Below are 113,873 nucleotides of genomic sequence, written 5' to 3' on the forward strand. Positions count from 1 at the left end.
CTCCTTTCCTAGCAGTCGATAACAACTGCACTTTGGCACGTTCGATGCCGGTGGAGCAGGAGCCATCCACCTCATCCGCTTTGGGCCGTTCGTAAGGTCTGTGTGATGTGGGGCAGGTGACAATGCTGCACCGGCTCTGATGGCCTCCTTGAGCCAATTGTTTCGAATGCTGCGACTCGCATCGACGTCTGCTATGCGCAGTAACGTGGACTTGGCATTATAGAATGAATTACCCAGAGCGTAATTATTCCTAAACCACCATGTTTGCGGTTCTGTTGCCGAATTGCTGCCCTTCACTTGAAGGAATGTACCAGTCGCTATTGAATGAGTGCAATCTCTCAGTTGTTTACTTGGTCTTATTCTTCTAGGAGCTCGCGGATATTGACGTCCAACTGTTCCGTAAAGCCCTTGTCATTGCCAGGATTGGCAGCGCAATGACCCCATGGCGAGTCATAGGGACGGAAGATGGCGTTAGGCATGTGGCGGGCTTCGATTTCATTATCTTCGGGTGGGAAATATAGATCCTGCGTGCACGGCATCAGGGTGGCGCGAGCCTTGATGGCGCTAAGGGCAAGTTTGAAATCCCCTTTGTAAAGCGGCCCAGCAGAGATGTCGCCAGTCTGCCAGGTGGCAAGCTTGACCAGTAGATTGTTGGCATCCCAGCCCTGCACATGGTCTTGTTCCCAATCTTGCATCAGCTCTTCAATGGATCGGAATCCCAGCTGCTCATAAAGCCTCTCGCGGTAAAAGGTCTGAGAGAAAGCCCAGCCTGCGTAGACCCGACCAAAGGCCTTGAGCCCTGCCTCGGGCGGGCTGTCATAATTGCCGCCGTTCCAATTCTGGTCCGCGCAAAGAGCGGCTTTGACCCCTTCGAGGAAGACAAAATTATGCGTTGAGGTTTTGGCCGAGGCGCAGAAAGGCAAGATCGCTTGTACCATTTCCGGGTATTGCGCCGCCCATTGATAGGATTGACAGCCCGCCATTGACCAGCCGGCGACCAGCGCGATCTTTTCGATGCCGAGGTGATCTTGGATCAACCGATGCTGCGCCGCGATATTATCCCACATCTGCACCAACGGAAATCTCGGGCCGTCTTGAGGGGAGGGCGTATTCGAGGGCGAAGACGAACGGCCATTGCCGAACAAATTTGGACTGACGATGAAGTGGCGGCTTGGGTCAATAGCGCGACCGAGGCCGAAGAACCCTTCGTTCCGAGTATTTGTCCCCGTGTAGAAGGTCGGTAGGACGATGACATTGTCACGGGTGGCCGACAACGTGCCGTAAGTTTGATAGGCAAGCTTAGCGTCGTTCAAAACCTGACCCGATAGAAGCGGGAAGTCTCCAAGGTCGAATGTCCTAAACTCATCCACGGCCATCTTTCAGTACAGCCTCAGATACTCTTGCACTTCCCAGTCAGTGACCGATTGGTGATAACGCTCCCATTCGTCATTCTTGTACTCGAGATAGGAGTTGCGCATCACGCGCCCCATCACATGTTCGGCCATCTTGTCATGACGCAGAGCCTCAATAGCGTTGAACAAAGTTCGCGGAAGCCTGCGTATACCGAGCTCGGCAAGCTCGGATTCAGTCTTTGAGTACAAATCAAAATCGGTTGGCTTGCCCGGATCGATCTTGTTTTTGATGCCTTTTATTCCGCAGCTCAAGTGCATCGCCATCGCGAGATAGACATTCATAGTCATGTCACAGGCGCGATTTTCGATGCAGTGACGGCTTTGCGGAAGGCGGAACTGGGCGGATCGGTTGTTGAAGCCGTAGGTGATGTTGGTCGGTGCCCAGGTCACCGTGCCACCCTCAAACCCACCAACGCGAGGCACCAGACCGTTGTAGGAATTTACTGTCGGACAGGTGATCGCCGTGATTGCTTCGGCATGCTGCATCAACCCGCCAACGGCCCAACGGCTTTCGTCGCTCCATTCGCCATCGGGCGTTTCAAAGATATTCTCGCCTGGACGGCTGTCATGCTGCATCGACATGTTGATATGTGCACCGGAGCGCCAGTCGCCAACCGTGGGTTTTGGCATGAAAGTCACGAACATCCCATGCTGTTTCGCCACCTCTTTCAGGGTAATGCGCAGGAATGCTAGCCGGTCAGACATCTCCAACATATTGGTATAGTGGAAATCGAGCTCGAACTGCGAATATGCGCCTTCGGCCACCACGTCATGCAGGTTCCAGCCCATTCCCTCGATGATGTCGATCAGGGTTTTTAGGAATGGCATCGAGTCGATGGAATACTCAACATCATAGCCAAATGCCTGACGACGAGGGCGAAGACCATCTGCAGGGTCATCGTCAAATGCCTTAACCGGCTGCCCGGCGTCGTCGTATTTCATTACGATAAACTCTGGCTCGACGCCAGCAAAGCCGGAGTATCCTTCAAGCGCGGCCTCGTGCATGGCGCGTTTTAATGCCTGACGCGGACAAACGTTATAAGGAGCGTCTTCCCAGTAGAGGTCCGAAAAGATGATCGCCATCGATGTATCCCATGGGCACACATAGACCGCGTCGAGATCCGGTACTACCACCTGATCGCTGTCGGCAGGGCTGAGCTCCGGCACGTAAGAAATCGAATGCACCGCGAATTGTGGCCCTTTTCCAAGGCACAGCGGTTCAAAATCGCTCATTGGTACGGGTTTGGTTTTTGGAATGCCGTGCAGGTCAATCCAGGCGGCCATCACATATTTGACTCCGGCCTCTTCCAGACGTTGCCGTACCTCCGCGATACGCGGGCGGTTACGCTCGACAGCGTCGTGGAATGTTTCGTAGTAAATGCGGGTGCTGGCATTGTCCTTGGGCATTCGGCGTCCTCCCATCGAATGGCAATCAGATTTGGTTCACCGAGGGTGCCTCCTCAGTGTTGGTGCTTGTTTCGGTTGTCTTGTCGCTCAGCGAATAAATGCTTAGCCGGGGACAAAATCGTCAGGGTCGATGCCAGGAACCTGTGTGATCCCGGCAAGCTGTTTCCAGTTGTGAGGGTAGGCGGCATAGAAGATTACGCATTTGCCGTCGGACTCGTAGGAAATGTGGTTGTCCTTCGGGACAAACAGCACATCACCACGATTGCAGACATAGCTTTTGCCATCGCAAACCAGTCGGAATGTACCCTCAAGGCAATAAATGATCTCGTCGCAGGTCAGATCCCACGGCACCTTGATGTTGTTCAGGACGTTGATGCCGCCGCACATGGACTTGCTGAATTCGCTGGTCACCATCGGTTTGATGTAGGTGTCGCTGTCGCCCATCGAGTCGTAGCGGTTTTGAACCAGATCGAATTTGAAAAGTTGAGGTGTATCACCCATGTGGTCAGCCTTCCTGTGCCAAGTGTTTCAGTATGGATTCGTTCAATTCGACCTTGTAACCGTCCGGGTCCTCGCAAAAGGCGATGACCCGAGTGCCGTTTTTCATCGGTCCCGGCGGGCGTGTGATGTTCACCCCTGCCGCGGCCAGCTGTTCGCACGCGGCATAGACATCCGGAGTTTCGATGCAGATATGACCCCAGCCGTCGCCCTTGTCATAGGGCGTGTCCTGATCCCAATTGGCGGTCAGTTCCAGCGTGGGAAACTCGGCCTCGGGCCCGTAACCGATAAAGGTATTGGTGAATTTGCCTTCGGGATAATCCGTGCGCCGCAGCACTTCCATACCCAGAATTCCGCAGTAAAACTCCAGCGACTTTTCCATGTCTGTGACCCGCATCATCGTATGGGCCAGACGAAACCCTTTGGATATGGACTTGTTCATTGGTCTTGTTCCTTCTTGCTTAGGCACCGGCCACGTCACGCTCGATCAGATCCTGAAAGGCGCGCACGCTGTCCTCCCACGCGGGCGACAGCAGGCCCCCATCTTTGGCCACCGGGGATTTGCGGCCCTCAAACATGCGCTCGACCATCTCGTGATCTTCCTTGTGGACATCCCACCAAAGGTTTCTGAGGGCCTGGACTTCCTCAGCGCTCAGCTCTTGGCCTTCGGTGGTGTATAGTGCCCGGTACTGACGCATCTTTCCGGGGCCGATGGGCACGTTCAGATAGACGCCCAACTGATCCGGGAAATAGCGGCCCAGAATGAAGTTAGGGTACAGCGTCAGATAGCGAGAGCTGACACCCAGACTGCCGGATGTGCCTAACTCTTCGTTCAGGTCCACCGCGCTGCCGATGCAGGTGCCATCGGTGATGGTATAGTGATTTTCCAACGGTTGATCGGTCGTCGAGGCATGCACGAACTGGACGTGATACGGCTCGATAAAGTTCTCCATGATCAGTTTCCAGTTGGTGCCGATCTCACCAAAATCGAGAAGGCCGATTGGTTCCACCCTTGTGAAATCCATCCCCTCGAGCCGGCTAATCAGAGGCGCGGCATAGTCTTCGAAATCAGGCGCGTTCCCATCCAGATTGACGAAAATCCAATCATGCCAGACATGGGTCCGTACGGGTTTCAGCCGGTGCTCCTTGATGTCAAAACCGTCGAACTCCTGCTTTCCGGTTCCGGCAAAATGCGGTGCAGCCCGCAGGCGTCCATCCAGATCATAAGCCCATGCATGATAGGGGCAGCGGATCAGCTTGCCGACATTCTTGGGCTTGTCGACCAATGTCATGCAGCGGTGCAGGCAAACATTGTGAAACACCAGGATGTCGCCATCACGACCGCGCACTGCCAGCAGTGGCAAGTCGGCGCAAGTGACTGGATGCGCATCGCCTGGGTTGGCTATCTGATGGGCGAACCCGATGAACACCCAGTTCTTGGCCAGAACCGTCCGGCATTCCTGCTGCCAGAACTCTTCGCTGCGATACGCCTCGGCGGTCAGCCCGTGCTGAGGCCCACCAGCGGCCTGCGCTCTTTCCTCGGCAATTGTCATTTGTCCTCCCTTCGACACTGCCACCTGCACCCGTGGATCCAACGGTATGCGTATGGTTTTCACCGTTTCTCGCGGATGGCCTGCTTGCAGGCTCTGTCCCACCGCGCCGGGGTTGAAATTCTTAGTCTACGAATATCGCATATTTCAGCTGTCCATTTTTCGATATTCGCTACTGTTCGAGATTTTCAGGCAAGAATCAGAAATAATCTGGTCAAAAAACGGCACCTAAGTACGAATTTCGAATTAACCTGTCGCGCCGGTAACGAGATCCGCAATTTCAGTAGGATATTGCGGATAATTCGGCAAAGATCCCGAAATATGGCACTTGGATTCTGCGTTGTTTAGATCGAAGGATGTCGTTTTCCGCACTTCCTTCCAGAGAATTCCCAAGGGATAATTGCGGATTACGATACTCTCACATAATCTCAGTTACGAATACAGCAATCGAGCATCAGGTATATGGCAGTCAAAAAGCAATCGAACACGAGCGCCACTCAGAGCATTCGATCCCCAAGGGATGACTTGAACCAGCAGATCATCCGGCTTTTGCAGCAAGATGGTCGGATGGCCTTTTCTGAAATTGCGCAGCGGTTGGATGTGTCCGAAGGAACCATTCGCAACAGGGTGAGCGGGCTGCGAGACAACAACATGTTGCGGATCGTTGCGATGTCGGATCCTGTCGCCACAGAATACACAACCGACGCGATGATTGGGTTGAATGTGGCGATTGGCGTGACCCCACGACAGGTGGCAGAGCGGCTTGAAAAGAACCCTCGGGTCGTTTTCATCCTATGGGTCGCGGGTCGTTATGACTTAATCATCGAACTCGTCAGCGACGACGGTGACGCATTACAGGAATTTCTTGAACATGAAATCCACGCGAGCGACGATATTGCCAAGGCCGACGTTATGCCGGGGCTGAAAAATTTCAAGAACCAGTTCCTGCTAAAGCAGGGTGTGAGGGAGTGATTAGGAAGAAGTCGATCGCTGAAGCCAATAGGGCGAAAGGATTTCAACAGGGTTTTTGGGGAGATGTTCAGCGCCGATCTTAACGCCGCCCGACGGAACTCAGCCTTCCGAGCCGGCCGACATTGTCGGACTATTTGCTTTGAATGTTGGCTCCTGCAGCGAATTACCGCTTCGGGATACGAGCGGTCTTTGAGCCAAGATAAACGGATGGGGCACGTTTGTCCGCACACTGTGAGTTCGAACCGGTCATGATTTTGGGTGCGCAGCGAATGGCAGTAAAGCAGACTACGGCCGCAGAAAACCGAAGGTGCGGTGAAAGGCAGCCCAGGGCCGCGAGTCAATGTACCGGCGTCCTACCTGCCCACGTATTGCAACGCATTTAAATGGGCTCGGAGTTGCTTGTCCTATCAGCAGAAGCTGAAGCAGGCTCGCCGCATCAAACCTCCGCCGGTGCGATCACTTTTCCTCACTGCAATGTGGAAACTGGCCTTTATCTCAGGGCTCAATCCGGTGCGGGTCTTGTCAGAAGAACTTGAGTTGAGCAGGGCAGGGCGGTTGCGTAGCTTTTGCCCATGACCAGACCTGCCTCTTTCAAGTACTTCAAAACCAGCCCCGATATCATCCGCTTTGCGGTGATGCTGTACATCCGATTTCCGCTCTCACTTTGGAGTGTCGAAGATCTGCTGCACGATCGAGGCATCGACGTCAGCCACGAATCTGTCCGATGTTGGTGGAACAGGTTTGGCCCGATGTTTGCTTCTGAGATCCGAAGAAAGCGTGTTCAGCGGCTGCGCGCGTTCTCCAAATTGAAGTGGCACGTGGACGAGGTTTTCGTGAAGGTGAATGGCAAGCGTCAATATCTTTGGCGGGCTGTGGATCACGAAGGCGAGGTGCTGGAAGCCGTAGTCACCAAACGCCGAAACAAAGCTGCAGCACTGAAATTCCTCAAGAAGTTAATGAAGCGGCATGGTTACGCTGAAGTGATCGTGACCGACCGTTTTGCATCCTATAAGGCTGCGCTCAGACAATTGGGTGCACTCGAAAAACAGCAGACGGGAAGGTGGCTCAACAACCGCGCTGAGAATTCGCACCTTCCTTTCCGACGAAGAGAACGCGCCATGCAACGTTTCAGGCGCATGCGAAGTTTACAGAAATTCGCGTCCGTTCATTCCTCCGTCTACAACCACTTCAACCAGGAAAGGTCGCAAATCAGCGGAGATACCTTCAAGTTGACACGCACCGCCGCTCTCGCCGAGTGGCGCGAACTTGGTGCGGCAAAAAAGGCAGCTATGCTGGCTAGCTGAGACTGGTTCGAATTTGTCTGAATGCACCCGAAGATGTTCTGAGCATCGCTGAGCGCATCGATATCTGAGCCACGTTGGCGAACGGTCCCGCCGTTCGCGATTCCAAAGCGGGTGTCTGTCCCTCATGCAGTGTTGGTCGGTCCAGAACCCAAAGCGAACACTCGCTCAAACTTGGTTGGGTGTTCATTATTATCCCAAAACCGTCTATTTGACTGATCGGTTGCCAGAATCGCAGTCTTAGGTGATCCTTCAAGAAATCGAAGGATCGCAATATGTTTAGGTTTATATTAATTGCATTCGGTATTTGCGTATCTACTTCCGCGTTAGCGCAAGAGTCGTCCGAAGATGTAGCGGCAATAGATGATACCTCGGCGAACTCGTCCAGCCTGCTAACTGACGCGGAGTTGCAGACATTAGTCGCCCCGGTTGCTCTTTATCCCGACACGCTACTCATACAGATATTTGTCGCGGCCACCCAGCCATTGGAAATTGTTAAGGCTGAACGGTATTTGCTGGATAACGCCGACCGTGATCCTGTTGAACTTGAACCGGAAATCGAAGCAATGGGATGGGATCCTTCTGTCAGTGTATTGGCGACGGCGTTCCCCGAAGTTGTTGGTCAGATGGCCACCCATATAGACTGGACCGAGACAGTCGGCACAGCCATGTTGGCCCAATCCGATGATGTGATGGATGCGGTGCAGGTCATGCGGGACCAGGCAATTGACAGCGGCGCTCTTGTTTCAGGACCCGAGCAAACTGTCGAAGTTTCTGACGATGACACAGTCGTAATTACACCGACAGAACCCGAAACAGTGTACGTCCCTCAATACAATCCAGAAACGGTCTATACTGGCCCGTCAACCGGGGATGTTGTGGGCACAGCGTTGCTGACTTTTGGCGCTGTTGCCCTGATTGACGAAATTTTTGACGATGACGACGATTGGTATGACTACTGGGGGTGCCGAAATTGCGGTGGCTGGGGCGGTGGTCCGATTTATAGAAATCCAGACATCGACATTGACATCGATGGCAACGTCAATATCGGCAACGATATAGATTTGGGCGACCGAACGGATATCGGGTGGAACCCCGATCCTGACCGCCAACAGGAGGCCCGGGACAAAATTGCAGACCACAAAAGGCCTGAAGGTGGCCGTGGCGACTTGCCGGTTAACCGTCCTGACGGTCGCACGGATGAGCTGCGTGCAAAGTTGAGCCGAGAATCTGGTGCTGCAGATATAAGCCGGGACCGCGGGGCGGCCGCGGCTGCGGTCGGTGCGGGTGCAGGAGCTGTTGCAGGCGGGGCTTTGGCGAACCGGGGCAACGCTAATCGGGACAAGGCCGCAGCAAAGCAACAGGCCATTGATCGTACCAAACGTCCAGATGCAGCGAAAAAGCCAGTCGCTCAAAGACCGCAGACCTCTAAGAAGCCGCAGGCGAAGAAAGCCGCATCGACGCAGGGCAAGCCCAGGGCATCCAAAGGGCAAGCGATGAAGAAAAAAGCGTCCGGTAGCAGAACTCAAAGCGCGTCCAAGCGTGGACACGCTGCTAAAGGCAAGCGGAGACGGTAAGATGCGTAGATCAGTATTTACAGTTTTGTTGCTCGCGGGGACTACAAGCCCGGCCCTCTCTGACGGAGCCAGATTCGATACCCCGCAAACCGCACTGGATGCTTTTGTTGATGCGTTAAAGGCCAATGATCAGAGCAAACTGCTCGAAATTTTTGGTCCTGAAGCCGAGGATTTAGTGGGAACGGGTGATCCGGCGGAAGACCAAGAAAGAAGGCAGGAAGTGCTAGGCATGTACGCTGAGGGGTATCGCTTTCAGCCTGAGGATGAACGGGTTGTACTACTTCTGGGTGAAGACAGTTGGCCTTTTCCAATCCCAATTCTGCGTACAGATGACGGTTGGCGCTTTGACTTGGAAGCTGGGATCGAGGAGCTTTCAGCCCGCGAAATAGGCTTGAATGAGTTGGAAGTGATCGAATTGCTCGAGGCCTATGTTGACCTGCAAGCAGCATTCCGGCTTGTGGACCATAACGGGAATGGCGTTATGGAATTCGCTCAGACGATCATTTCTGATCCGGAAGAGCAAAACGGACTATTCTGGCCTGGAAAAGACAGCTTTGTTGGTGCAGCGCTTGCCCGCGCCGCAGCTTCGGGGTGGAGTGACGGTCAGGTTGACTATGAAGCTGAACCGTTTCTTGGCTATTATTACACAATCCTGCAAGAGCAGGGCCCCAACGCTCCAGGGGGTGCCTACCCCTATTTTATCGGGGAACACTTCGTTGCAGGACATGCCTTGCTGGCAATACCGGCAGACTACGGAGAAACTGGTATCCATTCCTTTCTGGTTGGCGAAAACGGCACAGTCTACGAGGCAGATTTCGGCCCGGAGACACTCAGTATTGCAGCTGAAATTTCTGCCTATGATCCAGACACGAATTGGTCACCGGTCGAGTAATATTTGGATTTATAGTGGCGCTTAAGCTCTGCGCTTTGCTGAGGCCGCTATTTGCGGTTCGTGTGACAAGCTTCGGTTCGATGGTTGCGGGTACCCGAACAGGCTCAGACTGGATCGCTCTTGCATCACCCATTGTGACTGTGAGCAAATCGCCCGTCTTACGAATTGATCCATTCTTCTGCCTTCTCACGTTTCGACTGAATGACCGAAAAGTCCGCGTCTTGATATTCAATAAACCACGCAGCGAACGGACGGTTTGGACTTCGCTCCCAGAGCCGGTCTTCAATGACCGCTCTGACGATATGGGCTTCAACGCAGCAACGAACTTGCCGCAAGAGCAAACAAATGCTGCGTCAGCAAGGCCGCCAATCAGCAGAGATACCCTCAAGTTGACACGCACCGCCGCACTCGCCGAGTGGCGCGAACTTGGTGCGGCACAAAAGGCAGCTATACTGGCCTAGCTGAGACTGGTTCGAATTTGTCTGACAGCACCTGTCTGACAGCACCCAACAGATCGCCCAGAAACCAGTTCCGCTGCATTTCAGGAATCCATCTGGCTGCTCAGGTATTCACCCGTTCGGCGGTAATGATTGAGCAAGTGCCGGGTCGCGTTGTCTGCGTCGTGGTCGAGTGCGGCATCCAGGATTTGCTGATGTTCTGCTGCAATGTCGCGCTTTTTGTAGCTTGGCCCGCCCGCCGCCAGATAGCGGTAGCGAATGTTGAGGTCATAAAGCTGGGAGCAATACCGTAACAGCAATGGCAGCTTCGAATTGTCCAGCAAGGCCATATGAAACGCTTTGTGCGTGTCTTCAAAGTCGGGCGTACCTTTTTGACTGGCCTTTTTCATATGGTGGTGACGTAAAACAAGCCTGTCCTCCCAAGCTCCACCGGCATTGGTGATCGACGCGCGTAACGCGGTTTCCTCTAGGTTACAACGCAGCAATAGGATTTCTTCGAAGTTGCATTTGCTGACCGGTGCGGCCCGAAACCCGCGCTGATCAATCCGCTCGACCAGCATGTCAGAGGTCAGAAGGCTAAGCGCCTCGCGAACCGGGCTTGCGCCAGTGTCCAGCAGACTGCGGAGTTGTTCAATTTTGAGCTTCTTTCCGGGAGGTAACTCGCCTGTCAGGATCATATTGCGCAGCCGTCGATACGCACTATGAGTGGCTGATGTCTCTTTACCCTCGGTATCAAGCATGGCGTCCATATCCGACTGTTCCTCTTAGAATGCGCAAACTTCTGGGTGCTTCTAATTCAGGGTGCTCGTTCCGGTCGATAGGCCGACTGAGAGGTTCAGCGAGCCTTCGTTAATCATCCAGCGCCGAAGCACAAAACTGCGCGCCCCGCTTTTATGCATCGGATCGTCCTCGGCCAGCTTGCGAGCGGCCTCGAGGCTATTGGCGCGATAGATGATCAGGCCTAGTCCTTGCATGTGCTCACCAGTCTCATCCGACATTGGCCCGGCAAAAGCCAGCTGCCCCGAGCGTTCAAGCTGCGCCTGATATGCCAAGTGATCGGGTAGTGATGCCTTCACATCTTCGGAGGCTTTGGCTGGTGTACTGAGTGCAGCGTATAACTCTAAAGCCAGAGCGCCACGGCTCTTTGCTTCTGATTTGTAGTCTGCCCAGGCAACCATTAGCGCTCTCCAAAAATATCGATATAATTTGACATATTTCAATATTGTCGGCAAAAATCAAGCGAACTGATATGGATGGTGAAAATGAAATACCTGGTGGGAGAGACTTCGGAAGGCACTGCGGTCTTTGCCGTGAATGGCGAAAATGCAGTAAACTTAACGGATTTGGACTCTGGTGTCGGTACAGATTTGATGGGGCTGCTTACCAATCCGGGTTTGAGCGACTCACTAGCCGTTAAAACCTCGGCGGCAGAGTCTGTGCCAGTCTCGACTATCACGCCGGCTTTGCCAGTGGCCGCCCCCGGCACCATCATTTGCATGGGGTTGAACTACACCGACCATGTCAAGGAGGGTGGGTACGATATTCCCGAGTACCCCACGCTGTTTATGCGTGGAAAGAACTCAATTATGGCGGCTGGCAAGCCGATGGTCCGACCGGCGGCTTCCGAGCAATTCGATTACGAAGCGGAATTGATGCTGATCGTGGGAAAGCGCGGCCGCCACATCTCGGAAGAAGACGCGCTGGACCATGTTTTTGGTTATACCGTTTTCAACGATGGGTCGGTGCGGGACTATCAGCGAAAAACGGTTCAATGGACGCCGGGTAAGAATTTTGACGCCACAGGTGCAATAGGCCCTTTCACCGTAACTCAGGATGAATTGCCCGAAGGCGCTTCGGGCCTCATGATCGAAAGCCGCGTTGGCGATGAGGTTTTGCAAAGTTCGAATACCGCCAACATGATCTGGGGTGTCCGCCAGGTGATCGCGACAATTTCGGAATTCATGACACTGGAACAGGGCGATCTTATTGCATTGGGAACACCGCCGGGCGTGGGGCATGCCAAAAAACCCGGCCCTCGGTGGTTGAAGCCGGGCGAAATCGTTGAGGTTGAGATCGAAGGGATCGGCATATGTGCCAGTCCGATCGTTGACGAAAAAAGTACCAGATCGAAGGTGGCCGCAGAATGAGCGCACCGACCGGGGCAGAGCTGGAGGCACTTCGCGCCAAGGCGCAGCAAGATCATCGTGATCTGCGTGCGCGCATTCCTCGTCTGTCGGATGACGCAATCGCCTTGATCCTGCGCGAGTCCAGGTCTCACTACGCATGGACTGACAAACCGGTCCGCGATGAGTTGCTTGAAGAGATTTACGACATCACGATCAACGGCGCGACCAGTATGAATACACTGCCTGCGCGGTTCATTTTCGTGAAAAGTGCTGAGGGCAAAGAGCGGCTGGCCAAGTCTTTAAAACCAAAGAACGTGCCAAAGATGATGAACGCGCCAGTCACGGCCATCATTGCCTATGACATGGAGTTCTGGAAGGAGCTGCCCTTCCTTTTCCCACACGAAGATCGTCGACCTTTGTTCGAAAACAACCCCGACTACGTGGCCGACACTGCGTTTCGCAACGGAACGCTTCAGGGCGCCTACTTCATGATCGCGGCCCGGGCTGTTGGTTTGGACGTTGGTGCCATGTCAGGCTTTTCGAACAAGATCGTCGACGAGGAGTTCTTTGCAGGAACCACGCTCAAGTCGAACTTTCTGTGCAACCTGGGGTACGCGGACGAAACCGGTTTGTTCCACAAACTGCCGCGTTTTCCATTCGAAAAGGTTTGCTCATATGCATGAGGAAATGACGCAAGTGGGGGGCCAGTCGGCCAAGTACTTTGCCGTCGCAATGTTGCGCAAATCGGTAGGTGTGAATCTGACTGACAGCCGGGGGTCACGCGAACAAATAAAGGACAACAAGATCAAATTTTCTGGGAGGAGAGACAATGAAAAACTGGACCAAGCGCAGTCTGCTGGGTGCTGCCGTGGCAAGCGCCATGGCGCTGTCAGTCGCAGCAGAAGAGACCATTTCAGCTGTCGTAATTGATGGTTACCCGGATCGGGCCTTGTGGGTCAAAGAATTCACAAACTTCTTTATTCCCGAAGTGGACAAGCGGTTGGCTGAGTCCGGTAATTACAAGATGAACTGGCAGGAGAATTATGGCGGCTCAATTGTAAAACCCAAAGGTGTTCTGGAAGGCGTACAGCTGGGTTTGGGGGACATTGGTATCGTCACAACCATCTTCCATTCGTCCAAGCTGCCTAGTCAGGGGATTTCGGGATCGACACCATTCGTCGCGTCGGATGCCCGCGCAGTGGCCAAGGCGGTTGACGAAATCGCGCGAGAATACCCGGCCATGCAGAATGAGTTCGCCGCGCAAAATCAGGTTTACCTGGCGACGGGCGTTGTTCTCGACACATATCAAATGTTCTGCTCAGAACCGATCGGGACAGTTGCAGACCTTGAAGGACGCAAGATCGCGGGTGCCGGCCTGAACCTGCGTTATCTTGAGGGTATTAAGGACGCGGCTGGCGTTCGCGGTGGCCTCACAGATTTCTACAACATGGTTCAAACTGGCCTTGTCGATTGCGTGATGATTTGGCCCGAAGCTTCCAAGACGTTCAAGATCGTCGAAGTGGCCCCTTACATGTTGAAGGCGGACCTTGGTGCGGTGAATACAAAGACAGTCACTGTCAACGCCGATTACTGGGCGAGTCTGCCCGATGAGGTCAAAGACGTACTCCAATCGGTAGCTATCGACTACCGTGACCATGTGGCAGGCATTGCGATGGATCGAGCTGCAGCGTCACGAGATGCCTTTGTCGAAGCTGGCGGATCGATCGTTGAAATCTCGGACGAGGATCGTGCTGCGTGGGCAAATGCGATGCCCAATGTTGCGCAGGAATGGGCCGCAACGCTGAACGAAAACGGCGAGCAGGGCACGGATATGCTGGCGGCGTATCTCGGCAAACTTCAGGATGCCGGTTTCACAGGGGTGCGCGACTGGACGGTCGAATAACCATCCGGCGACCCGAGAAAAGGGGTCTTACATGCTGAAGACTGCTGTTGCTGTCCTGTCGCGGGTTGCCAATTCGCTTGCAATCGCTGCCAACGCTTTGGGTACGCTTGTCGTGCTGGCGTTGGTGGTTATCCTAAACGTGGATGTCGTTGCGCGCGGTCTGTTTTCTGCCCCTCTGCGCGGAACCTACGAGATGGTGCAATTCTCGGTCGTGATGATCGTTTTTCTGCAATTGGCGGACGTTGTCAGAGTGGACCGGCTGACGCGATCTGACGGCTTCCTGAACCTTCTGCACCATCGCCGCCCCGGCCTGACGGCCAACCTGAGGCGCATCATCAACGCCATCTCGGCAATCTTCATGGCTTTGATTGCCTATGTGACCTTTCCAGAATTTCTTCATATGTGGGAGACGCAGGACTACTTCGGAGTGCCAGGTCTTTTCACATTGCCATGGTGGCCGGTCAAACTGGTCATCGCGTGCGGTACTGCGCTTGCCTGCGTGATCTTCCTGCTCAAGGTCGTCACGGCGCAGGACCGCCCGCAACTTATTCGCACCCCAGAGCATGACGAGGCCGCAGAATGACGCCGATTGAGATTGGCCTGATCTCGGTCATTGCAATCGTTTTTCTGATTTACGCGGGCGTTTACATACCTATCGCTCTGGGTGTGGTCTCGTTCGTGTCGATTTGGCTGATGCGGGACAATTTCACGCTCGCGCTGAACTTGCTCAAAGTGGCAGTCGGCGACAGTGCGATGGAATACAGTTTTGCAACCATTCCGCTGTTTACCTTCATGGGGCTCATCGTTTCAAAGGCCGGGTTGGGCAGGGACATTTACGAAGTCATGACCATGCGGTTTCGCAAAGTCAAAGGCGGTATAGGTATGGCCACAGTCGGAGCGAACGCCGTCTTTGCTGCAGTGACCGGGTCGTCAATAGCCTCCGCATCCGTTTTCACCAAAGTCTCAGTACCGCAGATGATGGCGCAGGCCTATAACCCGCGCTTTGCTGTTGGCGTGGTCGCCGGGTCTTCTGTATTGGGAATGATCATCCCGCCTTCGGCGATGCTGATCATCTATTCCTTTGTCGCAGAGCAATCTGTGGGGGACATGTTCCTTGCGGGGGTCATTCCCGGAATCATGTTGGCAATCGCTTATGTCGGCGCGATTTGGGTTATGGGTCGCTTCACCCCAGCATTCGTCGGTGGCCGCGTTGTCGAAGACACCGAATGGATGTCAGGGCGCGAGATCGCATCCAAAACCCTACCAACGTTGTTCATCATCACGGTGGTGCTTGGCGGAATTTACACTGGGTGGCTAACTGCAGTCGAGGCTGGTGCAGCCGGGGCACTGGTCGCGTTGATCATTGCAGTCGTGCGCAAGTCCATGACTCCAAGAGCGTTCTGGGACGCATTGCTGGAAACCGGTCACATCACTGCGGCGATCCTGTTCCTGATCACTGCGGCGTCGATCTATAGTCGTATGCTGGGACTGGCCGGGCTGCCCAATCAGTTGCAAGACTTACTTGCGGGGAATTCCGCGTCCTTTTGGTCGATCATGCTGCTCTATGTTCTGTTGATGCTGTTTCTGGGAACATTGCTCGACACAGCTTCGATCATTCTGATCGTTGTACCGTTGTTCCTGCCTATGGCCGAAGCGCTGGATATGTCGCTGATCTGGTTTGGGATCATCACAGTGGTCGGAGCTGAGATCGGGCTTTTGACTCCGCCGCTAGGCATATCTTGCTTTGTTATCAAATCCACGATCAACGATGACCGGATATCACTTAAGGACGTGTTCATGGGCGCGCTTCCCTTTGCGTTCGTGATGCTGATCGTCCTGTTCATTCTCATCGAGTTCCCGATCCTCAGCCTTGCCCTGATTTAAGGAGGCCAAGATGCGCTCTGTCACCAAAGACAATATCACCGACGTCTTCATGGGTTATCTGTCCGAAGATTCCGATCCACGGATGCGTGAAATCATGGGCTCCCTGGTCAAACACCTCCACGACTTCGCGCGGGAAACCAACCTGACGCATGACGAGTGGCGCGCCGGGATTGCGTTTCTGGAGGGATGTGCTGCCGTGGAATCCGAGGACAGGCATGAGTTCGTGCTGGCCTCGGACGTGTTGGGCCTGTCCTCATTGGTGGACATGCTACATTCCAGTGCAGACGCGACCAGTTCGTCTGTATTAGGCCCATTTCACGTCTCCGGCGCACCGCCACTGCCATACGGTGGCGACATGAAACGTCACTACGGCGGGCCGGTCCTCCTTGCAGAAGGTGAGATCCGGGATACCGAGGGTAATCCGATTGCCGGTGCAGAGCTCGACATCTGGCAGACGGCACCAAATGGAATGTATGCAAGCCAGGATAAAGAACAGGACACCTATTCTTTTCATGGCCTGATGACAGCCGGAGAGGATGGCAGATATGCGTTCACCACAGTCAAACCAGTCGAATACACGGTGCCATCGGATGGGCCCGTCGGAGACATCTTGCGGGCGTGTGGTCGCCATCCCTGGCGACCGTCGCATCTGCACTACATCGTCAAAGCCCCCGGCTACCGATCTTTGGTGACCGAGATATTCCCGGACGACGATCCCTATCTGGATCAGGACACGGTATTCGGTGTTCGGGACGATCTGGTGATGACCTATGTTGAACGGCCCGCGTCGGAGTTTCCCGACGGTATGGAGCTCTCCGGTAAAATCACCGAACCTTTCTTGCACGTGCATTTCGACGTGACGCTTGCCAGAGTCTGAACGATATTGAGGAGGCTTGAGGTGCTCAAACGTATCTTCATTTTAGGTGCTGCGCTGTTTTGCAGTAACGCCATTGCAGAAGAGCGCCCGATCTTCGACGCGCATATTCATTACAGCCACGATGCCGTCAAACTGGTTCCTCCAGAACAGGTGGCCAGAATCCTCCGGGACGCGGGCGTTCGTAAAGCCCTGGTTTCCAGCTCGGATGACAATGGCACTCAACTATTGTTGGCCGCAGCACCAGATATCGTTGTTCCGGCACTGCGCCCTTACCGTCGTCGCGGTGAGATCAACACCTGGATGCACGATGGAACTGTAATCGACTATCTCGAAGCAAATCTGGCCGAGAACGACTACGAAGCCATCGGTGAATTTCACGCATACGGGGACGACATCAAAACGCCGGTTATCCAACGTATGATCGCACTGGCAAAGGAACGGAACCTGGTTCTGCACCACCACGGCGATCGCGATGCCGTCGACCTGATCTTCGAAACCTGGCCAGAAGCTCGGGTGTTGTGGGCCCATTCTGGTTTTGACGACCCGGCTAGTGTTGTCGATGCTCTAGATACCTATCCTAGGCTTTGGGCGGATTTGGCATTTCGTTCCGACATGGTTTCACGAGGCCACATCGACCCGGATTGGCAAGCTGCGTTCGAAGCGCATCCTGATCGGTTTATGGTCGGTACAGATACCTTTGCACCGGAACGTTGGTACTACGTTGGCCCGCACGCAGATTTTTCACGCGAATGGCTGGATTTGCTTCCAGACCAGATCGCGGACAACATCGCATATGCCAACGCAGAGCGTCTGTTGGCATCAGAATGATCCGTTGGATTGTCTGGTTTTTGGCATCTTCCGGCGCGGCCGTCGCTTGTGAGGCGACGGGGCAACGGATGGGTTCGGAAACTCAGAACGCGCCTGCGGTGCATGTGGCTGTCAACGAAATTCCGTTGGCTCAACCGTTTTCAATACTAGTCACGGTCTGCAATGAAGCTATCGTGAGTGATATGCGTGTCGATGCAATCATGCCTGCTCACCAACATGGGATGAACTACGCTCCCAAGGTAACCGTGATGGGCGACGGCGTGTTCCGTGTCGATAATATGCTGTTTCACATGCCGGGATTGTGGACGCTACAATTGGACATCGATTTCAACGGGCAAACGGTATCCTACACTTCTGATATTGCGCTGAAATGAAGTTGTGGGTGACAGCTGCGCTAGTCGTCCTGACGAGTTCGGTGCGTGCAGAAGTCCTATTGTCAGAAGATGAAATCCAGCAAACGCTGTCCTTCGGGCCGTGGCCACCATCATTCCAATCTGATCAAAGCAACAGGGTTTCAAACGATCCACGAGCGATTGCGCTGGGCGCGGCCTTCTTCAACGATCCTGTGTTGTCTGTAGACGGTGCGTTTGCTTGTGCAAGTTGTCACGACCCCGAGCAGGCGTTTACCACGTCCGAGCCGCGTGTATTCGGTCGCGTTCTGATAGATCGGAATACACCATCACTGCGGGATCTTGCTGGTCTGCGATGGTACGGGTGGGGCGGAAAGAGCGATAATCTTTGGGCAGCCAGCTTGCATCCGATCATCGAAGAACAAGAGATGGCGCACAGCAAAGAAAGCCTAATGAGAGCCATTTCCGAGAGTGCGTATATTGAAGATTTTGAGGTCATTTTTGGCGATGTTCAAAGCCAAGACCCGGAGCAGGTCTTGGTAAACACTGCTAAAACTCTGTCAGCTTATCTGGAAACGCTAGTAACAGAGCGGACACAATTTGACGATTTTCGGGATGCTTTGGAGCGCGGTAATCTAGAAGAGGCTGCGAACTACCCCGAAGCTGCCCAGCGAGGCCTTCAGCTCTTCTTAGGGCGCGGGAACTGTGCGCTCTGCCACAATGGCCCGAGATTTTCCAACAACGAATTCCACGACGCGGGCGTGCCATATTTTCTGAGTGAAACCGAAGTCGACGAAGGCCGGTTCGGAGGGCTGAACTTCTTGCTCTTAAGCGCATACACACTGGACGGCGACTGGAATGACGATCCGGACAAGCAAGGTGCATGGGCGGTTCGAAATGTGCGCAGGAGCCATTCTGATTTTGGGACCTTTCGTACGCCCAGTCTGCGAGGCGTGGCCGAAACCGCCCCGTACATGCATGACGGCAGCCTAAATGATCTGGACGCCGTGGTCCGACACTATAACGAAATTGACATAGAAAGGCTTCACGCCGATGGCGAAGCCATACTCTCTGAACTGAATTTGTCCGAGCAGGAAATCGCAGACCTGGTTGAGTTTTTGGAGACTCTGTCCAGCGTTACGCGACCTTGAGTTACTCCAATGCAGCCTGAGCGCCACCTTTGCTGTGAGGCATGCCGCTTTTGACGAGTCCCATTTCTACGCCAGACAAAGTGCCCATCAACCCTAGATCGTTGAAATCACCCAAGTGACCTATTCGGAATACTTTGTTGGCTACTTTGGATAGACCACTTCCAAGTGAGATATCATAGTGCTCCGGCGTCGTCGCACGAAAGGCATCAGCAGAATGTCCCTCTTCGAGGCTAACTTGACACAGCAGGTCTTTCATTACTAAATTTGACAAAAGTTGTCGCGCGACATGTTACAATTTGGTGTGAGGAAAAATTTGCAACGTAAAATCCGAAATATGGAAGAGTTTGCAGCCATCAGTGGGATTTCTCGACCTACAGTCTCGAAGTATTTCAACGATCCTGAAAGCGTGCGCGTTTCCACAAGAAAAAAGATCGAAGCAGCGCTGGAAGAGTATGATTATCATCCGAATGTCTTCGCGATGAACCAAAACAGGCGCACAACCAAGAACATTGGCGTTGTAGTACCTAACTTAGCTGACCCGTTCTTTTCCGAGATCGGCAGACGTGTGGAGCTTGCATGCATTGAGGCCGGTTACAGCCCGATTTTGCTCAGCTCGCACGGTAATCCGGACATGGAGCGAGACAATCTTAACTCGCTCAGATCCCTCAAACCTGCGGGTGTACTATTGGCACCGTTCGGCAGGCTGTCTGATACAGACGCCGTAAAAGCATTTGATGCGGATATTCCGGTCGTCTTGTTTGATGCCAACATGCATGATGTCGGACGGGCATTTGTTGGTACCGATCATTTTCAAAGTGTTGACTTAATGGTTGAGTACCTCTGCCGCAGCGGTGAGCCGCCTTGCTTTTTCGAAATGAAGAAACCTCTGAACCCGAATGCCAACAAACACCGACAAGCCTATATCGAAAGCATGGAGCGGCACGGTAAAACGCCAAACATTTTTCGAGTAAACGGAGAAGGCTGGGACTTCGAGGAAATTGGAAAAGTTGAAGGGGGCCGGCTTTTGTCCGAGGGAGCATTCAGCACTAACACGATCCTGTGCAGCAATGATCGCTTTGCAATTGGTCTTTTGTCAGCCGCCTATGACCTTGGCTTTAAGGTTGGTCATGGTCCGGAATGTAACCTCAGGATTGCAGGCCACGACGATCACCCGTTTTCCAGATTTACTTGCCCCCCTCTGACGACAATCGCGCAAGATTACGAAGCTATCGCGAATTGGTCGGTGTCCACATTGTTTGCATGGTTCGAGAAGGGAGAAGTCCCGTCGGAAAGGCAGGAAAAACTGTTTGAGGGCCGTTTGATCATGCGGGAGTCGGCCTAAGGATCTGTGAATGCGCAGTCACTCTTAAATTTACGCGCGTAAAATTTTAATTGACTTCGCGTTGTGATTTTGACTAAGGTCGAAGCTATCATCCAACGAGGAGGAGAATTAGGATGTCATTCAAACAAGCTCTATATGCGGCGACGGCAATGACACTCGTCACTACAAGTGGCGCAATAGCAGAGAATCTTGTCATCGCCACCGTGAACAATGGCGACATGATTCGCATGCAAGGGTTGACCCAGGACTTTACCGATAAGACCGGTCACACGGTGGAGTGGGTCACATTGGAAGAAAACGTACTGCGCCAGCGTGTCACCACCGACATCGCCGCTAAGGGCGGTTCTTTCGACATTATGACGATTGGCATGTACGAAACACCGATTTGGGGTGCTAATGGATGGCTGGTCGCGCTGGACGATCTTTCAGCCGAGTATGACGCTGATGACATCCTGCCAGCCATGCGCGCCGGTTTGAGTCACGATGGCACTATGTACGCGGCGCCGTTCTACGGCGAAAGCTCGATGATCATGTACCGCACCGATCTGATGGAGAAGGCCGGTCTGGAAATGCCAGAGGCGCCGACCTGGCAATTCATCCGTGAAGCGGCAGCGGCAATGACTGACCGTGACAATGACATCAACGGTATTTGCTTGCGCGGAAAAGCCGGCTGGGGTGAGGGCGGTGCCTTTATTACAGTGACCGCGAACTCATTCGGGGCCCGTTGGTTTGACGAAGACTGGAATGCTCAGTTCGATCAGCCAGAATGGGCAGATGCCCTCAACTTCTTTGTCGGTATGATGGAGGAATCTGGCCCCAATGGTTACGCGACCAACGGATTCAATGAAAACCTGAACCTGTTCCAGCAGGGCAAGTGTGGCATGTGGATTGACGCCACCGTGGCAGCATCGTTCGTAACCAATCCTGACGACTCAACCGTAGCCGACAAGGTTGGCTTCGCGCTCGCTCCGAATAGCGAAGGTGTCGACAAGAAGGCAAACTGGCTCTGGGCATGGGCGCTTGCAGTACCCGCCGGAACGCAAAAGGAAGCCGCGGCAAAAGAGTTCATCGAATGGGCGACGTCAAAAGACTACATTGAACTTGTCGCCGAAAATGAAGGATGGGCAAACGTACCTCCGGGTGCGCGTACCTCGCTGTACGAAAACCCCGATTACCAGGCAGTTCCCTTCGCCCAGAAGACGCTGGATTCAATTCTCGCAGCCGACCCGACAAATCCGTCAGTTAAGCCGGTTCCGTATGTTGGTGTCCAGTTTGTGGCGATCCCGGAATTCGCGGGCATCGCAACCGAAGTGAGCCAAGAATTCTCGGCAGTCTATGCTGGTCAGCAGACCGTTGATGAGGCGCTTGCCAAAGCTCAGGCGCTGACGAACGACGCTATGGAAGCAGCTGGCTACCGCTAAACGCTTCACCGGTCTCGGGTAACACTCTTCTCCCAAGTGTTTCCCGAGACGCCATCAATTATCAAAAACTTTGCACTGTTTAAGATAGCCTTATGGCAATCAACAGAGGAGGTATGCCCGATGGCTACTAAACACTCCCGATCAGCGGCGCGGCTAATGATGGCCCCAGCGGTCATCTTGCTCCTCGGCTGGATGCTCGTGCCTTTGATCATGACTCTCATTTTCTCATTCAAACAATACCTTCCGCTGCGTGGCGGAGACCTTGGGTGGGTCGGTTTCGACAACTACGTTCGCTTTGTCAGCTCCAGCGCGTTCTGGCCGTCGGTGGTGGCAACCCTTACCATTGTTGGTGGGGTTCTGTTGATCACCGTGATCATTGGCGTCTTGTTGGCAATCTTGTTGAACCAGCCAATGTGGGGGCAAGGTGTCGTCCGCATTCTGGTCATCGCACCATTCTTTGTCATGCCAACGGTTTCGGCACTGGTGTGGAAGAACATGTTCATGGATCCGGTGAACGGTCTGTTCGCCCATCTTTGGCGCTTTTTCGGGGCCGAGCCGATCGCGTGGCTGTCTGAGGCTTCGCTGCCTTCAATCGTCATGATCGTTTCCTGGCAATGGTTGCCGTTTGCGACGCTGATCCTTTTGACCGCAATCCAGTCTCTGGACGGAGAACAGTTGGAAGCCGCCGAAATGGACGGTGCGCCACCGCTGAAGCGGTTTGGCTACATCACTCTGCCGCACCTCAGCCGGGCAATTACGATCGTGGTTCTTATTCAGACGATCTTCTTACTGGCAATCTTTGCAGAAATTTTTGTCACGACCGGAGGCGCCTTTGGCACCCGTACGCTGACCTACCTGATTTTCCAGCGAGTTCTCGAAAGTCAGAACGTTGGCCTCGGTTCCGCCGGTGGTGTCTACGCAATCATTCTCGCCAACATCGTTGCGATCTTCCTGATGCGCATCGTTGGCAAGAACCTGGACGCGTGAGGAGGAAAAGATGGCCCGCGCAGTAACTCAACAACGTAAGATCATCAATACAGCCGCCGCTTGGGGTGTTGGACTGCTGATCTTTTTCCCGATCCTTTGGACTGTTCTGACCAGCTTCAAAACCGAAGCCACTGCGATCGCTGACCCTCCGGTGTTCCTGGCATTCGACTGGACGCTTGAAAACTACTCAGCTGTCATGGAGCGGTCGAACTATGCCCGGTTCCTCTGGAACTCGATCATAATCGCCGGTGGCTCGACAATACTGGGTATTATCGTAGCGGTCCCGGCGGCATGGTCGATGGCATTCGTTCCTTCCAATCGCACAAAGGACATTCTCCTCTGGATGCTGTCCACCAAAATGCTCCCGGCTGTTGGGGTTCTGTACCCCATCTACCTGATCTGCATCAAACTTGGCATCCTCGACAGCAGGGGAGCGCTGGTCATCATCCTCATGTTGATGAACCTGCCGATCATTGTTTGGATGCTGTACACATACTTCAAGGAGATCCCCGGTGAGATCCTTGAAGCGGCCCGAATGGATGGTGCGACGCTGAAGGAGGAGATCCTCCATGTCCTCACACCAATGGCAATTCCCGGCATAGCTTCAACCCTGCTGCTGAACTTCATTTTGGCCTGGAATGAGGCGTTTTGGACACTGAACCTTACAGCAGCCAACGCGGCTCCGCTGACGGCCTTCATTGCCAGCTACTCCAGCCCCGAAGGCCTGTTCTTTGCCAAACTCAGTGCAGCTTCAACCATGGCCATTGCGCCAATCCTCATTCTTGGCTGGTTCAGCCAGAAACAACTTGTCAGCGGCCTGACTTTCGGCGCCGTCAAATAAGGAACTTGACCAATGGGACAAATCAAACTCAACCAAGTGACCAAAAGCTTCGGAGACGTTCAAGTCATTCCGCCTCTGGACCTCACGATTGGAGACGGCGAGTTCACAGTTTTTGTCGGGCCTTCGGGCTGCGGTAAATCCACATTGTTGCGCCTGATCGCGGGACTCGAAGACATCACAACAGGTCACATCGAAATCGATGGCTCTGATGCGACTGACGTGCCCCCCGCCAAGCGCGGCTTGGCAATGGTCTTTCAGTCTTACGCCCTGTACCCACACATGTCGGTGCGCAAAAACATTGCGTTCCCGATGAAAATGGCGGGGATCGATGAGGACGAGCAAAACCGCCGGATTGAAGGAGCTGCAAAGGCGTTGAACCTCACCGACTATCTGGATCGGCGTCCGGGGCAGTTGTCGGGTGGTCAGCGGCAACGCGTGGCAATCGGCCGAGCCATTGTACGGGAGCCAGCCGCCTTCCTTTTTGACGAACCTCTGTCCAACCTCGACGCGGCCCTACGCGTTGGAATGCGGCTTGAAATCAGTGAACTACACGAGCGGCTTAAGACGACAATGATCTACGTCACCCACGATCAGGTCGAAGCCATGACCATGGCAGACAAGATCGTTGTTTTGCGTGCCGGCGTGATCGAGCAGGTGGGTTCGCCGCTAGAGCTTTATCACACCCCACGCAACGAATTTGTCGCAGGCTTCATCGGATCTCCGAAAATGAACCTGATCAAAGGCGCTGAGGCCGAGAAGAACGGAGCGGCCACAATTGGCATTCGCCCCGAGCACACGGATGTCAGCACGACTGAAGGGGTGTGGAAAGGCGTCGTTGGAGTAGCAGAGCATCTGGGTTCGGACACTTTCATACACGTGCATGATACGGGTCTCGCTGACATGGTCACCGTGCGGATTACCGGTGATATCCAGGCCAAGCACGGCGACACAATCTATCTGACTCCGCAAATGGACAAACTGCACAAGTTCGACGCTCAAGGTCTGAGGGTCGAATAATGCAATTGGCTGAAAAAACAGCCCTGATAACAGGCGCCGCCCGAGGAATCGGGCGGGCCTTTGCGGAGGCATACGTCAATGAAGGCGCTCGGGTTGCCATCGCTGACATCAACATCGATGGTGCCCGCCAAAGCGCTGCAGTACTTGGCGAAAATGCAATCGCAGTTGCTTTGGATGTGACCGATCAGGTCAGCATCGACAATGCCGTGTCAAAGACATTGGCGGAGTTCGGTCATATCGATATTCTTGTTAATAATGCCGCACTTTTCACGGCCGCCCCGATTGTTGAAATCGAACGCGATGACTACCGGCGCGTCTTTGACATCAATGTTGCGGGTACACTCTTTACGATGCAGGCCGTAGCCCGGTGCATGATCGAGAGTGGAAAAGGTGGCAAGATCATCAACATGGCAAGCCAAGCCGGAAGGCGCGGCGAGCCGCTGGTTGCGGTCTATTGCGCAACAAAGGCAGCGGTCATCAGCCTGACTCAATCTGCGGGGCTGAACCTGATCCGTCACGGCATAAACGTGAATGCCATTTCTCCGGGTGTCGTCGATGGCGAGCACTGGGACGGCGTAGACGCGTTCTTTGCCGAATATGAAAACAAGGCACCCGGACAAAAGAAAAAAGAAGTTGATGCCGCCGTACCCTATGGGCGCATGGGCACCCCGGACGATTTGACCGGCATGGCTGTTTTTCTGGCCAGCGATGCGGCGAACTACATCGTCGCACAAACTTACAACGTGGATGGTGGGCAATGGATGAGCTGATCTCCCTTTCGAATGCGACACTCGATCAACTGACTGTCGAATGCCCAAGATATGATCGAGCTGCGCTGAAACCCGGCATCCTGCACGTAGGCGTCGGCAATTTCCACCGCGCGCATCAGGCTTGGTATCTGCACCGTTTGATGCAACAGGGCAAAGCCAAGGATTGGGCTATCATAGGAGCGGGCGTACGCCCTTATGATGCGGTAATGCGAGAGAAACTTCTCAACCAGGATTGCCTCACGACCCTGATTGAACTCGACCCGGATAAAATCTCTGCGGAGGTCATAGGGTCAATGATCGACTATTTGCCTATTGAAGATGACAATAGAGAGCTCATTCACACGATGTCGGATCCGGCCATTCGCATCGTTTCTATGACCGTAACAGAAAGCGGGTACTACATTGACCCGGTCACCAAGGGGTTTGACGCCAACCACCCCGACGTCCAACACGACGCAATTAACCCTTTAAAGCCGCGCACCGTATTTGGTGCCATCGTGGCCGCACTTCGCCTGCGACGCGATGCAGGGCATGCGCCCTTCACCGGGCTGAGCTGCGACAATCTGCAGAGCAACGGTGACGTCCTTCGGCAAACCGTTATTTCGATGGCTCGCATGTCCGACCCTGTTCTCGCCGATTGGATCGAAGCCAATGCGACCTTTCCGAATTCGATGGTGGATTGTATCGCTCCTTCCACCGGACCAAGCGAACTTGCGCTTGCCGTATACTTTGGCATCAATGATGCTGCCGTCGTTACGCACGAAGCCTATCGCCAATGGGTGATTGAAGATAATTTCTGTGCAGGGCGTCCGGATTGGAACGAGGTTGGCGCAATCTTCACTGATGACGTTCACGCGTTCGAAACTGTGAAAATCCGCATCCTCAATGCCGGGCATCAAGTTCTCGCCAATGTTGGTGAGGTCTTAGGGCTACAAACGATTTCCGAATGTATGAGGCACCCGGCAATTTCGCAATTCTTTGGTAAAGTTCAAAGAACAGAGATCGCGCCGACAGTTTCATCGGTTTCAGGGAAAAGCCCGGAAGAGTATGTAAGCCTCGTTGAAAGCAGGTTCTCAAATCCACGGATTGTGGACACCACCCGACGAGTGGCTTTCGACGGTTCGGCGCGTCACACAGGTTTTGTTTTGCCGGTCTTGCAAGACCAGTTGAAAGCAGGGCGTTCCGTTACTGGCCTGGCTCTGGTCGAAGCACTGTGGGCACGCATGTGCGCAGGTACGCGCGAAGATGGGAGTGTGATCGAGGCGAACGATCCGATTTGGGATAAACTGAGTGAGGCCGCCCTTGCCGCTAAGTCAAACCCGTCGGTCTGGCTCGAACAAAGTCGAATTTACGGCGACTTAAAGGATGCCAAACCATTTTCCAGTTCGTTTTCTAAGTGGCTCGATATGGTTTGGCAGAATGGTTGCGAAGCTGCCCTTATCGCGTACGTTGATGAAGCGTGAGGCAAAACCGTTGTTTTTGTCGCTAGTTCTATTGGCTGGAAACTATGGTTGACCAACCTAAAGTGTAGGTCGCCTAAGTTGCAGATGAGTTGGAGCTGTTATGAACAAGTTCTTGCAAAGCTAACTTTCTCTATCCGCACCCCAAGGAGTCTGGATAAAGACGTGAAACCAGAACAGCTTAGAAGGTCTTGTCAGATTAACTTTTCTTGAGCGGGGCAGGGCGGTCGCTGTAGCGTTTGCGAATGACCAAACCTGCTTCTTTCAAATACTTTAACCGATCTCTCTGTGCTGCAGTGCATGCATTCAGACAAAAGTCTCTAGGGAAGTTTTCCTCCATCGACCTGATGACCGGTCAATGCCAACTAATTCGTGTTCAGTAAACCTTGGGTGAAAGAGGCCAAATCAACATTCTCATCGACGCGGCATTCCCGATCCGAAGTCAGTGTAGCTTGCATCCAAGTGCAAGCTCCTGGCGACGAATCCGGACAGATATTTCGAACCAACACGGTCAGGCCATGCTCTGGTATATTGGCGACACAGGTTCCATCGGGCAGCCGTGCACTCACTTCAATACCATCTGATGATAATTTCTCACACAGATCGGGGGGCACAGCTCTCTCCGCGGACACGATGCAGTTCCAGCTGCCTGGATAGATGTGATAGTTCGCCATAAAGCCGATGCGGGTAAAGTAACCGTATGTGTCATTCTGCCAATCAGTGGTGAAGCCTTGAGATTCAAAGCTCTCCCGTAAGCTTGCAGCAGACGTCCATCCAGAAGCACAGGTCGCATTGAAAATTGCGACGATATCAACCGATCCGGACGAAATAGCGGCCCTTGCATCTGGCGCCTCGGCGACGACGGGACCAGTTGCTCCGATTGATAGCGAGATTAAGATCCTCTTGAGGGTTATTCGACCGATCATCGGTCCAACCTCTTTTTTTATGTTTCCTCAACGGTGTAGAGCTGTCGTATGGTGCCGATTGCGTTCGGCTTCGAAAGCGGATATGCCCTCGATCTTTGCCAACAACATACGAAGGTTTGGCTGCGAAAAGCAACTTTCCAATCTGTCACAACCGTTCATCTCGTTTGCCTGAGTGTCCCGCTTCTTTCCTGATTGAGCGCAAAGTACTCAACGTCGGGATTGTCCCGCAAGGCGGCCGATGTCTGCAATGAGCCCAAAGCGACCGCTGTTGAACTCGCCAGATAACGTCACCTGTTGGTTTGTGAACTCCGGTGGTTCCTTCCAGTTTCGGCTGCGACCTGGAAAAAACTAGCATAAGAGTAGACTTTATTCACTTCAAGGAACGTGGCCCAAGGCTCCTAGAAAAACCACTTTGGCGGGGGCAACGTTCAAGCGAGTACTTCCCCAGTTTGACCGATTGTTAGCGTTCCACCATTAACCACCTCGACATAGACGCCCATATCCATATGGCCCATCAACTTCCGAATAAGGTAGGGTATCTTCAAGTCCCGCTCGGCCGTTTCCGGGTTCACTTCAGTGGCCGCACACCTTTTCGTGCGTGAGAGTATCTTTAACTCGACATCGCCAAATCTTAGGACTGATCCAACTGCATCCAGCTCAGAAAACGAAGGTAAACCGTCGATCTCGATATTCGCTCGGAAGCGCGCTGGGTGGATTTCTGCGTTCAGTTGTTCACCCAACTTTTCCACAGAGGCCAGGTTCAAAACGGATATCGCGTTCATCATTTTCGGCGATACCACAGACACATCTGTAAACCGATGAGGAGAAGACGAGACGAACTTTGGCGGTTCGGGATCTTTTAAGTCTATCTCTGAGGCAAGGAAACTTACCGCATTCATCCGATCTTCAGGTATTCGCATATTGAAGCGCTGTGTCTTGTCGTTCGCTTTGATCTCAAGATCTTGGGTCCTAACATCAAAACTAGTCTGAATGCCTGCCAATGCAGCCTCATTCAACAAAACGACAAAACGATCTTTCGGCAGTGGCTGAGGGTCCTGCACGTCGAAACCGGAGTTGTATCGAGCAAATCCGAACAAGCGATCACCTGGAAGGCCCTCTCCTGCTTGCAGCGTCACGGTTTGCAAAGGCTCGGAACTCAAGCCTTTAATTGGGTAGCGGTTTATTCGGACGATAGAGAGGTTGTTCATATGTCTGTACCTGACCAAACGAGTAACGCGCGATCCAACGTGGTCCGTGCTGTTTGACGCTAACTCCAATTCTCAAAGGTATCGACCAAATAATCTGTGAGCGCGTCTGAAACGGGTTCCTAAACTTGTTGGCCACATGATGGCAGCGATTGTGGGCTGCGCCAATATTAGTCGATATGGCCATTTAATGCCTCGCTGCTGAAAATACATGCGCATCAAAGCCAATAAACAATTTCGCTAAAAATCAACAACTCAGAAGCATAATTAGCGACCTTCTCTGGTCGCTTGAGGTACGGACCTCAAAAATTTCTGGACTTGAGGTGCGTACCTCAAATAGCCTTGGATGTATGCCGCGATTCGCACATCCTCGATTGACGGCGCAAAAAAGGGAGGAATGGATGACTTACACAAAACTGGCCTCGGCCAGCGCAATAGTCCTTGCCGCTACTACTCTTTCTACCAAGGCAAATGCTGAAGATCTGACGCTATGTTGGGCTGCATGGGACCCGGCCAACGCGCTTGTCGAGCTATCAAAGGAATTCGAAGCTGAATCCGGCCACACGATGAATTTCGAATTTGTTCCTTGGCCAAATTTTGCGGACAGGATGCTGAACGAACTGAACTCCGGTGGTAAGCTCTGCGACCTGCTGATTGGTGACAGCCAATGGATCGGCGGTGGGGCTGAAAACGGTCATTATGTCCAACTGAACGACTTCTTCGATGCTGAAGGCATCAGCATGGATGATTTCGCACCTGCCACAGTTTACGCCTATTCGACCTGGCCCAAGGGCACACCAAATTACTACGCGCTGCCTGCGATGGGCGACGCGAATGGTTGGTTCTATCGTAAGGACTGGTTCGAAAACCCTGAAATCCAAGCCGCATACAAAGAGGCGACTGGACAAGATTTGCGCGAACCTCAATCTCAGAAAGAACTATTGCAGATCGCTCAGTTTTTCCAGGGCCGTGAGATCGACGGCAAGACAGTCTATGGTGCAGCAATCTTTACCGAGCGCGGCTCGGAAGGGATCACCATGGGTGTGACCGGGGCGCTTTATCCGTGGGGCTTCAAATACGAAAACACTCCGGGTTCTTATGATATGGAAGGCGCCGTAAACTCAACGGAAGCGGTTGAGGCTCTGGAGTTCTATAAAGAATTCTACAAAACGGCGACACCTCCAGGATACACCAACTCCTACATGGGTGAGAGCTTGGACGCCTTTAAGTCCGGTCAGGTCGCCATGGCTATGAACTGGTTCGCGTTCTTCCCAGGTCTCTATGCCGACCCCAATACTGGTGGTGACAAGATCGACTTCTTCGTGAACCCACCGCAAAATCAGGCAGGCTCGACACTGGGCGGACAAGGTATTTCTGTTGTCAGCTACTCTGACAAACAGGACGCCGCACTTGAGTACATTAAGTGGTTCGCGCAGCCGGAAGTTCAGGCCAAATGGTGGGAGCTAGGCGGCTACTCGGCACATAACTCAGTGCTGGAAGATCCTGGCTTCGTAGATAGCCAACCGTTTGCCGGTGACTTCCTGGAAGCAATGGGTGGGGTGCAGGACTTCTGGCAGGAGCCCGCTTACGCGGAGCTACTCTTGGCGATGCAGAAACGCATCCACGACTACGTGGTTGCCGACCAAGGCACAGCTCAAGAAGCGCTTGATCTTCTGATCGAAGATTGGACGGAAGTCTTCGAAGACGAAGGCAAGCTGTAGCCCGGACGCCGGCAGGAGCGGGCGCGAACCCGCTCCACCTTCTCCCTTCCGTGAGTTCGAAACCAACAAGAACTGGCAAAGAGATGTCTGACAGGACCGTAGATCGCGTTGCGCAGGCAACGCCCCAGCGAGTTGCGCGAAAAATCCGGGGGTTATCCGACCGCGCGATCGCTTGGATATTCATCTCCCCAACGATATTTCTACTGCTGGCAATCAACATCTTTCCATTGATCTGGACCATCCAACTGAGCTTTACCAACTACAAGGCCAACCGGATCGGGCGTGAAGTCAAAGAAGTTGGCTTCAGGAATTACGAGCGTATCCTGACCGACTCGGACACCTGGCTGAACATGCAGGCGACGGCGCATTTCCTGTTCTGGACAATCTTTTTCCAAGTGTTGATCGGGTTCACGCTAGCGTGGCTGATCAACAAAAAGTTCAAGGGCAATGACCTGTGGACGACGATCATCGTACTGCCGATGATGCTGTCTCCTGCAGTCGTCGGAAACTTCTGGAAGTTCCTCTACCAACCGCAAATCGGCTTGTTCAATTACATCGTTTCATGGTTCACCGGCAAAGACCCGTCGAGCTTTGAAATGCTGGGGTCGGTGACTTTGGCGCCTTGGGCGATCGTGATCGTCGACACCTGGATGTGGACACCTTTCGTAATGCTGATCTGTCTGGCCGGGCTGCGCAGCATTCCCGATTATATCTACGAAGCCGCCGAGATCGACCGAGCCAGCAAGCTGCGGCAGTTCTTCACAATCACCATCCCGATGGTGCTGCCGTTCCTGATGCTCGCGGTGCTGTTTCGTGGGATCGAGAACTTCAAGATGTTCGACCTAGTGGTTCAGTTAACCGGCGGAGGGCCGGGTTCTGTAACGGAACTCACTTCGATCAATCTCAAACGGGAGGCGTTTGAGAAGTGGCGCACCGGCTATGCCTCGGCCTATGCGATCATCCTATTCGTCACCGTGTTCGGCCTTGCGTCGATCTACGTCAAAGCCCTGAACAAGGTGAAACAGAGATGAGCAGTTTTTCCGTCACCGAACCTTCGAACCGGTCCAAATGGATTGCTGGTTTTCTGGTCATCACTTATGCCCTGATTACGATGATCCCGCTGGTGTGGATTTTGCTGACTGGCTTCAAATCGCCTGCCGATGCGATCAGCTACCCACCCAAGGTGGTCTTTGACCCAACGCTAGAAGGCTATGTTAACCTTTTCACCACACGCACGCGACAAACGCAGGAGTTTCTGGAAGCAAACCCACCACAGAATTGGGCCGATGAGATCGTGCGCCAATACGACATGGTGATTGTCGGGCCTTCCAAGTTCGGTGAGCGCTTTATGAACTCGGTTATCATCGGGTTTGGATCAACGTTCCTGAGTATCTTTCTTGGCACCCTGGCTGCCTATGCCTTCAGTAGGTTCAAGGTTCCGCTCAAGGACGACCTTCTGTTCTTCATCCTCAGTACAAGGATGATGCCTCCTGTCGCCGTCGCCATCCCGATTTTCCTGATGTTCAGAAATCTTGGGTTGAGCGACACGCATTTGGGGATGATCTTGCTGTATACGGGCGTGAATATTTCCTTGGCGGTTTGGTTGCTGAAGGGTTTCATCGACGAAATCCCAAGAGAGTATGAAGAGGCCGCACTCATAGATGGCTACACACGGTTTCAGGCTTTCTACAAAGTGGTGCTGCCGCAAGCCGCGACCGGAATAGCCTCGACAGCCATCTTTTGCCTTATCTTCGCATGGAACGAGTACGCATTTGCAGTGCTGCTGACATCTGCGAATGCGCAGACCGCACCACCCTTCATTCCAACCATCATCGGGATCGGCGGTCTGGACTGGCCTGCCGTAGCCGCTGGCGCAACGATCTTCCTGATCCCGGTCATGATTTTCACCATCCTGATGCGCAAACATTTGCTGCGTGGGATCACATTCGGAGCCGTGCGCAAATGAGCGAATTTCTTACCGGATTGATGCGGCTCCGCCGCGGCCCATGGGAAATGGTCGCGACCATCCTAATCGCGCTGGGTGTCTTTATGCTGATGCAGCCTTTTGTCCTTTGGGCCTTCACCTATTCCTTCATTGTCACGCTGATCGGAACCGTCATGTTCATCATCGTCAGCCATTTCCCGGAGTAGAAATGGCCCAGATCGTAGTCAAAAACGTAAAAAAGATGTTCGGCGATTTCACGGCTGTACGTGAAAGCTCGTTCACGATCGAGGACGGCGAGTTTTTCATGCTGCTCGGGCCATCCGGTTGCGGAAAGACGACGACTCTGCGGATGATCGCAGGCTTGGAACTTCCTACGTCGGGTGAAATCTACCTCGACGGCGAAGAAATCAGCCAACGGCCACCCTCAGAGCGAGACATTGCCTTCGTGTTCCAGATGTTTGCGCTGTATCCGCATATGAACGTGCGCAAGAATATCAGCTATCCGTTGATATCGCAGGGAATGCCGCGAGCTGATGTAAAAGCCAAAGTGGAGGAAGTCGCGGGAATTCTGGGGATAAACGACATACTTGATAGCCCTGTAGGTGGACTGTCAGGCGGCGACAGGCAACGCGTGGCGCTGGGGCGCGCAATTGTCCGTGAGCCCAAGGCCTTCATGATGGACGAACCTCTTGGTGCTCTGGATGCAGAATTTCGTGAGCACATGGCCGAAGAACTGCGCGCGCTTCATGATCGCATGGGGGCGACAACTGTTTACGTTACACACGACCAGTTGGAAGCCATGCAAATGGGCGACAAGATCGTGGTGATGAACAACGCTGTGATCGAGCAATTCGGTACGCCTCAGGAAATTTACGACAAACCAGCTACGATGTTCGTTGCGGACTTTATTGGGTCTCCTTCAATGAACTTCCTGCCGTTTCTGGGAAAGGTCGAGCCCGGCTCGGAAAAGGTTCGACTGAATGGCCATGACGAAGCAGTTCCCAAACTGATGGAAGGGGCGGAAGGTGACTTGGTTTTTGGTGTCCGCCCCGAGCATGTTTTTCTATCGGATGCTAGCGGATACCGGGCCAAGGTCCTGGCAGCCGAGTACCTGGGGACCACCCAGATCGTGACACTGCAAAGCCCGAACGGAGAACTGAAAGCCCGAATTAACGCGCGCGAAGTCGTTAACCCCGGCGAGACCGTGGGATTGGAGTTCCGCTCACCCACGGTAACCCTGTTTGAAAAATCTACCGGACGCGCGTTGAGGTCCGCTCTGAACGACGAGGTACTAGGCAATGGCTGAAGTCGTGTTGGAGAATATCTCGAAGTCATTCGGCAGTGTCAAAGCGGTGGACGGTATCTCGATGACGATCCCCAACGGTGCCTTTGTGGTGTTGTTGGGTCCGACTGGCGCAGGAAAAACAACAACTCTGAGGATGATATCCGGACTAGACAAACTGGATTCAGGAACTGTGCGAATTGCCGGGCGAGACGTTGGAATAGAAACACCAGCCCAACGTGATGTGGCGATGGTCTTCCAGCAATACTCGCTTTACCCCCATATGACAGTGCGAGAGAACCTGTCATTTCCTCTGCGGTCGCCGATCCTGAAGACACCAGAGGATGAGATCACGAGGAAGGTTGCCGAAGTCGCGGAAATCCTCCAGATCCCGCACAAGCTGGACAACAAAGCAACCGAACTGTCTGGCGGTGAAATGCAGCGCGTATCAATCGGACGGGCGCTGGTGCGTGACCCCCAGATATTCCTGATGGATGAACCACTCAGTTCGTTGGACGCCAAGCTTCGGGCGGACCTGCGGGTGGAACTGAAGAGAATTCAAGCCGACCTGGGATCAACCTTACTATACGTGACCCATGATCAGGTCGAAGCCATGACAATGGCGACGCATATCGGTGTTTTGGAAAACGGCCGGTTGGTTCAGTACGGTACTCCCCGGGATATCTATGAAAACCCCGGCAGTGTTTACGTTGCCAGCCGGTTGGGTCTGCCACGGATCAATATCCTGCCATCCGAGTTATTCGGAGGGGACCACAAAGGCCCGCAGATTGGTCTTCGCCCGGAAAACATCGTTGAAGGCGAAGGCCGTGAAGCGCGTGTGGTACGTGCCGAGCATTTGGGGGATCAAACGCGGCTGCACCTGGACTTAAACGGTCACCCGGTTGTGACCTTGATTGATGTCCATCAGGACTATCCCTCTGGAAAAGTAATAAAAATCCGCCCTCACAACCCGTTGTATTTTGACGCGTCAGGCACGCGAGTGAATTAAGGAGCAAAAGCATGGCCCAGTTCCTCAACACAAAAGAAACCTTGGTGACAGAGGCCATAGACGGCCTTCTGGCGTCCTCCGGAGGGCAACTCACCCGGTTGGACGGATACCCACACATCAAGGTTGTTTACAGGTCGGATTGGGACAAGTCGAAAGTCGCCTTGGTTTCCGGCGGCGGGTCTGGTCACGAACCCGCACACGCAGGTTTTGTTGGCGCCGGTATGCTGACTGCAGCGGTATGCGGGGAAGTGTTTGCGTCCCCGTCAGTCGAAGCGGTTCTGGCAGGCATTCTTGCGGTCACGGGTGAGGCCGGGTGCTTGCTTATCGTCAAGAACTACACCGGCGATCGGTTGAACTTCGGCCTGGCTGCTGAACGCGCCCGTGCATTGGGCCGCAAGGTAGAGATGGTCGTTGTCGACGATGACATCGCCCTGCCTGACCTACCGCAACCACGCGGCGTGGCAGGAACTTTGTTCGTGCACAAAATCGCAGGCGCGCTTGCAGAAAGTGGTGCTGACCTGGGCACGGTTGCCAATGTAGCACGACACACCATCGCCAAGGTAGTCAGCATCGGTATGAGCCTGGATACCTGCACCGTTCCGGGTTCTCCGAAAGAGGACAGGATTGCGCCCGGCAAAGCGGAACTCGGTTTGGGCATCCATGGCGAACCTGGAGTACAGCAGGTGGAGTTCTCGAATGCTGTATCGGCCATGTCCACAGTCGTGGAGAAGCTAAAGCAAAGAGTGGGTTCTGGGGATTGTGTGGCGTTGGTCAACAACCTTGGTTCCACAACACCGTTAGAAATGGCTGTCCTCACGCATGCCCTGTGCGAGACTGGGATCGCCCGCCGTATCATTGGTCCGGCACCAATGATGACGTCGCTCGATATGCACGGGTTTTCCGTATCCATACTGCCTGTAGATCAGGACGATGTATCGGCGCTTGAAGCTGGTGTTGATCTGGCGGCTTGGCCCGGCGTCAATTCCATCGATCCAATAGAAGTGGCGCCTTTGCCTGATGGCTTGACTCCGATCGATCCAATTCCTTCGAACAATCCCACGACAAGGGAAACGATTTCTCGATTGTCTGAACTGCTCATCAACGCTGAGAAGAACCTGAACGAGTTGGACGCGAAATCTGGGGATGGCGACACAGGGAGCACATTGGCGACTGCAGCAAGAGCGTTACAAGGGAGCCTTGACCGAATGCCGCTTGCTGATTTGACACAACTGTTTCCAGCGTTGGGCAATGAATTGAGCCAGACAATGGGGGGTTCTTCCGGCGTGATACTTGCAATCTTCTTCAACGCAGCTGGAGATGCCTGTGCGAGCGGGGCTTCGGTACCGAAGTCTTTGGTCGAAGGCCTGAATCGCGTTAGCCAAGTCGGAGGTGCCAAGGTCGGTGACAGGACGATGATCGACGCCCTAGCACCTGCACTTGCCGCACTCCCGTCTGGCATGACCCATGCGGCAAAGGCTGCCCGCGAAGGTGCGGACAACACGGCTAAAATTCGTCGTGCGAAGGCGGGCCGAGCGGCCTATGTTCCCGAAGAAAACCTAGTTGGACATAACGATCCCGGCGCTGAGGCTGTTGCTTTGTTGTTTGAAGGCTTAGCGCGGGAGATTGAGGGCTGAAGAACACGTGGAAGACCAAAAACAAAAACTAGAATTGGTGAAAAAGCCAACTGTCAATGACATCGCGCGTGTAGCGGGTGTTAGCCTGGCGACTGTTGACCGGGTCTTGAACAGACGCCCCGGCGTGCGGGCCGTGACCGTTCAGAAAGTACAAAAGGCGATTGATGAGCTGGGGTATGTGCGCGACACGGCCGCGGCCAACCTCGCGCGAAACCGAGTTTACAACTTCCTTTTTGTTCTGCCGGACACGGACAACGAGTTTGTGGAGGCTATTAGCAGTCAGATCGCAGAGCAATCGCGTGACCAGTTTATTGAGCGGACTCGTATTTCGATAAAGAAGGTCGCTCCGTTTGAGCCACAAGATATCGTCAACATTTTGGATACTGTCGAAAGCTTGGACGTTGATGGAGTTGCCGTTTTCGGACCTGAAACGCCTTCTGTCCGCGACGCTGTAAAGAGGGTCAGGGACAAGGGCGTTCCGGTAGTTGCCTTGGTGTCTGACTTGCCAAGCTCTGAAAGGGATCACTTTGTAGGAATCGATAATGTTTCGGCAGGACGGACAGCTGCTCAGCTGATGGGACGATTTGTACATCTCGAAGGTAAAGTCTTGGTCCTGACTGGCTCTCGTTTGGCACGTGATCACCTGGAGCGGCGCCAGGGTTTTGATCTTGTTGTGGCTGAGGATTTTCCGCACCTCGAAGTCGTGGCGTCTGTCGAGGGCCGGGATGACCCGGATCTGATCTACACGATGATGCCTGAAATCTTTGAAACCTACCCGGATCTGGTCGGAATATACTCGTCAGCAGCGGGCAATGCTGGTCTGATTCAATTTCTGTCAGAGAACAAGTTTAGCAAAGATCTGGTGATCATCGCTCATGAGCTTACTCCGCTAAGTCGTGAGGCGCTGAAGCTAGGCACATTTGACGCTCTAATCTCGCAAGACACCGGGCATATTGTTCGTTCTGCCGTCCGTCTGTTGCGCGCAACTTCGGACAAAGTTCCATTCAATAAAGCGCAGGAACGTATCCGCATCGACATCTATCTGAAGGAAAACTTACCGCCATAGAGGCATTGGTTTTGGGGAGGAAATTTATGAAAACGATCAAAGGTCCGGCTCTTTTTCTAGCACAATTTGCGGGGGACGCAGCACCGTTCAATTCATGGGACGCTATCACCAAATGGGCGGCTGATTGTGGATACAAAGGCGTTCAGGTTCCCAGTTGGGATGGCCGGTTGTTCGACTTAGAACGGGCTGCTTCCAGCACGGGTTATTGCGATGATTTTAAAGGCAAAGCCCGAGAGAACGGTGTCGAAGTCACTGAGCTGTCAACGCACCTTCAGGGCCAGCTTGTGGCCGTTCACCCTGCCTATGACAGTGCGTTTGATGGTTTCGCAGCTGAAAGCGTCAGGGGAAATCCAAAAGCCCGGCAAGAATGGGCAGTGGATCAAGTCAAAAAAGCGCTATCAGCTTCTAAAAACCTGGGTATTTCAGCGCATGCGACCTTCTCTGGCGCCTTGGCCTGGCCCTATGTTTACCCTTGGCCTCAGCGCCCTGCCGGCTTGATTGAAACGGCATTTGATGAGCTCGCTCGCCGTTGGGTGCCCATCCTAAATCACGCGGATGAATGCGGTGTCGATGTCTGCTATGAAATTCACCCCGGAGAGGATCTCCACGACGGTGTGACCTACGAGATGTTTCTCGAACGGACAGGCAATCACCCGAGGGCTTGCATGTTGTACGACCCGTCACATTACGTCCTGCAATGCCTCGACTACCTGGACAACATCGATATCTACAAGGACCGAATACGCATGTTCCATGTTAAGGATGCCGAGTTTAACCCAACCGGTCGTCAGGGCGTTTATTCTGGATATCAAAGCTGGGTCGATCGTGCCGGCCGCTTCCGATCGCTTGGCGATGGCCAAGTGGATTTCGGGGCCGTTTTCTCAAAAATGGCTGCGAATGACTTTGATGGCTGGGCGGTTGTTGAATGGGAATGCTGCCTAAAACACCCAGAGGATGGAGCGCGTGAGGGCGCTCAGTATGTGTCCGATCACATTATCCGTGTGACCGAAAAAGCCTTTGATGATTTCGCTGACGGTGGTGCAGACGAAGCGGCAAACCGAAAAATGCTGGGGATTGAGTGATGGTCACAGGACGCAGTGAGGAAACCTCGGGCCGCATTCGTCTTGGCATGGTTGGTGGCGGAAACGATGCCTTCATCGGTGGCGTTCATCGAATTGCGGCGCGATTGGACGACAAGTTTGAGTTGGTTGCAGGCGCTTTGTCTTCGACGCCCGAGAAGTCTCTTGAAAGTGGGCAGGCTTTGGGTCTCGAACGGGTTTACGAAGACTTCAAGCAAATGGCCATAAGGGAAGCCCGGCTGAAATCAGGGATCGAAGCGGTCTCAATAGTCACGCCAAATCACGTTCACTATGCAGCCGCACGCGAGTTCCTGAAGCGCGGTATTCACGTAATTTGTGACAAGCCACTCACCTCGACCCTTGCCGACGCAAAAATGCTGGTCAAGGCGGCGGAAAGTGCAAATGCCCTTTTCATTTTGACCCACAACTACACGGGCTATCCGATGGTTCGGCAGGCGCGTGAAATGGTTGCCAACGGAGATATCGGAAAGATCCGCGTGGTTCAGGTTGAATACCCGCAGGACTGGCTGACCGAACAGCAGGATTTCAAACAGGCTGAATGGCGAACCGATCCTGAACGCTCTGGTGCAGGTGGATCAACCGGTGACATCGGAACCCACGCGTACAACATCGCCTGCTTTGTAACCGGGCTGAAGGCGGAAACCCTGGCCGCGGATTTGCAAGCGTTTGTGCAGGGGCGCAAGGTCGACGACAACGCCCACGTCTTGCTTCGCTTCGAAGGCGGAGCGCGTGGTATGCTGTGGTCTTCTCAGGTGGCGCCCGGCAATGAAAACGCTCTTCGTTTGCGTGTCTATGGCGAAAAAGGTGGGCTGGAGTGGTCTCAGGAAGATCCTAATTACCTATGGTTTACGCCCTACAACGAACCAAAGCGTCTGATCACCCGAAATGGAGCTGGTGCTGGTAATGCTGCTAGTCGTTTGAGTCGAGTTCCTCCCGGTCATCCCGAAGGGTATCTGGAGGGTTTTGCGAACATCTATGGAGAAGCAGCTGCGGCCATCCAAGCTTTCCGAGATGGTATTCCACCTGACGCTTCGGTTGTCTATCCAACGGTCCTTGACGGGCTTAATGGTGTTAAGTTTGTAGCTGCATGCGTGCAAAGCTCTTCAAGAAATGCGGCCTGGGTCAAGTTAGACTAAAATCTGGATCTGAGAGGGGAGCGGGCTTCTTGCAAGGTCATGTCAGAAGAACTTGGGTTGGTCTTTCAGATTAACTTTGCGTGAGAGGGGCAGGGCAGTTGCATAGCCTAGGCGCATGAATAAGCGATCGCCATTCAAGTAATTCAAAACCAGTCCCGAGATAATCCGTTTGGTGGTGATGCTGTACGTTCGGTTCCCATTGTCGCTTTGAAACGTGGAAGATCTGTTGCACGAGCGTGGGATCGAAGTGAGCCATGAGATTGTTCGATATTGGTGGAACCGCTTCGCTCCGATGTTCGCGTCAGAGATCCGACGAAGGCGAGTTCAGCAATTGCGAGCATACTCGAAATGGAAGTGGCACTTCGACGAGGTCTTTGTGAAGGTGAATGGCAAGCGACATTATCTTTGGCGGACTGTGGATCACGAATGTGAGGTGCTGGAAGCAGTTGTCACGAAACGCCGAAACAATGCTGCAGCACTGAAACTTCTCAGGAAATTGATGAAACGACACGGCACAGCGAACGAAATGGTCACGGATCACTTCGCATCTTTTCGGACCGCGCTCAGAGAACTGGGTGCAATGGAGAAGCAGAAAACGGGCAGGTGGCTCAATAATCGCATTGAGAATGCGCACCTGCCGTTCCGACGAAGAAAACTCGCGATACAGTGTTTCAGGCGCATGCGAAGTTTGCAGAAATTCGCTGCAGTGCACTCTTCCGTTTACAACGACATCAATCAGGAAAGATCACTTACCAGTCGAGACACCTTCAAGCCGAAACGGTCCGCCGCTCTAGCCGAGTGGCGAGAACTTGGCGCGGCCTATAGGGCGGCTTTACTGGCCGAGCGGAGACTGGTTCGGTCTTGTCGGACAGCACCCATCGAAAAGAAGGTAACAAAGACCTTAGAAGTAGGTGCGCCTCTGGATAATTGGCCAACTGTTAATAAGCTGGCGGTGTCAGCCCCGCCTGGAACCAATTGACAAGCGTCACCATGGAAAAGACCGGCAGTCTCGTCGCCTGCTGAATATCCACCGCGTAGGGGCACATATTTGTGCATTCCAGAACAATCGCACCCAGCTCGGGGTGGTTTGCCTGCAGCGCGAGAGCTGCCTCGATATTGTCTAAGCGGGCATTGTCCAAATCAAGCGACACCTCGTTTTCAAGAATGGCTCGAGTAAACTCGCGGCCACCTTCGGTGGTGCCGATCGGGGTGTTTTGTGGTACGTACGCAGCCTGCATGTGATCCTGAGTAAGCGTGGATGCCGAGATGGTCAGGACCCCGGCACGCTTGCCCGCTGGAAGCGTGCGGTTCACCATTTCGACTTGCATGAGCGAGGATGTGACGACCGGTACCGGTACGGCCTCGGACAGTTCTTTTTGGAACAGGGAAAGAAACCCGCAATTGGTGGCAATTCCGTCCACTCCATCCTTGACCAGATCCTGGGCCGCTTCGATGAACGCATCCAGCATGCCCTCGGCCTTATGGCGAACGACCCGGTCGGGTGAGGCATCACGGACAATGCGATACAGTACTGGGAATGGCCATGTCTGCGCATTGCCCATATCGCCGGGGATACGGGGAAATCTTGCGTCCAGCATGAGGATGCCGACCGATGCACCGTAAATGGATTTTCCGCCCTGTGCGATCATGCCTGCGCCTCTTCGATTAGGCGGGTCGAAATGACTTCGGACCCTTCCATGTAAATGCTGGAGATGCCGCGACGCACGGCGTCCTGCACTTGATCCATCCGCTTGGTGATATGAGCGCCCAATACACGCACCGCCTCGTCTGCGTTGCGGTCCAAAAGGGCCTGCATGATCTGTTTGTGCTCGTCTTTTGAGCGATGAAGCCGATCCATGCTCATCGATATCCAGCGTATATAGCGGATGCGTTCGTTGATGCGGGTCAGGGTCTGCAGCAGTTCCGCGTTGCCGGACAGTTTTGCTATGCCCAGATGGAATGCCTCGTCTCGGCTGACGGCTTCCTCGACAGTCAGACCGGTGATGTCGATCCCCGTCGCAAAGAGCTCTTCCCGTAGTGCCCCGAGGTCTTCGTCCGAGGCCTTTGTACAGGCGGCGCGCACCGCAGCCGCCTCGATGATCTGGCGCAGTTCGAACAGGTCGAAAACGCTCTGGGCATCCAGCGGGCGGCAGAAAAACCCTTGGCGGGGGCGGAAGTCAAACAACCGTTCCGCCACCAGTCGGTTCAATGCTTCACGAAGGGGCGTGCGACTGACACCCAGCTCCTTGGAAAGAGCGACTTCGTTCAGACGATCACCGGGGCGCAGGCGGAAAGAGATCGCCATCGCCTTGACCTGATCATAAATGTCATCGACGCGCGGACCCGCCATTTTTTCAGCCTCATTAATTGCGAGTCACAGGTGCCACAGTCGGTTCTTGAAATCAATATACAAAACTGTATACAGTTTTGTGTGCAATTACTGCGTAAAGGAATCACGAGCCATGACGGGGACGAATTATTTGACTGGGGCCGAGGCAATGGTGCGTATGCTCGAGGCACATGGCGTAAAGCATATGTTTGGCTTGTGCGGCGATACCACGCTGCCCTTCTATGACGCGATGGCGCGGATGGATCATGGCATTCAGCACATTCTGACCCGTGATGAACGGCACGCGGCCTATATGGCGGATGGTTATGCGCGCGTAACCGGCAAACCGGGCGTTTGCGAAGGGCCTTCTGGTGGCGGCGCGACCTATATCCTGCCGGGGGTGGTCGAGGCCAACGAAAGTTCGGTGCCGATTTTGGCGATCACCTCGGATGTGGCGACGACCAGCAGAGGGAAATACCCTTTGACCGAACTGGACCAACCTGGGTTGTTCCGGCCTCTTGCCAAGTGGAATGCCTCGCTGGACGATGCGGCACGGCTGCCGGCAATGGTGCGGGCTGCGTTCCGGGCGATGACAACCGGTACACCCGGTGCGACCCATCTGGCGCTGCCGTTTGATACGCAAAAAGCCCAGGTGGACGAGGCCGAGATCTGGGCCGATGCGCGGCACCGCAGTTACCCGGCAGAACGGGCCGGACCTGATCTGGATGCGATTGAAGCTGCGGCAGAGATACTGGCAAAAGCAAAATCCGCCGTGGCAGTTTGTGGCGGTGGACCGGTCTTGTCCGGGGCCGAAGGCGCTTTGCATCGCGTCGCGGGTTTGCTGGACATGCCAGTGGCCACAACGGTTTCGGGGCAGGGTTCCATCGCCGAGACCGACCCGCTTGCCTTGGGGGTCGTCGGGTCGAACGGAGGTGTTCCCGCGACCCGCGCCGTGATCGATCAGGCAGACGTGGTCCTGTTCATCGGATGCCGCGCCGGGTCGGTAACTACAGAACGATGGAGGAGCCCGGGTCGTAACACCACCATCATCCACATCGACAGTGACCCGATGGTGATTGGTGCGAACTATCAGACCGAAGTGGCCATCTGCGCCGATGCTCGTCTGGCCCTTGAGGCTCTGGCCGAAGCGCTAGAAGCGCGGCAGGACCTGCCAAGCCTCGGTGGAGCAGTTAAGGCCCACGCAGCGTGGGAGGCCAAGATGGCCGCGTTCGCTCCGCTTGCCGCAAGCCGTGAGACTCCGATCCGGCCTGAGGCTGTCATGGCCTCACTGATGGATATTCTCGACGATGATGCGATTGTTGTCGCCGACCCTGGAACACCTTGCCCTTATTTCAGTGCGCATTATCGCTGGCCCAAACCTGGGCGGCACTTCATCACCAACCGTGCGCATGGGGCGTTGGGGTATTCGCTGGGTGCGGCGATGGGCGCGCATGTGGGTTGCCCGTCCGTCAAGACACTGTCTGTCATGGGTGATGGGTCGTTCGGGTTTACCTGCGGCGAGTTCGAAACCATGGTGCGGCACAAGATGCCAATCACCTCAATCGTATTCTCGAATTCGGTTTTTGGTTGGATCAAGGCCGGGCAGGATTCCGGTTTCGGCCAGCGGTACTATAACGTCGATTTCAACCGCACTGACCACGCAGCGGTTGCGTCCGCCTTTGGGGTCAAATCATGGACAGTCAAAGACCCCGAGGACCTGCCCAAAGTACTGAAACAAGCCGTCGAACATGACGGTCCCACGCTGGTGGATATCCACTCGCAACAACTTCACGAGGCAACAGCGCCAGTTTCGGAATGGGTTGCGTAAGAGGCGATGGAGGGAGTTAGCTGAGCCAAAAACTCCTGGGCGATGGTCGAAAGGGGCCTACCCTTGGCGGTGATGATAGCAAGGTCCAGCATTACTGCGGGCCGGAAGGGGCGGGTTTGATATCCGCTCTCTCCGTCAAAGTTGACAGTAAACGGATCTATCATCGCGACGCCCATACCCTGCTTTACGAAACTTAGCAGATTCTCGGATAGATGCGTGTGAATCTGAGTTCGCCATGTGCACCCGGCGCTATGAAAAATGTCACGGGTTCTGCGGTGGGTCTGGTGCTCGGGGCCCATGACGATGAAGGGCTCGTTTTCCAGAACCTCCGGCGTCAGTACGTCGTGTTTTGCAAGTGGGCTGTCTTCGGGAAAGGTTGCCAGCGTTTCGAATTGAAATACCTGATAGTTCAGCGTGTCGTGCAGGATCGGCATCTCGACAATACCGATCTCAAAAAGGCCCGAGATCACCCATTCCTGAATCTTCGACGAGTATTGCGACTGAAAGCTGACCGCCAGATTGGGGCGACTCTTGGCAAATCGCGCGATTTCTCGAGGCATGAATCCGAACGAGAGCAAATGAGGGGCAGCGACCTGTAACTGACCCGGGTGCTTGTTCTGCAGGTCCGTCACAGCCTGCGCTACATGGTCCAGCCCGCGCACCACTGTGTCGACTTCGTGATAGAGCAACTCGGCCTCAGGCGTTGGCAGTAGGCGGCCCCTGTTTCGTTCAAACAGCGGCAACCGCGCCTCACGTTCAAGCTGTGCCAGAAGGTTGCTGATCCCCGGTTGCGAGATGCCCAGTACCGAGGCCGCACCGGTCACGGTTCCGGTCTCCATTATGGCGTGGAATGCCTGTAGTTGGCGAAACCTCAGGGGCATCTGATGGTATCACTTTTTCTGATGAACTCTCAAATATATAGTATTTGAAATGATATGCTGGTCAAGGCAGGCTTCTTTTCGTCAACAGGGGATGAAATGAGCGATCTGAACCAGAAAATCATTGGGTTTGATCTGTGGCACCTGAAACTGCCAGTCACGTCGCGCCGGGACCACGGAATTGGCTCTGTGGAGGGCACCTGCGAGGTTGTCGTCCTGCGGTTAACGGCGGAGGACGGATCAGAAGGGTTCGGAGAGGCATCGCCGTGGTCGGTGTTCACCGGCACGCCCGAAGCCAGCTATGCAGCGCTGGATCGTTATCTGCGACCGCTCGTTGTGGGGGCAACAATTGGTAATCGCGCAGCCATCATGGCACGCGCGGCGAACGCCGTAGCGCATTGCACCGAAGCCAAAGCGGCGTTGGAAACCGCTCTTCTGGATCTCACCGGCCGAGTTTCTGGTGTTCCGGTCTGGTCTCTGCTGGGTGGTCGCTGCCGCGACGCTATTCCACTCAGCTGTTCCATTGCGAACCCTGCGTTTGCACAGGATATCGATCTCCTGTCTCGGCTGAAGGAGGATGGAGTTCGGATCGTAAAGCTCAAGACCGGGTTCAAGGATCATGCATTCGACATAATGCGACTGGAGCACATTGCACTGAACTATCCGGAATTCTCGGTACGGGTAGACTATAACCAAGGGCTCGATATCGAAGAAGCTCCGGCACAGGTGCGAGATGCGGCCCAGTTTAATCCGGATTTTATCGAACAACCAGTGCGCGCGCATCATTACAGTATGATGGCAAGCCTGCGGCAGATGGTCGATGTGCCACTGTTGGCTGATGAAAGCGTCTTTGGCCCCGAAGATATGGAGCGCGCCGCGCGTGAGGGGATTTGCGACGGCGTATCAGTGAAGATCATGAAATCCGGCGGACTAATACGCGGCCAAACGGTCGCCCGTATGGCAGCGGCGCATGGTCTGATGGCCTATGGCGGTGACATGTTCGAGGCCGGTCTTGCGCATCTGGCGGGTACCCACATGATCGCGGCGACCCCTGAAATCACGCTTGGATGCGAGTTCTATCAGGCCTCGTATTTCCTGCAGGAGGATATTCTGGAAGAGCCATTTCAGATCAATAACGGCCAAGTTGTCGTCCCTACAGGGCCCGGGTTGGGCGGCAGGCCAGATGTGGCAAAGCTGAATCGTTATGCCACAGCCAAGGCCGTGGCGGTATGAGCGAGAAAAAGACCATAGCCATTATCGGCGCCGGTATCGTGGGCGTCTCTGCAGCGGTCTGGCTGCAGCGTGACAGTCACGATGTGATCCTGATCGACAAGGCCGGGCCGGGTGAAGGAGCCTCGCACGGTAATGGCGGGGTTCTGGCCTCCTGTTCCATCGTGCCAGTGACAGTTCCCGGCCTTTTGGGCAAAGCACCAAAGATGTTGTTCAACTCGTCTCAGCCTCTGTTCCTGAAATGGGGATACCTGCCCAAGCTGATCCCGTGGCTGAAGAATTACTTAAGCCATGCAAACGCTGATGACGTCGCGCGGATTGCTGCGGCCCTTGCGCCCATAGTTGGCGATAGCTTGAACGATCACAAGGCTCTGGCTTCTGGCACAGCTGCGGAAAAGTGGATCGTACCGTCAGATTACCTGTTCCTTTACAATGATCGCACCCAATTCGAAGAAGATGCCTTCGGCTGGAACATTCGGCGCAAGCACGGGTTTGAGTGGGACGAATTGGAAGGCAAGGCTTTCCATGACTACGACCCGGTCTTCAGCCCGGACATCGGTTTCGCCGCCAAATTGTCTGAGCATGGACATATCACGGATCCCGGGCGCTATGTGAAGGACTTGGCCACACATGTTGAGGCGAACGGAGGCCGGGTGATCCGCGCCTGTGTCGAAGATGTCGTGCGTGAAAAGGGCCGCGTCACGGGTGTGCGTGCGAATGGGGAAACCATCCCCTGCGACACAGCCATCATTACGGCAGGAGTTTGGTCTGGGCCTTTGGCAAAACGGTTGGGTATTTCTGTCCCACTTGAAAGCGAACGAGGCTATCATCTTGAATTGGTGGCCCCTTCTGCAATGCCGCGCAGCCCGGTTATGGTCGCGTCGGGCAAGTTTGTTGCCACGCCTATGGACGGGCGGATACGCTTGGCGGGAATTGTAGAGTTCGGAGGGTTGGATGCTCCGCCCTCGCGCGCACCGTTCGAGTTGATGCGCAAGAATGCGCGGGCGGCTCTTCCGGGTGTGACATGGAAGGAGGAAGTGGAATGGATGGGGCACAGGCCGGCGCCGGCAGACTCGATCCCGATCATCGGCGATGTTCCGGGGATCGACGGCGCGTTCATGGGGTTTGGTCACCATCATATCGGTCTGACGGGCGGACCAAAAACTGGGCGTCTTCTGGCGCAGATGATCGCGGGCAGAACCCCGAACGCCGATATGAGCGTCTACGCACCCTCACGTTTCGCAACATAAAAATAGGCTGATGATAAAATGGCAGCTCAATACTCAATAGGGAGAATGTGATGAAAAAACTAACGAATCTTCTGACGGCGACGGCCCTTACGGCCGCCTCAGCCGCACCTGCGCTAGCCGAGAAGTGGGACATGCCGATGGCCTATGCCGCGTCAAATTTCCACTCGGCCACGGGCGCGGAATTCGCCAAATGCGTGACCACCGGCACCGGTGGTGAGATCGAAATTGTTACGCATCCCTCGGGCTCGTTGTTCAAAGGCGCCGACATCAAGCGCGCGATTCAGACCGGACAGGCCCCGATTGGTGAGCGCCTGCTGTCCGGCCACCAGAATGAAAACGCGTTGTTCGGGTTTGACTCGATCCCGTTCCTGGCCACGTCCTTCGATGACAGCGAAAAGTTGTGGCAAGCCGCCAAACCCTCGCTTGAAAAGCTGCTGGCCGAACAGAACCTGACCCTGCTCTATGCTGTGCCGTGGCCGCCGCAAGGGCTGTACTTCAAGAATGAGGTGAACTCGGTCGCCGATATGGAAGGCATAAAATTCCGTTCTTATAACAACGCTACCTCGCGTCTGGCCGAGCTGACGGGGATGCTGCCGGTGACCATCGAAGCAGCGGAAATCAGTCAGGCATTCGCCACCGGAGTTGCAGACTCGATGGTGTCTTCGGGTTCGACTGGCTATGACCGCAAGGTATGGGAAAGCCTGAACTATTTCTATGAGGTCGACGCGTGGTTGCCGCGTAATTACGTGATGGTGAACTCCGACATTTGGTCCGGCGTATCCGACGCCAACAAAAACGTCGTCAAAGCTTGCGCGGAACTGGCTGAATACGCCGGTAACTGGCGGGCCAAGGAATACACCGGCTTTACGCTACAAGGTCTGCGCGATGGTGGAATGACTGTTGGCCCTGCGTCCGATCAGATGGTTCAGGAACTGAAAGAAATCGGCGTCACCATGACCAATGAATGGCTGGAAGCCGCGGGGGATGAGGGCAAGGCCATCGTCGATGCATTCAATTCGTCGCAGTAACTGCATGCGGGCGGCGGGTTTTTCGCCGCCCTTAACCTATCCAATCAAAACGTAACGGGGACGGTATGGCAGTATTGCGAGGGCTTCGGTCCGTACTGGATTTCATATACTTGGCAGCAGGAGTTCTGGCGTCGCTCAGCCTGATTGCCATTTTGTTGCTGATCGTGGTGCAGATGCTGGCGCGCTGGACCGGAGAAGTCTTTCCCGGCGCACCTGATTATGCCGGGTACGCGATGGCAGCTGCCTCGTTCCTTGCTTTTGCCAATGCGCTAAACCGGGGCAGCCACATCCGTGTTTCAATCCTGCTGAACGCAGTTCCGGAAGGCGTGCGTCGTATCGTTGAAATCTGGTGTTTTGCCATCGGCTCTGCGGTTATGTGGTACTTCTGCTGGTACGCATATTGCTTCGTCTACTGGAGCTGGAAGTTCAATGATATCAGCCAGGGGCAGGACAAAACCGCGCTTTGGATTCCGCAATCCACCATGCTGATCGGTGCCGTGATCCTTGCTATCGCTCTAACCGATCACCTGATCCACGTCGTCTTCAAGGGCGATCACCGCATCGTCCGAGATCTGGCCGATCAGAGCCACGGGGAATAAGAGCATGGAAAACCTGTCCGTCATTATCCTCTTCCTCTTTGTCCTCTTTACGCTTTTGGGCACCGGTGTTTGGGTCGGCCTGGCCCTGATGGGCGTTGCCTGGGTCGGGATGGAGTTGTTCACAACCCGCCCCGTAGGCGACGTGATGATCACCACCATCTGGTCCGCGTCCTCGTCCTGGACTCTGACAGCGCTGCCGATGTTCATCTGGATGGGTGAGATTCTCTATCGAACGCGATTGTCCGAGGACATGTTCAAGGGTCTTTCCCCTTGGATGGCTCCGCTACCCGGCGGACTGGTGCATACAAATATTGTAGGTTGCACGGTATTCGCTGCCGTCTCGGGCTCTTCCGCTGCCACCCTGACCACGGTCGGCAAGATGTCGATCCCCGAACTGCGTAAGCGAAATTACCCCGAGCGTATGATCATTGGCACTCTAACGGGGGCGGCCACTCTCGGCCTAATGATCCCGCCATCTCTGACGTTGATCGTCTATGGCGTTACGATCAATGAATCGATCACCAAGCTGTTTTTTGCAGGTATCCTGCCGGGCCTCGTGCTGGCCGCGATGTTCATGGGATATGTCGCGATCTATTCCAAGTTTGGCAAAGACTGGAATCCGAACCGGGAGAGTAAGCTGACCTTTTCTGAAAAGCTCAAGAACTCTCGTTTTCTGTTGCCTGTTATCCTGCTGATCGTGGTTGTGATTGGTTCGATGTATCTCGGCTATGCCACCGCGACCGAGGCTGCTGCCTTTGGCGTGATCGGAGGATTGCTGTTGGCCGCAGGGCAAGGGTCACTGACATGGAAAACCTTCACTGAAAGTCTGATGGGCGCTACTCGAACTAGTGCGATGATTGCGCTGATCCTTGCGGGCGCGGCGTTCCTGTCGCTTTCGATGGGCTTCACCGGCCTTCCACGCGGGTTGGCCGACCTGATCGCCGGGTGGGAACTGACCAGATTCGAACTGCTGATGGTTCTGCTGGTGTTCTACATCGTTTTGGGTTGTTTCCTTGACGGAATTTCCTCGGTTGTACTGACCATGGCGGTGGTTGAACCGATGATCCGCGATGCCGGGATTGATCTGATCTGGTTCGGTATCTTCATCGTCGTCGTTGTCGAGATGGCACAGATCACACCGCCGATTGGGTTCAACCTGTTCGTGATGCAGGGAATGACCAACCATGAGATGAGCTATATCGCCCGCGCCGCGATCCCGATGTTCATGATCATGGTGCTGATGGTTTTCATCCTGATCTGGTTCCCGGACCTCGCTACGTGGTTGCCTGAAAACCTGCGCGGGACTCCGGGCGGGTAAGGTGGCGCAGTGAAACTGCTGCTCTGGGCGGCGCGTAATGGCCCTTACGTTCTGGTTTCTGGACTGGTCGTGGGGTTGCTGCTGCCCGGGCTGGCCGAACCAATGCGGCCTTTGCTCCCGCCTCTAGTTGTACTTCTGTTGTTCGTGACCATTCTACGGATGGAGCCAGCGACCATTCTGGGATCTTTGGCGGATCTGCGTCAGGTCACAACAACGGTTCTCGGGTTTCAGGTTCTAATACCACTTGCCGTTCTCGCTATAGCGATTGCAGGGGGATGGACGGGAACGGCGGTCATTCTGTCACTGCTGATCATGACCGCTGCGCCCTCGATCTCAGGCAGTCCGAACCTTTGTATGATGATGGGGTATCCCGCTGAACACGCGATGCGCCTGGTTGTGGTCGGGACAGCCGCGTTGCCCCTGACGGCTCTGCCAGTTTTCTGGCTTATGCCTGAGCTTGGTGACTTTTCGGCGGTCCTGAAGGCTGCGTTAAAGTTGTTTCTGACGATTTCTGTCGTCACGCTTGTTGCCGTCGGGCTTCGCAAGACCGTTCTAAGCAATCCATCGCAAACAACGTTGTTGAAACTTGAAGGGTTGGCTGCGATCACGTTGGCAGTTTTTGTCATAGGCCTGATGCCGTCGGTCAGCACAACAGCGTTGAACGATCCGTGGCTTGCCGGGTTCTGGATTGCCTTCGCTTGTTTCTTGAATTTTGCCGCTCAGATCGCCACCTTTCGACTTACACGCAATCGCTTGCCTCCGGTCCAAGCGACTGCTGTGTCCCTGATCGCCGGAAATCGCAACATCGCGCTGTTCTTCGTAGCTTTGCCGCCTGAGGTCACGGCGCCGATCATGGTGTTTATCGGGGCCTATCAGATTCCGATGTACCTGACGCCTCTGATCATGCGCCGGATGTACTGTCAGTGATCATATGGCGCGTATCGCTAAGCCCGCCCACAGCGACTCGAAGCAACGGGATGAACATGACCAGAAAGTAACGGGAAAGAGAAACGGCATAACTCTACCCGAGCAGAGAAAACCGGTAACTTTGCGACACATTGGGTCTTGCCAAACAAATTGGCTTTGTACGCTCTAACACGCCAAGTACCTTGTTGGCCGTTCTGTATGGTCGGAACCCTCACTGGGTGACTTGTCAGGAGAACTTGCCTTGAGGCGGGCAGGGGGCATTCGCAGCTCCAGATCATTGGTAAATGATCGCCATTCAAGTACTTCGAAACCAGTCCTCAGGCCATTCGTCTTGCTGTGATGCTGTCCGATCGTTTCCCACTGTCGCTTCGAAACGTCGAACACTTTCTGCATCAGTGTGGCATTGAACTGAGTCACGAGACGGTGCGCTACTGGTGGATCCGTTTCGGCCGATGTCTGCGTCGGAAATCCGCAGAAAGCGGGTCCAGCATTTTAGGGCATGCTCAAGATCGAGTTGGCATGTTGTCGAAGTGTTTGTGAAGATCAGGGGCGAACAGCACTACCTGTGGCGCGCCGTTGATCACAAGGGCGAGGCGTTCGATGCAGTGGACCTCAATGCGCCGAAAGAAGTGGGTGGCATTGAAATTCCCCATAAAACTGATGAGGCGCCACGGTAATGCTGGTGAAATCGTTTCGCGTCATATCGCGCCGCACTCAGAGAGCTTGGTGCCAGTGAAAAACAACAGACGAGCAGGCGGCTCAATAATCGAGTTGAGAATTCACACTTGCCGTTCCCGCGACCAGAACGCGATGCCGCGTTTCAGGAACACGCGTAGCCTGGGGAAATTCGCTGCAGTGCATTCTGCCGTCTACAACCGCTTCATCCAGGAAAGATTACTCACCAGTCGAGACACCTTCAGGCTGACACGGTCCGCCGCTGTAGCCGAGTGGCTTGAAATTGGCCTTTAGGGCAGTTCTACTGGCCGAGCGGAGGCTGGTTCGAATTTGTCGGGCAGCACCAAGTCAGAAGAGATAAGCCCGACCGAAGGCGAACTGACCGAGTTTCCGCCTGGTTCAGATATGCAGGGCCTGACCCAAAGCCTTCAGGCAGGCTTCCTGCAAGCCTTCGGACTGGGTTGGGTGGGCGTGGATGGTTGTGCCGATGTCCTCGAGGCAGGCACCCATTTCGATGGCAATCGAGAACGCAGCCGACAGCTCCGACATCTGCGTGCCGACAGCCTGAATGCCCACAACGGCATGGTCGCTTTCGCGCCAGACCACGCGGACAAATCCGTCTTTACGTTCGCATGTCATGGCCCGGCCATTTGCTGCCAGCGGAAAATCGGCGGTCTTTGTGCCGTCAATCTCGCCGGGCAGAGCGCCACAGGTGACGATCTCGGGATCTGTGAAACAGACTGCAGGGATCGCGCGTTTGTCCCACTCGACAGTGTGACCCGCGATGTGTTCGGCAACCATTTCGCCCTGCGCCATGGCGCGATGCGCGAGCATGGGTTCGCCTGTGACGTCCCCGATTGCATAGATGCCCCGCATCGAGCTCTGACAGGTCTCGTCGATCTGAATGAACGGCCCGTCCATGGTTAGCGACAGTTCTTCGACCCCAATGCCTTGGGTGCGCGGGCGACGTCCAACTGTCACTAGTACCTTGTCGGCGACAACATCGCCCTGGTCCGTGGCCAAAACGCCATCGGCAAAACCCCGTGCTCTGGTGTCGGTCATGACCGAGACATTCAGGGCCGACAGACGTTTAGCCACCGGTGCGGTCAGCGGTTTGTCATAGGTGGGTAGAATACTGGCTTCGGCCTCTACAACCGTGACCTTGGTGCCCAGTTTGGCAAAGGCCGTGCCCAGTTCCAACCCTATGTATCCGCCGCCAACAACGGCGAGGCTTGAAGGTACGTCACGCAGCGCCAGCGCCTCGGTCGAGGACAGGATATCGCCGCCAAATGGCAGGAAGGGGAGTTCGACCGGGGCCGAACCCGACGCGATGACGATGTATTCAGCAGTGATTTCACGGCTCTCGCCATCAGTATCGCTGACCAACACGGTCTTTCCATCCAGAAACCGGGCGCAGCCCGACACGAACCTGACGCCTGCCTTTTTCATCAGACCCGAGACACCGGTATTCAGCCGTTTGACGATACCGTCTTTCCAGGCGACGGTCTTGGCGAGGTCGATTTTCGGGGCAGCAACTGTGATGCCCAGCGGGCCGTCATTCATAGCCGTGATCCGATGAAACTCGTCTGCTGCGTGGATCAGCGCCTTGGAGGGGATGCAGCCCACATTCAAACAGGTGCCGCCGGGCTTGGCCTCGTCCACAACGATCGTGTCGATACCCAACTGGCCTGCACGAATGGCACAGACATAACCACCGGGACCAGCGCCGATGATGAGCAACTTGCATTTCAGGTCTGACATTCAGCCCTCCACGAACAGCATGGCCGGGGTTTCCAGCAGGGATTTCAGTTTCTGCACGAAGACAGCCGCATCCCAGCCGTCGACCACCCGGTGATCGAAACTGCACGAGATGTTCATCATCTTGCGCGGCTGGAACTGCTGGCCATCCCAAACCGGGCGGATCTGCATCTTGTTGACACCCACTATGGCTACCTCGGGATGATTGATGATCGGCGTGGTGGCCAACGCGCCCAGCGGCCCGAGCGAGGTTATGGTGATGGTACCGCCCTGCAATTCCTCGCGCTTGATCGTGCCCTCGCGGGCAGCTTCGGCAAGGCGGGTCAGCTCAGCGGCATTGTCCCACAGGCTGCCCGCTTCCGCGTGGCGGATCACAGGCACGTTCAGCCCGTTTGGCGTTTGAGTAGCGATACCCACATGCACGCCACCATGACGATGGATAATGCCGGCCTCATCATCGAAACGCGCGTTCAATCCGGGCTGTTCGCGCACCGCTTCAACAATTGCGCGCATCAGAAACGGCAGCATGGTCAGCTTGGGCCTGTCGTTCTTGTGCTTGTCGTTTAACGCCACCCGCAGGGCGTCGAGCGCCTCAATTTCGACCTCTTCTACAATGGTGATATGCGGGATCTGGCGCTTCGAAAGCTGCATTTTTTCAGCGATCTTGCGGCGCATGCCGATGACGCGCACCTCTTCGATGCCGGTATTGGCGCCACGGATGACCTGACCCTGCTGAATGCCGCCTGAGGCTATCCATTGGTCCAGATCGCTGTGGCTGATCCGCGAGGCCGGGCCGGACCCCGGCACCTGGCGCAAGTCGATCCCTTCTTCACGCGCACGGGCGCGTACCGAGGGTGAGGCCAGCGGCTTGGTGCCTTGGGCGCGCGCAACTGCGGGCGCGGTCCGCTCGGGTGGCTTTACGGGTTCAGGCTTGGGCTCGACCTTCGGCTCTGGCTCAGGTTCCGGCTCAACATCGGTCGCCTCAGCCACGGCAGGCGCGTCGCCTTCGTTGCCTTCTCCGTCGACCTCGATGCGGATCAGAGTGGCACCAACGGCCATCAACTCGCCGATCTCCGCACCCAGTTCCAGAACCTTGCCATCAACGGATGATGGAACTTCGACCGCAGCCTTGTCGGTCATCACCACAGCCAGAATATCGTCTTCCCTGACGATATCGCCGGGCTTGACCTGCCATTCGGTCAACTCGGCTTCGGCGATACCTTCGCCGATGTCTGGAAGGCGGATGATATGTACGCCCATGGACTAGTCCTCCATGACAGTTTTGAGGGCTTCACCCACTCGCGTGGGGCCCGGGAAATACTGCCATTCCTGGGCATGCGGATAAGGTGTGTCCCAACCGGTGACCCGGATAATGGGCGCTTCGAGGTGATAGAAGCATTCCTCTTGCACAAGGCTCAGCAGCTCGGCGCCAAAGCCGCAGGTGCGCGTGGCTTCATGCACGATCACGCAACGGCCGGTCTTTTTGACTGAGGTGGTGATCGTGTCCAGATCCAATGGCATGAGTGTCCGCAGGTCGATCACCTCGGCGTCAATGCCGGTTTCCTTTGCCGCGGCCTCGGCCACGTAAACCATGGTCCCGTAGGCCAGCACGGTTACATCCGCCCCCTCGCGGGTGACCTTGGCCTTTCCCAGAGGTACGATTTCGTCGCCATCGGAAACATCGCCCTTGGCATGTTTTTTCCAGGTTGTCAGCGGCTTGTCGTGGTGCCCGTCAAACGGCCCATTATAAAGCCGCTTGGGCTCCAGAAAGATTACCGGATCAGGGTCGGCAATCGAGGCAAGCAAAAGCCCTTTGGCGTCCACGGGGTTAGACGGCATCACCACCTTTAGGCCCGACACATGGGTGAACAACGCCTCTGGACTCTGACTGTGGGTCTGGCCACCAAAAATACCGCCGCCTGTGGGCATGCGGATGACAAGCGGGCAGGTGAAATCGGCGTTCGAGCGGTGGCGCAAACGCGCGGCCTCGCTCACGATCTGGTCGTAGGCGGGATAAACATAATCGGCGAACTGAATCTCGATTACCGGTTTCAAACCATAGGCGGCCATACCGATTGCGGTGCCGACGATACCGCTTTCATTGATCGGCGCATCGAAACAGCGGCTCTTGCCGTATTTCTCCTGCAAGCCAGCGGTGCAGCGGAATACGCCACCGAAGAACCCCACATCCTCACCGAACACCACCACTCGGTCGTCGGCACCCATGGCCACGTCATGGGCATCGCGAATGGCTTCGATCATTGTCATTTGGGTCATTTCTTAATACCCCGCTTGCTGGCGCTGCCGGACCAAGTGCGGCGGCATCGTTTCATAGACGCCCTCGAACATGTCGCGGGGCGATGGTGCTTTACCGTCGCCCAGAGTGCCGACACTTTCGGCCTTTTTCTGCGTCGCAATGACCTCATCCATGATTTCGGCCTCAGCCTGTGTATGGCGCTCGTCGGACCATTCGCCGATCGTGATCAGATGCTGTTTCAGCCGCTCAATCGGATCGCCCAGCGGCCAGGCGCTGGCTTCCTCACCCGATCGGTAGGCCGAGGGATCGTCCGACGAAGAATGCCCGCCCGCGCGGTAAGTCACATGCTCAATCAGGGTCGGGCCCAGCCCGCGGCGCGCGCGTTCGGCGGCCCATTTGGCGACTGCGTGAACGGCCAGATAGTCGTTGCCATCGACGCGAAGCGAGGGAATGCCGAACCCATGACCGCGTGCGGCAAATGTGCCAACGCCACCCCGGGCGATCCCCTGAAAGGTCGAGATGGCCCATTGGTTGTTGACGATGTTCAGGACCACCGGCGCCGTGTAGGTGGAGGCAAACACCATCGCCGCGTGAAAATCGCTTTCCGCGGTTGAACCGTCGCCGATCCAGCCAGCGGCAATCTTGGTATCCCCCGAAATGGCCGAAGCCATGGCCCAGCCGACCGATTGCACGAATTGAGTGCCCAGATTTCCTGAGATCGAAAAGAACCCGTGTTCCTTCGAGGTGTACATGATCGGCAACTGCCGCCCGTGCAGCGGGTCATTGGCGTTGGAATAAATCTGGTTCATCATCGTCAGCATCGGGTAGTCCACTGCAACTAGCAGGCCGGCCTGACGATATGTCGGAAAGTTCATGTCTCCGGGGCGCAATGCACGCGCGAAGGCACAGCTGATCGCCTCTTCACCCAGATGCTGCATATAGAAACTTGTCTTGCCCTGACGCTGTGCCATCAGCATGCGTTTGTCAAAGGCCCGCAGAGTCAGCATATGGCGCAATCCGGTTCGTAACTCATCAGGTGTCAACGCGCCTGCCCAGTCGCCAACTGCCTGCCCCTCTTTGTTCAATACCCGCACAATCGAAAAGGCCATGTCACGAATGTCATCCGCGGCCACGTCGACCGGCGGTCGGGGGACTTCACCAGCGCGGGGGATCTCGAAATCCGAGAAATCCGGCGTATCGCCTGGTCGGCAGCCCGGTTCAGGTACGTTCAGCGACAGCGGCTTGGGTGTATCGCTCATGCTGCCCCCTCCTGTCGGTGGTCACTGGCGCTATTCAGAACGTCATCGACAATCTGATCGGCGACCCGTGTGGTCGAATGACCGGTGCGTTTCGAAGTTTCGAGGATTTCGGCAATACGTGTCGCCACCTCCTTGAGCCTGGCTTGACGATATGCCTCACCTGCCTTGTGGATTTCGCCAGCCACGCTGATGATGCCGCCTGCATTGACCACATAATCGGGCAGGTAGCGAATTCCACGCGCGCCAAGGGTCTCGGCAACGGTATCTTCGGCCAACTGGTTGTTGGCCGCGCCACAGACCAGACGCGCCGTCAGTTTCCGCGCGGTGTCATGGGTCAGAATGCCACCCAAAGCACAGGGCGCGAAAATGTCCATCTGTGCGTCAAAGACCTGATCCACGGGGCAGATATCCGCACGCAATTGGTCGCGGGCCAAGTCCAATGCGGCCTGATTGATGTCTGATACGATCAGCGACGCACCCGCTGCATGCAATTTTTCCGCCAAGCTCATGCCTACATTGCCCAGACCCTGAACCAGCACGCGGCGCCCGGTCAGATCGTCGCTCCCGAACACGTCCTTTGCGCCAACCTTCAGGCACTGGAATACGCCTTCTGCGGTAAAGGGCGACGGGTCACCGCTGCCATGCTCGCCCCCTTCAAGGCCAACCGCGAATTCCGTTTCCTCAGCTACAATCTGTATGTCTTCGGGTGAGAAACCCACATCTTCTGCTGTATAATACTGTCCTTCCAGCGCATCGATCGCGCGGCCAAAAGCGCGCAACATTGCCGGGGTTTTGTCTTCGAGGGCATTGCCGATGATCACCGATTTGCCACCGCCCAGCCCGAGCCCGGCCATGACGTTCTTGGCCGTCATGCCGCGTGCCAACCGCAACACGTCTTCACGAGCATCTTCCCGGCTGTCATAAGCCCACATTCGGCAACCCCCGGCCGCCGGGCCGCAAACTGTCGAATGCAAACAGATATAAGCCTGTAACCCGCTATCGGCATCCTCAGCAAAGATCAGGCGCTCATATCCGGGTGGCGGGGTTTCTTCCGTGATGATCAGGGGCATGGTTTCTCTGTTTGTTAGCATGGCAGGGCGTAATCACGTCGATCCGTCAGGATCATTTCTTCCAGCCTATTATCCTGCGCTGGGTTGAAAAACCGCTTTTCCAGAGTATTCTGAGCCAACCTTGGTGGATCACGCTACGATATGAAGGATTCATGGTGCCTTACACTACTGATCAAGTAGATCGAGAGATTCTTCGCGCACTGCAAGAAGACGGGCGCATGTCATTGGTCCAACTGTCGGAACGCATCGGCTTGTCTGCCACACCTTGCAAACGCCGATTGGCGCGACTTGAGGAATCCGGGCTTATTTCGGGTTACAGCGCCCGCATCGACCGTAAAACGGCGGGCTTTCCGATCACGGCGTTCGTCTCGGTCGAACTCGAGAGGCAGGACGCAGAGAAAGTGGCCGACTTCCAGCGCCAGGTCGCGCTGTTTGACGAGGTGGTGACCGGAACGTTGATGACCGGCGCACAGGATTTCCTGTTGGAAGTTGCAGTCGAAAGCCTCGAGGAGTTTGAGACGTTCCTGCAAACAAAATTAATGCGGTTGCCGGGCTTACGCGTTGTACGTTCACGGTTCGCACTGCGTCAATTCATTAGCCGGGCGCGAATCCCGTATTGAAAGCCGGGCCCGTCAGATCCGGCTGCTCGACGGGACCAGGCATTATTGCTTCACTAGTAAAACTCACGGGTTAGTTTCCGAATTCGTGAGGTTCGAATTAACTTAAGCAACTCGTGGAGACATTGATGAACTTCTGCGCTCCGCAAACCCTTCTTGAGGATCCGGTTCGAGGAAACTTCAGTGCAGCGATTTCGGCAATCGTGAACAGCAGGAAAGGGTCGCTTCGATTTACTTGAGATTGGCGGAACCTAGTACTTTATTTAGCAACCGAGCAATGAGGCAAAAAGCTTGCGAGCGTTGGGAATTCGGAGCGGTTTTGTCAGAAGGGCTTGGCTTGTGGCGGGCAGGGGTGGGCGTAGCCTTCAACCATGACCAAACCAAGCCCGTTCAAGTATTTCATGACCAGCCCCGAGTTCATTCCTCTGGTCGTTATGCTGTATGCTCGGTTTCCTCTGGCGTTTCGCAATGTCGAAGACTTGCTGCATGATCGTGCATTAGATGTGAGCCATGAAACAGTGCGGTATCAGTGCAGTCGTTTCGGCCTAACGTTTGCTTCTGAAATTTGACGAAAACGAGTGCAGCAATTGCGGGTATACTCAAAGTGGAAGTGGCGTGTCGACGAAGTGTTTGTGGAGATCAACGTCGAACGGCACTACCTGTGGCACGCTCTTGATCACGAAGGCGAGTTTCTCGAAGCCGTGGCCTCAAAAAAACGCCGAAACAAGTGGGTTGCATTGATATTCTTCAAATTGATGAGGCGCCTCGGTACTGCAGGTGAAGTCGTATCAGATCGTTTCGCGTCAAATCGCGCCGCGTTCAGAGAGCTTGGCGCCAAGGAAAAAACAACAGACGGGCAGGCGGCTCAACAATCGAGTTGAGAATTCACACTTGCCGTTCCGACGAAGAGAAGGCGGAATGCGGCGTTTCAGGCACATGGGAAGTCAGCAGAAATTTACCGGAGTACACTCCTCCGTCTTCAACCATTCCTACCAGGAAAGATCTCTCACCAGTCGAGACACTTTCAAGCTGAAACGGTCCTCCGCTCTAGCCGAGTGGCGTCAACTTGGCGCGACCCGAAGGACAGCTCTATTGGCCTGGCTGAGACTGGTTCGAATTCGTCTGACAGTACCGTCTGCTTTGGATCAGTTGCGAAGCAGCATCCCGGCGCTTGGTCAATGTCCGCAAAATGCAGATCGCGCTGAGTTCGGTTCCGTCGTTTGCTTTGCATAAACCGGGTGGCGATTACTACACCTATCAAGACTGAAGCAGCTTCAGAAACTACTAACTCAGATCGCATCTTGTATTTGGATGGCAGTTCGCCAAAGTCGTCGGTCAAGTCTCGAAACTTTGTTTCGTTTTTATTGTGAAAAACGAAACATCATGACAGCGCGGGCGCGATAGTTTAGGTGTTCGCAATAACCAAAAAACAAAGTCTCGGTGAAATCCGTGGAACAAGTTGCCTTTACGTTTGAGATGGGTGTGGTTTGCGTATTGTTGGCCTTCACCGTCTTCCTGTTCGTTTCAGAAATTGTCAGAATTGACCTCTCCGCCATACTGGTTCTGGTCCTCGTCGGCCTTCTCAGCTACGCACCGGGGCTTGAGAATCTGGCGGATGTTAGGCATCTGTTCGATGGATTTGCTTCGAACGCTGTGATTTCTATCATCGCGGTCATGATCGTCGGCGCCGGTTTGGACAAAACTGGTATCATGAACAAAGTTGCTGCAGTAATTCTCAAATACGGTGGCACAGCTGAAAACCGGGTATTGCCGATCGTTTCGGGGACGGTCGGGGTTATTTCATCATTCATGCAGAATGTCGGGGCGGCTGCGTTGTTTCTGCCGGTCGTCAGCCGCATTTCCTCGAGGTCCGGAATTCCTCTATCCCGCCTACTGATGCCAATGGGGTTTTGCGCCATTCTTGGCGGCACGATGACAATGGTCGGTTCATCTCCGCTGATTCTGCTGAACGACCTGGTTCAAACTGCAAACGAGGGGCTGCCCGAAGGTCAGAAAATTGAACCTTTCGGCCTGTTCTCGGTGACGCCAATCGGTGCGGTCTTAATCCTGACAGGGATCGGGTACTTTCTGCTGTTGGGGCGCTGGGTACTGCCCGGAGATGCCGGATCTGAAAACACAGGCACAGGGCAGGGTACGCAGGAATACCTGCAACGGGTTTACGGGTTGCAGGCGGATGTTTTCGAGGTGATCGTGCCAGAAAAGAGCCCGCTGGTTGGGCAGATACTGGCTGACATCAACCACGAAAACCATCTCTACATAATATCAACATTTTACCGCGGTAAAACTTCTATGGTACAGGTCCTGACGGCTGAGATCGCTGCCCCGTGCAGGCTTGCCATCATAGGAAATCGCTTGGTTGTCGAGCAGTTTGCAGAGAAATTCGATCTGACTGTTCTTCCTGAACTGGATATCTTCGTCGAAGAGTTTGCGCCAACCAATGCCGGAATAGCCGAAGTCGTTGTGACACCTGACAGCAAGCTGATCGGGAAATGCCCCCGCGAGCTTTTGTTTCGCAAGACATACGGCATGTCACTGCTTGCTATTCACCGAGGAGAAGAAACGCTCAGCCATGTTGAGACTGAAACGCACGAGTCCACTCAGATCGGGCTCGAAGAATTTCACGCCGGCGACATGCTTGTCGCACATACAAGGTGGGACAACCTGATGCGGATCAAACGGGATCCTGATTTCGTGGTCGTGACAACGGATTTTCCGCAAGATGAACTGCGACCTCAGAAGGTCGGTTGGGCTTTGACCTTTTTTGCGATTTCGCTGTCGCTGATACTGTTCACCGACGTTCGCCTATCTCTTTGCCTTCTGACTGGCGCGGCAGGAATGATGCTGACGCGCGTACTCAGTGTAGATGAGGCGTATCGAGCGGTGGGATGGAACACGGTTTTTCTGCTGGCATGCCTCATACCGCTGGGACAAGCGGTGCAAAATACTGGTACTGCAGCGTGGATCGCCCAGCAAATCATGATCATTTTGAACGGTTGGCCCATTTGGGCGCTTCAAGCTGGCGTCGCGATACTGGCCACGGCGTTTTCACTGGTTATGTCAAATGTCGGAGCCACGGTCCTGCTTGTGCCCCTTGCCGTTTCAATTGCGGTAGCCGCTGGCGGTAATCCAGCCGTCTTTGCGCTTACAGTTGCGATTTCGACCTCGAACAGCTTCATCATACCCACCCATCAGGTAAACGCACTGATTATGGGGCCGGCGGGTTATAAGGTAATGGACTTTGTGCGATCCGGCGGCGTTATGACCATTCTGTTCCTGGTGGTTTCCCTGCTAATGCTCAATGTGATTTACTGATCATCCTGACCGGTCTTGCCAGAAGGCCTAGCCTTGAGGCGGGCAGAGTGCCTCGGCTGCCTTTAGGCATGACTAAATGATCGCCATTCAAAACTTCAGAACCAGCCCCGAGATTATCCGTCTAACGGTTATGCAGTGTATCAGGATTCTACTGTCGCATCGAAACGTGGAAGATTTTTTGCGCGAGCTTGGCATCGAAGTAATCCACGATACAGTGCGCTATTGGTGGAACCGTTTCGGCCCGATGTTTGCGTAGGATTTTTTTTGAAAGCGGGTCTAGCAATTGCGGACCTAGATCAACACACAGAGTCGATACCTGCTTTAGCCGTAGCTGCGAGTTTCGGATGAAAGTTGGCAAAGCAGCGCGGGTCACTCCCGCATCGAGGTCGAAATCCTCCCGCCAACGGTTTGGACGAGAAACCGGACTCACCCGACTTTTCGAACAGACAAGCCGATCTCTTTCGGCCGACGGTTACGAATAGCAATCGCTGCCTCCCAGTGCCCAATTCTCAGCACGTCTCCAGAGGAGCTGAACCGCGGCCTCACCGGTATTGAGACGTGGAGCTTGCCGAAAGCGCCGATCAAAACACTAGTAACGCAAGTTCCAGCCGAAATCCTAACCAATGGTGGCGAAGGGGAGAGGCTGCCTTCCGTGAAAGGCAAGACACATACTTCGATGCTTGCGACCTTTTCCAGCAAGCTTGCCCGCCCTTGGTCAGGTCATAGCGTCGAGGCAACTTGATCCCAAGATTGCGCTCAAGCTGGTTTAAACGCCGGCCCGGTGTTGGTGCACTCTAGCTGGTCTGTTCTGCTGCCGGACCGAGTCCACCTGTTCTGGTAACCGCAAGGGCAAGCCGCAGGTTATCCCGGTCAAATTCACGTTCACTCAAGAAGCGATGGTGATGGCGTTTTTTGAGGGGGCACATAGGAGACCCACAAATGGCACTTCTCGAAAACAAAATCCCCCCACTGGCGTGGGCTGCTGGCCAATCGGCAGAAAAGTGTACTGGGGCGAACAGTCGTTGGCTTTCACGCATTCATACGCCTCAATGTCGCAATTTCTAACAAGATGTGCGCTCTGATCGACAGCTTCGCGCTGCCAAACTTGGTTACTTCCCCAGATCATCACGGTTCCGGATCATTCCAAAGGAGGAGACCCATATGTCTGCGAAGGAAGACAATATACGTCAGCCCGGCTTAGTGCTGGCCCTTGTGCCAATAGTGCTGACCTTGTGTGTGCTTGGGCTGCAGCTGTTCTATTTCGGTGACTTTACGCCGCACATCCCCCTGGCCTTCGGGATCGCTATCACTGGCATCGTTGGCCTCATGTTGGGTCACAAATGGCCCAGCATCGAAGAAGGTGTGTTCCACGTCATCAATATCTCCCTGCCGTCGGTTTCGATACTGATCACGGTCGGTATGATCATCGGCGTGTGGATCGCAAGCGGCACCGTTCCGACGTTGATCTATTACGGTCTCAAGATATTGTCGCCCGAGCTTTTCCTTGCCGCGGGAATGATCCTTTGCTCCATTGTCTCTGTTTCATTGGGCACCTCGTGGGGAACGACCGGCACGGTCGGTCTCGCGCTGATGGGGATTGGTGCCGGGTTCGGCATTCCAATGTACTGGACAGCAGGGGCGGTGGTCTCTGGTGCGTTCTTTGGAGACAAAATCTCGCCTTTGTCTGACACGACAAACCTGGCCCCTGCCGTGACTGGAACCAATCTATTCGATCACATTCGGAATATGCTTCCTACGACGGTTCCTTCGATGCTGATTGCACTGGTGATCTACTTTGTTGTCGGCTTTACGCTGATCGACACGTCGCAGGTTTCGTTTGACCGTATTCACGCAATCACGACTGCTTTGGATGAAGCGTTCTGGATTTCGCCGATCATGCTGTTTCCGGCCGTTCTGGTCATCGTGCTGGCGGTAATGAAGCAACCTCCGATCCCGTCACTGTTTGCCGGGGCGGTTGCAGGCGGCATCATGGCCATCTTCTGTCAGGGGGCGGGGCTGCATGAGACGTTCACCTTCGCCAACAGCGGATATTCGATCGATACCGGGGTTCCGGAGATCGACCCCTTGCTGAACCGCGGAGGCATACAGTCTATGATGTGGACGATCTCGCTGGTGCTGCTGGCCCTTGGATTTGGCGGTGCGCTTGAACGTGTTGGTTGCCTTCAGGCAATCATCAAAGTGGTGATCTCGAAGGTGAAAACGTTTGCTGGTATACAGACCTCGGCTATCCTGACATCTGTTGCCACCAATACCGTTGCAGGTGATCCATATTTGTCAATCGCGCTGCCGGGCCGAATGTATGCACCGGTCTATCGCGCGATGGGCTATTCCCCGTTGAACTTATCGCGGGCAGTCGAGGAGGGCGGAACACTGGTATCCCCTCTGATCCCATGGAATGCAGGTGGCGCATTCGTGATCACTGCACTTGGTTTGGGTATTGCGGACGGGAACTTTGAAAACCTGTTGTATATTCCACTCGCATTTGCTTGCTGGTTGTCACCTGTCATCGGTATCATCTACGCAATGACAGGGCTCTTCTCGCCCAAAGCGAGTGAGGAAGAAATCCGCGCCTGGGAGGATAGCGGTGAGCCTGTTGCTCAGTTGAGCGCTTGACCGTTCTGCACCAACACCAAATCGGGTGTTGGTGCCCTTCATCAGCCTTGGTCGACACTGGGAGGAGAGAAAATGAACCCGAGGAACTTTGTCCCGAAGGGCGCGGCCAGCTATCGAATAGACTATGATGGATCGGCCAGGGAAATCTATTTCCTGTTGCTGCCAAAGCTAACCATGCTGGCCTTTAGCGCCGCAGTGGAACCGCTGAGGATCGCCAATCAGGTCACAAACAAAGAACTGTATAGGTGGTTTTTAATCACCGAAGACGGAAGTCCGGTTTCTTGTTCGAACGGAATCGAAATCATGCCGGACTTTGAACTGCAAAACCTCCCGCGATCCTCGCGCTTGTTTGTTTGCTCGGGCATCGAGCCGGCGGAAAGCACGAACTCCAAAGTACTTTCATGGATCAGTCGCCAAAAGGCATTTGGCTGCAAATTGGGTGGTATCTGCACCGGCGCTTTCGCTCTTGCCAAGGTAGGGGCTTTGTCTGACAAGGCATTCACTCTGCATTGGGAAAACCACCCCGCCTTTGCAGAGCATTTCGATGGCTTGGAACCATCGGCGAACCTTTATGAGATCGATGACGAGCTTATGACGTGCGGGGGTGGCAATGCCGCAACTGACATGATGTTGGACATGATCGAATCCGATTTCGGAAGCGAACTGGCGGTTATCGTTTCGGACATGTGCATCCACTTTCGGTCCAACAATAGTAAAACGCTTCAAAAATCAGCCTTCTCGGTAGCCTTGGGTAGTCGCAACCAGCACCTGATCAACGCGATGCAGATCATGCAAGAAAACCTGGAAGAGCCGTTGGATATCTCGGAAATAGCAGAAGCCGTACAGATATCCCGTCGTCAGCTGGAACGTCTCTTCCAAAAGTACGTCGAAACATCGCCTGTGCAGTTTTACATCGAACTGCGCGTTTCGAGGGCCTACGCATTACTCAGCGAAACCGAGATGGCCGTTGCAGAAATCGCGGCAGCCACAGGCTTTAGCAGCGCCACACAACTTACGGTGCGATTCAAGAAACGCTATGGTCAGGCGCCAATTTCATTTAGAAGGGCGTGGTCGGAAAGACGCGAATAAATTGCGCCTGAACAATCAGAAACTGAGACATACTGAACGTACCCCAGTACATTCTCAGAAGCCAACCAAGATCCGTATTGAATTCGCTGCGACGCGGCACTTTCAGTGTGGCAAATGTCCGCAATGGACCGTCTGTGAATGTGAAAAACGTAAACCCTGACAAAGCTGGTAAAGCGGGGAAAATCAGGTCGATTGTGTCAATCCACCCGTCAATCTCATCATACAATTTACTGTGGATGGGGGCGATGAAAGCAACCATGATCTGACGCTCGTTGTATATCCACGGAACGAGAAGACGTTAAATCACCTGGCGACCACATCGCGTACAGTTCATTCTTCCCGGGGCAATCACCGCCGCTTGAGTCGATATGCCCAACGGTGCCCACCGTGTTGTCAGTCAGGAACGTGGCGTGTCGCTTGTCAGCGGTGCAGGTGTTGATGATATCTGAACCTTCTACTGGTTGGTCGGATTTGCTCTTGCGCTCCACGAGTGCGCCCATTATTTCCCATTCTTTGTTTTTGGCATACTGCGGATATAGGTTTGCATTATGCCAAACTCCAAGTGGGTATGCCAAGAACTCAGAATACAAAATGCCAGCAAAAAAAGGTTCAATCAGATCATCGTAAGAGCCAGCAAAGATTGCCGAAATGACGGATAAGCGCTTAATAACAAAGGCCGCGAGGCTGTCGGTTGCGCCGATGATGGATTGGACCGACCGGCACTGCCGCTATGTGCACAGGCTGCTGAGTGGGCAAACCTTGCTCTATACCGAAATGGTAACGGCTCCGGCGCTGGTGCGGGGCGGCGCGGTGCACCTGTTGGACTACAACCCTCAAGAGCACCCGGTTGCGCTACAATTGGGCGGTTCCGACCCGCAGGAACTGGCGCAGGCGGCGCGGTTTGGGGCGGACGCGGGCTATGATGAAATCAACCTGAACTGCGGTTGCCCTTCGGATCGGGTGCAATCCGGCACATTCGGCGCGGTGCTGATGAAAGACCCGGGTCGGGTGGCCGAATGCGTTACTGCTATGCGTGAAGCGGTGGATGTCGACGTGACCGTGAAATGCCGCATCGGCGTGGATGAACAAAACCCCGAGGAGGTGCTGCCCGCGTTTCTTGAGCAGATCCGTGCCGCAGGGTGCGAGCGGGTGACGATCCACGCACGCAAGGCATGGCTGCAGGGGCTCAGCCCGAAAGAGAACCGGGATATTCCGCCCCTGGACTATGATCTGGTACACCGGATGAAGGCAGCGTTTTCCGATATGCATATCTCGATCAACGGTGGCGTTGCGTCGCTGGATGAGGCGCGAACGCATCTCGATGCGGGGCTGGATGGCGTCATGATCGGGCGAGCCGCCTATCACCAGCCGGCCGATATTCTTGCCGAGGCTGACCCGGTGATATTCGGAACCGGACAGGTGGCCGACCCGATTGAAGTTGTTCAAAAAATGGTGCCCTATGTCGAACGCCACCTTGCCGAAGGGGGACGCTTGCACCAGATCACCCGTCACATGCTGGGCTTGTTCGCCGGGCGCCCTGGGGCGCGGGCTTGGCGGCGGGCTCTTTCCGAAGGCGCAGTGCACGAGGGCGCAGGCCCCGAAGTGATGCTGCGGGCGCTGGAGCGCGTGGCGCCTTTGGCCGAGGTCTGAACGAACGAAGATCGGTAAGGGGGGAAGATGCCCGAGACGATGTTGCTGGCCCAGATGCTGGGCCTTTTGCTTGTGATCGGGGCGCTGGCCGGCGTTCTGGCCGGATTGCTGGGCGTTGGCGGAGGCATTGTGCTGGTGCCCGCGTTTTTCTACGCGTTTCAGACGCTTGGATATGGCGGCCCGCAGCTGATGCAACTGTGCCTTGCGACGTCTCTGGCGACGATCATTGTGACCTCGATCCGATCCGTGCTCGCGCACAACAAGAAAGGCGCGGTGGATTGGGATATCTTACGCAGCTGGGGGCCGGGCATTGCCGTGGGCGCAATTATCGGCGTGCTTGTGGCCTCGGCGCTGCGGACCGAGGCGCTGCAGGCGCTATTCGGTATTCTGGGGATGGTCATCGGGGCCTATCTTGGGTTGGGAAAATCCGAGTGGCGGCTGGGTGATGCGATGCCCAAGGGCATCCGCCGCGCTGTGCTGTCGCCATCCATGGGCTTACTGTCGGTGCTGATGGGAATCGGAGGCGGCAGTTTCGGCGTGCCGCTGATGAGCCTGTTCAACACGCCCATCCACCGTGCTGTGGCCACCGCGGCCGGGTTCGGCGTGATCATTGCGGTTCCTTCCGTTCTGGGTTTTCTTTTTCTTGATATCGCACCGGAACACCGCCCACCGTTAACCATCGGTGCGGTCAATCTGGTCGCCTTCACCATCGTGGTTGCCATGACCATGATCACCGCTCCCTGGGGAGTGAAGCTGGCCCATGCCATGGACCCCAAACCGCTCAAGCGCGTCTTTGCAGTGTTCCTTACGCTGGTCGCCCTGAACATGCTACGCAAGGCGTTGGGGCTATGAGTGGTATTAACAAAAAGGGCTGGATCAAGTTTCCATACGATCCGGTGCTGGCAGATTGGGTGGGGCACGCTTTGCCTGCGGCCCGTGCCTCTGTCACCAACCCGGCTCATGCCGAATGGATGGATTGCGAAGGGACGTGGTTTATCGGTGTAGACGCCTTGGACAACGACCCGCAAGGCCGGGTCGGGCAGTCAGGCGCGCTGTCTGGGCAAGCCATGGACTACATTACCCAACGGTACGGAGAACTACCGTTACACAAAGGGCAGGTCTCGGTAATCTACCCTGGCTACCCGCAGCCTCGGCGGGGTGAAAGCGAAAGTGCAGCGCGGTATCGGCTGAAACGGGACGCGGCGCATGTGGATGGGTTGCGCCCGATGGGACCTGATCGTCGTCGGCGGGTTGATGAGCCTCATTCTTGGATACTGGGTATTCCCCTAACGGACGCGAGTGTGGATGCTGCACCGCTGGTGTTGTGGGAGGGCAGCCACCAAATCCTGCGCGCCGCGTTTGCCCGCGCTTTGGACGGTCATCCTGTCGACAGCCTGCATCAGGTCGATATCACCGACATCTATCAGGCGGCCCGGCGCGAGGTGTTCGATACCTGCGCGCGCATCGAACTGCCCGCGAAACCGGGCGAGGCCTATCTGCTGCATCGTCATTGCTTGCATGGGGTGGCACCGTGGGGTGCGAACGCATCGGCCGGGCCGGAAGGACGGATGATCGCCTATTTCCGCCCAGAATGTGCTGGGGGAGTAGCCGAATGGATCGAATCCGCCTAACGTCCTGCCATTATTACGGTTTGGAGGGTTTGTCATATGATTTCGGTCCAAAGGAATTCCGACGGCGCGCTGCTCGAGGTTGAGCTGTCCGGCGAAGTGACCAGCAAAGATTACAGTGAAGTTCTGGTTCCCGCTATTGAGTCCGCATTGGCCGACAATGACACGGTGCGGCTGCTGGCCGTGGTTCAGCCCGAGTTCAAAGGCTACGATCTGGGCGCTGCCTGGGCGGACACCAAGCTGGGTCTCAGCCATTGGCGTGGGTTCGACCGGATTGCCGTGGCTGCGGATCAGGGCTGGGTGCAGACCGGTATCCGTCTGGCGTCTCCGATCCTGCCATGCCCGGTTCAGGTTTTCGAACTGTCTGAACTGGAGGCCGCGCGCCGCTGGATGCGCGAATCTTTGGGGGCCATCCATGTAATCGACCTGGGCAGCCCCTGTGTTCAAGTTAGCCTGCTGGGAAAGCTGGACCCCGAGGAATACGCGCGGGCCGAGCTGGATCTGGACAATCTGCTGGTCGGTAAAAACGGGTTTCGGCTGCTGGTTGATCTGCGCGAATTCGATGGCTGGCAGGGGCTTACGGCGCTGGCGTCGCACTTCCAACTGGTGCGCAAACACGTCGGGCTGCTGAACCGCGCCGCCATCGTGGGGGACAAAACTTGGCAACATATCGCGCAGAAAGCGGCCAGCCATATTCTTGGGACGCGCACCCAGTTCTTTCCCTCGGAAGAGATCGAAAATGCCAAGTCCTGGCTTGCCGCCGGATGAGGCGGTAAAGGGAGGCTTAAACTGACGTAAGGGTAAGCCGCCTTATTCTTGACTGGTTGGTCAAAAAATGACTACACAGAGCGTGTTCTTCCGCCGTACCACTTCGGAAGGACGCAAATTCTGAAGCGCGCCGCTGTGGACTGCCACTCACTCACCACAAGTGTTCGAACTTGTCCCCCTCGAAGTTCATAACAGCCTGCAGCGGCGCAGGTTCAGTCCAAACGGATTTTCGGGAAATGGTTACGTGTTCTTGACACGCGCGGAACGACCGCCGCGGCGCTTGGCCAGCCGGGGTTTGCGCGAGGGCAGTTGATCCATGATTTCTGCACGTTCGGTGCTGTCCATTTTGGACCAGCGCGAAATCTCATCAATCGTGCGAAAGCAGCCGGTGCAGATGCGTTCTGTCGGGTGCACGACACAGATCTGGACGCACGGGCTTTCGACCTCGTTCCTTTTCCAAACCATGTCTGTCATTGGCGTACTCCGTCCGTTACAGAAAGCGCAGCCGGTCCAGCGCTCCTTGCAGAATATAGCCTGCGGCGACGTGATCGATAACCTCTCCGCGACGCTTTCGTGTCGTATCCGCCTCTAAAAGCGCCTTTTCGGCCGCAACGGTGCTGAGTCGCTCGTCCCAGAAGCCGATCGAAACCTCAGTCAGGCGGGACAGGTTGCGGGCAAAGGCACGGGTCGATTGACAGCGGGGGCCTTCGGTTCCGTCCATGTTTTTCGGCAGGCCGAGTATGACACCACCGATCTCGCGGTCGGCGATGATCTCAAGCAGGCGGGCGGAATCCAGTTTGAATTTCTTGCGCCGCACGGTTTCCAACGGGCTGGCGACACCGCGCATCCGGTCCGAGACCGCCACGCCAATGGTTTTTTCACCCAGATCCAGCCCCATCAGCGCGGTCATCGGCGGCAACGCGGTTGCGAAGTCTTCGAACACGTCGTGGATCATTGGGTGACCCCGGCCTGACGGGCCGCAGCATCCAGAATTTCCAACGCGTCTGCGTTGCCTGCAAAAACCGATTGAGATTCCTCGTAGATACCCGAGGCTCTATCGCTGTCGCCAACCACACCAAGGGCGGCAATCAGGCGAGCCCATTCTTCGGGTGAGCCGCCTTCGGTGGCCAGACGATCAGACAACTGGTTGATCATACCAAGGATCATTTCTTGCCGCTCTTCCGGGGTCAGCGCGGCGGCGGCATCCAGATCATCCTGACTGGGGCCGGACGCAGCAGGGGCCGGAATGTCCGGGGCGTTGAATACGCCCGCTCGAAAGGCCAGCTCGTCCAATTGTGCGCGGATAGCACCCGCCCATGGTGCGCCTGCCGGGGCATCGCGCAGGGCATCGACCCAGATGCGGTATCCGATATCGGGGCGCCCGATCTGAACCATCATCTGCCCAAGGTAATACTGGGCCGGACCATGACGCGGGTCGCGCTGCAGTGCTTGCTTCAGCGCCTCTTCCGCCTCGGGCGACACATAGCCGCCCGCGGACAGGATCAGCATCTCGGCCAAATGCGAATATGCATCGGCCGGAACCTCATCACCGGACAGTTCAATTACACGTTTCTGTGCTTTGTAGGCGGCCTGAAAGTTGCCCGCGTTGGCCTCATGCTGTGCCAGCAGGATGTGGCCCTGCAGATCGTCCGGGCGTGCTGCAACAGTGTCGCGCAACTGTACTAAAAGATTGGCATAACTTTCATCCAGCTGCGGCTGTTCGGCGGGCTGTGCTGTGGCTTCGACCTCGGCCTGGCTGGGACGACCGGCGCGCAGGGTCTCTGCTTGTTCTTTGCGCAGCGACAGAGGTTGATCCGGAAGACCGGCGGCCCCCATTTGGCGGTACATTTGTGCACCGCCACCCACTACGACCACAGCTATGACAACAAAGGCGGCAATCGTGGCCCACACAGGTGCCCCGGCCTGTTTGGTGCCGGCCTGCATCTGCGCGTCTGCGGCCAGAATGCGACGTGAGATTTCAGTGCGGACTCGTTCGGCATCGGCTTCACCGATCACACCGCGCGCCAAATCCTTGTCAACGCCAGCCAACTGTTCACGATAAACGCGCAAGTCATATGCCGCAGCGGGTTCGCGTGTTTTGCGACCACGCAGCAGAGACAGGCCCAGGATCAGCGCAGTCAGCAGCGCGGTTAGAATTGTGACGACCAGGAACGACATGGCTACTCCGATATGGCTGCCCTGACTTAGACCTCTCGGCGGGGCGAAAAAAGGGGCAAATGGCCGCGCGAGGACGTCATGTCGCAATAATCGGGCGGATGTCGCAATAGTTCGATATTGTGGCGTTGTGTGGCAGGGCTAAACTGTCCGCACACGGCATACCTGCGCCAATCACCGAACCGGATGGATTCGCTCATGAAACACTACTCAGCCTTTGCTGTGGCGCGGGAGGCCCTGCGCTATCACACCGGGTGGGAGCGCGCGTGGCGCTCGCCCGAACCCAAGAAACGCTATGACGTCATTATCGTTGGCGCTGGCGGACATGGTCTGGCGACAGCCTATTACCTTGGCAAGAATTACGGCATCCAAAACGTCGCCGTTATCGAAAAAGGCTGGCTGGGCGGCGGTAACACGGGCCGGAACACGACCATCATCCGGTCAAACTATCTGCAGGATCCGTCGGCGGCGCTGTATGAAAAGGCGCGCAGCTTGTATGAAGATCTGAGCCAGGACCTGAATTACAACGTCATGTTCAGCCCGCGTGGCGTCATGATGCTGGCCCAGACCCAGCACGAAATCCGCGGATATCAGCGCACGGCGCACGCCAACGCTCTGCAAGGCGTCAAGACCGAGTGGATCGGCCCCGAGCGCGTGAAGCAACTGGTGCCGATTATCAACATCGACGGCCCGCGCTACCCGGTTCTGGGTGCGCTGTGGCAGGAACGCGGTGGCACCGCCCGTCACGATGCCGTGGCCTGGGGCTATGCACGTGCGTGTTCGGCTATGGGCATGGACATCATCCAGCAGTGCGAAGTCAAAGGCGTCCGGTCCGAGAATGGCCGCGTTGTGGGCGTGGATACCACCAAGGGTGCCATCGACTGTGACAAGCTGGGCATCGTGGTTGCGGGCCATTCCGGTCAGCTGGCCGAGATGGCAGGTTTCCGTCTGCCGCTTGAGGCCATCGCGCTGCAGGCGCTGGTGTCCGAGCCGATCAAACCCTGCATGGACGTTGTCGTAATGGCCAACACCGTGCACGGCTACATGTCTCAGTCCGACAAGGGCGAGATGGTGATCGGTGGTGGTACAGACGCCTATAACAACTACACCCAGCGCGGCTCGTTCCACCATATCGAGGAAACCGTCCGCGCATTGGTCGAGACCTTCCCGATGATCTCGCGCCTGAAGATGCTGCGCCAGTGGGGTGGGATCGTTGACATGACCGGCGACCGCTCGCCCATCCTTTCGAAAACCCCGCTGGGTGGCTGCTTTATCAACTGCGGTTGGGGCACCGGTGGCTTCAAATCGATCCCAGGTTCCGGCTGGGGCATGGCACAGCTGATGGCCACCGGCCATTCACCGCTGACCGAGGCGTTCTCGCTGGATCGTTTCAAACAGGGTCGCTTCATCGACGAGAGCGTCGCCGCCGGGGTGGCACACTAAGGGCTCTGCCCGAGGTGGCCAGCTAACAGAATTCAGGTCGGCCCAAGTGCCGACCGACCGCCAAAAGGATGACCATATGCTGATCCTGAATTGCCCTTATTGTGGCGTTGATGCCGAAGAAACCGAACTGGCCGCTGGTGGCGAGGCGCATCTGAAGCGCTTCGGTCCAGGCTCGTCGGATGACGATTTCCACGACTATCTGTTTATGCGTGAAAACCCCAAGGGTGTTCACTTTGAACGCTGGCGCCATGTGAATGGCTGCGGCAAGTGGTTCCACGCGGCCCGCTGCACGAACACACTGGAAGTGTTCGGCACATACTCGGCCCAAACCACCGAGCTGCCGCAAGAGATCAAGGACGCCATCACCGCCAAACGTCCGGGATGGACATGGAGAGAGTTCTCCTGATGCTCCGTCTTTTCAAAAATACTCCCGCCGGAGGCTTTGATGCCTCCACCTGCGAAAGGTCCGCAAAATGAGCACCCGTCTCGCAAAACAGGGCCGGCTGATTAACCGGTCGAAACAGGTCACCTTTACTTTCAACGGCACCTCTATGCAGGGCTACGAGGGCGACACGCTCGCCTCGGCCCTGTTGGCCAACGATCAGATGATGGTGGGCCGGTCGTTTAAATACCACCGTCCGCGCGGTGTCGTCGCCAGCGGTGCCGAAGAGCCGAACGCTCTGGTCGGTTTGGGGCAGGGCAACCGGTTCGAACCGAACCAGCGCACCACAACGACCGAGCTGTTCAATGGGTTGACGGCGATCTCGCAGAACCACTGGCCGAACCTCGAGTTCGACATCGGCGCAGTGAACACCGCCTTTGCGCGCTTCCTGCCGGCCGGGTTCTACTACAAGACGTTCATTCATCCGAAACCGTTCTGGAAACACGTCTACGAACCCTTCATCCGTCAGTCCGCTGGTTTGGGCAAAGCGCCCGACAAGGACAGCCGCGACGCGGACACCTATGAACACTTCTATGCCTTCACCGATGTTCTGGTGATCGGTGGCGGTGTGGCTGGTCTGCAGGCCGCGAAAGTTGCGGCGCAATCCGGTGCCAAGGTCATGCTGATCGAGCAGACCGCGCATTGGGGGGGGCGTGCTCCGGTTGATGGCGGTACTATCGACGGTGAGCCTGTGGATATGTTCGTGGAGCAATTGGTTTCCGAACTGGAAACAATGGACAACGTCACCCTGCGCAATCGTTGCATGGGTGCAGGCGTCTATGACCACGGCTATGTGCTGGGTTATGAGCGACTGACCGACCACACTCCGGGCGTCCAAGGTCCCCGTCACCGCCTGTGGCGCATCCGCGCCAAGCAGGTTGTGACCGCCACTGGTGCGATCGAACGTCCACTGTCTTTCGCGGGCAACGATGTGCCGGGCGTGATGCTCGCCGCGGCTATGCGCGATTATGTTGTGAACTGGGGCGTAACCCCGGGTGAACGCGTTATCGTCGCCACCAACAACGACGACGCTTACCGCACTGCGATTATCCTGAAACAGGCCGGAGTGGACGTTCTGCGTATCGTCGATGCGCGGGCTGCGGCAGGTCCTCTGGCTGAAGAGGCGCGTCAACTCGGAATCCGTGTTGATCCGGGCAAAGCTATTGCCAAGGTCAAGGGCGGCAAGCGCGTTAAAAAGGTCGCGCTGTGCAACCAGGAAGGCATCGGCGGCGCTCGCGAAGAAGTTGAATGCGATGCGGTTGCCATGTCGGGCGGCTGGTCTCCGGTCGTGCACATGTGGTCGCATTGCGGTGGCAAGCTGATCTGGGATGAGGCAAACGCCCATTTCCGCCCCGATCCTGAACGCCCACCGCTGGGCGCGAATGGCGAAGGATTTGTTGTCGCCGCCGGGTCTGCCAATGGTCCGCTGGCGCTGGGCGATGTGCTGGCAGACGCCCAGACCGCCGGGGAAGCCGCAGCCAACGGCGCGGGCTTTAAGCCCAAGACGAATGACGCTCCGAAAGGTGAAACCACGGCCGAGGCCGCGATGGAGCCGGTCTGGCTGATGCCCGCCAATGCCGAGGTCCAATTGCGCATGAAGTCTTGGTTGGACTTCCAGAACGACGTCAAAGTGTCCGACGTCCAACTGGCGGCGCGCGAAGGCTACGAGAGTGTCGAACACACCAAGCGTTACACCACGCTGGGTATGGCGACCGATCAGGGTAAGCTAAGCAACATCAACGGCTTGGCAATCCTTGCTGATGCACTGGATGCGGAAATTCCAAAGGTCGGAACCACCACCTTCCGTCCGCCTTATACGCCCATCTCGCTGGCGTCGATCGGCGGTGAGGCACGTGGTGATGTGTTCCAGCCGATCCGCCGGACTCCGATGCATGACTGGCACGACAAGAACGGCGCCGATTGGGAGCCGGTCGGACACTGGCGCCGGACCTATGCCTATGTCCGCCCCGGTGAATCCGTGCATGACGCCGTGAACCGCGAGGTAAAGAACACTCGTGAAAACCTCGGCCTGCTGGATGCTTCGACGCTGGGCAAACTGATCGTCAAAGGTCCGGATGCCGGTAAGTTCCTGGACATGCTGTACACCAACATGATGTCCACGCTGAAGGTCGGCAAATGCCGCTATGGTCTGATGTGCTCGGAAAACGGCTTCCTGATCGACGACGGTGTTGTTGCCCGTATCGATGAGGACACCTGGCTGTGCCACACAACTACCGGTGGAGCTGAGCGTATCCATGGCCACATGGAAGAGTGGCTGCAGACCGAGTGGTGGGACTGGAAAGTCTATGTCGCCAACGTGACCGAGCAATACGCTCAGGTTGCCGTGGTCGGCCCCAACGCCCGCAAGGTGCTGGAGAAGTTGAACGCGCAAGCGGGCGGCGGCATGGAACTGTCGAAAGAGGCGCTGCCCTTCATGGAATGGCGCGATGGCAAGATCGGCGAGTTCGATGCGCGGGCTTACCGCATCTCGTTCTCGGGTGAGCTGTCCTATGAGATCGCGGTACCTGCATCTCAGGGTCAGGCGTTCTGGGATGCCCTGATCGCGGCTGGTCAGGAATTTGGTGTCATGCCTTACGGCACCGAATGCCTGCACATCCTGCGGGCCGAGAAGGGCTTTATCATGATCGGGGACGAGACCGATGGCACCGTGATCCCGCAGGATCTGGGGCTGCACTGGGCACTGTCCAAGAAGAAAGAGGACTACCTCGGCAAACGCGCCCATTCGCGCACACACATGGCCGATCCAGACCGCTGGAAACTGGTCGGCCTTGAGACTGTGGATGGTTCCGTCATCCCGGACGGCGCTTACGCAGTAGGCGACGGCGTCAACGCCAATGGTCAGCGCAACATGATCGGGCGTGTTACCTCGACCTACTATTCGGCCAACCTGGGCAAGGGCATCGCCATGGGCCTGATCAAACATGGTCCCGACCGGATGGGCGAGATCGTCGAGTTTCCGGGAACCGACGGCAAAACCTATAAAGCTAAGATCGTGGACCCGATCTTTTTCGATAAGGACGGGGAGAAGCAGAATGTCTGAACCCATCAGCGCACTGAACCATGCCAGCTATGACGGCATCGCCAAGGTCGAGGAATGCGGCCTGCAGGGGATGATCACGTTGCGGGGCGATCTGTCCGACAAGGTGCTGGCAAAGGCCGTCAAGGACGCAACCGGGCAGAAAATGCCCGGTCAGCGCGAAGCTCTGGTCAACGTTGATACCGGCGTCTGCTGGATGTCCACCGATGAACTGCTGGTGCTGGTGCCCTATGCCGAGGTCGAAACCAAACTGGCCGCAATGAACAATGCGCTTAGCGGCACACATGCGCTGGCCGTCAACGTCTCGGACGCGCGTGCCGTTTTCCGCATCTCGGGCGCAAGCGCGCGTGAGGTGATGGGCAAGTTGGCGCCTGTCGATCTGTCGGCCGAGGCGTTCCAGCCCGGACAAATCCGCCGCTCGCGTCTGGCGCAGATAGCGGGTGCGTTCTGGATGGACGATGCCGAAACGTTTCGCGTCGTCTGTTTCCGCTCGGCAGCGGATTACGCGTTCAAACTGCTGAAGGTCGCGGCGCAACCGGGCAGTGAGGTCGGCGTTTACTGACCTCACGATGTGTCGCCCAGAATTAGGACCGCCCGGACACTTCGGGCGGTCTTTCTTGTTTCCGAGCGGTCATAATCTTGTAAAAACCCTCCTTAAACACTGAGTTGGTCGGTGGAATCGCGTTGCACCTAATTGGCGAAAGTGGTTCTTTGGCTTCGCGCTTTGCGCGATAGAAAGTTGTTTTGGGGGAATGTCGAAAATAAAGAAGTTGGACTGTTCATAAATGCAGCCATCTTCGCAGAAGAAATTTAACACAATACGAAAAAGCCATGTAGGCCTCTTCGCAGACAAGAATCTAACTACATGAAATCACGGATAAATGCGACCCAAGGTTCGGGGCGCAAACAATAGAAACGAGGTGGATTTAATGAAGCGCATGTCCCTTATTCTGGCTTTTGGCTTGTGTACGACGGCAGCCCACGCGGCGGTGCAGAGTTACGAGTGCGACCTGCGCAGCACGAAGGATCAGGGTTGGGTTCCAGACAAGGTTTATTTGAGCGTAGATGCGGAAAACAAACGTGCGCGGGCCTATGATGGCGCTGTGCGCGCTTCGAACGAACTTGCGGGGATAAAGGCGAATACTCCAGTTGATGCGCAGTTCAAGAAGACGCGGAAAGGTGAGTACCGATTGTCCTGGCGCGTTACCCTGCGTGCACTCGCTACAGGCGATTACCGGGTCAGTTACACGGCGACGCTTGATCCAGAGCGAAATACCATAGGTTTGAAGGTCAGTTTCCCGCAGGCCAACGTCTCGACCCGCCCTTATGGCAAAGGGGTGTGCAAGCCGATTGCCGGAGACGTTCTGTATTAAGGCAAGCGTATGCTGGCGGGTGAAAGAGGGTTCTTAGCCCGTCAGCAAGAACGTTTCAAAGCCGGACACAGCCGGGTCGCGCGTCAAACTTTCAAAGCTCAGACCTGATTGGGTGCCGGACTTGCAATCGGAATAGAACGAAAGAAGATCCGCGATTTCCTGCATGCGGGCCCTTCGTATGTCTGGTTCAAGTAAACCGCCGTGGGTCGAGAGATACAGCGCGGGGCGGTGTTCCCTCAACCACGGGATCAGCGTTGGCAGCACTGTAAACTCCGCGCCCTCGATATCCATCTTCACCAGCGACACGCCAGACAGATCGTTTGCGGTCGCGAACTGGTCCCAAGCGATCGTCAGCGCATCTGTGCCATGCGCCCCGTCGTGCAGCAGCGAACTGGTGGAATCACCGGGTTCTCCGCGCACAGAGGCCATGCGGGCCACGCCGAACTGATCCGACAGCGCCACCCCGAAGGCCGAGACGTTGCGAATGTTGTTCAGGTCAAGATTCCAAGCCAGATGCCTGAAGGCGGTGGGATCGGGTTCGAAACACCAGACGTGCCGTGCCTTGCGGGCACCGTACAGGACCGTGGGGCCAATCCATGCGCCGATGTCCAGGTAATCACTGTCCGGTGAAAGGTATTTGTCCAGCACAGTGAAAGTTTCCGGCTCCCAAGCACCCGCCGACGCCTTGCGCCAGAATTTCGAATGATAGGGGTCAAGGCGAAACGGTTCTCCGTTCAGATTGCCCGCATAGTATCCGCGGGCGCGGTAGAACATCTTGCGCGCCTGTGTCAGCATCGCCTGCCTCCGGGTTTTGTGATCTCTGCCCTTGACCTGCGGCGCTTGCCAAAGCATTTAACCCTTGGGAACCGCAACTTTTATTTTACAGGGGGCCGAGATGGCTTTTGAACTTCCTGATCTTCCTTATGCACATGACGCGCTGGCAGCCAAGGGTATGTCCGCGGAAACGCTGGAATATCACCACGACCTGCACCACAAGGCCTATGTCGACAACGGCAACAAGCTGATCGCCGGCACCGAGTGGGATGGCAAGTCGCTGGAAGAGATCATCGTTGGCACCTATGATGCAAACGCTGTCGCGCAGAACGGTGTCTTCAACAACATCAGCCAGCTGTGGAACCACAACCAGTTCTGGGAGATGATGGGCCCCGGTGGCAACGCCATGCCCGGTGAACTGGAAAAAGCTCTGACCAAAAGCTTTGGCTCGGTTGACGAGTTCAAGTCGCAGTTCAGCGCCGCTGGTGCCGGTCAGTTCGGCTCGGGCTGGGCGTGGCTGGTCAAGAACGCGGACGGCTCGCTGGCTGTGACTAAGACTGAAAACGGTGTGAACCCGCTGTGCTTCGGCCAGACCGCTCTGCTGGGTTGTGACGTGTGGGAGCACTCGTACTACATCGATTTCCGCAACAAGCGCCCGGCTTACCTGTCGAACTTCCTCGACAATCTGGTGAACTGGGAAAACGTTGCATCGCGGATGTAAAACTTGACCCGACGAGGGTTCATAAAGGGCTTGCTGGCGGCCACGCTGGCAGGCCTTTTTATTGCCGCGTGGGGGTTTTTCGTTGAACCTCTTGTGCGACTGCGCGTGCGCAAATGGCGTGTAAAGCGCGAAGATTGGCCCGCCAAGCCTCTGAGGATCGCAGTTCTTGCCGATCTGCATGTCGGAGAACCCTATGTCGGGCTGGCCCGGGTTCAGCAGGTGGTGCGACGCACCAATGCTCTGGCGCCTGACTTGATCTTGTTGCTGGGCGATTATGCCGGCCATCACAAGTTTATTTCTGAAAAAGTTGACGCCAAAGATCTGGCTCCGGTGCTTGCGGAACTGGAGGCGCAAAACGGGGTCTTTGCCGTTCTGGGCAACCACGACTGGTGGGATGACCAGGATGCCCAGCGTCGCGGTGCAGGACCGAACAAATTTGCCGAGGCGTTTCAGCAGCAGGGCATCAGGGTTCTGTCCAACGAAGCGGTTCGGCTAGACGATTTGGGAATCTGGCTGGCTGGTCTGGAGGATCAGCTTGCATTTAGACACAATGGAAAAGGCAGAGGGTTGGATGATCTACCCGGAACGATGGCGCAGGTCACCGACGACGCGCCCGTTGTGATGATGGCGCATGAGCCGGACATCTTCCCCAAAATGCCTGAAAACGTGGCGCTGACCCTGTCCGGGCACACACATGGCGGTCAGGTGCGTATGTTTGGTTGGTCGCCCGTGGTGCCCTCGAGATTTGGCAACCGCTACGCATATGGGCATGTCCGCGAAGGCAATCGCGATCTGGTTGTGTCGGGGGGGATCGGGTGTTCGATCCTGCCGGTGCGTTTTGGTGTGACGCCCGAGATCACGGTGATCGAACTGTCGGCCTGACAGGAGAAAACCCGCCGATGAAGAAAGTTTCATCCTGAGACGGGATTGCACGACGCCCCGCAGTACTTACCTTAGGTGAGGCGGAGGGAGAGACCGCTAACCATTTGAAACAAGTTCAGGCAACGCACCAGATCACTCTGGTCGCGCAACGGTGAGCCTTTGCCTGATGGATGAGGGATGGCTGTAACAGCCATAACAAGGAGAGCACGATGGTCGCACTTGAACAGGGAACCTGGGTTGTCATTGCCGATGGGGAAAAGGCGTTGTTTGTTGAAAACATCACCGATGCCGAAGATCCCAATCTGGTCGTTGTTTCGGTTGAGGAGCAGGACGCGTCCTCACGCCCGACCGACCGGGCAGGGCGGCGTTTCGATACCGGGCCGAACCAGAAATCGGCGGTTGAAGAACCAAATTGGAAAACCCATGCGAAATCCCTGTTTGTTCAGGATGTTGCCAATCTGTTGAACCGCAAGGGGCTGAAGGGGGCATTCAACCGTCTGGTGCTGGTTGCCAGCCCGCACGTTCTGGGCTTGCTGCGCCGTCGCCTTCACAGCGAGGTTCTTGCCAAGGTTGTGGCCGAGGTCGACAAGACCTTGACTAACCATCCCATGCACAAGGTCGAAAAGCTGCTGACCAGCCGCCTGAGCCCAGCCGCCTAGGCAAAGTCAGTGCAACGGGCGGTTCAAGAACCGCCCGTTCCCAGGTCAGGTCAGGAAACCACGCAAGGTGGACATTGCGCCTGCCGGATCATCGACCCAGGTGATGAAGTCCGCCAGCGATCCGTCGGCAAACCCCTGACCGATGACCTGCTGCAACAGATCGTGCAGCGCATCCCAGTAGCCATCCACATTCATCACCAGAATTGGCTTTTCATGCAGGCCCAGCTGCCGCCATGTCAGCGCCTCGAACAGCTCGTCCAACGATCCCGGACCACCGGGCAGAACCACCACCGCATCCGCATTCATGATCATGACCTTTTTGCGTTCGTGCATCGTCTCGGTGATCACGAAACGGGTCAGGTCGGTCTTGCCGACCTCGCGCCGCAGCAGGTGAACCGGGATTACGCCGAACGTATCGCCTCCGGCGGATTGGGCAGCGCGTGCGACCTCGCCCATCAGGCCGACATCCCCGGCGCCATAGACCAGCCGCCAGCCTTCCTGCGCAAGCAGGGTGCCGAAGGTTTTGGCGGCGTCGGAATAGGCGGAATTCGCGCCATTACGTGACCCGCAATACACACAAACAGATTTCTGAGTCATCGTGAACGCTCTCCGGGGTTGTGCCTGAGGTTTTGACCCCTGATAGCGGGATTGATAGATTGGCTCAACCGTCAGGCAGAACGTGTTTTAGACAAAGCACTTGCGCTGCGGAGTGAAAGGAAAAACATGAACGCCGAGTCGGGAGAGACAAGCTCTGGCACCGTCGTCTGGGGTGTGATCGCCGGTATCGTGGTTGTGGTCGGAGCGGGCGGGTTGTTGCTGTCCGGCATGCGTGATGAAGCGCCCGAAGAGACCGCACCGCAGGGCGAGGTTGCGGTTCCGAGCACCGAAGACAACACCTCGGCTGAGCCCGTCGAACAAGAACTCGAGGCCGAGGCACCTGCAGGCGAGGAAAACGGCGCGGCAGAGGCTACGTCACAGGTCACCCCTTCTCTGGACCAGATATTTGTCGAACCGGACGGAAATGCGGTTCTGTCCGGCACGGCCGAGCCTGGCGCTGAGGTTAGCGTGCTGTTGGATGGTGAGCCGGTCCACAGTTTCACAGTCGACCCCAGCGGCCAGTTTGCCGAATTCCTGTCGATCCCGTTTTCCGACACCGCACGCGGGCTGACGCTGGAAACGCAGGGTGATCAGCCGGTACGCTCGGATGACTATGTCATCGCGGCCCTGCCAGCGTCTGAACAGGGGGACGAACCCACAGCGCCTGTTGAAACCGCGGAAAATGCAACTGCCGGGCCAGAGAGTACGGAAACCGAAGACGTCGCAGCATCAGAAACAGTCGATGCACCCGCGCCAACCGAAACAGGCAATGCACCCGCGCCAGAAGCTGAGGCCGAACAGACGGCGCAAGCCGCCGAAGACGATGCTCAGCCCCAGGGGGTCGCCGTACTGCGATCCGGCGAAGACGGCGTCGAACTGGTGCAGGCACCTACGGTACAATCGCAGGCGCCGGATCAGGTCGCCCTGGACACGATCGGCTATTCCGATACCGGCGATGTCGAGCTGACGGGCCGGGTGCCGGACGGTTCGGTTGTACGTCTGTATCTGGACAACCGGCTGGTGGATGACCTGACCCCCGCTGAAGACGGCAAATGGCGCAGTGAACTGGATGATGTCGAACCCGGCGTCTACACCCTGCGCGTGGATGAGGTCGGGGCGGACGGCACGGTGGTCAGCCGCCTTGAAACCCCGTTCAAACGCGAGCCGCAAGAGGTCCTTCGCGCGGCTGAGGCGGCCGATGAGGCGGCACTTGCTCCAGACACACCGTCAATTCGTTCAGTGACCGTGCAGAAGGGCGACACGCTCTGGGCAATTTCGCGTGAACGGTTCGGTGATGGCGTTCTTTATGTGCGGCTGTTCGAAGCCAACCGGGATGCGATCCGCGATCCTGACCTGATTTATCCCGGTCAGATATTCACGATCCCTGAATGAACCCTTTGCCTCTGGCCCTTTTCGGGGGCAGGGCTATCTCTGACCGCAGATCAGGTAAGTGATGAGACGAACAGCCTCGATGCATTCCGACGACACGCCCCAAACTGACGAACGCCAGTCCGGTTGGCGCACGATCCGCAAGGTCGCGCCGTATCTCTGGCCCGAGGATGAGTCTTGGGTCAAACGTCGGGTCGTGATTGCACTTTCGATGCTGGTGCTGGCCAAGCTGATCGCTGTCTTCACCCCGATCCTGTACAAGGGCGCGGTCGACTCGCTGGCCGGTGAGGGTGTGCCGCCGCTGGCTTTGGGGGCTGTGGGGCTGACCGTCGCATATGGCGTGGCGCGGATGATGACCGTTGGTTTTCAACAGCTACGCGATGCAACCTTTGCACCGGTGGGGCAGCGCGCCTTGCGTGCACTGGCCTTGGAGACGTTCCAGCACATTCACCAGCTCTCGATGCGCTATCACGTGACGCGCCGCACCGGGGGCCTCAGCCGGATCATTGAGCGCGGTGTCAAAGGCGTGGAGTTTCTGCTGCGCTTCCTGCTGTTCTCCATCGGACCGCTGATCCTGGAACTACTGCTGGTGGCGATCATCCTGATGTGGCTGTTCGATGTCTGGTATCTGGTCGTCGTGGCCGTGACCATTGGCTTCTATATCTGGTTCACCTTCGCCGTCACCGAATGGCGCGTGAAGCTGCGACGCGAGATGAATGATCAGGACACCGAGGCCAACCAACGCGCCATCGACAGCCTACTAAACTTTGAAACCGTCAAGTATTTCAATGCGGAACAGCGCGAAGCTGAACGCTATGACGTGTCGATGAAGGCTTATGCCGGGGCGGCGCTGAAAACGGCTTATTCGCTGGCCTTCCTGAATTTCGGTCAGTCTTTCCTGATTACATGCGGGTTGATCGGGGTGATGGTTCTGGCGGCTGTTGGGGTTCAGAACGGCTCGTTGACCGTGGGTGATTTCGTCATGGTCAACGCCTACATGATCCAGATTACCGTGCCGCTGAACTTTCTGGGCACGGTGTACCGGGAAATCCGCCAGTCGCTGGTAGACATGGGGCAGATGTTCGACCTGCTGGAACAACCCGCTGAGGTCTCCGACAAACCGGACGCCCCGGGCCTTGAGGTTAATGGCGGAGAGGTCACGCTGGAAAAGGTCCATTTCGGCTATGACGCGGATCGGGAGATATTAAAGGGAGTGTCCTTGACCGTACCCGCGGGTCAGACTGTGGCTATCGTTGGGGCGACGGGCTCGGGCAAGTCGACCATCGGGCGTTTGCTGTTCAGGTTCTACGACGTGACCGGCGGGGCGCTGAAGATCGATGGGCAGGACGTGCGCGACGTGACGCAAACAAGTCTGCATTCCGCTATTGGCGTGGTGCCGCAGGACACGGTTCTGTTCAACGACACCATTCGCTATAACATCGCCTATGGCCGCGACGGCGCCAGCCAGCAAGATGTCGAAGCCGCCGCCAAGGCCGCCCAGATTCATGACTTTATCGTCACGCTGCCCGAAGGGTATGACACCAAGGTTGGCGAACGTGGGCTAAAACTTTCGGGTGGTGAAAAGCAGCGGGTCGGCATCGCCCGCACGCTGCTCAAGAACCCTCCGATCCTGTTGCTGGACGAGGCAACCTCGGCGCTGGATACCGATACCGAGCAGGACATTAAGGACGCGCTGGCACGGGCCGGGGAAGGGCGCACCGTTCTGACCATCGCGCATCGACTCAGCACCATCGCCGAGGCTGACCGTATCGTCGTTCTGGAACAGGGTGAAATTCTGGAACAGGGTACTCATGACGAGTTGCTGAAACGCGAGGGTCGCTATGCGCAGCTGTGGCGCCGTCAGCAATCGGACGCACAGGCCGCCTGACCTGCGTTGCGCGGGGATGTGCTATGATAGCCGGGTAAAGGAAGAGGTTGTGTGATGCGATACTTCGTTCGACATGTAGCTATAGCAGCCGCGCTTGCCCTGTTGACTCCGGCTTTTGCGGCCGCTGATCCCATCGTAGGCGTATGGAAAACCGAGCCGGATCGGAAGAAGCTGATCTCTCATATCAAGATTTCGGCCTGCGGAGACAAGTTCTGTGGCCAGATTCAGTCAGCCTATGACACATCCGGCAAAGAGGTACAGACCCCCAACATCGGCAAGAAGCTGTTCTGGGATGTGGCCAGCGAAGGCGGCGGCAAATACGGTGGCGGGGATTTCTGGATTCCCATGGTCAATGTGGACGTCGTGCCGCAAATGACGCTGAGCGGAGATACTCTGACCGTGCGTGGATGCGAGCATGTCGTCTGCGGGCATCAGAAATGGACTCGTTTGTCTAAGTGATGCACTTATACCGGCAAGCTTCTGTTGCACGAATGTACAACATATCTGTCGCCAGTCTGATCGTGGGTGATTGTCGTTTGATCACCGGCGTTGCTTCGGTATGACGCGCGGTACCAACCATGTGGTGTTGGACAATAAATCAGGGAAACACCTAATGAAGAAGTTATTTGCTGCGTCGATCATCTTGGCGTCAGCTTTCGCGTCGACTGCATCCGCCGAGGATCTGGTATTTCTGCTAGGCAATGAAAGCAGCGTTGATCTGGTCGAATTCAACGTCTCGTCAAGTGCGTCGGACAATTGGGAATCCAACTTGCTGCAGGGCGATTACATCGCGCCGGGTTACGAGGCGGACGTACTGATTGCTGACGGCCTGACCACCTGTGTCTATGACATTCGTGGGGCGTTCTCAGATGGGTCTACCGCCGACGAGTATGGCGTGGACCTGTGCGATCTGGGTGAATACGTCTTTACTGACTAAGCCGGTTTGAAACAAAAGATGGCGAGCCGTTGGGCTCGCCATTGTTTTATTCTGCCGCTTTCAGGGGCGGACCCGGCGTATGTTCGTTTTTTTGAACATCCTGGGTTGCAGGGGGTGTTTCGTCGTCCCAAACCACTTCGGTCGCTTGTGCCTGACGGACGGCTTTGCCAATCGCCATATCCTGCGCGATCTGGCTGGACTTGCCAGATGTCGCGCGGGCAAGCACCCGGCCCAGCCATACCGTATAGGTCGTCACCCACACCCGCAGCGCAAGCAGCGAAGGCGTCACGATCAGCGTCAGTACTGTCGCGATACCCAACCCGAACACCACCGCAGTGGCCAGCTGTTTCCACCACAGCGCCGTCGGGCTGTTGATCGAATAGCCACCATTGATGAAGTCCAGCGACAGGCCAAACATCATTGGCGTCAGACCGGCCATCGTGGTCAGGGTGGTCAGCAAAACCGGACGGATACGCGCCTCGGCGGTGCGAATGATTGCCTCGATCCGAGGCATATAGCGGCTGTATTCCTGATAGGTGTCGATCAGAACGATGTTGTTGTTCACCACGATCCCCGCCAGCGCAACGATTCCCGTACCGGTCATGATGATCGAGAACGGTTGCTGCATGACGATCATCCCGATCAGAACCCCTGTGGTCGACAGCACGACCGCCAACAGCACCAGCACCGAGTTATAAAGCGAGTTGAACTGAGCCAGCAGGATCACGAACATCAGACCCAGCGCGCCCAGGAATGCGCTTTGCAGGAAGGCACCGGATTCTTCCTGATCTTCCTGATCACCGGTCCATTCCCAGCTGATCGCGCTCGAGAACGGGTCGGTGTTCAGCCATTCGGTCAGCAGAGCAATCCGCTCGTTCGGGTTGACCAGAGCAAACCGCGCGTCGCTGTCTTCGATCGCGGCGCGCAGGTCGTCGACGCTGTCTGCTCCGGTCAGTTGGAACAGCTCGTATTCCGAGCCGTCCGGGCCGTTGATGGTTGTCCCGATGGGTTCGGCGCCTTCTTCGATTGCGCGGACAACGGCGAGGCGTTGTTCGGTTCCGTCCGGACCATCGACAACCACCTTGGACAAGCCCGGCTCAACATCCGCCTTCACGTCGAAATACCGCTGCTGGTCAATCCGGTTGATCTCGGCCAGTTTGGCGACCGGCTGGCGGGTGACGAAATTCGACAGCGGCACCAGCCCGTCGGGCGTGCGTACCTTGAGCGAGTCCAGCGTCGACAGCACCCGGTCTTCCTCGGGTAGGCGGACGCGGATTTCGACCTCTTCATCGGTGCTGTCGGGGCGCATTTCGCCCAGCAGGATACCGCGGGTCACCAATTGCACCATGGCGCCGACGGTGGCGACGTCGGCTCCGAACCGACCCGCCTTGGCAACGTCCACGTCGATCTGCCAGTCGATGCCGGGCAGGGGCATGGTGTCTTCGATCTTAATCAGGCCCGGTGTTTCGTCGAACACAGCCCGCGCGGTTTCGGTGGCGGTCGTCAATTCTTCCCAACCGTCAGCCTTGATGCGCAAATGGACAGGCTTGGCCGAGGCCGGCCCCTGTTCCAGCGGCAAGATTTCCACGATGAAACCGGGCAGTTTGGCGAGTTCTATGTTCAGCTCGTCCAAAACGAAGTCACCGTCATATTCCGGGGCGATGATTTCGCGGTCGAACAGCCCGAAAAAGGCTGGTTCGGTCTGCTTGGGCCGGTCTTCCCACGGGGTGATTTCGAACTGCACGCGACCCACGGTATCGGCCGGCGCCTGCGCGCCGCCGTTGTTCTGATTTAGTCCCCCTTCACCGGCAAAGGCGAACACGTTGGTCACGGCCGGGTGCGCACTGATCACTTCTTCGGCGGCCAGAACCAATGCGTCTTTTTCCTGCAACGACAGGTTGCCCCGCGCGCGGACATAGGCGGTGGCCTGTTCCGGTTCGGTTTCGACGAAGAATTCCACGCCACGGTTGTTGTTCATGAAATAGGCCATCACCCCCATGACGCTGAGCGTGACGACAGCAATCGAAACCACAGGCATGATCGGGTTTCCGACCAGGAATTTGACAACGTAACCGAATGGCGTGTGCTCGCGCGCGGAATGGACGCGTTCTTCGTGGCGGCGTTCGATCTTGGCGGCGCTCAGGGTCACCGACCCGGCAAAGCCGCCTGCGATGAACAGCAGTGAACCCGACACCACGCCCCCGGGCAACAGGTAATCAGGGTTCAGCATTTGCATTGCGCCAAGGAAGATCATGTAGAGCGACGGCGGCACCAGAACTGCGCGCACCCACCAGGGAGCAACACCGCGCAGCCAGTTGGAGGTGCGGTCGAAAGTGCGGCTCATCCGCCCGGACACACCGCCGACGACCGGCAAGTAGATCAGTGCGACAATCAGTGACGACGACAGCACAAAGATCAGAGTGATCGGCAGCATTTTCATGAATTCACCGGGCACACCGGGCCAGAACAGCATCGGCAGGAAGGCGCACAGCGTCGTCGCAGTGGACGACACGATGGGCCAGAACATCCGCTGTGCTGCCTCGACATAGGCGTGCATCGGGCCGATGCCTTCGCTGATGCGCTTGTCGGCGTATTCCACTACCACGATGGCCCCGTCGACCAGCATACCGACGGCCAGGATCAGCCCGAACATCACCATGTTCGAAATGCTCACACCCATGATTGCCAGAAACGCAAAGCTAAGCAGGAACGATGTCGGGATCGCAAAACCCACCAGCAGCGCGGCGCGCGTACCCAGCGACGCTAGAACCACGATCATAACCAGCGCAATGGCGGTCAGAACCGAGCCCTCCAGCTGGCGCACCATCGAGTCGACGATGCGGCTTTGATCGTTCGAGGTGCCGACATCGACGGCTGCGCGCAGTTCGGCTGGCCATTTCTCCTGTGCGGCGGCGAGGGCTTCTTTCACCTGCGCCACGGTGTCGATCAGGTTAAAGCCTTTGCGTTTGACCACCTGCAAGGCCACGGTGGATTCGCCGTCGAACCGGGCGGTGCCTTCGCGGTCCTCGAAGGTATAGTTGATCTGCGCCAACTCACCCATTGTCACGACGCGGTCACCATTGACCTTGACGGGCAGGCTGTAGACGTCCTCGGCGGTTTTGAACGACGACGGGATTTTGACTGAGAAAGTGCCCTGCGCGGTATCGACCTCTCCCGCGGCGATCAGTTGGTTGTTATTTCGCACGACGTTGATCAGTTCATCCGCCGACACGTCATAAGCCTCAAGCCGCAGCGGGTCGATTATGACCTCAAGCAACTCATCGCGATTGCCTGCGATCCCGGCCTCAAGCACCGAATCCAGTGCTTCCAGATCGTCCTGCAAGTCTTTTGCAATGCGCGCCATCGTGCGTTCGGGTACCGCACCGGTCAGGTTGACGATCACGATGGGGAACTCGGAAAAGTTGATTTCGAACAACGAATACTGCTCGGCCCCTTCCGGGAAATCAGCCTGCGCGCTGTTCATTGCGTCGCGCACATCCGCCATGATGGCGGTCTTGTCCCAGCCAAAGTCGAACTCGAGCGCGATACCGGCGTAACCTTCGGCAGCGGTGGCGGTCATTTCCTTCAGGCCGTCCAGATCCGCCAGCTCGGTTTCCATCGGCTTGATCAGCAGGTTCTCCGAATCCTCAGCGGAAATGCCGGGAAACTGGACCGAGACGAACAGGGCCGGGATTTCGATATCCGGTTCACCTTCCTTGGGCAGGCTGACATAGGCAAACCCGCCGACAACCAGCGAGATTGCGATGAAGGCCAGAACCATGCGGGCCCTGTCGGCGGCCCATCCTACTAAACCTGTCATTGTGCAGCTTCCCGATAGGTGGGCTTGACGGTGACGCCCTGTGTCACGAACTCCTGCCCGACAACGATGACATCTGCGGTTTCCGGCAGCCCGTCGACCCAGACGCCCTCGGCGGTGTCGCGCAGCAGGCGGATAGGCATGAAACCGACGACGTTTTCAGCGCCTACGGTGCGGACGCCAACCTGACCTTCGTTGTTCAGCGTCAGGGCAGATTGCGGCAGAATATGCGCTTTTGCCCCTTCGGCGGAAATGCGGATGTCGGCGGTCTGACCGTCACGGATGGTAAGGTCCGGATTCGGGACGGTGATCTCAACCTCGAATGTGCGGGTCGTTTCATCCGCGGACCGGCTTAGGAACGTGACACGGCCAGCGACCTGAAGGCCGGTAACCAGCCGCGCCGAGGCTTCCGAGCCAACAAGGATTTTGTTCACATCGACCTCGGGCACGAAACCGACCAGTTTGATCGGGTTTAACTGAATGACCGTTCCACAGAGCGAACCGGGTTGCATCAGGCTGCCCAGCTCTGCGGTGTCGCTTTCCAGCAGCCCTTTGAACGGGGCTTCGATGGTCTGACGGTCGATCTCGCGCTGGGCGGCCCCGACCTCGGCGGTGGCGGCTTCGATGCCGGCGCGTGTGGCTTCCAGACCGGCCTCGGCAGTCTTTACACCGGCTTCGGCCGAGCGCATCGCGGCCTCGCTGGAAATCCGGCGGGTCTCCGACCCAAACCCGGTTTCCGACAGTTTCTGAGCCGCCGTCAAATTGATCTGCGCCTCGGCGACCAAGGCATGGGCCTCTTCCAGGCGGGCCTCGGCCTCGGGGACTCGGCTTTCCGCCTCAAGTCGGGCAGCTTCAGCCTCGGCCAGGCTGGCGGGGCGGGTGCCGGGGTCCAGCTCGCACAGTAGGTCGCCCGCTTCGACAAAGGTTCCCTTGCGCTTGGGTTCCGAAATCACCGTCGAGGTCGTTTCGGCCAGAACTTCAACCTGGCGGTTGGCCTTGGTTTGCCCGCGCAATAGCACGGCGCTGTCAATTTCGCGTGCTGCTGACCGCAGGACAACAACACCAATGGCGTTTTGATCTGACGTCGCGTCGTTTGTAGTTTCCGTATTGGATGCAGTGTCCGCCTCAGAGTCGCCGCGACCGGCGAAGGCAAACAGCGTGTCCCGTTCAAAGACCAGAAAGAACAGTGCTGCGATTACCAAAATTGCATTCACGAATGAAATCAAACGCATACAGAGACGCTCCCAGAATTCGTCGCCGATTGTCCTACGGCGTGTATGCCTGAAAATGGGGTCAGGCACGTACCATTTCTACACTAAACTGGATAGTTCGGATTATTTTTTTGCGCAAGCGCGGCGTGTCGCGGTGAAAATGTGCGAATTCCGGCCCTTGGCTTGGCAAAGACGGCGGGGTATGACATGGCGCCATATGAACTGGTTACAGCCCGGGGAGCAGGATGAGCGACACCGACAGTTTTATTGATGAGGTGACCGAAGAGGTCCGCCGCGACCGCCTGTTCCTGCTGCTGCGCCGGTGGGGTTGGGTCGGCGTTCTGGCCGTGATCCTGATCGTAGGCGGTGCCGCCTTCAATGAGATCCGCAAGGCCCGGACCACCGGTCAGGCGGAAAAGCTGGGCGATGAGATTCTGGGCGCGTTGACGCAGAATGACTCGGCTGAACGTGCGGCCAGCTTGGCCAGCATCGATGCGGCCACGCCCGGTGGCGACGCCGTCCTGAACTTCCTGTTGTCCTCGTCGCAAATCGAGGCTGGATCACGCGAAGACGCAGTGAACAGCCTGAACGCAGTCGCGGTGCAGGGCGACCTGCCGGAGATTTACCGCGCCATTGCTGCCTTTAAGGCGCTGCTGTTGCAAAGCGACACCCTGCCGGTGGCCGACCGACGCCAGCAGTTCGAAGCACTTGCTGCTCCGGGGGCACCTTTACGGTTGCTGGCCGAGGAGCAGCTGGCTCTGATTGACATTTCCGAGGGTAACGCCGATGCGGCGATCGAGCGGCTGCAGGCGATGCGTCAGGACGCAGAGATCGGCGTCGACCTTCAGCAGCGAGCTGCACAGTTGATTGTCGCGCTTGGCGGCGAACCGGAACCGCTGGTGGCCCAACAGGGCTGATGCGGCGGCAATAATGAATGACAGGCGAGTTCGGAGCATCATGGTGACAAGTCTTTTCTCCCGCATTGGATTGTCGGTTGCGGCATTATCGCTGACGGCGCTTGCTGCCTGTGAAGAACCCGAGGTCATACTGCCCGGTCCGCGTGAGGATATCCGCCCAACGTCGGATTCCGAAACCACCGCAACCCAAGGCTCGAAGCCGATCAGCCTGCCGGCGCAAAAGGCGAACGCGAACTGGTCGCAAAGCGCCGGAACGCCTGCCTATCGCACCACCAATGCCGCCCTGCGTGCCACGCCACAGCGCGTTTGGTCCACCTCGATTGGTGACGGAGATTCGCGCAAACGGCGGATCACCGCTGAACCCGTCGTTGCTGGTGGTCTGATCTATACGCTGGATTCCGGCGCAACCGTATCCGCAGTGACACCGCAAGGTCAGGTGGCGTGGAGCAAGAACCTGATCCCGCCAACCGACGGTGATTCCGATGCGACAGGTGGTGGGCTGGCTTATGCCAATGGTGTACTCTACGTGTCGTCCGGGTTTGGACGCTTGACCGCTCTGGATGCGAAGTCCGGCGCGATCAAATGGCAAAAACGCCTGAACGCTACTGGCAGCGGCGCGCCGCTGGTCAATGAAGGCCTGCTGTATCTGGTTGCGGGCGACGAAACTGGCTGGGCCGTGAACACCAAGGATGGCCGCATCGCCTGGCAAATTCAGGGTACGCCGAGCGTCGGCAATGTGCTTGGCGCCCCGGCTCCGGTCATTGCGTCTGAGTTTGCGGTCTTTGCCTTTGGCTCGGGTGACGTGGCCGCGACCTTCCGCAAGGGCGGTATCCGTCGCTGGAACGCCTCGGTTGCGGGTGGACGCCGGGGGCGTGCTGCGGCGCAAATCGTGGATGTGACCGGTGGACCTATGGTCGTTGGCGACAAGATCTATATCGGTAACCACTCGGGCCGGACCGTGGCGTTCGACACGAGCTCGGGCGAGCGGGTCTGGACTGCGGATGAAGGCGCGGTTGATACGGTCTGGCCGGCGGGCAACAGTCTGTTTCTGATCAGTGATCGCAGCCAGCTGGTTCGGCTGAACATCGCAGACGGTTCCATCATCTGGGCGCAGGACCTGCCGGGTTTCGTCAAGGATAAGCGGGGACGGCGTGGCCCGATCGTTGCCCACTACGGCCCGATTTTGGCCGGTGGGCGGATTGTCATCGCCTCGAATGACGGGTTCCTGAGGTTCTACAACCCGGTCGACGGGACGCTGCTCAACAGTGTAGAGGTGCCCGGCGGTGCCACCACAGCCCCCGTTGTGGCCGGGCAGACACTTTATGTCGTGTCGTCCAAAGGTGATCTACACGCTTTCCGTTGACCGCAAGATGCGTTAAAGGGCGCGTCTGAGTCTTGAAAGTTGAGTATCATGTCGCTGACCCTCGCCATCGTGGGGCGCCCGAATGTGGGCAAATCCACCCTGTTCAACCGCCTTGTGGGCAAACGACTGGCCTTGGTCGACGACCAGCCCGGCGTAACGCGTGACCTGCGCGAAGGCGAAGGGCGTCTGGGCGACCTGCGTTTTACCGTGATCGACACGGCGGGTCTTGAGGACGCGACCGATGACAGCCTGCAGGGCAGGATGCGCCGTCTGACCGAGCGCGCGGTGGACATGGCCGATGTTTGCCTGTTCATGATCGACGCCCGCGTGGGTCTGACCCCCACAGATGAGATGTTCGCCGAGATCCTGCGCAAACGGTCCAAGCACGTGATCCTTGCCGCCAACAAGGCCGAGGGAAACGCGGCGGATGCCGGTGTGCTTGAGGCCTATAACCTTGGCCTAGGCGAACCCGTTCGCTTGTCGGGGGAACATGGCGAGGGGATGACCGATCTCTATGCGCAGTTGATGCCTCTGGCCGATGCAGCGGCGGAGAAGGCCGAGGATGACGCTCCGGAAACAGATATCGAACTGGATGAGGATGGAGAGGGTGAAACCCCTCTGATCACTGCGGCCAAACCACTGCAGGTGGCGGTCGTGGGGCGTCCGAACGCCGGAAAATCGACCCTGATCAACAAGATCGTTGGCGAAGATCGTCTGCTGACCGGCCCCGAGGCCGGGATCACGCGCGACGCTATCAGCCTGCGGCTCGACTGGGCCGACCCGGATGGTGACAGCACCCCGATGCGGATTTTCGACACCGCCGGGATGCGCAAAAAGGCCAAGGTGCAGGAAAAGCTGGAAAAACTCTCGGTGTCCGATGGATTGCGTGCCGTGAAATTTGCCGAAGTTGTGGTGGTGCTGTTGGACGCGGCCATTCCCTTTGAGCAACAAGACCTGCGCATCGCTGATCTGGCCGAGCGTGAAGGGCGCGCGGTGGTCGTGGCGGTCAACAAATGGGATATCGAAGACGACAAGCAGGAAAAGCTGCGCGATCTGAAAGAGTCCTTCGAACGCCTGCTGCCGCAGCTGCGCGGCGCGCCACTGATCACCGTGTCGGCCAAGACCGGCCGCGGGCTGGAGCGTCTGCGCGCCGCTATCCTGCGTGCTCATGACGTCTGGAATCGCCGTGTCCCCACCGCGGCACTGAACCGTTGGCTGACGGCCATGCTCGAGCAACACCCGCCGCCAGCCCCACAAGGCCGCCGAATCAAGCTGCGCTATATGACACAGGCCAAGACCCGTCCCCCCGGGTTTGTGGTCATGTGCTCGCATCCCGACAAGATGCCCGCCAGCTATACCCGGTATCTGGTCAACGGTCTGCGCGAGGATTTCGACATGCCGGGAACGCCGATCCGCCTGACGTTGCGCGGGCAGGGAGACAAGAACCCATATAAGGGGCGGCGAAAGAAAAACGCGGGCGCGTTGGCCAAACATCTCAAGGGTCGCGCGTAACTGCGCCAATTTTCAGCATTTTTGGTTGAAGGGCGTGACAGTCCCGTTGACGCAGGCTAGCATTCGCCTGTGTGCATGTGTTTCTGTGCGCGTGACTTGAATTCGAGGAAGACGCAAATAGTTTCGATGTGAATTTAACTTGGCCAATCGTGGGGACAGGCTGAATGAACTTGCGGGAATATACACGACAATATGCGGTGCAGGATAACCGGCTGGCCGCCCTTAGCTATTTTGGAACATACGCGGTTTATTTCTCGTCGCTGGCGATGGCCATCGCGTATGTCGACCGCTGGTATGTCATGATCCCCGCCGGGGTTGTGTTCGCCTTTTCCGCTGTGCGCCTCTATGTGCTGCAGCACGACTGCGGTCACCATTCTCTGTTTGAAACTCGTGAACAGAACGAATGGGCCGGGCATGGGCTGTCTCCGTTCACCTTCGCGCCTTTCGAGGTAATGAAGCAGAACCACAACCTGCACCATGCGGGCATCGGCAATCTGGAACACCGTGAAACCGGTGAGATTCACACCATGACACTGCGCGAATGGAATAAGGCGGACTGGAAAACCCGATTGTTCTATCGGCTTTACCGAAACCCGTTCATCCTGGTTCCGGTCGGCGCGCTGTTCACCTATTTCATCCGCTATCGCTGGCCCAAGAACACGATGCAGTTTGGGGTCAAGGGCGTGGTGCTTCACAATCTGTCCATCGTAGTTTTCCTAGGCCTGCTTTATCTGATCGCAGGTACGACGGGTATTCTGGTCTGGCTGGTGTTTTCTTTGCTTGGCGGGATGCTTGGCGTGTTCCTAGTCTATCTGCAGCATAATTTCGAGGACACCTATTGGGACCGTCGCCCGGATCTTGATCCGCAACTGGCCGCGTTGCAGGGCTCGTCCGCGTTGGATTTTGGCTGGTGGTTCGACAACGCGGTGGCGTGCATTACCTTACACGACATCCATCACTTCAACGCGCGCATTCCGTCTTACCGGTTGCGGGCGTGTCACTATAACCTGCCGCCCGAATATACGCCGCGCCGCATCAAATTCCCTGAGGCTGTGGCGGCGTTGAATTTGAAACTCTGGGACGAGGATGCCAAACGCCTCGTGCCATTTCCGAAAAAGGACACAACTGGTACGCTGGCGCACAGCAGTTGATACTTTGCGGCGGCTTTGATCGCCCATCGGCTTGCTGTTGTGTATATACGGTGTATATATGGGTGTTCACAGGGAGAAAGAAAGGATAAAGAATGACCGCAGTGACAGCAGTTAAGGGTGTGGGGGAGGCGATGGCGCAGGCGCTGAGCGCCAATGGTATTAAAACCGCCGAAGCCATAGCCAAAGCCAGCCCAGCTGACCTTACGAAAGTTCCCCGTATTGGGGCGGCGCGGGCTCCGCTTCTGATTGCTGCTGCGAAAGAAGCGATTGCGGCCAAACCAGCTGCAGCCAAAACTCCGGCCAGAAAACCTGCGGCGGCTAAACCTGCTGCCGCCAAAAATGCCGCCAGAAAGCCCGCAGCGGTCAAAACAGCTGCAGCCAAAACTACAGCCAGAAAACCTGCAGCGACAAAACAAGCCGCTGCAAAAACTACCACTCGCCGCAAACCGGCCACGCGCCGCGCTGCGCCGCGCAAAACTGTAGCAGCTGCAGCCGCTGAAAAACGCGCAGAAGAGGCCGCGCGCAAAGCTGCAGAAGACGCCGCGCGTAAGGCCGCAGAAGAAAAAGCCGCTGCCGAGGCCGCCGAAGCAAAAGCCCGCAAGAAGGCCAAGGCAAAAGCCAAGGCCGAAAAGGCCGCCAAAAAGCTGCAAGAGATGGAAGCTGTGTTCTCGAAGGCCAAGGACAAGGTGAAAGCCAAGTCGAAAAAGGACAAAAAGTCCAAAAAGGACGGCAAGAAAAAAGATCAGAAGAAAAAAGACGACAAGAAGAAAGATAAAAACAAAAACAAGAAGAAGGATAAAAAAAAGGCGAAGAAGTAAGCCTTCTCCGCCCTTTGGATTATCGAACCGGTGCTGCCTTCGGCGCCGGTTTTTCTATGCCAGCGAGCCATCCAGTTTCAGCGTCAGTTTACCACCCAGATAGGGAGCCAGAACCTCGGGTAGGTTCACAGTTCCGTCGGCGTTCTGACCATTCTCCAGCACAGCAATCAGGCAGCGCCCGACGGCCAGACCCGAGCCGTTCAGGGTGTGGACATATTCCGGCTTGCCGCCGCCCTCGGGGCGGAAGCGCGCATTCATGCGTCGTGCTTGGAAATCACCGCAAGTCGAGACCGAGCTGATCTCGCGATAGGTGTCCTGACCGGGCAGCCAAGCCTCAATGTCATAGGTGCGGCGCGCGCCAAAGCCCATATCGCCTGTGCATAGGATCACGGTCCGGTAGGGGATGCCCAGTTTTTCCAGGATGCCCTCGGCGCAGCGCAGCATACGCTTTTGTTCGTCATCCGATTTGTCAGGATGCGTGACCGATACCATTTCGACTTTTTCGAACTGGTGCTGACGAAGCATGCCGCGGGTGTCCTTGCCCGCCGACCCGGCCTCGGAGCGGAAGCACAGCGAATGCGCGGTGTAGCGGCGGGGCAGGTAGCTTTCCTCGATCATCGTGTCGTTGACGATGTTGGTCAGCGAAACCTCGGAGGTCGGGATCAACCACCAGCCTTCACGGGTCTGATAGCTGTCCTCGCCGAATTTGGGCAGTTGGCCGGTGCCCTGCATCATCTCGGACAGAACCAGAACCGGGCCGTTGACCTCGGTCAGTTCGTTTTCGTTGATATGCGTGTCCAGCATGAACTGCGCCAGCGCACGGTGAATGCGGGCAACGCCGCCGGACAGCAGTACAAAGCGCGAGCCAGAGAGTTTCGCGGCGGTCTCAAAGTCCATGCCGTTCTGGACGGCTTCGATCTCGAAATGTTCCTTTGGGGCAAAATCCAGCTCGCGCGGAGTGCCCCAGCGGCTAATCTCGACATTGTCGTTCTCATCCGCGCCTGCGGGAACGTCTTCGGCGGGTAGGTTGGCAATGCGGATCAGTTGGTCAGTCAGCAGAGCGTCCAGGTCCTTGGCCTCGGTTTGCATCCGGGCGATCTCGGCCTTTTTCTCGGCTACCAGAGCGCGCAACCGTTCGAACTCGGCCTCATCGCCGCGTCCTTTGGCAGCTCCAACCTCTTTGCTTGCCTTGTTCTGTTCGGCCTGCGCCGTTTCAGCGGCAAGAATCTTGGCGCGGCGACTTTCGTCCAACCTTAGCAAATCTGACGACACCGGCGCGTCCCCACGGCGCGCAAGTGCGGCGTCGAAGGCGGCTGGGTTTTCGCGAATGGCGCGGATGTCGTGCATGGTTCAGATCCTTAAATGCGTGAATCACTGAACCCGCTTATGCACCATCTGAAAGGCAGGGTGTAGCGCCGGTTACGACTTATCGGCATGCTCGTGTGTTTCATGCGCCAGATGGCCATCCCAGTGCTCGGCTGGGATCTTCGGTTCGGGCGGATCGGCCATGTAAGAGGGCGTCATGATCTGCACACCGTTTTCATTAAACACGGCCACGATGTTGCGGTGCAGGTCCGACCGGATTTTCGGGATGATACTACCGCGAGTCGTGTAGCCGTTGATCTGGTAGTTGATCGCGTAATCCGCCAGGGCGGTCCACAAAACAAAGGGTTCCGGTTTTACCTTGATCCCTTTGGTGCGATGGGCGGCCTCGATCAGCATGGCCTCGACCTTTTCCGGGGGCTCTTCATAACCGATGCCGACAGTGGTGTGCAGCAGTAACCCGCTACCATCGGTCTTCTTTGAGAAGTTCACCACATCCGAGTTCATCAGTTGCGCGTTGGGGATTGAGATCAACTCGTTCTTTATGGATTTCAGATGCGTCTCCATCAGCTTGATCTGAACCACATCGCCGATGTGATCCCCGATCTGGATGCGGTCTCCGATCGAGGTCGAGCGGCGATAGATCACGAACAACCCAGCCAGCATGTTGGAAACGACAGAATTCGCCCCCAGCGACAGCATCGCACCAACCAGAATGGTCAGACCTTGAAAGGCGGCCGAATCCGAGCCGGGGATGTAGGGGACGGCAAAGACCAACGCGATCAGGATGACAACGACGCGGGCGATGTTGAAAGTAGGGCTGACCCAATGTTTCTCGAAATCACCCAGATCGAACGAGCCTGCCTCGACCGCATCAAAGAATACGCGCATGCCCCTGATGATATATATTGTGACCCACGCGATCAGGCCCAGCATGATCAGGTTGGGAAAATAGCTGATGATCCCCCTGAAAATCAGCAGGACCGGCTCGGTCAGATAGGTCAGCAGCAATTGGGCAAAATAGCGAGTTTCTGCAAAAGCCAGCAGGACGAAGGACAGGTAGTAGTAAAAGCCCAGAAAGAAGATCACCAGCAGGATGAAGTTCAGCCCATACCGGACCAAGGCAGCAATCGCCTCGGCCTGAACGCTTTTGGCGGTGGCGGTTTCCACGTCTTTCAGGTGGCGTTTAACGAATTTTAGCGTGCGCCGTCTGATCCTGCGATGCAGCCAAAGGATCGTTATGACAAAGACGGCAAATCCGACCGTCCAGGCCGCGGCCTCGATAGCGCCTGATACCCGCGCTTGTTCACTTCGGTTTGCGCGATAGGAGATGATGGCCGTTTCAATGGCACGCCCATGCAGAAAACTGAGGACATCCAGTTCCATCTGTTCCAAATCCGCGTCGGCGGTGGTGACTACCGAAACCGAAACACCGTCGACAAGAATATGCGTGCCGAGTTCCGTATCCTCATACGTCACAACGACGTCGGAGCTTTCTGAGGATTCGGCGACCTCTATGATGTTGTTCTGAACGGTTACCGCGCGTTCCGAAGCGGGAAGTGCGCTGGAGCCGCGAAGAAAGAACAGCGTGTCTCCGTCGACGATTACAGGCGCCTTGAAAACCTCGGTGTCGCTTATTTCGGTGTCCTGTGGTTCAGCCGGTGCGTTTTGCGCCGCGATTGGAGCGGACAGAAGGACAATGACAACGGTCGAAAGCAACAGATGCATCAACAACTGGAAGGGTTTGATGTTTCTAGTCATTCGGCCTCCTTGCCTCTGACTATATCCATGTCGACGGGCGTTCCTAGGACATATCTGCAACGCTTTAGTACATCCTTGAGGTCTGCTGCACAGAACCGATACGTTCCGGCACGGCCTTTGCTTGCAAACGGCGGGTTCAAAGCATAGGTTCTCGCCAAATTCGCGGAGCCCCTCCGCATCTCCAAACCAAAAGGAATATCCCATGGAAGGTGGCGCAATCGCCCAGTTTCTCCCGCTGATCCTGATCTTTGCGATCATGTATTTCCTGCTGATCCGTCCGCAGCAGAAGAAGATGAAGCAACATCAGGCCATGGTCGAAGCCGTGCGTCGAGGCGATCAGGTAGTCACCCAGGGTGGCCTGATCGGCAAGGTGTCGAAGGTCAAGGAAGGCGAGAACGAGATCGAGGTCGAACTGGCCGAGAACGTCAAGGTTCGTGTGGTCAAGTCGACCATCGCTCAGGTTCTGAATAAGACCGAACCGGCGAAGTAATTTCGCGCGACAATCCCTTGAAAAGGCAGGGTAATGCTGCAAATTGATACCTGGAAGCGGGTTCTGATCTGGCTGGTCTGTTTAACCGGCTTGCTGATGGCCCTGCCGAATGCGTTCTACACGCGCGTCGAGCAATCCAACGATGCCAAGGCCGCGATTGAGCTTGGCATCGACACCCCTGAAATGCAGGCGCAGGCGGCGCAGTGGCCGAACTGGCTGCCGTCGTCGTTGGTCAATCTTGGCCTCGACCTGCGCGGCGGGGCGCATCTGTTGGCCGAAGTAAAGGTCGAAGATGTCTACGAATCCCGGATGGAGGCGATGTGGCCCGAAGTGCGCGACGCCCTGCGGGATGAGCGCGCAACAGTAGGCACGATCCGCAAACAGGAATCGGCCCCCGATGAGATTCGCGTTCGCATCAGTCAGCCCGAGGGCATGGCCCGCGGGCTGGAGGTTGTGCGTGGTCTGGCCCGTCAGGTGCAGACGCTGACCGGCGTCGGCGCCACCGATATCGAAGTTCGCGCCGAGGGCGACACCATCATCGTGCAACTGTCCGAGGCCGAGAAGCTGGCTTCGGATGACCGTACCGTACGTCAGGCGCTTGAAATCATTCGTCGCCGGATCGACGAGGTCGGTACCCGTGAGCCCACCATTCAACGCCAGGGCGCCGACCGTATTCTGATCCAGGTTCCGGGCATTGGCAGCGCGGGTGAATTGAAGGGGATCATCGGAACCACGGCGCAGCTGACCTTCAACCCGGTTGTCGGGCGTGGCACCGACCCGGATGCAGTTCCGGGCATCGGGCAGGAAGTGGTTCCGTCGATCGATGAAAATGGCGTGTTCTACATCATCGAATCCGCTCCGGTTGTGACCGGTGAGGAACTGGTGGATGCACAGCCTTCGTTCGACCAGAACGGTCGCCCTGCGGTCAGCTTCCGCTTTAACACGTCAGGCGCACGGAAGTTCGGCGACTACACCCGTGACAATATCGGCGCGCCCTTCGCCATCGTGCTGGATGACGAGGTAATCTCGGCCCCTGTAATCCAGGCACATATTGCCGGTGGGTCGGGGATCATCACCGGCAACTTCACCGTCGAGGAAAGCACCAATCTGGCCGTCCTTCTGCGCGCCGGTGCTTTGCCTGCCGGGCTGGAGTTCCTTGAAGAACGCACCATCGGCCCCGAGCTGGGGCAGGACAGTATCGACGCGGGCAAGACCGCAACGATCGTGGCCTTTGTCGCGGTTCTGAGCTTTATGGCACTCAGCTATGGTTTGTTCGGCCTGTTCGCCAATGTTGCTCTGATCATCAACGTCGGGCTGATCTTTGGCCTGCTGTCGCTGATCGGGGCCACGCTGACCTTGCCGGGGATCGCAGGCATCGTTCTAACGGTGGGTATGGCGGTGGACGCCAATGTGCTGATCTTTGAACGTATTCGCGAGGAACTGAAATCCGCCCGAGGTCCGGCGCGGGCCATCGAGCTGGGTTATGAAAAGGCGCTGTCGGCCATTGTCGACGCCAACGTGACGACGTTCATCACCGCCGTAATCCTGTTTGCAATGGGCAGCGGACCGGTGCGCGGTTTCGCGATTACGCTGGGATTGGGTATCCTGACCTCGGCCTTCACCGCGATCTTCGTGACCCGTCTGATTGTCGTGATGTGGTTTGAACGCCGCCGTCCGAAAACGATCGAGGTTTGACATGAGACTGAAACTCGTACCCCAGAACACCTCGTTCGATTTCTTCAGCCGCTGGAAAGTCTGGTTAGGCATCTCGGCCCTGATGATGGTTGTGGCGTTTACGTCCTTCATGCTGCAGGGGCTGAACTTTGGCATCGACTTCCGGGGCGGGACCACGATCCGGACCCAGTCCACGCAAGAGATCGACATCGGCGCCTATCGTGACGCCATCGCGCCATTGGAACTGGGCGATGTCTCGATAACAGAAATCTTCGATCCGACCTTCGGGGCGGACGAAAACGTCGCCATGATCCGTATTCAGGCACAGGCTGATGCCGAGGCGGTCTCGGCCGCCACGGTCACCGCCGTGGAAGAGGCGCTGAAGGTTGCCGTGCCAGATATAGAATTTGTCTCGGTCGAATCCGTGGGTCCCAAGGTCTCGGGTGAGTTGATCCAGACCGCCGTGATCGCGGTGATGCTCGCCATCGGGGCGGTGCTGGTCTACATCTGGCTGCGCTTTGAATGGCAGTTTGCGCTGGGGGCAGTGGCCGCACTGGTGCATGACGTGATCCTGACCATCGGGATATTCTCAGAGCTGCAGATCCGCTTCGATCTTGCCATCATCGCAGCGCTTCTGACCATCGTGGGCTATTCGCTGAACGACACCGTGGTCGTGTTTGACCGGGTGCGAGAGAACCTGCGGAAGTACAAGAAGAAAGACCTCAAAGAGGTTCTCAACATCTCGATCAACGAAACCCTCAGCCGGACGGTCATGACCTCGGTTACCACTCTGCTGGCGCTGATCTCGCTCTATGTGCTGGGCGGGGATGTTATCCGCGGTTTTGTCTTCGCTATGATCTGGGGCGTGATCGTGGGAACCTATTCCTCGGTCTTCGTGGCCTCGACCATCCTGTTGTGGCTGGGGGTCAAACGCGACTGGTCCAAGCCTTCCAGTACGGCGGGCAATCAATTTGCCAACATCGACGCCTGAGCTTTTCGGCCAGTCCCCAACGGGGCTGGCCATAATTCTATGCGCCGCCTTCCTCAGCGGGGTCGTGCGCGGATTCTCGGGCTTTGGCACCGCGCTTATCTTCCTACCTGTTGCTACACCTTTCCTTGGTCCATTTGGCGCCCTGATCGGCTTGACCATCATGGATATTTTTGGCCCGTTGCCGAACCTGCACAGAGCATGGAAAACCGTACATCGCATGGATCTGGTGAGATTGTTGGCGGGGTGCGCACTTACGCTTCCTGTGGGGTTATGGCTGTTGACCAAGGTCGAGCCCGAAGTGTTTCGATATGCCGTTAGTCTGTTGGCGCTTTTCATGCTGGCTGTGTTGATTCTTGGATTGCGGTACCACGGCCATGTCGGTCGGGGCATGGTCACGGGCATCGGAGCAGCGGCCGGATTTCTGGGCGGCGTGGCGGGCTTGCCCGGTCCGGCAGTGATCCTATTCTACATGTCGCGCCCCGTACCCGTTGAGGTGATCCGCGCCACGATCCTATTGTTCCTGTTTGGGTTCGACTTTCTTATACTTGGTTTTCTGACCGGGATGGAGCGCGTGACCTGGGCGGCTGTTGCACTGGGGCTTGTGTTGGCTGTGCCGAATCTGTTCGGCAATTGGCTGGGCGGTTGGTTGTTCCGACCCGCCTATGAAAAACTCTATCGCGCTGCGGCCTATTTGGCGATCGCGGTTGCGGCCTTGTCGGGGCTGCCGCTTTGGGGCTAGAAGGTGCCCATGCGCCTGAATGAGATCACCTATAACAACGCTGTTCCGGTTGATGGCTATGGCCCCGGCTTTTTCCGCATTGGCGGGCAGGTTCATCATGGGTCTGTTTTTACCGGCCCGGCCGGCACCGCAGACTGGGGCGGATACACCGATGTTGCGCAGCTGCTGGCGCTGTCAGAGGCGGTGGACGTTCTGTTCATCGGCACTGGAGAGGCGCTGACGCAGATCCCACCCAGCTTGCGTGCGGCGCTTGAGGACGCAGGAATGGGGGTAGAGATCATGAACTCCCCGGCCGCGTGCCGCACTTACAATGTGCTGCTGTCCGAAGGCCGACGTGTTGCTTTGGCGTTGTTGCCGGTCTGACCCCGTCGCAGAGCCTGCGGCAAATCTCGCCTTTTGCGTCCGTCAGCAATCAGATAAGCGGAACCCATGACACTGACTGTGACCGACCTGGCCATCGCCCGCGGTGGCGTTCCTGTCCTTGAGGGGCTGAGCTTTGCGCTGCAACCGGGCAAGGCGCTGATTCTGCGCGGGCCGAACGGGATCGGCAAGACAACGTTGCTGCGCACACTGGCCGGGTTGCAGCCGCCCCTGGCCGGGCAGATTGACGGGGCCGAGGATCAGATCGCCTATGCGTCGCATTCCGACGGGCTGAAGCCGACCCTGACGGTGGTGGAGAATCTGACCTTCTGGGCCTCGGTTTTTGGTACCCCTGAGATTCAACCCGCGCTGGACGCCTTTGCGCTGAACGAACTGTCGGATCGCCACGCGGGCAACCTGTCGGCAGGGCAGAAACGGCGGTTGGGGCTGGCGCGGATGCTGGTCACCGGGCGACCGATTTGGATGCTGGATGAACCTACCGTATCGCTGGATCGTAACGCTGTTCAGATGTTTGCCGACGCCGTGCGCGGGCATCTGGGGCAGGGAGGCTCGGCTCTGATCGCCACCCATATCGACCTCGGACTGGATGGAGAGGTTCTGGACGTGGGGCCCAACAAGGCGAAACCCAAACCCATCGAGGATTTCGACGGAGGCTTCCTGTGATCGCCCTATTGCTGCGTGACCTGAAACTGGCCTTCCGCGCGGGCGGAGGGTTCGGCCTTGGCCTGGCCTTCTTCCTGATCGTGACCGTGCTGGTGCCGTTCTCGGTCGGTCCGCAATCATCGCTGCTGTCGACCATCGCTCCTGGCGTTCTGTGGCTGGGCGCTCTGCTGGCCTGCTTGCTGTCGCTGGACCGTCTGCTGGCGCTGGATTGGGAAGACGGCTCGCTCGACCTGCTGGCCACCGCGCCGCTGCCGCTGGAATCGGTGGTGACGATCAAAGCGCTGGCCCATTGGCTGACCACCGGCCTGCCGCTGGTTCTGGCAGCGCCCTTCCTTGGCGTGCTGCTGAACCTGCCTGTGCCGGGGTTTTCGTGGTTGGTGATCTCGCTGCTGATCGGCACCCCGGCCATGAGCGTCATAGGTACCTTCGGCGCTGCCCTGACCGTGGGGCTTAAACGCGGCGGCTTGCTGCTGTCGTTGCTGGTGCTGCCACTTTATGTACCGACTCTGATCTTTGGTGCCGAGGTCGCGCGCCGCGGCGCAACAGGGATGGAGACACAAACGCCGCTATTGATGCTGGCGGGGATCACGGCGGCCACGATTGCGTTGCTGCCCTTTGCCAGCGCAGCAGTTCTGCGTATCAACCTTCGGTGACGCGTTCAAACTTTGACCAATGTCAATTGAGAACGCACCCGACTCGGACTAGATAAGGCCCATGTCTATCGCAGCCAAAGCCAACGCCCTCTGGGAATACGCCAACCCGCGCAAGTTCCTTGCCACCAGTGAACGGGTGATGCCGTTTTTCTGGGTGACCTCGCTTGTGTGCATCGTGGTCGGATTGGTGTGGGGGTTCTTCTTTACACCGGACGATTACAAACAGGGATCAACCGTCAAGATCATCTACTTGCATGTGCCCGCGGCGCTGATGGCGATCAATTGCTGGCTGATGATGCTGGCGACCTCGCTGGTATGGCTGGTGCGCCGTCACCATGTAAGCGCGCTGGCGGCTCGGGCGGCGGCACCCATTGGCATTGTCATGACGTTGATTGCGCTGGCGACCGGTGCAATCTGGGGCCAACCGATGTGGGGCACCTGGTGGGCTTGGGATCCACGCCTGACATCGTTCCTAATCCTGTTCCTGTTTTACCTGGGCTACGTTGCGCTGTGGGAAGCCATCGAAGACCCCGATACGGCGGCTGATCTGACCTCGGTCCTTTGTCTTGTCGGCTCGGTGTTTGCGCTCCTCAGCCGCTATGCGGTGAATTTCTGGAATCAGGGCTTGCATCAGGGTGCATCAGTGATGCGCGCTGCGGCTGTAACCGGGGCGGATACCGAAGAGAAGGTCAGCAACATCTATTTCTACCCGCTGCTGCTGTGCATCATCGGGTTCGTGCTGTTGTTCATTGCGCTGGTCCTGTATCGCACTGGCACGGAAATTCGGGCGCGCCGGATCAAGGCGCTGTTGGCGCGGGAGAGGGTAAACGGATGATCCCTGATCTTGGAAAATATGCTGATACGGTTCTGTGGTCCTATGCGGCGTCGATCGTGCTGCTGGCGCTTCTGATCGTGTTCAGCGTTGTGCGCGGCCGCAAGGTCCGGGCCGAGATGGAAAAGGTTGAACAAAGGATGACGCGCAATGGCTAAGGTTTCGCCTCTGATGATTGCGCCTCCGGTGATTTTCGGCGTGTTTGCCGTCGCGGCATTGGTGCAATTGCAAGATGGGTCAGATGATACTCTGCCATCAGCCCGTCAGGGTCAGCCTGCGCCGCCGGTCGTTCTGACCGAGTTTCCGGGCAAGACTATGTTCGACGATGCGACCCTGCGCGACGGAGAGGTCAAGCTGGTCAATTATTGGGCCAGCTGGTGCGCGCCGTGCCGTGCCGAACACCCAAACCTTGAGGCGCTGTCCGAGGAGGGCATCCCCGTCTACGGCATCAACTATAAAGACAAGCTGGACAACGCCGATGCGTTCCTGACCGATCTGGGCGACCCGTACAAGGCCATCGGACGGGATGAACAGGGACGCATGGCGCTGGACTGGGGCCTGTATGGTGTGCCTGAAACCTATGTGATCGATGGCGAAGGCACGATCATCCTGCGGTTTGCCGGGCCTATCACCCAGCGCGTCATCGAAAGCACCATCCGGCCCGCTCTGGAAGAGGCAGCGGGCCGCTAGGTTTTTCCCACTCTTTGGTCACCGCCAAAATCCTGCCTTTCAGGGCTTGCCTCTGGGGGCGGGCAATTCAGATTGCCGAACGGTGAACAACCGTTTTGACCAACGTCAATCAACGCGTGGCGCGGTCAGATAGACATTCAGGACCATCATCTGACAAATGGAAGCGACATGACTGAACAAGCAAGCCTTTATAGCCGGCTGGGTGGCTATGATGCCATTGCGACATTTGCCGATACTCTGATGCCTAAAATGATGGCAGATGAAGTTTTGGGCCGTTTCTGGGCCCATCGCGGTGCAGACGGGATCGCCCGCGAGCATCAGTTGCTGGTCAACTATCTTGTCGCCAAAACCGGCGGCGCGCTGCGCTATACTGGGCGCGACATGAAGATTACCCATTTAGGAATGAAGATCAGCGAGGATGACTGGAACCGATTTTTGGGGCACGCGGTGGATAGCATGAACGCTTTGTCGATCCCGGTCGACATGCAGGGAGAGATTGCGGAATTTGTCGCCAGCCTGAAAGACGATATCGTCGAAGTTTGAACGGTCGCTTCAGCCCAATTGAAAAAGGCCACCAGCAAAGCTGGTGGCCTTCGTTTTGTTTTCAAACAGGCTATTCGCCCGCTTTCGCCAGGTGTCTCAGCACGTATTGCAGCACGCCGCCGTTCTCGATGTATTCGATCTCGGGCGCTGTATCGATGCGGCACTTGAGGAGGATGGTTCTCTCGGCACCGTCAGCATAGGTGATGGTGCAAGGTACCTCTTGCAGCGGTTGGACCGCGTCCAATCCGTGGATCGAGACGGTCTCATCACCCTTCAACCCCAGCGATTTGCGATTGTCGCCGCCAGTGAATTCGAACGGGATCACCCCCATGCCGACCAGGTTCGAGCGATGGATACGCTCAAAGCTTTCGGCGATCACGGCCTTCACGCCCAGCAACGCGGTGCCCTTGGCGGCCCAGTCACGGGACGAGCCCGCGCCGTATTGCTCGCCGCCAAACACCACCAGCGGCGTGCCCTGCGCCTGATATGCCATCGACGCGTCATAGATCGAGGTCTGTTCGCCATCCGGCCCCTTGGTATAGCCACCTTCGACGCCGTCCAGCATCTCGTTCTTGATACGGATATTGGCAAAGGTGCCGCGCATCATGACTTCGTGGTTGCCGCGGCGTGAGCCGTACGAGTTGAACTCACGCGGTTGCACCTGACGGTCCATCAGGTACTTGCCCGCAGGTGTGGTGGTTGCGAAGGACCCGGCGGGCGAGATGTGGTCGGTGGTCACCATATCGCCCAGAATGACCAGAACCTTGGCGCCTTCGATGTTCGAGATCGTGCCCGGCTCAGGCCCCATTCCCTGAAAATAGGGCGGGTTCTGGATGTAGGTCGAGGTGGGCGGCCAGTCATAAGTTTCCTGTTGCGGAACCTCGACCTCTCGCCATTTCTCGTCGCCCTTGAAGACGTCGGCATATTTCGACTGAAAGGCGTCGCGGGTGACGGTCTGTTCAACCAGTTCCGCAATCTCGCTTTGGGTCGGCCAGATGTCCTTCATGTAGACGTTATTGCCGTCCTTGTCCTGACCGATCGGTTCCGAGGTCAGGTCGATGTCCATGGTGCCCGCCAGTGCGTAGACGACCACCAGTGGCGGTGATGCCAGGTAGTTGGCACGGACGTCCGGGGAAATACGGCCTTCGAAGTTGCGGTTGCCCGACAGGACAGATGTCGCGACCAGATCGCCCTCGGCAATCGCTTCACTGATTTCTTTCTGAAGCGGGCCCGAATTGCCGATGCAGGTGGTGCAACCATAGCCGACAAGGTTGAACCCGATGGCATCCAGATGTTGCTGCAGGCCAGCTGCCTCTAGGTACTCCGACACGACCTGCGAACCAGGGGCCAGCGATGTTTTGACCCACGGCTGACGGTTCAGGCCCAGCTCATGAGCTTTTTTCGCCACCAGACCGGCGCCGATCATCACGTAAGGGTTCGAGGTGTTGGTGCAGGAAGTGATCGAAGCGATCACGACCTTTCCCGACTCCATGCCGTATTCTTCACCTTTGACTTCGATCTGCTTACCCATCGGGCGTTTGAAGGTTTTCTCCATCTCGTTCAGGAATGCAGCCTTTGCGTCGGTCAGGGCAACATAGTCCTGCGGGCGTTTCGGACCCGAGATCGCGGGCACGATGGTGCCCATGTCCAGCGACAATGTGTCGGTGTAGATGGGCGCATAGTTCTCATCGCGCCAAAAGCCGTTTTCCTTGGCATAGGCTTCAACTAGTGCCAGTCGGTCCTCGTCACGCCCGGTGTTACGCATGTAGCGCAGGGTTTCGCCGTCGATCGGGAAGAAGCCGCATGTCGCGCCGTATTCGGGGGCCATGTTGGCGATGGTCGCGCGGTCGGCGAGTGGCAGGCGGTCCAGACCTTCACCGTAAAACTCGACGAACTTTCCAACTACACCCTTTTCGCGCAGCATCTCGACCACCTTAAGCACCAGATCAGTTCCGGTGGTGCCTTCGACCATAGAGCCGGTCAGCTCAAAGCCCACGACCTCGGGGATAAGCATCGAGATCGGCTGACCCAGCATTGCGGCTTCGGCCTCGATCCCGCCGACGCCCCAACCCAGAACGGCCATGCCGTTGACCATGGTGGTATGACTGTCGGTGCCAACCAGCGTGTCGGGGTAGGCGACCTCTTCGCCGCTCTGATCGGTGTCGGTCCAAACGGTTTGGGCCAGGTACTCCAGGTTTACCTGATGGCAGATGCCGGTGCCGGGGGGGACAACACGGAAGTTGTTGAATGCCGACTGACCCCATTTCAGGAACTGGTACCGCTCCATGTTCCGCTCATATTCCCGGTCCACATTCATCTGAAAGGCGCGCGGGTTGCCGAACTCGTCGATCATCACCGAATGGTCGATGACCAGATCCACCGGGTTCAGCGGATTAATCTTCTGCGCGTCACCACCCAAGCCCTTGATCCCATCCCGCATCGCAGCCAGATCGACCACTGCGGGAACGCCGGTAAAGTCCTGCATCAGCACGCGTGCCGGGCGATAGGCGATCTCGCGCGGATGCTTGCCACCATTGACTGCCCATTCGCCGAACGCCTTGATGTCATCGACCGAGACGGAAAAGCCGTCGTCCTCGAACCGGAGCATATTCTCCAGCACTACTTTCAACGCGGCAGGGAGTTTCGAAAAATCGCCCAATCCGGCTTCTTGCGCGGCGGGGATCGAATAGTAAGAAATGGACTTGCCATTCACGTTCAGGTCGCGGCGTGTCTTGGCGGTATCCTGTCCGACTGTAATGGGCATGTGTTGGCTCCCTCTCAAATGACTTGGGTAACGGGGTTCGCTAACAGCAATCTTTATTACCTTTCGCCCCGGTTCAAGGACCAAGACGCGCAAATGCAGTTTGGTTGCACGGCTTCACGCACCGTTGAGGGGAGAGGTGCTTTCAAGAAACCTTGATTGGAGGGTGAGGTCCAAAGAGTTTAAACCATTCAGGTATCTTATCGGTCGCAGACAGAAAAGCTATCAGCCCGAGGTAAAACATGCTTAGATCCGCCGTCATTGCCACCGCGCTTTTTCTTGCTCTTGCTGCGCCAGCGGCGGCTGACAAAGATCCCGTGGTGGTCGAGCTGTTTACCTCGCAGGGCTGTTCGTCCTGTCCTCCTGCCGACCGGTTGATGCATGACCTGGCCAAACGCGATGATGTGATCGGTCTGGCCTTGCATGTGGATTATTGGGATTACATCGGCTGGGAGGATGAATACGCAAACCCCAGCCACACCCTACGCCAGCGAGCTTATGCGCGTCAGGGCGGGCGGTCGATGATCTATACGCCGCAGATGGTGATAAATGGCCAGCATGACGTGGTCGGCGCGCAATCGCGCGAGCTGGAGCGCCTGATCAACGCGCATCTGACGGCCGCACCCGAGGCAGAGGTTGTGGCAACCCGGTCGGGCGATGAGGTGATCGTCAATGTCACCCCGGTCGAGTTGCCCGAAGGTGAGGCCTTTGATGTTCGGGTAGTGCAATACTCCCCGATGCGCCACGCTTCGATCCGGCGGGGAGAGCTGGCCGGGCATGAGTTGGACTATGCCAATGTCGTGGATTCGTGGCAGGTGGCCGGACAGTGGGACGGGATCGCGCCACAACAGTTTTCCGCTGAGCTGACCTCGGATCTTCCAGCGGTTGTTCTGGTGCAGAGGATCGGACACGGCCCGATCGTTGCAGCCGCCAGGGTCAAATGATCAGGGCATGTCCTCGGGCTGCACGCCCAGTCCGTTCCAGGCTTTCCAGCGCCGGTGAATCCAGAACCACTGACCCATATGCTGCCGGACCACGGCCTCCAGGTCATCATTGGTGAACTGGGTCATGGTTTTCGGATCGGTATGCGGAACGGGATCGTGCAGCACGATCTCAAAATCAATGCCATTGGGCTGGCGAATAGCGTAGCAGGGGATCAGCTCGGCCTTGTATTTCATTGCCAGTTCAGCGTTCAGAACCGAAGTGACTGCGGGTTTTCCGAAAAATGTCAGTTCCTCTCCGCCATGGGCGTGAAGGTCAGAAACGATGGCGATGATTCCGCTTTTCTTGAGCGAACGCACCATTTCAACCATGCCGCGACGGCCCTGTTCGAACATGGGTTCGCCGGTTTTATAGAACGCGTCCACGTAAGCGTCGTTGAAATACGGGTTTGCCATACGGCGATACAAGCACCCGATCGGCTTGCCGCTTCGGGCCTGAAGGGCAATTCGGGCGGCCAGGTAGTGGCCGAAATGAGCCGTGATCATCATCACCGGGCGTCCCTCGGCCACGGCCGCGTCAAAGGCGGCAACGCCAGGGCCGGAGATTTTCGCGGTGCTCTGACGCTCAGTGAATCCTTCGGGCGAGAAATGCTCCATGATCGCGCGGCCCGCATTGTCGGGAACGGCGCGGCAGATGCGCTTTACCTCGGCGTCGGACAGGTCTGGGCAGGTCAGTTTAAGGTTCCTGCGCACGCGCTCGGTAAATCCCACCAGCGGGGCAAGGCCGCGCACGATAGCCCCCATCGTTGCGATGCGCCGTTCATAGGGCAGCAAGCGCATCGCCCCGATCACGCCTTTCAGAAACAGACCGGTAACATAATACTTTCGAAGTGCCCCGCGGCTTAGTTCCGACTTTTCGACGGGCATAATCTGGTCTCACCGGCTGTTGCGAATTGCCGGGTCAGACATACAAGGCACATTCCCTGACCACAAGCGTTCCAATGGCTTGAGCCGTTCACCTAGTCTTCACTTTCTTCTTCGATCAGCGTAATCGCCCCTTCCTCTACAAGGGCACGGATGGCGCCCACGATCTGGGTCATCGCCTCTTCGGCGTCGGATTGCTTTACCCTTCCGCGTTCCGAGACCTCTTCACGCAGGTTATCTGCCATCCGCGTGGACATGTTGGACAACATGAATTCGGCCGCGGTTTTGTCGTCATCCACCGCAGCGCCTGCCAGTGCGGTGACCAGATCGGCCTGATCCACTCCGCGCAGAATCGCGGGGACGTCGCGGGGTAGGATTCGGGACGGAATATGCGCAAAGGTAAAGATCGAACGGCGCACGACGCTGGCGAAATCTGAATCCTCCTCGTCCAGCGCGGTCAGCAGACCGTCCCGGGTGGATGCCGCCGACTGGTTCAGGATCGCACCCACCCGTACACCGGGACCATCGGCAAAGGCCTGAGAGGGCCGCTGATCCAATTGGGCCGCCAACGACCAGCCAATCCGCTCGACCGCCTCGGGGGTGACATTACCGGTTTTCGAGATTGCATAGGTGATCCGTCGCGCGACCGGGCCGGGCAGGTGACCCAATAGTTGTGCAGCCTTCGCGGTCTCCAGCTTGGACAGCATCACGGCGGCAATCTCGGTGCTTTCCGCCTGCGCCATTACCGCGAGATCCTCGGTGGGGATTTCACGCAGGCGCTGCCACGGGTCACCGATTTGGCGCACCCCGGCGACTTTACGCAGCCGCGCCGCCGTGGCCGAACCAATCTTACCATCCATCGCGTCCAAAGCACCTGCCAGCCCATGCGGGAAAGACAGGCCGACGCTGTCCAATGCCTCGGCAAATTCCTGTGCCACGGCATCCAGCGTGATGCGATCGACAAGACCCATCTGGCCCAGTTGGTGAGTCAGTCTCTCCTGCAGATTATCGGGAAGCTCTTCCAGCGGGATGTCAGCACCTTCATTCAGCAAAAGTCTCACAACGATGGCGGCCTTCTGCCGGTTGCTGAGGGCGCGGGGAACGACACGCGGTGCTCCGTCCTTCTGATCTGCTACCGAAGCCGCCCCCGGTGCCACCTGTACCAAAGTGTTCGTATCCTGCATCTGCCTGCGGTGCCAAAGTTGCG

At 56.6% G+C, this 113,873-nt stretch carries 105 protein-coding genes and 4 pseudogenes; 78 read left to right on the forward strand and 31 right to left on the reverse strand.

The genetic code is table 11. From position 1 onward, the window contains the following. Nucleotides 1-356: 356 nt before the first annotated feature. From AC2FEE_RS07100 to AC2FEE_RS07120, 5 genes are all read right to left on the reverse strand, one after another. Nucleotides 357-1,370, reverse strand: coding sequence for an alpha/beta fold hydrolase (locus tag AC2FEE_RS07100; RefSeq protein WP_496864031.1), 1,014 nt, complete (start codon nucleotides 1,368-1,370; stop codon nucleotides 357-359). 9 nt (nucleotides 1,371-1,379) lie between these two features. Further along, nucleotides 1,380-2,819: a glutamine synthetase family protein gene (locus tag AC2FEE_RS07105; RefSeq protein WP_496864032.1), complete on the reverse strand. Its 1,440-nt coding sequence runs from the start codon at nucleotides 2,817-2,819 to the stop codon at nucleotides 1,380-1,382. 102 nt (nucleotides 2,820-2,921) lie between these two features. Then, on the reverse strand, nucleotides 2,922-3,320 hold the full coding sequence (locus AC2FEE_RS07110; RefSeq protein WP_108859955.1) for a cupin domain-containing protein: 399 nt from the start codon (nucleotides 3,318-3,320) through the stop codon (nucleotides 2,922-2,924). A 4-nt stretch (nucleotides 3,321-3,324) separates the two neighbouring features. Beyond that, nucleotides 3,325-3,759 (reverse strand): lactoylglutathione lyase, encoded by a 435-nt coding sequence (gloA, locus tag AC2FEE_RS07115; protein WP_496864033.1) that lies wholly within the window; start codon nucleotides 3,757-3,759, stop codon nucleotides 3,325-3,327. Between the two features lie 19 nt (nucleotides 3,760-3,778). Continuing rightward, on the reverse strand, nucleotides 3,779-4,870 hold the full coding sequence (locus AC2FEE_RS07120) for an aromatic ring-hydroxylating oxygenase subunit alpha (RefSeq protein WP_496864035.1): 1,092 nt from the start codon (nucleotides 4,868-4,870) through the stop codon (nucleotides 3,779-3,781). 522 nt (nucleotides 4,871-5,392) lie between these two features. Here AC2FEE_RS07120 and AC2FEE_RS07125 point away from each other — a divergent pair. The 4 genes from AC2FEE_RS07125 to AC2FEE_RS07140 all read left to right on the forward strand — a co-directional run bounded on the left by AC2FEE_RS07125 (nucleotide 5,393) and on the right by AC2FEE_RS07140 (nucleotide 9,609). Further along, nucleotides 5,393-5,839 (forward strand): Lrp/AsnC family transcriptional regulator, encoded by a 447-nt coding sequence (locus tag AC2FEE_RS07125; protein ID WP_496864393.1) that lies wholly within the window; start codon nucleotides 5,393-5,395, stop codon nucleotides 5,837-5,839. Between the two features lie 572 nt (nucleotides 5,840-6,411). Then, complete coding sequence (locus AC2FEE_RS07130) at nucleotides 6,412-7,143, forward strand: IS6 family transposase (protein ID WP_496864037.1); 732 nt, start codon at nucleotides 6,412-6,414, stop codon at nucleotides 7,141-7,143. A 404-nt stretch (nucleotides 7,144-7,547) separates the two neighbouring features. Further along, a complete protein-coding gene (locus AC2FEE_RS07135) occupies nucleotides 7,548-8,717 on the forward strand; it encodes a DUF3300 domain-containing protein (protein ID WP_496864039.1) in 1,170 nt (389 codons plus the stop codon). Between the two features lies 1 nt (nucleotide 8,718). Beyond that, complete coding sequence (locus AC2FEE_RS07140) at nucleotides 8,719-9,609, forward strand: DUF2950 family protein (RefSeq protein ID WP_496864041.1); 891 nt, start codon at nucleotides 8,719-8,721, stop codon at nucleotides 9,607-9,609. Nucleotides 9,610-10,150: 541 nt separating this feature from the next. On the opposite strand, the gene AC2FEE_RS07145 is transcribed toward AC2FEE_RS07140, so the two are convergent. Together AC2FEE_RS07145 and AC2FEE_RS07150 are read right to left on the reverse strand one after the other, a co-directional pair. Then, nucleotides 10,151-10,816, reverse strand: a complete 666-nt coding sequence (locus tag AC2FEE_RS07145) for a GntR family transcriptional regulator (protein ID WP_496864043.1) — start codon at nucleotides 10,814-10,816, stop codon at nucleotides 10,151-10,153. Between the two features lie 42 nt (nucleotides 10,817-10,858). Next, complete coding sequence (locus AC2FEE_RS07150; RefSeq protein WP_496864045.1) at nucleotides 10,859-11,245, reverse strand: YciI family protein; 387 nt, start codon at nucleotides 11,243-11,245, stop codon at nucleotides 10,859-10,861. An 84-nt stretch (nucleotides 11,246-11,329) separates the two neighbouring features. Between AC2FEE_RS07150 and AC2FEE_RS07155 the strand changes: the two genes are divergently transcribed. The 9 genes from AC2FEE_RS07155 (at nucleotide 11,330) to AC2FEE_RS07195 (ending at nucleotide 19,186) form a co-directional block, all read left to right on the forward strand. Then, entirely contained in the window at nucleotides 11,330-12,214 is an 885-nt protein-coding gene (locus tag AC2FEE_RS07155) for a fumarylacetoacetate hydrolase family protein (protein WP_496864047.1), read from the forward strand. Beyond that, nucleotides 12,211-12,876: a malonic semialdehyde reductase gene (locus tag AC2FEE_RS07160; protein ID WP_496864049.1), complete on the forward strand. Its 666-nt coding sequence runs from the start codon at nucleotides 12,211-12,213 to the stop codon at nucleotides 12,874-12,876. Before AC2FEE_RS07155 ends, AC2FEE_RS07160 begins: the two co-directional genes overlap by 4 nt. Before the next feature lie 146 nt (nucleotides 12,877-13,022). Then, nucleotides 13,023-14,096, forward strand: a complete 1,074-nt coding sequence (locus tag AC2FEE_RS07165; RefSeq protein ID WP_496864050.1) for a C4-dicarboxylate TRAP transporter substrate-binding protein — start codon at nucleotides 13,023-13,025, stop codon at nucleotides 14,094-14,096. A gap of 31 nt (nucleotides 14,097-14,127) precedes the next feature. After that, nucleotides 14,128-14,679, forward strand: coding sequence for a TRAP transporter small permease subunit (locus tag AC2FEE_RS07170; protein ID WP_171126190.1), 552 nt, complete (start codon nucleotides 14,128-14,130; stop codon nucleotides 14,677-14,679). Further along, nucleotides 14,676-15,980 (forward strand): TRAP transporter large permease, encoded by a 1,305-nt coding sequence (locus AC2FEE_RS07175; RefSeq protein WP_496864051.1) that lies wholly within the window; start codon nucleotides 14,676-14,678, stop codon nucleotides 15,978-15,980. The genes AC2FEE_RS07170 and AC2FEE_RS07175 overlap by 4 nt, the downstream gene beginning before the upstream one ends. A 10-nt stretch (nucleotides 15,981-15,990) precedes the next feature. Beyond that, the gene (locus AC2FEE_RS07180) at nucleotides 15,991-16,857 is read left to right on the forward strand and encodes a dioxygenase family protein (RefSeq protein ID WP_496864053.1); all 867 of its coding nucleotides are present in this window, start codon (nucleotides 15,991-15,993) and stop codon (nucleotides 16,855-16,857) included. A 21-nt stretch (nucleotides 16,858-16,878) separates the two neighbouring features. After that, nucleotides 16,879-17,685, forward strand: a complete 807-nt coding sequence (locus AC2FEE_RS07185; RefSeq protein WP_496864054.1) for an amidohydrolase family protein — start codon at nucleotides 16,879-16,881, stop codon at nucleotides 17,683-17,685. Then, nucleotides 17,682-18,059: a FixH family protein gene (locus AC2FEE_RS07190; protein ID WP_496864055.1), complete on the forward strand. Its 378-nt coding sequence runs from the start codon at nucleotides 17,682-17,684 to the stop codon at nucleotides 18,057-18,059. Before AC2FEE_RS07185 ends, AC2FEE_RS07190 begins: the two co-directional genes overlap by 4 nt. Nucleotides 18,060-18,118: 59 nt before the next feature. Further along, on the forward strand, nucleotides 18,119-19,186 hold the full coding sequence (locus tag AC2FEE_RS07195; RefSeq protein WP_496864057.1) for a cytochrome-c peroxidase: 1,068 nt from the start codon (nucleotides 18,119-18,121) through the stop codon (nucleotides 19,184-19,186). Between the two features lies 1 nt (nucleotide 19,187). Here AC2FEE_RS07195 and AC2FEE_RS07200 read toward each other — a convergent pair whose 3' ends face one another. Next, on the reverse strand, nucleotides 19,188-19,442 hold the full coding sequence (locus AC2FEE_RS07200) for a hypothetical protein (RefSeq protein WP_496864059.1): 255 nt from the start codon (nucleotides 19,440-19,442) through the stop codon (nucleotides 19,188-19,190). Nucleotides 19,443-19,472: 30 nt separating this feature from the next. Between AC2FEE_RS07200 and AC2FEE_RS07205 the strand changes: the two genes are divergently transcribed. The 7 genes from AC2FEE_RS07205 to AC2FEE_RS07235 all read left to right on the forward strand — a co-directional run bounded on the left by AC2FEE_RS07205 (nucleotide 19,473) and on the right by AC2FEE_RS07235 (nucleotide 27,027). Beyond that, nucleotides 19,473-20,528, forward strand: a complete 1,056-nt coding sequence (locus AC2FEE_RS07205) for a LacI family DNA-binding transcriptional regulator (RefSeq protein ID WP_496864060.1) — start codon at nucleotides 19,473-19,475, stop codon at nucleotides 20,526-20,528. Between the two features lie 113 nt (nucleotides 20,529-20,641). After that, complete coding sequence (locus AC2FEE_RS07210) at nucleotides 20,642-21,949, forward strand: ABC transporter substrate-binding protein (RefSeq protein WP_496864062.1); 1,308 nt, start codon at nucleotides 20,642-20,644, stop codon at nucleotides 21,947-21,949. Nucleotides 21,950-22,069: 120 nt separating this feature from the next. Continuing rightward, a complete protein-coding gene (locus AC2FEE_RS07215) occupies nucleotides 22,070-22,936 on the forward strand; it encodes a carbohydrate ABC transporter permease (RefSeq protein WP_480921142.1) in 867 nt (288 codons plus the stop codon). 10 nt (nucleotides 22,937-22,946) lie between these two features. Next, complete coding sequence (locus AC2FEE_RS07220; RefSeq protein WP_170585545.1) at nucleotides 22,947-23,777, forward strand: carbohydrate ABC transporter permease; 831 nt, start codon at nucleotides 22,947-22,949, stop codon at nucleotides 23,775-23,777. Between the two features lie 12 nt (nucleotides 23,778-23,789). Further along, the gene (locus AC2FEE_RS07225) at nucleotides 23,790-24,794 is read left to right on the forward strand and encodes an ABC transporter ATP-binding protein (protein WP_496864063.1); all 1,005 of its coding nucleotides are present in this window, start codon (nucleotides 23,790-23,792) and stop codon (nucleotides 24,792-24,794) included. Beyond that, a complete protein-coding gene (locus AC2FEE_RS07230; RefSeq protein ID WP_496864065.1) occupies nucleotides 24,794-25,564 on the forward strand; it encodes an L-iditol 2-dehydrogenase in 771 nt (256 codons plus the stop codon). The genes AC2FEE_RS07225 and AC2FEE_RS07230 overlap by 1 nt, the downstream gene beginning before the upstream one ends. Continuing rightward, nucleotides 25,552-27,027 (forward strand): mannitol dehydrogenase family protein, encoded by a 1,476-nt coding sequence (locus tag AC2FEE_RS07235; RefSeq protein WP_496864066.1) that lies wholly within the window; start codon nucleotides 25,552-25,554, stop codon nucleotides 27,025-27,027. The genes AC2FEE_RS07230 and AC2FEE_RS07235 overlap by 13 nt, the downstream gene beginning before the upstream one ends. 362 nt (nucleotides 27,028-27,389) lie before the next feature. On the opposite strand, the gene AC2FEE_RS07240 is transcribed toward AC2FEE_RS07235, so the two are convergent. Together AC2FEE_RS07240 and AC2FEE_RS07245 are read right to left on the reverse strand one after the other, a co-directional pair. Continuing rightward, entirely contained in the window at nucleotides 27,390-27,950 is a 561-nt protein-coding gene (locus AC2FEE_RS07240; protein ID WP_496864067.1) for a hypothetical protein, read from the reverse strand. 428 nt (nucleotides 27,951-28,378) lie between these two features. Beyond that, on the reverse strand, nucleotides 28,379-29,158 hold the full coding sequence (locus tag AC2FEE_RS07245; RefSeq protein WP_496864068.1) for an MOSC domain-containing protein: 780 nt from the start codon (nucleotides 29,156-29,158) through the stop codon (nucleotides 28,379-28,381). A 398-nt stretch (nucleotides 29,159-29,556) separates the two neighbouring features. Between AC2FEE_RS07245 and AC2FEE_RS07250 the strand changes: the two genes are divergently transcribed. From AC2FEE_RS07250 to AC2FEE_RS07300, 11 genes and pseudogenes are all read left to right on the forward strand, one after another. Further along, nucleotides 29,557-30,876, forward strand: a complete 1,320-nt coding sequence (locus AC2FEE_RS07250; RefSeq protein WP_496864070.1) for an ABC transporter substrate-binding protein — start codon at nucleotides 29,557-29,559, stop codon at nucleotides 30,874-30,876. 83 nt (nucleotides 30,877-30,959) lie between these two features. Continuing rightward, nucleotides 30,960-31,907, forward strand: coding sequence for a carbohydrate ABC transporter permease (locus AC2FEE_RS07255; protein ID WP_496864072.1), 948 nt, complete (start codon nucleotides 30,960-30,962; stop codon nucleotides 31,905-31,907). Further along, nucleotides 31,904-32,842 (forward strand): carbohydrate ABC transporter permease, encoded by a 939-nt coding sequence (locus AC2FEE_RS07260; protein WP_010442361.1) that lies wholly within the window; start codon nucleotides 31,904-31,906, stop codon nucleotides 32,840-32,842. Before AC2FEE_RS07255 ends, AC2FEE_RS07260 begins: the two co-directional genes overlap by 4 nt. Then, on the forward strand, nucleotides 32,839-33,027 hold the full coding sequence (locus tag AC2FEE_RS07265) for a hypothetical protein (protein ID WP_058274732.1): 189 nt from the start codon (nucleotides 32,839-32,841) through the stop codon (nucleotides 33,025-33,027). Before AC2FEE_RS07260 ends, AC2FEE_RS07265 begins: the two co-directional genes overlap by 4 nt. Before the next feature lie 2 nt (nucleotides 33,028-33,029). Then, complete coding sequence (locus AC2FEE_RS07270; protein WP_496864073.1) at nucleotides 33,030-34,127, forward strand: ABC transporter ATP-binding protein; 1,098 nt, start codon at nucleotides 33,030-33,032, stop codon at nucleotides 34,125-34,127. Continuing rightward, on the forward strand, nucleotides 34,120-35,112 hold the full coding sequence (locus AC2FEE_RS07275; RefSeq protein ID WP_496864075.1) for an ABC transporter ATP-binding protein: 993 nt from the start codon (nucleotides 34,120-34,122) through the stop codon (nucleotides 35,110-35,112). The genes AC2FEE_RS07270 and AC2FEE_RS07275 overlap by 8 nt, the downstream gene beginning before the upstream one ends. A gap of 11 nt (nucleotides 35,113-35,123) precedes the next feature. Then, entirely contained in the window at nucleotides 35,124-36,746 is a 1,623-nt protein-coding gene (locus tag AC2FEE_RS07280) for a dihydroxyacetone kinase subunit DhaK (protein ID WP_496864076.1), read from the forward strand. Nucleotides 36,747-36,753: 7 nt separating this feature from the next. Next, on the forward strand, nucleotides 36,754-37,812 hold the full coding sequence (locus tag AC2FEE_RS07285; protein WP_496864078.1) for a LacI family DNA-binding transcriptional regulator: 1,059 nt from the start codon (nucleotides 36,754-36,756) through the stop codon (nucleotides 37,810-37,812). A 26-nt stretch (nucleotides 37,813-37,838) separates the two neighbouring features. Next, nucleotides 37,839-38,894, forward strand: a complete 1,056-nt coding sequence (locus AC2FEE_RS07290; protein ID WP_496864079.1) for a sugar phosphate isomerase/epimerase family protein — start codon at nucleotides 37,839-37,841, stop codon at nucleotides 38,892-38,894. After that, entirely contained in the window at nucleotides 38,894-40,048 is a 1,155-nt protein-coding gene (locus AC2FEE_RS07295; protein WP_496864080.1) for a Gfo/Idh/MocA family protein, read from the forward strand. The genes AC2FEE_RS07290 and AC2FEE_RS07295 overlap by 1 nt, the downstream gene beginning before the upstream one ends. Nucleotides 40,049-40,226: 178 nt before the next feature. After that, nucleotides 40,227-40,868: pseudogene (locus AC2FEE_RS07300) on the forward strand (IS6 family transposase); the annotation flags it as partial. Nucleotides 40,869-40,986: 118 nt separating this feature from the next. On the opposite strand, the gene AC2FEE_RS07305 reads toward AC2FEE_RS07300, so the two are convergent. Then, entirely contained in the window at nucleotides 40,987-41,697 is a 711-nt protein-coding gene (locus tag AC2FEE_RS07305; RefSeq protein WP_496864083.1) for an aspartate/glutamate racemase family protein, read from the reverse strand. Beyond that, on the reverse strand, nucleotides 41,694-42,398 hold the full coding sequence (locus AC2FEE_RS07310; protein WP_496864085.1) for a GntR family transcriptional regulator: 705 nt from the start codon (nucleotides 42,396-42,398) through the stop codon (nucleotides 41,694-41,696). Before AC2FEE_RS07310 ends, AC2FEE_RS07305 begins: the two co-directional genes overlap by 4 nt. Before the next feature lie 112 nt (nucleotides 42,399-42,510). On the opposite strand from AC2FEE_RS07310, the gene AC2FEE_RS07315 reads away from it, so the two are divergent. Beyond that, entirely contained in the window at nucleotides 42,511-44,205 is a 1,695-nt protein-coding gene (locus AC2FEE_RS07315) for a thiamine pyrophosphate-binding protein (protein ID WP_496864087.1), read from the forward strand. Here the strand turns inward: AC2FEE_RS07315 and AC2FEE_RS07320 are convergent. Then, nucleotides 44,166-45,086: a LysR family transcriptional regulator gene (locus AC2FEE_RS07320; RefSeq protein WP_496864088.1), complete on the reverse strand. Its 921-nt coding sequence runs from the start codon at nucleotides 45,084-45,086 to the stop codon at nucleotides 44,166-44,168. The two genes, AC2FEE_RS07315 and AC2FEE_RS07320, sit on opposite strands and share 40 nt — an antisense overlap. A 96-nt stretch (nucleotides 45,087-45,182) precedes the next feature. Between AC2FEE_RS07320 and AC2FEE_RS07325 the strand changes: the two genes are divergently transcribed. The 7 genes and pseudogenes from AC2FEE_RS07325 to AC2FEE_RS07355 all read left to right on the forward strand — a co-directional run bounded on the left by AC2FEE_RS07325 (nucleotide 45,183) and on the right by AC2FEE_RS07355 (nucleotide 52,404). Next, a complete protein-coding gene (locus AC2FEE_RS07325; RefSeq protein WP_496864089.1) occupies nucleotides 45,183-46,316 on the forward strand; it encodes an enolase C-terminal domain-like protein in 1,134 nt (377 codons plus the stop codon). Next, the gene (locus AC2FEE_RS07330; RefSeq protein ID WP_496864090.1) at nucleotides 46,313-47,563 is read left to right on the forward strand and encodes an NAD(P)/FAD-dependent oxidoreductase; all 1,251 of its coding nucleotides are present in this window, start codon (nucleotides 46,313-46,315) and stop codon (nucleotides 47,561-47,563) included. The genes AC2FEE_RS07325 and AC2FEE_RS07330 overlap by 4 nt, the downstream gene beginning before the upstream one ends. Nucleotides 47,564-47,613: 50 nt before the next feature. Continuing rightward, nucleotides 47,614-48,591, forward strand: a complete 978-nt coding sequence (locus AC2FEE_RS07335; RefSeq protein WP_496864091.1) for a TRAP transporter substrate-binding protein — start codon at nucleotides 47,614-47,616, stop codon at nucleotides 48,589-48,591. 65 nt (nucleotides 48,592-48,656) lie between these two features. Beyond that, the gene (locus AC2FEE_RS07340; RefSeq protein WP_496864092.1) at nucleotides 48,657-49,190 is read left to right on the forward strand and encodes a TRAP transporter small permease; all 534 of its coding nucleotides are present in this window, start codon (nucleotides 48,657-48,659) and stop codon (nucleotides 49,188-49,190) included. Nucleotides 49,191-49,194: 4 nt separating this feature from the next. Next, nucleotides 49,195-50,508, forward strand: a complete 1,314-nt coding sequence (locus AC2FEE_RS07345) for a TRAP transporter large permease (RefSeq protein ID WP_496864094.1) — start codon at nucleotides 49,195-49,197, stop codon at nucleotides 50,506-50,508. A gap of 9 nt (nucleotides 50,509-50,517) precedes the next feature. Next, nucleotides 50,518-51,435, forward strand: a complete 918-nt coding sequence (locus AC2FEE_RS07350) for a hypothetical protein (RefSeq protein WP_496864096.1) — start codon at nucleotides 50,518-50,520, stop codon at nucleotides 51,433-51,435. A 324-nt stretch (nucleotides 51,436-51,759) separates the two neighbouring features. After that, nucleotides 51,760-52,404 (forward strand): annotated as a pseudogene (locus AC2FEE_RS07355) (IS6 family transposase). A gap of 105 nt (nucleotides 52,405-52,509) precedes the next feature. Here AC2FEE_RS07355 and lpdA read toward each other — a convergent pair. The 5 genes from lpdA to AC2FEE_RS07380 are packed head-to-tail and all read right to left on the reverse strand — an operon-like array spanning nucleotide 52,510 to nucleotide 58,454. Next, complete coding sequence (gene lpdA, locus AC2FEE_RS07360) at nucleotides 52,510-53,871, reverse strand: dihydrolipoyl dehydrogenase (RefSeq protein ID WP_496864097.1); 1,362 nt, start codon at nucleotides 53,869-53,871, stop codon at nucleotides 52,510-52,512. Next, nucleotides 53,872-55,128: a dihydrolipoamide acetyltransferase family protein gene (locus AC2FEE_RS07365; RefSeq protein WP_496864098.1), complete on the reverse strand. Its 1,257-nt coding sequence runs from the start codon at nucleotides 55,126-55,128 to the stop codon at nucleotides 53,872-53,874. Between the two features lie 3 nt (nucleotides 55,129-55,131). After that, nucleotides 55,132-56,145, reverse strand: coding sequence for an alpha-ketoacid dehydrogenase subunit beta (locus AC2FEE_RS07370; RefSeq protein ID WP_496864100.1), 1,014 nt, complete (start codon nucleotides 56,143-56,145; stop codon nucleotides 55,132-55,134). A gap of 3 nt (nucleotides 56,146-56,148) precedes the next feature. Continuing rightward, complete coding sequence (locus AC2FEE_RS07375) at nucleotides 56,149-57,384, reverse strand: 3-methyl-2-oxobutanoate dehydrogenase (2-methylpropanoyl-transferring) subunit alpha (RefSeq protein WP_496864101.1); 1,236 nt, start codon at nucleotides 57,382-57,384, stop codon at nucleotides 56,149-56,151. Further along, complete coding sequence (locus tag AC2FEE_RS07380; RefSeq protein WP_496864102.1) at nucleotides 57,381-58,454, reverse strand: Leu/Phe/Val dehydrogenase; 1,074 nt, start codon at nucleotides 58,452-58,454, stop codon at nucleotides 57,381-57,383. Before AC2FEE_RS07380 ends, AC2FEE_RS07375 begins: the two co-directional genes overlap by 4 nt. 152 nt (nucleotides 58,455-58,606) lie before the next feature. Between AC2FEE_RS07380 and AC2FEE_RS07385 the strand changes: the two genes are divergently transcribed. The 6 genes and pseudogenes from AC2FEE_RS07385 to AC2FEE_RS07410 all read left to right on the forward strand — a co-directional run bounded on the left by AC2FEE_RS07385 (nucleotide 58,607) and on the right by AC2FEE_RS07410 (nucleotide 66,127). Next, nucleotides 58,607-59,074, forward strand: coding sequence for an Lrp/AsnC family transcriptional regulator (locus tag AC2FEE_RS07385; RefSeq protein ID WP_480596374.1), 468 nt, complete (start codon nucleotides 58,607-58,609; stop codon nucleotides 59,072-59,074). Nucleotides 59,075-59,442: 368 nt separating this feature from the next. Further along, nucleotides 59,443-60,145, forward strand: a pseudogene (locus AC2FEE_RS07390) (DDE-type integrase/transposase/recombinase); the annotation flags it as partial. 375 nt (nucleotides 60,146-60,520) lie between these two features. Then, nucleotides 60,521-62,404 carry an SLC13 family permease gene (locus tag AC2FEE_RS07395; protein ID WP_496864103.1) on the forward strand — a complete coding sequence of 628 codons (1,884 nt, stop codon included), beginning with the start codon at nucleotides 60,521-60,523 and terminating at the stop codon, nucleotides 62,402-62,404. Nucleotides 62,405-62,480: 76 nt separating this feature from the next. Beyond that, a pseudogene (locus AC2FEE_RS07400) lies at nucleotides 62,481-62,657 on the forward strand (IS6 family transposase); the annotation flags it as partial. 908 nt (nucleotides 62,658-63,565) lie between these two features. Then, nucleotides 63,566-65,038, forward strand: coding sequence for a Na+/H+ antiporter NhaC (gene nhaC / locus AC2FEE_RS07405; RefSeq protein WP_496864104.1), 1,473 nt, complete (start codon nucleotides 63,566-63,568; stop codon nucleotides 65,036-65,038). A gap of 72 nt (nucleotides 65,039-65,110) precedes the next feature. After that, the gene (locus AC2FEE_RS07410) at nucleotides 65,111-66,127 is read left to right on the forward strand and encodes a GlxA family transcriptional regulator (RefSeq protein ID WP_496864106.1); all 1,017 of its coding nucleotides are present in this window, start codon (nucleotides 65,111-65,113) and stop codon (nucleotides 66,125-66,127) included. Nucleotides 66,128-66,354: 227 nt separating this feature from the next. Here AC2FEE_RS07410 and AC2FEE_RS07415 read toward each other — a convergent pair whose 3' ends face one another. Then, nucleotides 66,355-66,702, reverse strand: coding sequence for a hypothetical protein (locus tag AC2FEE_RS07415; protein ID WP_496864107.1), 348 nt, complete (start codon nucleotides 66,700-66,702; stop codon nucleotides 66,355-66,357). A gap of 73 nt (nucleotides 66,703-66,775) precedes the next feature. Here AC2FEE_RS07415 and dusA point away from each other — a divergent pair, with 73 nt between their 5' ends. From dusA to AC2FEE_RS07435, 4 genes are read left to right on the forward strand one after another with little or no spacing between them, the layout of a single operon-like run. Further along, nucleotides 66,776-67,777 carry a tRNA dihydrouridine(20/20a) synthase DusA gene (gene dusA / locus AC2FEE_RS07420; protein ID WP_496864108.1) on the forward strand — a complete coding sequence of 334 codons (1,002 nt, stop codon included), beginning with the start codon at nucleotides 66,776-66,778 and terminating at the stop codon, nucleotides 67,775-67,777. Between the two features lie 27 nt (nucleotides 67,778-67,804). Then, complete coding sequence (locus tag AC2FEE_RS07425; RefSeq protein WP_496864109.1) at nucleotides 67,805-68,629, forward strand: sulfite exporter TauE/SafE family protein; 825 nt, start codon at nucleotides 67,805-67,807, stop codon at nucleotides 68,627-68,629. Continuing rightward, nucleotides 68,626-69,408 (forward strand): hypothetical protein, encoded by a 783-nt coding sequence (locus AC2FEE_RS07430; protein ID WP_496864110.1) that lies wholly within the window; start codon nucleotides 68,626-68,628, stop codon nucleotides 69,406-69,408. The genes AC2FEE_RS07425 and AC2FEE_RS07430 overlap by 4 nt, the downstream gene beginning before the upstream one ends. A gap of 36 nt (nucleotides 69,409-69,444) precedes the next feature. Next, entirely contained in the window at nucleotides 69,445-70,173 is a 729-nt protein-coding gene (locus tag AC2FEE_RS07435; RefSeq protein WP_496864111.1) for a SpoIIAA family protein, read from the forward strand. Nucleotides 70,174-70,413: 240 nt separating this feature from the next. Here the strand turns inward: AC2FEE_RS07435 and AC2FEE_RS07440 are convergent, their stop codons facing one another. Genes AC2FEE_RS07440 through ccmI form a run of 3 tightly spaced genes read right to left on the reverse strand, consistent with a single transcriptional unit; the run spans nucleotide 70,414 to nucleotide 72,351 of the window. Continuing rightward, a complete protein-coding gene (locus AC2FEE_RS07440; protein WP_496864113.1) occupies nucleotides 70,414-70,647 on the reverse strand; it encodes a DUF1289 domain-containing protein in 234 nt (77 codons plus the stop codon). 16 nt (nucleotides 70,648-70,663) lie between these two features. Then, a complete protein-coding gene (ruvX, locus tag AC2FEE_RS07445; protein ID WP_496864114.1) occupies nucleotides 70,664-71,128 on the reverse strand; it encodes a Holliday junction resolvase RuvX in 465 nt (154 codons plus the stop codon). Continuing rightward, nucleotides 71,125-72,351 (reverse strand): c-type cytochrome biogenesis protein CcmI, encoded by a 1,227-nt coding sequence (gene ccmI, locus AC2FEE_RS07450; protein ID WP_496864115.1) that lies wholly within the window; start codon nucleotides 72,349-72,351, stop codon nucleotides 71,125-71,127. The genes ruvX and ccmI overlap by 4 nt, the downstream gene beginning before the upstream one ends. A 195-nt stretch (nucleotides 72,352-72,546) precedes the next feature. Between ccmI and AC2FEE_RS07455 the strand changes: the two genes are divergently transcribed. The 5 genes from AC2FEE_RS07455 (at nucleotide 72,547) to AC2FEE_RS07475 (ending at nucleotide 78,664) form a co-directional block, all read left to right on the forward strand. Then, a complete protein-coding gene (locus tag AC2FEE_RS07455; protein ID WP_496864117.1) occupies nucleotides 72,547-73,791 on the forward strand; it encodes a sarcosine oxidase subunit beta family protein in 1,245 nt (414 codons plus the stop codon). Nucleotides 73,792-73,867: 76 nt separating this feature from the next. Further along, a complete protein-coding gene (locus AC2FEE_RS07460) occupies nucleotides 73,868-74,197 on the forward strand; it encodes a sarcosine oxidase subunit delta (protein ID WP_496864118.1) in 330 nt (109 codons plus the stop codon). Between the two features lie 67 nt (nucleotides 74,198-74,264). Then, entirely contained in the window at nucleotides 74,265-77,294 is a 3,030-nt protein-coding gene (locus AC2FEE_RS07465; protein WP_496864119.1) for a sarcosine oxidase subunit alpha family protein, read from the forward strand. Beyond that, nucleotides 77,287-77,853: a sarcosine oxidase subunit gamma gene (locus tag AC2FEE_RS07470; RefSeq protein WP_496864121.1), complete on the forward strand. Its 567-nt coding sequence runs from the start codon at nucleotides 77,287-77,289 to the stop codon at nucleotides 77,851-77,853. The genes AC2FEE_RS07465 and AC2FEE_RS07470 overlap by 8 nt, the downstream gene beginning before the upstream one ends. Before the next feature lie 367 nt (nucleotides 77,854-78,220). Further along, a complete protein-coding gene (locus AC2FEE_RS07475) occupies nucleotides 78,221-78,664 on the forward strand; it encodes a hypothetical protein (RefSeq protein ID WP_496864122.1) in 444 nt (147 codons plus the stop codon). Between the two features lie 33 nt (nucleotides 78,665-78,697). Here the strand turns inward: AC2FEE_RS07475 and AC2FEE_RS07480 are convergent, their stop codons facing one another. Next, entirely contained in the window at nucleotides 78,698-79,459 is a 762-nt protein-coding gene (locus tag AC2FEE_RS07480) for an FkbM family methyltransferase (RefSeq protein WP_496864123.1), read from the reverse strand. 100 nt (nucleotides 79,460-79,559) lie between these two features. Between AC2FEE_RS07480 and AC2FEE_RS07485 the strand changes: the two genes are divergently transcribed. The 3 genes from AC2FEE_RS07485 to AC2FEE_RS07495 all read left to right on the forward strand — a co-directional run bounded on the left by AC2FEE_RS07485 (nucleotide 79,560) and on the right by AC2FEE_RS07495 (nucleotide 81,700). Beyond that, nucleotides 79,560-80,159, forward strand: coding sequence for a superoxide dismutase (locus AC2FEE_RS07485; RefSeq protein ID WP_496864124.1), 600 nt, complete (start codon nucleotides 79,560-79,562; stop codon nucleotides 80,157-80,159). Between the two features lie 3 nt (nucleotides 80,160-80,162). Continuing rightward, nucleotides 80,163-81,041 carry a metallophosphoesterase gene (locus tag AC2FEE_RS07490; protein ID WP_496864125.1) on the forward strand — a complete coding sequence of 293 codons (879 nt, stop codon included), beginning with the start codon at nucleotides 80,163-80,165 and terminating at the stop codon, nucleotides 81,039-81,041. Nucleotides 81,042-81,250: 209 nt separating this feature from the next. Continuing rightward, on the forward strand, nucleotides 81,251-81,700 hold the full coding sequence (locus tag AC2FEE_RS07495) for a host attachment family protein (RefSeq protein WP_496864127.1): 450 nt from the start codon (nucleotides 81,251-81,253) through the stop codon (nucleotides 81,698-81,700). 45 nt (nucleotides 81,701-81,745) lie between these two features. Here AC2FEE_RS07495 and AC2FEE_RS07500 read toward each other — a convergent pair whose 3' ends face one another. Continuing rightward, nucleotides 81,746-82,297, reverse strand: a complete 552-nt coding sequence (locus tag AC2FEE_RS07500; RefSeq protein WP_496864129.1) for an LOG family protein — start codon at nucleotides 82,295-82,297, stop codon at nucleotides 81,746-81,748. A 126-nt stretch (nucleotides 82,298-82,423) separates the two neighbouring features. Between AC2FEE_RS07500 and AC2FEE_RS07505 the strand changes: the two genes are divergently transcribed. The 4 genes from AC2FEE_RS07505 to AC2FEE_RS07520 all read left to right on the forward strand — a co-directional run bounded on the left by AC2FEE_RS07505 (nucleotide 82,424) and on the right by AC2FEE_RS07520 (nucleotide 86,511). Continuing rightward, nucleotides 82,424-83,689: a LysM peptidoglycan-binding domain-containing protein gene (locus AC2FEE_RS07505; protein WP_496864131.1), complete on the forward strand. Its 1,266-nt coding sequence runs from the start codon at nucleotides 82,424-82,426 to the stop codon at nucleotides 83,687-83,689. A gap of 61 nt (nucleotides 83,690-83,750) precedes the next feature. Further along, nucleotides 83,751-85,574 carry an ABCB family ABC transporter ATP-binding protein/permease gene (locus tag AC2FEE_RS07510; RefSeq protein WP_496864133.1) on the forward strand — a complete coding sequence of 608 codons (1,824 nt, stop codon included), beginning with the start codon at nucleotides 83,751-83,753 and terminating at the stop codon, nucleotides 85,572-85,574. Nucleotides 85,575-85,628: 54 nt separating this feature from the next. Further along, nucleotides 85,629-86,033 (forward strand): DUF2147 domain-containing protein, encoded by a 405-nt coding sequence (locus tag AC2FEE_RS07515; protein ID WP_496864135.1) that lies wholly within the window; start codon nucleotides 85,629-85,631, stop codon nucleotides 86,031-86,033. Nucleotides 86,034-86,187: 154 nt separating this feature from the next. Further along, nucleotides 86,188-86,511: a hypothetical protein gene (locus tag AC2FEE_RS07520; protein ID WP_496864136.1), complete on the forward strand. Its 324-nt coding sequence runs from the start codon at nucleotides 86,188-86,190 to the stop codon at nucleotides 86,509-86,511. A gap of 46 nt (nucleotides 86,512-86,557) precedes the next feature. Here the strand turns inward: AC2FEE_RS07520 and AC2FEE_RS07525 are convergent, their stop codons facing one another. Then, nucleotides 86,558-90,331 (reverse strand): efflux RND transporter permease subunit, encoded by a 3,774-nt coding sequence (locus tag AC2FEE_RS07525; RefSeq protein WP_496864137.1) that lies wholly within the window; start codon nucleotides 90,329-90,331, stop codon nucleotides 86,558-86,560. Beyond that, nucleotides 90,328-91,560: an efflux RND transporter periplasmic adaptor subunit gene (locus AC2FEE_RS07530; RefSeq protein WP_496864138.1), complete on the reverse strand. Its 1,233-nt coding sequence runs from the start codon at nucleotides 91,558-91,560 to the stop codon at nucleotides 90,328-90,330. Before AC2FEE_RS07530 ends, AC2FEE_RS07525 begins: the two co-directional genes overlap by 4 nt. A 224-nt stretch (nucleotides 91,561-91,784) precedes the next feature. Between AC2FEE_RS07530 and AC2FEE_RS07535 the strand changes: the two genes are divergently transcribed. From AC2FEE_RS07535 to AC2FEE_RS07555, 5 genes are all read left to right on the forward strand, one after another. Then, nucleotides 91,785-92,456, forward strand: a complete 672-nt coding sequence (locus tag AC2FEE_RS07535; RefSeq protein WP_496864140.1) for a hypothetical protein — start codon at nucleotides 91,785-91,787, stop codon at nucleotides 92,454-92,456. A 40-nt stretch (nucleotides 92,457-92,496) separates the two neighbouring features. Further along, nucleotides 92,497-93,819: a PQQ-like beta-propeller repeat protein gene (locus AC2FEE_RS07540; protein WP_496864142.1), complete on the forward strand. Its 1,323-nt coding sequence runs from the start codon at nucleotides 92,497-92,499 to the stop codon at nucleotides 93,817-93,819. 48 nt (nucleotides 93,820-93,867) lie between these two features. Beyond that, the gene (gene der / locus AC2FEE_RS07545) at nucleotides 93,868-95,331 is read left to right on the forward strand and encodes a ribosome biogenesis GTPase Der (RefSeq protein WP_496864143.1); all 1,464 of its coding nucleotides are present in this window, start codon (nucleotides 93,868-93,870) and stop codon (nucleotides 95,329-95,331) included. Between the two features lie 164 nt (nucleotides 95,332-95,495). Next, a complete protein-coding gene (locus AC2FEE_RS07550; RefSeq protein ID WP_496864144.1) occupies nucleotides 95,496-96,482 on the forward strand; it encodes a fatty acid desaturase in 987 nt (328 codons plus the stop codon). A gap of 92 nt (nucleotides 96,483-96,574) precedes the next feature. Further along, complete coding sequence (locus AC2FEE_RS07555; RefSeq protein WP_496864145.1) at nucleotides 96,575-97,300, forward strand: helix-hairpin-helix domain-containing protein; 726 nt, start codon at nucleotides 96,575-96,577, stop codon at nucleotides 97,298-97,300. Nucleotides 97,301-97,354: 54 nt separating this feature from the next. Here the strand turns inward: AC2FEE_RS07555 and serS are convergent, their stop codons facing one another. Together serS and AC2FEE_RS07565 are read right to left on the reverse strand one after the other, a co-directional pair. Next, nucleotides 97,355-98,647 (reverse strand): serine--tRNA ligase, encoded by a 1,293-nt coding sequence (gene serS / locus AC2FEE_RS07560; protein ID WP_496864146.1) that lies wholly within the window; start codon nucleotides 98,645-98,647, stop codon nucleotides 97,355-97,357. 72 nt (nucleotides 98,648-98,719) lie between these two features. Then, nucleotides 98,720-100,384, reverse strand: coding sequence for a mechanosensitive ion channel family protein (locus tag AC2FEE_RS07565; RefSeq protein WP_496864148.1), 1,665 nt, complete (start codon nucleotides 100,382-100,384; stop codon nucleotides 98,720-98,722). 202 nt (nucleotides 100,385-100,586) lie between these two features. Between AC2FEE_RS07565 and yajC the strand changes: the two genes are divergently transcribed. The 11 genes from yajC to AC2FEE_RS07620 all read left to right on the forward strand — a co-directional run bounded on the left by yajC (nucleotide 100,587) and on the right by AC2FEE_RS07620 (nucleotide 108,040). Continuing rightward, a complete protein-coding gene (gene yajC / locus AC2FEE_RS07570) occupies nucleotides 100,587-100,874 on the forward strand; it encodes a preprotein translocase subunit YajC (RefSeq protein WP_170399935.1) in 288 nt (95 codons plus the stop codon). Between the two features lie 33 nt (nucleotides 100,875-100,907). Continuing rightward, nucleotides 100,908-102,569 (forward strand): protein translocase subunit SecD, encoded by a 1,662-nt coding sequence (gene secD, locus AC2FEE_RS07575; protein WP_496864151.1) that lies wholly within the window; start codon nucleotides 100,908-100,910, stop codon nucleotides 102,567-102,569. A gap of 1 nt (nucleotide 102,570) precedes the next feature. Then, complete coding sequence (gene secF / locus AC2FEE_RS07580) at nucleotides 102,571-103,539, forward strand: protein translocase subunit SecF (RefSeq protein ID WP_496864153.1); 969 nt, start codon at nucleotides 102,571-102,573, stop codon at nucleotides 103,537-103,539. Further along, nucleotides 103,520-104,278, forward strand: a complete 759-nt coding sequence (locus AC2FEE_RS07585; protein WP_496864154.1) for a TSUP family transporter — start codon at nucleotides 103,520-103,522, stop codon at nucleotides 104,276-104,278. Before secF ends, AC2FEE_RS07585 begins: the two co-directional genes overlap by 20 nt. A gap of 9 nt (nucleotides 104,279-104,287) precedes the next feature. Beyond that, nucleotides 104,288-104,641: an Mth938-like domain-containing protein gene (locus tag AC2FEE_RS07590; RefSeq protein ID WP_496864155.1), complete on the forward strand. Its 354-nt coding sequence runs from the start codon at nucleotides 104,288-104,290 to the stop codon at nucleotides 104,639-104,641. A gap of 66 nt (nucleotides 104,642-104,707) precedes the next feature. After that, nucleotides 104,708-105,322 carry a heme ABC exporter ATP-binding protein CcmA gene (gene ccmA / locus AC2FEE_RS07595; RefSeq protein ID WP_496864156.1) on the forward strand — a complete coding sequence of 205 codons (615 nt, stop codon included), beginning with the start codon at nucleotides 104,708-104,710 and terminating at the stop codon, nucleotides 105,320-105,322. After that, nucleotides 105,319-105,975, forward strand: coding sequence for a heme exporter protein CcmB (gene ccmB, locus AC2FEE_RS07600; protein ID WP_496864158.1), 657 nt, complete (start codon nucleotides 105,319-105,321; stop codon nucleotides 105,973-105,975). The genes ccmA and ccmB overlap by 4 nt, the downstream gene beginning before the upstream one ends. Nucleotides 105,976-106,036: 61 nt before the next feature. Next, nucleotides 106,037-106,810 (forward strand): heme ABC transporter permease, encoded by a 774-nt coding sequence (locus AC2FEE_RS07605; RefSeq protein ID WP_496864159.1) that lies wholly within the window; start codon nucleotides 106,037-106,039, stop codon nucleotides 106,808-106,810. After that, on the forward strand, nucleotides 106,807-106,965 hold the full coding sequence (gene ccmD, locus AC2FEE_RS07610) for a heme exporter protein CcmD (RefSeq protein ID WP_496864160.1): 159 nt from the start codon (nucleotides 106,807-106,809) through the stop codon (nucleotides 106,963-106,965). The genes AC2FEE_RS07605 and ccmD overlap by 4 nt, the downstream gene beginning before the upstream one ends. Next, nucleotides 106,958-107,497 carry a DsbE family thiol:disulfide interchange protein gene (locus AC2FEE_RS07615; RefSeq protein ID WP_496864161.1) on the forward strand — a complete coding sequence of 180 codons (540 nt, stop codon included), beginning with the start codon at nucleotides 106,958-106,960 and terminating at the stop codon, nucleotides 107,495-107,497. Before ccmD ends, AC2FEE_RS07615 begins: the two co-directional genes overlap by 8 nt. A 168-nt stretch (nucleotides 107,498-107,665) precedes the next feature. Next, nucleotides 107,666-108,040: a group I truncated hemoglobin gene (locus tag AC2FEE_RS07620; protein WP_496864163.1), complete on the forward strand. Its 375-nt coding sequence runs from the start codon at nucleotides 107,666-107,668 to the stop codon at nucleotides 108,038-108,040. Between the two features lie 70 nt (nucleotides 108,041-108,110). Here the strand turns inward: AC2FEE_RS07620 and acnA are convergent, their stop codons facing one another. Beyond that, the gene (gene acnA, locus AC2FEE_RS07625) at nucleotides 108,111-110,804 is read right to left on the reverse strand and encodes an aconitate hydratase AcnA (protein ID WP_496864164.1); all 2,694 of its coding nucleotides are present in this window, start codon (nucleotides 110,802-110,804) and stop codon (nucleotides 108,111-108,113) included. Nucleotides 110,805-111,043: 239 nt separating this feature from the next. Here acnA and AC2FEE_RS07630 point away from each other — a divergent pair, with 239 nt between their 5' ends. Further along, nucleotides 111,044-111,745, forward strand: a complete 702-nt coding sequence (locus AC2FEE_RS07630; protein ID WP_496864165.1) for a DUF1223 domain-containing protein — start codon at nucleotides 111,044-111,046, stop codon at nucleotides 111,743-111,745. On the opposite strand, the gene AC2FEE_RS07635 is transcribed toward AC2FEE_RS07630, so the two are convergent. Both AC2FEE_RS07635 and AC2FEE_RS07640 read right to left on the reverse strand, forming a co-directional pair. After that, nucleotides 111,746-112,669 (reverse strand): lysophospholipid acyltransferase family protein, encoded by a 924-nt coding sequence (locus AC2FEE_RS07635; RefSeq protein WP_496864167.1) that lies wholly within the window; start codon nucleotides 112,667-112,669, stop codon nucleotides 111,746-111,748. 92 nt (nucleotides 112,670-112,761) lie between these two features. Further along, complete coding sequence (locus AC2FEE_RS07640; RefSeq protein ID WP_496864168.1) at nucleotides 112,762-113,850, reverse strand: flagellar motor switch protein FliG; 1,089 nt, start codon at nucleotides 113,848-113,850, stop codon at nucleotides 112,762-112,764. Nucleotides 113,851-113,873: the final 23 nt, after the last annotated feature.

It is taken from the genome of Ruegeria sp. YTSC199 (assembly GCF_059609725.1).

Excerpts from the sequence above, each read along its gene's own strand:
- gloA (WP_496864033.1), bottom strand. The coding sequence starts at position 3,759 with ATGAACAAGTCCATATCCAAAGGGTTTCGTCTGGCCCATACGATGATG.
- AC2FEE_RS07265 (WP_058274732.1), top strand. The coding sequence starts at position 32,839 with ATGAGCGAATTTCTTACCGGATTGATGCGGCTCCGCCGCGGCCCATGG.
- AC2FEE_RS07130 (WP_496864037.1), top strand. The coding sequence starts at position 6,412 with ATGACCAGACCTGCCTCTTTCAAGTACTTCAAAACCAGCCCCGATATC.
- AC2FEE_RS07330 (WP_496864090.1), top strand. The coding sequence starts at position 46,313 with ATGAGCGAGAAAAAGACCATAGCCATTATCGGCGCCGGTATCGTGGGC.
- dusA (WP_496864108.1), top strand. The coding sequence starts at position 66,776 with ATGACGGATAAGCGCTTAATAACAAAGGCCGCGAGGCTGTCGGTTGCG.
- AC2FEE_RS07160 (WP_496864049.1), top strand. The coding sequence starts at position 12,211 with ATGAGCGCACCGACCGGGGCAGAGCTGGAGGCACTTCGCGCCAAGGCG.
- AC2FEE_RS07345 (WP_496864094.1), top strand. The coding sequence starts at position 49,195 with ATGGAAAACCTGTCCGTCATTATCCTCTTCCTCTTTGTCCTCTTTACG.
- AC2FEE_RS07175 (WP_496864051.1), top strand. The coding sequence starts at position 14,676 with ATGACGCCGATTGAGATTGGCCTGATCTCGGTCATTGCAATCGTTTTT.
- AC2FEE_RS07495 (WP_496864127.1), top strand. The coding sequence starts at position 81,251 with ATGGTCGCACTTGAACAGGGAACCTGGGTTGTCATTGCCGATGGGGAA.
- AC2FEE_RS07295 (WP_496864080.1), top strand. The coding sequence starts at position 38,894 with ATGGTCACAGGACGCAGTGAGGAAACCTCGGGCCGCATTCGTCTTGGC.
- AC2FEE_RS07530 (WP_496864138.1), bottom strand. The coding sequence starts at position 91,560 with ATGCGTTTGATTTCATTCGTGAATGCAATTTTGGTAATCGCAGCACTG.
- AC2FEE_RS07280 (WP_496864076.1), top strand. The coding sequence starts at position 35,124 with ATGGCCCAGTTCCTCAACACAAAAGAAACCTTGGTGACAGAGGCCATA.
- AC2FEE_RS07550 (WP_496864144.1), top strand. The coding sequence starts at position 95,496 with ATGAACTTGCGGGAATATACACGACAATATGCGGTGCAGGATAACCGG.
- AC2FEE_RS07225 (WP_496864063.1), top strand. The coding sequence starts at position 23,790 with ATGGGACAAATCAAACTCAACCAAGTGACCAAAAGCTTCGGAGACGTT.
- lpdA (WP_496864097.1), bottom strand. The coding sequence starts at position 53,871 with ATGTCAGACCTGAAATGCAAGTTGCTCATCATCGGCGCTGGTCCCGGT.
- AC2FEE_RS07140 (WP_496864041.1), top strand. The coding sequence starts at position 8,719 with ATGCGTAGATCAGTATTTACAGTTTTGTTGCTCGCGGGGACTACAAGC.
- AC2FEE_RS07290 (WP_496864079.1), top strand. The coding sequence starts at position 37,839 with ATGAAAACGATCAAAGGTCCGGCTCTTTTTCTAGCACAATTTGCGGGG.
- AC2FEE_RS07615 (WP_496864161.1), top strand. The coding sequence starts at position 106,958 with ATGGCTAAGGTTTCGCCTCTGATGATTGCGCCTCCGGTGATTTTCGGC.
- AC2FEE_RS07640 (WP_496864168.1), bottom strand. The coding sequence starts at position 113,850 with ATGCAGGATACGAACACTTTGGTACAGGTGGCACCGGGGGCGGCTTCG.
- AC2FEE_RS07480 (WP_496864123.1), bottom strand. The coding sequence starts at position 79,459 with ATGCTGACACAGGCGCGCAAGATGTTCTACCGCGCCCGCGGATACTAT.
- AC2FEE_RS07340 (WP_496864092.1), top strand. The coding sequence starts at position 48,657 with ATGGCAGTATTGCGAGGGCTTCGGTCCGTACTGGATTTCATATACTTG.
- AC2FEE_RS07305 (WP_496864083.1), bottom strand. The coding sequence starts at position 41,697 with ATGATCGCACAGGGCGGAAAATCCATTTACGGTGCATCGGTCGGCATC.
- AC2FEE_RS07190 (WP_496864055.1), top strand. The coding sequence starts at position 17,682 with ATGATCCGTTGGATTGTCTGGTTTTTGGCATCTTCCGGCGCGGCCGTC.
- AC2FEE_RS07245 (WP_496864068.1), bottom strand. The coding sequence starts at position 29,158 with ATGAACAACCTCTCTATCGTCCGAATAAACCGCTACCCAATTAAAGGC.
- AC2FEE_RS07200 (WP_496864059.1), bottom strand. The coding sequence starts at position 19,442 with ATGAAAGACCTGCTGTGTCAAGTTAGCCTCGAAGAGGGACATTCTGCT.
- AC2FEE_RS07380 (WP_496864102.1), bottom strand. The coding sequence starts at position 58,454 with ATGCCCCTGATCATCACGGAAGAAACCCCGCCACCCGGATATGAGCGC.
- ccmA (WP_496864156.1), top strand. The coding sequence starts at position 104,708 with ATGACACTGACTGTGACCGACCTGGCCATCGCCCGCGGTGGCGTTCCT.
- AC2FEE_RS07205 (WP_496864060.1), top strand. The coding sequence starts at position 19,473 with ATGTTACAATTTGGTGTGAGGAAAAATTTGCAACGTAAAATCCGAAAT.
- ccmD (WP_496864160.1), top strand. The coding sequence starts at position 106,807 with ATGATCCCTGATCTTGGAAAATATGCTGATACGGTTCTGTGGTCCTAT.
- AC2FEE_RS07255 (WP_496864072.1), top strand. The coding sequence starts at position 30,960 with ATGTCTGACAGGACCGTAGATCGCGTTGCGCAGGCAACGCCCCAGCGA.
- AC2FEE_RS07635 (WP_496864167.1), bottom strand. The coding sequence starts at position 112,669 with ATGCCCGTCGAAAAGTCGGAACTAAGCCGCGGGGCACTTCGAAAGTAT.
- AC2FEE_RS07475 (WP_496864122.1), top strand. The coding sequence starts at position 78,221 with ATGAAGCGCATGTCCCTTATTCTGGCTTTTGGCTTGTGTACGACGGCA.
- AC2FEE_RS07250 (WP_496864070.1), top strand. The coding sequence starts at position 29,557 with ATGACTTACACAAAACTGGCCTCGGCCAGCGCAATAGTCCTTGCCGCT.
- AC2FEE_RS07565 (WP_496864148.1), bottom strand. The coding sequence starts at position 100,384 with ATGACTAGAAACATCAAACCCTTCCAGTTGTTGATGCATCTGTTGCTT.
- AC2FEE_RS07120 (WP_496864035.1), bottom strand. The coding sequence starts at position 4,870 with ATGACAATTGCCGAGGAAAGAGCGCAGGCCGCTGGTGGGCCTCAGCAC.
- serS (WP_496864146.1), bottom strand. The coding sequence starts at position 98,647 with ATGCACGACATCCGCGCCATTCGCGAAAACCCAGCCGCCTTCGACGCC.
- AC2FEE_RS07215 (WP_480921142.1), top strand. The coding sequence starts at position 22,070 with ATGGCTACTAAACACTCCCGATCAGCGGCGCGGCTAATGATGGCCCCA.
- AC2FEE_RS07220 (WP_170585545.1), top strand. The coding sequence starts at position 22,947 with ATGGCCCGCGCAGTAACTCAACAACGTAAGATCATCAATACAGCCGCC.
- AC2FEE_RS07155 (WP_496864047.1), top strand. The coding sequence starts at position 11,330 with ATGAAATACCTGGTGGGAGAGACTTCGGAAGGCACTGCGGTCTTTGCC.
- AC2FEE_RS07235 (WP_496864066.1), top strand. The coding sequence starts at position 25,552 with ATGGATGAGCTGATCTCCCTTTCGAATGCGACACTCGATCAACTGACT.
- AC2FEE_RS07525 (WP_496864137.1), bottom strand. The coding sequence starts at position 90,331 with ATGACAGGTTTAGTAGGATGGGCCGCCGACAGGGCCCGCATGGTTCTG.
- AC2FEE_RS07465 (WP_496864119.1), top strand. The coding sequence starts at position 74,265 with ATGAGCACCCGTCTCGCAAAACAGGGCCGGCTGATTAACCGGTCGAAA.
- AC2FEE_RS07520 (WP_496864136.1), top strand. The coding sequence starts at position 86,188 with ATGAAGAAGTTATTTGCTGCGTCGATCATCTTGGCGTCAGCTTTCGCG.
- AC2FEE_RS07315 (WP_496864087.1), top strand. The coding sequence starts at position 42,511 with ATGACGGGGACGAATTATTTGACTGGGGCCGAGGCAATGGTGCGTATG.
- AC2FEE_RS07630 (WP_496864165.1), top strand. The coding sequence starts at position 111,044 with ATGCTTAGATCCGCCGTCATTGCCACCGCGCTTTTTCTTGCTCTTGCT.
- AC2FEE_RS07365 (WP_496864098.1), bottom strand. The coding sequence starts at position 55,128 with ATGGGCGTACATATCATCCGCCTTCCAGACATCGGCGAAGGTATCGCC.
- AC2FEE_RS07325 (WP_496864089.1), top strand. The coding sequence starts at position 45,183 with ATGAGCGATCTGAACCAGAAAATCATTGGGTTTGATCTGTGGCACCTG.
- ruvX (WP_496864114.1), bottom strand. The coding sequence starts at position 71,128 with ATGATCCACGACGTGTTCGAAGACTTCGCAACCGCGTTGCCGCCGATG.
- AC2FEE_RS07555 (WP_496864145.1), top strand. The coding sequence starts at position 96,575 with ATGACCGCAGTGACAGCAGTTAAGGGTGTGGGGGAGGCGATGGCGCAG.
- der (WP_496864143.1), top strand. The coding sequence starts at position 93,868 with ATGTCGCTGACCCTCGCCATCGTGGGGCGCCCGAATGTGGGCAAATCC.
- ccmI (WP_496864115.1), bottom strand. The coding sequence starts at position 72,351 with ATGTCGTTCCTGGTCGTCACAATTCTAACCGCGCTGCTGACTGCGCTG.
- AC2FEE_RS07335 (WP_496864091.1), top strand. The coding sequence starts at position 47,614 with ATGAAAAAACTAACGAATCTTCTGACGGCGACGGCCCTTACGGCCGCC.
- AC2FEE_RS07170 (WP_171126190.1), top strand. The coding sequence starts at position 14,128 with ATGCTGAAGACTGCTGTTGCTGTCCTGTCGCGGGTTGCCAATTCGCTT.
- AC2FEE_RS07270 (WP_496864073.1), top strand. The coding sequence starts at position 33,030 with ATGGCCCAGATCGTAGTCAAAAACGTAAAAAAGATGTTCGGCGATTTC.
- AC2FEE_RS07180 (WP_496864053.1), top strand. The coding sequence starts at position 15,991 with ATGCGCTCTGTCACCAAAGACAATATCACCGACGTCTTCATGGGTTAT.
- AC2FEE_RS07440 (WP_496864113.1), bottom strand. The coding sequence starts at position 70,647 with ATGACAGACATGGTTTGGAAAAGGAACGAGGTCGAAAGCCCGTGCGTC.
- AC2FEE_RS07500 (WP_496864129.1), bottom strand. The coding sequence starts at position 82,297 with ATGACTCAGAAATCTGTTTGTGTGTATTGCGGGTCACGTAATGGCGCG.
- AC2FEE_RS07485 (WP_496864124.1), top strand. The coding sequence starts at position 79,560 with ATGGCTTTTGAACTTCCTGATCTTCCTTATGCACATGACGCGCTGGCA.
- AC2FEE_RS07455 (WP_496864117.1), top strand. The coding sequence starts at position 72,547 with ATGAAACACTACTCAGCCTTTGCTGTGGCGCGGGAGGCCCTGCGCTAT.
- secF (WP_496864153.1), top strand. The coding sequence starts at position 102,571 with ATGAGACTGAAACTCGTACCCCAGAACACCTCGTTCGATTTCTTCAGC.
- AC2FEE_RS07210 (WP_496864062.1), top strand. The coding sequence starts at position 20,642 with ATGTCATTCAAACAAGCTCTATATGCGGCGACGGCAATGACACTCGTC.
- AC2FEE_RS07410 (WP_496864106.1), top strand. The coding sequence starts at position 65,111 with ATGAACCCGAGGAACTTTGTCCCGAAGGGCGCGGCCAGCTATCGAATA.
- AC2FEE_RS07430 (WP_496864110.1), top strand. The coding sequence starts at position 68,626 with ATGAGTGGTATTAACAAAAAGGGCTGGATCAAGTTTCCATACGATCCG.
- AC2FEE_RS07145 (WP_496864043.1), bottom strand. The coding sequence starts at position 10,816 with ATGGACGCCATGCTTGATACCGAGGGTAAAGAGACATCAGCCACTCAT.
- AC2FEE_RS07435 (WP_496864111.1), top strand. The coding sequence starts at position 69,445 with ATGATTTCGGTCCAAAGGAATTCCGACGGCGCGCTGCTCGAGGTTGAG.
- secD (WP_496864151.1), top strand. The coding sequence starts at position 100,908 with ATGCTGCAAATTGATACCTGGAAGCGGGTTCTGATCTGGCTGGTCTGT.
- AC2FEE_RS07460 (WP_496864118.1), top strand. The coding sequence starts at position 73,868 with ATGCTGATCCTGAATTGCCCTTATTGTGGCGTTGATGCCGAAGAAACC.
- AC2FEE_RS07540 (WP_496864142.1), top strand. The coding sequence starts at position 92,497 with ATGGTGACAAGTCTTTTCTCCCGCATTGGATTGTCGGTTGCGGCATTA.
- AC2FEE_RS07165 (WP_496864050.1), top strand. The coding sequence starts at position 13,023 with ATGAAAAACTGGACCAAGCGCAGTCTGCTGGGTGCTGCCGTGGCAAGC.
- nhaC (WP_496864104.1), top strand. The coding sequence starts at position 63,566 with ATGTCTGCGAAGGAAGACAATATACGTCAGCCCGGCTTAGTGCTGGCC.
- AC2FEE_RS07320 (WP_496864088.1), bottom strand. The coding sequence starts at position 45,086 with ATGCCCCTGAGGTTTCGCCAACTACAGGCATTCCACGCCATAATGGAG.
- AC2FEE_RS07425 (WP_496864109.1), top strand. The coding sequence starts at position 67,805 with ATGCCCGAGACGATGTTGCTGGCCCAGATGCTGGGCCTTTTGCTTGTG.
- AC2FEE_RS07260 (WP_010442361.1), top strand. The coding sequence starts at position 31,904 with ATGAGCAGTTTTTCCGTCACCGAACCTTCGAACCGGTCCAAATGGATT.
- AC2FEE_RS07535 (WP_496864140.1), top strand. The coding sequence starts at position 91,785 with ATGAGCGACACCGACAGTTTTATTGATGAGGTGACCGAAGAGGTCCGC.
- AC2FEE_RS07370 (WP_496864100.1), bottom strand. The coding sequence starts at position 56,145 with ATGACCCAAATGACAATGATCGAAGCCATTCGCGATGCCCATGACGTG.
- AC2FEE_RS07590 (WP_496864155.1), top strand. The coding sequence starts at position 104,288 with ATGCGCCTGAATGAGATCACCTATAACAACGCTGTTCCGGTTGATGGC.
- AC2FEE_RS07385 (WP_480596374.1), top strand. The coding sequence starts at position 58,607 with ATGGTGCCTTACACTACTGATCAAGTAGATCGAGAGATTCTTCGCGCA.
- AC2FEE_RS07505 (WP_496864131.1), top strand. The coding sequence starts at position 82,424 with ATGAACGCCGAGTCGGGAGAGACAAGCTCTGGCACCGTCGTCTGGGGT.
- AC2FEE_RS07605 (WP_496864159.1), top strand. The coding sequence starts at position 106,037 with ATGTCTATCGCAGCCAAAGCCAACGCCCTCTGGGAATACGCCAACCCG.
- AC2FEE_RS07620 (WP_496864163.1), top strand. The coding sequence starts at position 107,666 with ATGACTGAACAAGCAAGCCTTTATAGCCGGCTGGGTGGCTATGATGCC.
- AC2FEE_RS07110 (WP_108859955.1), bottom strand. The coding sequence starts at position 3,320 with ATGGGTGATACACCTCAACTTTTCAAATTCGATCTGGTTCAAAACCGC.
- AC2FEE_RS07230 (WP_496864065.1), top strand. The coding sequence starts at position 24,794 with ATGCAATTGGCTGAAAAAACAGCCCTGATAACAGGCGCCGCCCGAGGA.
- AC2FEE_RS07375 (WP_496864101.1), bottom strand. The coding sequence starts at position 57,384 with ATGAGCGATACACCCAAGCCGCTGTCGCTGAACGTACCTGAACCGGGC.
- acnA (WP_496864164.1), bottom strand. The coding sequence starts at position 110,804 with ATGCCCATTACAGTCGGACAGGATACCGCCAAGACACGCCGCGACCTG.
- AC2FEE_RS07275 (WP_496864075.1), top strand. The coding sequence starts at position 34,120 with ATGGCTGAAGTCGTGTTGGAGAATATCTCGAAGTCATTCGGCAGTGTC.
- AC2FEE_RS07240 (WP_496864067.1), bottom strand. The coding sequence starts at position 27,950 with ATGATCGGTCGAATAACCCTCAAGAGGATCTTAATCTCGCTATCAATC.
- AC2FEE_RS07310 (WP_496864085.1), bottom strand. The coding sequence starts at position 42,398 with ATGGCGGGTCCGCGCGTCGATGACATTTATGATCAGGTCAAGGCGATG.
- yajC (WP_170399935.1), top strand. The coding sequence starts at position 100,587 with ATGGAAGGTGGCGCAATCGCCCAGTTTCTCCCGCTGATCCTGATCTTT.
- AC2FEE_RS07105 (WP_496864032.1), bottom strand. The coding sequence starts at position 2,819 with ATGCCCAAGGACAATGCCAGCACCCGCATTTACTACGAAACATTCCAC.
- AC2FEE_RS07150 (WP_496864045.1), bottom strand. The coding sequence starts at position 11,245 with ATGGTTGCCTGGGCAGACTACAAATCAGAAGCAAAGAGCCGTGGCGCT.
- AC2FEE_RS07470 (WP_496864121.1), top strand. The coding sequence starts at position 77,287 with ATGTCTGAACCCATCAGCGCACTGAACCATGCCAGCTATGACGGCATC.
- AC2FEE_RS07515 (WP_496864135.1), top strand. The coding sequence starts at position 85,629 with ATGCGATACTTCGTTCGACATGTAGCTATAGCAGCCGCGCTTGCCCTG.
- AC2FEE_RS07510 (WP_496864133.1), top strand. The coding sequence starts at position 83,751 with ATGAGACGAACAGCCTCGATGCATTCCGACGACACGCCCCAAACTGAC.